The sequence below is a fragment of the Streptomyces sp. NPDC006458 genome (assembly GCF_040612135.1).
GTDB lineage: Bacteria > Actinomycetota > Actinomycetes > Streptomycetales > Streptomycetaceae > Streptomyces.
Genome location: NZ_JBEXPR010000012.1, coordinates 1 through 112,367 on the forward strand (window position 1 = coordinate 1; position 112,367 = coordinate 112,367).

The 112,367-nt window shown below is 72.8% G+C and carries 110 protein-coding genes, 1 rRNA gene, 1 pseudogene and 1 riboswitch (1 of these 113 running past the window's edge); of the genes and pseudogenes, 60 read left to right on the top strand and 52 right to left on the bottom strand.

The annotated features are described in order from the left end of the window. The 11 genes from rrf to ABZZ79_RS17795 all read left to right on the top strand — a co-directional run. Positions 1-95: ribosomal RNA gene (gene rrf / locus ABZZ79_RS17745) — 5S ribosomal RNA — on the top strand; the annotation flags it as partial. A 109-nt stretch (positions 96-204) separates the two neighbouring features. Further along, positions 205-813, top strand: a complete 609-nt coding sequence (locus ABZZ79_RS17750) for a CDP-alcohol phosphatidyltransferase family protein (protein WP_356689855.1) — start codon at positions 205-207, stop codon at positions 811-813. A gap of 116 nt (positions 814-929) precedes the next feature. Continuing rightward, positions 930-3,425: a mannose-1-phosphate guanyltransferase gene (locus ABZZ79_RS17755; RefSeq protein WP_356689856.1), complete on the top strand. Its 2,496-nt coding sequence runs from the start codon at positions 930-932 to the stop codon at positions 3,423-3,425. Positions 3,426-3,565: 140 nt separating this feature from the next. Further along, positions 3,566-4,489, top strand: coding sequence for a DUF881 domain-containing protein (locus ABZZ79_RS17760; protein WP_356689857.1), 924 nt, complete (start codon positions 3,566-3,568; stop codon positions 4,487-4,489). Continuing rightward, positions 4,486-4,818, top strand: a complete 333-nt coding sequence (locus ABZZ79_RS17765) for a small basic family protein (protein ID WP_003988855.1) — start codon at positions 4,486-4,488, stop codon at positions 4,816-4,818. Before ABZZ79_RS17760 ends, ABZZ79_RS17765 begins: the two co-directional genes overlap by 4 nt. Positions 4,819-4,823: 5 nt before the next feature. Beyond that, positions 4,824-5,654 (top strand): DUF881 domain-containing protein, encoded by an 831-nt coding sequence (locus ABZZ79_RS17770; RefSeq protein ID WP_356689858.1) that lies wholly within the window; start codon positions 4,824-4,826, stop codon positions 5,652-5,654. Positions 5,655-5,715: 61 nt separating this feature from the next. After that, a complete protein-coding gene (locus ABZZ79_RS17775) occupies positions 5,716-6,678 on the top strand; it encodes an FHA domain-containing protein (RefSeq protein ID WP_356689859.1) in 963 nt (320 codons plus the stop codon). Between the two features lie 42 nt (positions 6,679-6,720). Continuing rightward, positions 6,721-7,458, top strand: a complete 738-nt coding sequence (locus tag ABZZ79_RS17780; protein ID WP_356689860.1) for a MerR family transcriptional regulator — start codon at positions 6,721-6,723, stop codon at positions 7,456-7,458. Positions 7,459-7,712: 254 nt separating this feature from the next. Then, positions 7,713-8,186 carry a bifunctional nuclease family protein gene (locus tag ABZZ79_RS17785; RefSeq protein ID WP_004002801.1) on the top strand — a complete coding sequence of 158 codons (474 nt, stop codon included), beginning with the start codon at positions 7,713-7,715 and terminating at the stop codon, positions 8,184-8,186. Between the two features lie 257 nt (positions 8,187-8,443). After that, positions 8,444-9,124 (top strand): MerR family transcriptional regulator, encoded by a 681-nt coding sequence (locus tag ABZZ79_RS17790; RefSeq protein ID WP_356689861.1) that lies wholly within the window; start codon positions 8,444-8,446, stop codon positions 9,122-9,124. A 103-nt stretch (positions 9,125-9,227) separates the two neighbouring features. Further along, positions 9,228-10,589: a DNA polymerase IV gene (locus ABZZ79_RS17795; RefSeq protein WP_356689862.1), complete on the top strand. Its 1,362-nt coding sequence runs from the start codon at positions 9,228-9,230 to the stop codon at positions 10,587-10,589. A 442-nt stretch (positions 10,590-11,031) separates the two neighbouring features. On the opposite strand, the gene ABZZ79_RS17800 is transcribed toward ABZZ79_RS17795, so the two are convergent. Continuing rightward, positions 11,032-11,406: a PRC-barrel domain-containing protein gene (locus ABZZ79_RS17800; RefSeq protein ID WP_356689863.1), complete on the bottom strand. Its 375-nt coding sequence runs from the start codon at positions 11,404-11,406 to the stop codon at positions 11,032-11,034. 114 nt (positions 11,407-11,520) lie between these two features. After that, a riboswitch (glycine riboswitch) is annotated at positions 11,521-11,616 on the top strand. 176 nt (positions 11,617-11,792) lie between these two features. On the opposite strand from ABZZ79_RS17800, the gene gcvP reads away from it, so the two are divergent. Further along, a complete protein-coding gene (gene gcvP, locus ABZZ79_RS17805; protein ID WP_356689864.1) occupies positions 11,793-14,678 on the top strand; it encodes an aminomethyl-transferring glycine dehydrogenase in 2,886 nt (961 codons plus the stop codon). A 152-nt stretch (positions 14,679-14,830) separates the two neighbouring features. On the opposite strand, the gene ABZZ79_RS17810 is transcribed toward gcvP, so the two are convergent. Beyond that, positions 14,831-15,232 carry a helix-turn-helix transcriptional regulator gene (locus ABZZ79_RS17810; RefSeq protein WP_356689865.1) on the bottom strand — a complete coding sequence of 134 codons (402 nt, stop codon included), beginning with the start codon at positions 15,230-15,232 and terminating at the stop codon, positions 14,831-14,833. A gap of 64 nt (positions 15,233-15,296) precedes the next feature. Further along, positions 15,297-17,252 (bottom strand): amino acid transporter, encoded by a 1,956-nt coding sequence (locus ABZZ79_RS17815; protein ID WP_356689866.1) that lies wholly within the window; start codon positions 17,250-17,252, stop codon positions 15,297-15,299. Between the two features lie 329 nt (positions 17,253-17,581). Here ABZZ79_RS17815 and ABZZ79_RS17820 point away from each other — a divergent pair, with 329 nt between their 5' ends. From ABZZ79_RS17820 to ABZZ79_RS17840, 5 genes are read left to right on the top strand one after another with little or no spacing between them, the layout of a single operon-like run. Then, positions 17,582-17,764, top strand: coding sequence for a hypothetical protein (locus tag ABZZ79_RS17820; protein ID WP_356689867.1), 183 nt, complete (start codon positions 17,582-17,584; stop codon positions 17,762-17,764). Further along, positions 17,761-17,850, top strand: a complete 90-nt coding sequence (kdpF, locus tag ABZZ79_RS17825) for a K(+)-transporting ATPase subunit F (protein WP_016434100.1) — start codon at positions 17,761-17,763, stop codon at positions 17,848-17,850. Before ABZZ79_RS17820 ends, kdpF begins: the two co-directional genes overlap by 4 nt. A gap of 7 nt (positions 17,851-17,857) precedes the next feature. Beyond that, positions 17,858-19,519 carry a potassium-transporting ATPase subunit KdpA gene (gene kdpA / locus ABZZ79_RS17830; protein WP_356689868.1) on the top strand — a complete coding sequence of 554 codons (1,662 nt, stop codon included), beginning with the start codon at positions 17,858-17,860 and terminating at the stop codon, positions 19,517-19,519. Next, positions 19,519-21,636, top strand: coding sequence for a potassium-transporting ATPase subunit KdpB (gene kdpB / locus ABZZ79_RS17835; RefSeq protein WP_356689869.1), 2,118 nt, complete (start codon positions 19,519-19,521; stop codon positions 21,634-21,636). The genes kdpA and kdpB overlap by 1 nt, the downstream gene beginning before the upstream one ends. A 5-nt stretch (positions 21,637-21,641) precedes the next feature. Then, positions 21,642-22,310: a potassium-transporting ATPase subunit C gene (locus ABZZ79_RS17840; RefSeq protein WP_356689870.1), complete on the top strand. Its 669-nt coding sequence runs from the start codon at positions 21,642-21,644 to the stop codon at positions 22,308-22,310. A gap of 437 nt (positions 22,311-22,747) precedes the next feature. On the opposite strand, the gene ABZZ79_RS17845 is transcribed toward ABZZ79_RS17840, so the two are convergent. Together ABZZ79_RS17845 and ABZZ79_RS17850 are read right to left on the bottom strand one after the other, a co-directional pair. Continuing rightward, entirely contained in the window at positions 22,748-22,954 is a 207-nt protein-coding gene (locus tag ABZZ79_RS17845) for a DUF5999 family protein (protein WP_356689871.1), read from the bottom strand. A 559-nt stretch (positions 22,955-23,513) separates the two neighbouring features. Beyond that, on the bottom strand, positions 23,514-24,104 hold the full coding sequence (locus tag ABZZ79_RS17850; protein WP_356689872.1) for a hypothetical protein: 591 nt from the start codon (positions 24,102-24,104) through the stop codon (positions 23,514-23,516). Positions 24,105-24,665: 561 nt separating this feature from the next. Between ABZZ79_RS17850 and ABZZ79_RS17855 the strand changes: the two genes are divergently transcribed. Together ABZZ79_RS17855 and ABZZ79_RS17860 are read left to right on the top strand one after the other, a co-directional pair. After that, positions 24,666-26,183, top strand: a complete 1,518-nt coding sequence (locus ABZZ79_RS17855; protein WP_356689873.1) for a glutamate--cysteine ligase — start codon at positions 24,666-24,668, stop codon at positions 26,181-26,183. 123 nt (positions 26,184-26,306) lie between these two features. Further along, entirely contained in the window at positions 26,307-27,107 is an 801-nt protein-coding gene (locus ABZZ79_RS17860; protein WP_356690064.1) for a type II CAAX endopeptidase family protein, read from the top strand. A 75-nt stretch (positions 27,108-27,182) separates the two neighbouring features. Here ABZZ79_RS17860 and ABZZ79_RS17865 read toward each other — a convergent pair whose 3' ends face one another. Beyond that, positions 27,183-27,992 (bottom strand): PhzF family phenazine biosynthesis protein, encoded by an 810-nt coding sequence (locus ABZZ79_RS17865; RefSeq protein WP_356689874.1) that lies wholly within the window; start codon positions 27,990-27,992, stop codon positions 27,183-27,185. 142 nt (positions 27,993-28,134) lie between these two features. On the opposite strand from ABZZ79_RS17865, the gene ABZZ79_RS17870 reads away from it, so the two are divergent. Further along, the gene (locus ABZZ79_RS17870) at positions 28,135-28,755 is read left to right on the top strand and encodes a PadR family transcriptional regulator (protein ID WP_356689875.1); all 621 of its coding nucleotides are present in this window, start codon (positions 28,135-28,137) and stop codon (positions 28,753-28,755) included. A 163-nt stretch (positions 28,756-28,918) separates the two neighbouring features. Here ABZZ79_RS17870 and ABZZ79_RS17875 read toward each other — a convergent pair. Then, positions 28,919-29,338: pseudogene (locus ABZZ79_RS17875) on the bottom strand (SRPBCC family protein); the annotation flags it as partial. A gap of 111 nt (positions 29,339-29,449) precedes the next feature. Beyond that, a complete protein-coding gene (locus ABZZ79_RS17880) occupies positions 29,450-29,677 on the bottom strand; it encodes a hypothetical protein (RefSeq protein ID WP_356690065.1) in 228 nt (75 codons plus the stop codon). A 220-nt stretch (positions 29,678-29,897) separates the two neighbouring features. On the opposite strand from ABZZ79_RS17880, the gene ABZZ79_RS17885 reads away from it, so the two are divergent. Continuing rightward, a complete protein-coding gene (locus ABZZ79_RS17885) occupies positions 29,898-30,446 on the top strand; it encodes a Clp protease N-terminal domain-containing protein (protein ID WP_356689876.1) in 549 nt (182 codons plus the stop codon). Between the two features lie 60 nt (positions 30,447-30,506). After that, the gene (locus tag ABZZ79_RS17890; protein ID WP_356689877.1) at positions 30,507-31,526 is read left to right on the top strand and encodes an EamA family transporter; all 1,020 of its coding nucleotides are present in this window, start codon (positions 30,507-30,509) and stop codon (positions 31,524-31,526) included. 289 nt (positions 31,527-31,815) lie between these two features. Here the strand turns inward: ABZZ79_RS17890 and ABZZ79_RS17895 are convergent, their stop codons facing one another. The 4 genes from ABZZ79_RS17895 to ABZZ79_RS17910 form a co-directional block, all read right to left on the bottom strand. Then, positions 31,816-32,427 carry an FMN-binding negative transcriptional regulator gene (locus ABZZ79_RS17895; protein ID WP_356690067.1) on the bottom strand — a complete coding sequence of 204 codons (612 nt, stop codon included), beginning with the start codon at positions 32,425-32,427 and terminating at the stop codon, positions 31,816-31,818. 11 nt (positions 32,428-32,438) lie between these two features. After that, on the bottom strand, positions 32,439-33,128 hold the full coding sequence (locus ABZZ79_RS17900; protein WP_356689878.1) for a hypothetical protein: 690 nt from the start codon (positions 33,126-33,128) through the stop codon (positions 32,439-32,441). A gap of 52 nt (positions 33,129-33,180) precedes the next feature. Next, a complete protein-coding gene (locus tag ABZZ79_RS17905) occupies positions 33,181-33,528 on the bottom strand; it encodes a tyrosine-type recombinase/integrase (protein ID WP_356689879.1) in 348 nt (115 codons plus the stop codon). Between the two features lie 618 nt (positions 33,529-34,146). After that, positions 34,147-34,830: a pyridoxamine 5'-phosphate oxidase family protein gene (locus tag ABZZ79_RS17910; protein ID WP_356690069.1), complete on the bottom strand. Its 684-nt coding sequence runs from the start codon at positions 34,828-34,830 to the stop codon at positions 34,147-34,149. A 35-nt stretch (positions 34,831-34,865) separates the two neighbouring features. Between ABZZ79_RS17910 and ABZZ79_RS17915 the strand changes: the two genes are divergently transcribed. After that, positions 34,866-36,203 carry an aminotransferase class I/II-fold pyridoxal phosphate-dependent enzyme gene (locus ABZZ79_RS17915; protein WP_356689880.1) on the top strand — a complete coding sequence of 446 codons (1,338 nt, stop codon included), beginning with the start codon at positions 34,866-34,868 and terminating at the stop codon, positions 36,201-36,203. Positions 36,204-36,333: 130 nt separating this feature from the next. Here ABZZ79_RS17915 and ABZZ79_RS17920 read toward each other — a convergent pair whose 3' ends face one another. Continuing rightward, positions 36,334-37,293, bottom strand: coding sequence for a DMT family transporter (locus ABZZ79_RS17920; RefSeq protein ID WP_356689881.1), 960 nt, complete (start codon positions 37,291-37,293; stop codon positions 36,334-36,336). Between the two features lie 75 nt (positions 37,294-37,368). Here ABZZ79_RS17920 and ABZZ79_RS17925 point away from each other — a divergent pair, with 75 nt between their 5' ends. Next, positions 37,369-38,313: a LysR family transcriptional regulator gene (locus tag ABZZ79_RS17925; RefSeq protein ID WP_356689882.1), complete on the top strand. Its 945-nt coding sequence runs from the start codon at positions 37,369-37,371 to the stop codon at positions 38,311-38,313. On the opposite strand, the gene ABZZ79_RS17930 is transcribed toward ABZZ79_RS17925, so the two are convergent. Further along, a complete protein-coding gene (locus ABZZ79_RS17930; RefSeq protein ID WP_356689883.1) occupies positions 38,276-38,743 on the bottom strand; it encodes a pyridoxamine 5'-phosphate oxidase family protein in 468 nt (155 codons plus the stop codon). The two genes, ABZZ79_RS17925 and ABZZ79_RS17930, sit on opposite strands and share 38 nt — an antisense overlap. 140 nt (positions 38,744-38,883) lie before the next feature. Here ABZZ79_RS17930 and ABZZ79_RS17935 point away from each other — a divergent pair, with 140 nt between their 5' ends. Next, complete coding sequence (locus ABZZ79_RS17935; protein WP_356689884.1) at positions 38,884-39,525, top strand: cysteine hydrolase; 642 nt, start codon at positions 38,884-38,886, stop codon at positions 39,523-39,525. Positions 39,526-39,528: 3 nt separating this feature from the next. Here the strand turns inward: ABZZ79_RS17935 and ABZZ79_RS17940 are convergent, their stop codons facing one another. Continuing rightward, the gene (locus tag ABZZ79_RS17940) at positions 39,529-39,972 is read right to left on the bottom strand and encodes a Rieske (2Fe-2S) protein (RefSeq protein ID WP_356689885.1); all 444 of its coding nucleotides are present in this window, start codon (positions 39,970-39,972) and stop codon (positions 39,529-39,531) included. Positions 39,973-40,127: 155 nt separating this feature from the next. Between ABZZ79_RS17940 and ABZZ79_RS17945 the strand changes: the two genes are divergently transcribed. From ABZZ79_RS17945 to ABZZ79_RS17975, 7 genes are all read left to right on the top strand, one after another. Further along, positions 40,128-40,883 carry a HipA family kinase gene (locus tag ABZZ79_RS17945; RefSeq protein WP_356689886.1) on the top strand — a complete coding sequence of 252 codons (756 nt, stop codon included), beginning with the start codon at positions 40,128-40,130 and terminating at the stop codon, positions 40,881-40,883. Next, entirely contained in the window at positions 40,880-41,329 is a 450-nt protein-coding gene (locus ABZZ79_RS17950) for a DUF3037 domain-containing protein (protein ID WP_356689887.1), read from the top strand. Before ABZZ79_RS17945 ends, ABZZ79_RS17950 begins: the two co-directional genes overlap by 4 nt. A gap of 190 nt (positions 41,330-41,519) precedes the next feature. Continuing rightward, positions 41,520-42,281, top strand: a complete 762-nt coding sequence (fabG, locus tag ABZZ79_RS17955; RefSeq protein ID WP_356689888.1) for a 3-oxoacyl-ACP reductase FabG — start codon at positions 41,520-41,522, stop codon at positions 42,279-42,281. A 17-nt stretch (positions 42,282-42,298) separates the two neighbouring features. Then, on the top strand, positions 42,299-43,060 hold the full coding sequence (locus tag ABZZ79_RS17960; RefSeq protein ID WP_356689889.1) for an SDR family oxidoreductase: 762 nt from the start codon (positions 42,299-42,301) through the stop codon (positions 43,058-43,060). A gap of 261 nt (positions 43,061-43,321) precedes the next feature. Further along, the gene (locus tag ABZZ79_RS17965; protein ID WP_356689890.1) at positions 43,322-44,905 is read left to right on the top strand and encodes an ABC transporter substrate-binding protein; all 1,584 of its coding nucleotides are present in this window, start codon (positions 43,322-43,324) and stop codon (positions 44,903-44,905) included. Positions 44,906-45,048: 143 nt separating this feature from the next. Beyond that, a complete protein-coding gene (gene ung, locus ABZZ79_RS17970) occupies positions 45,049-45,732 on the top strand; it encodes a uracil-DNA glycosylase (protein ID WP_356689891.1) in 684 nt (227 codons plus the stop codon). Positions 45,733-45,921: 189 nt separating this feature from the next. Then, entirely contained in the window at positions 45,922-46,449 is a 528-nt protein-coding gene (locus ABZZ79_RS17975) for a hypothetical protein (RefSeq protein WP_356689892.1), read from the top strand. A 147-nt stretch (positions 46,450-46,596) separates the two neighbouring features. On the opposite strand, the gene ABZZ79_RS17980 is transcribed toward ABZZ79_RS17975, so the two are convergent. Together ABZZ79_RS17980 and ABZZ79_RS17985 are read right to left on the bottom strand one after the other, a co-directional pair. Next, a complete protein-coding gene (locus ABZZ79_RS17980) occupies positions 46,597-47,106 on the bottom strand; it encodes a hypothetical protein (protein WP_356689893.1) in 510 nt (169 codons plus the stop codon). A gap of 117 nt (positions 47,107-47,223) precedes the next feature. After that, a complete protein-coding gene (locus ABZZ79_RS17985) occupies positions 47,224-47,733 on the bottom strand; it encodes a DinB family protein (protein WP_356689894.1) in 510 nt (169 codons plus the stop codon). Between the two features lie 130 nt (positions 47,734-47,863). Here ABZZ79_RS17985 and ABZZ79_RS17990 point away from each other — a divergent pair, with 130 nt between their 5' ends. Next, entirely contained in the window at positions 47,864-48,775 is a 912-nt protein-coding gene (locus ABZZ79_RS17990; RefSeq protein WP_356689895.1) for a Gfo/Idh/MocA family oxidoreductase, read from the top strand. On the opposite strand, the gene lnt is transcribed toward ABZZ79_RS17990, so the two are convergent. Next, entirely contained in the window at positions 48,693-50,267 is a 1,575-nt protein-coding gene (gene lnt / locus ABZZ79_RS17995; RefSeq protein WP_356689896.1) for an apolipoprotein N-acyltransferase, read from the bottom strand. The two genes, ABZZ79_RS17990 and lnt, sit on opposite strands and share 83 nt — an antisense overlap. Before the next feature lie 104 nt (positions 50,268-50,371). Then, complete coding sequence (locus tag ABZZ79_RS18000) at positions 50,372-50,851, bottom strand: nuclear transport factor 2 family protein (protein ID WP_356689897.1); 480 nt, start codon at positions 50,849-50,851, stop codon at positions 50,372-50,374. Between the two features lie 157 nt (positions 50,852-51,008). Between ABZZ79_RS18000 and ABZZ79_RS18005 the strand changes: the two genes are divergently transcribed. Continuing rightward, the gene (locus tag ABZZ79_RS18005; protein ID WP_356689898.1) at positions 51,009-51,638 is read left to right on the top strand and encodes a DUF4291 domain-containing protein; all 630 of its coding nucleotides are present in this window, start codon (positions 51,009-51,011) and stop codon (positions 51,636-51,638) included. 19 nt (positions 51,639-51,657) lie between these two features. On the opposite strand, the gene ABZZ79_RS18010 is transcribed toward ABZZ79_RS18005, so the two are convergent. Further along, positions 51,658-51,837, bottom strand: a complete 180-nt coding sequence (locus ABZZ79_RS18010) for a hypothetical protein (protein ID WP_356689899.1) — start codon at positions 51,835-51,837, stop codon at positions 51,658-51,660. Between the two features lie 231 nt (positions 51,838-52,068). Next, positions 52,069-52,791, bottom strand: a complete 723-nt coding sequence (locus ABZZ79_RS18015; protein ID WP_356689900.1) for a DNA alkylation repair protein — start codon at positions 52,789-52,791, stop codon at positions 52,069-52,071. Positions 52,792-52,840: 49 nt separating this feature from the next. Between ABZZ79_RS18015 and ABZZ79_RS18020 the strand changes: the two genes are divergently transcribed. After that, the gene (locus tag ABZZ79_RS18020; RefSeq protein WP_356689901.1) at positions 52,841-53,614 is read left to right on the top strand and encodes a VTT domain-containing protein; all 774 of its coding nucleotides are present in this window, start codon (positions 52,841-52,843) and stop codon (positions 53,612-53,614) included. 4 nt (positions 53,615-53,618) lie between these two features. Here ABZZ79_RS18020 and ABZZ79_RS18025 read toward each other — a convergent pair whose 3' ends face one another. Beyond that, a complete protein-coding gene (locus tag ABZZ79_RS18025; protein ID WP_356689902.1) occupies positions 53,619-54,788 on the bottom strand; it encodes a thiolase family protein in 1,170 nt (389 codons plus the stop codon). 203 nt (positions 54,789-54,991) lie between these two features. Between ABZZ79_RS18025 and ABZZ79_RS18030 the strand changes: the two genes are divergently transcribed. Beyond that, the gene (locus tag ABZZ79_RS18030; RefSeq protein ID WP_356689903.1) at positions 54,992-55,462 is read left to right on the top strand and encodes a helix-turn-helix domain-containing protein; all 471 of its coding nucleotides are present in this window, start codon (positions 54,992-54,994) and stop codon (positions 55,460-55,462) included. Here ABZZ79_RS18030 and ABZZ79_RS18035 read toward each other — a convergent pair. Next, the gene (locus tag ABZZ79_RS18035) at positions 55,449-56,243 is read right to left on the bottom strand and encodes an alpha/beta hydrolase (protein WP_356689904.1); all 795 of its coding nucleotides are present in this window, start codon (positions 56,241-56,243) and stop codon (positions 55,449-55,451) included. The genes ABZZ79_RS18030 and ABZZ79_RS18035 overlap by 14 nt on opposite strands. Positions 56,244-56,828: 585 nt before the next feature. Between ABZZ79_RS18035 and ABZZ79_RS18040 the strand changes: the two genes are divergently transcribed. From ABZZ79_RS18040 to ABZZ79_RS18050, 3 genes are all read left to right on the top strand, one after another. Continuing rightward, positions 56,829-57,704, top strand: a complete 876-nt coding sequence (locus tag ABZZ79_RS18040) for an undecaprenyl-diphosphate phosphatase (RefSeq protein WP_356689905.1) — start codon at positions 56,829-56,831, stop codon at positions 57,702-57,704. A 402-nt stretch (positions 57,705-58,106) separates the two neighbouring features. Then, complete coding sequence (tuf, locus tag ABZZ79_RS18045) at positions 58,107-59,288, top strand: elongation factor Tu (protein ID WP_356689906.1); 1,182 nt, start codon at positions 58,107-58,109, stop codon at positions 59,286-59,288. Positions 59,289-59,385: 97 nt separating this feature from the next. Further along, the gene (locus ABZZ79_RS18050; RefSeq protein WP_356689907.1) at positions 59,386-60,231 is read left to right on the top strand and encodes a fused MFS/spermidine synthase; all 846 of its coding nucleotides are present in this window, start codon (positions 59,386-59,388) and stop codon (positions 60,229-60,231) included. Here the strand turns inward: ABZZ79_RS18050 and ABZZ79_RS18055 are convergent. Together ABZZ79_RS18055 and ABZZ79_RS18060 are read right to left on the bottom strand one after the other, a co-directional pair. After that, positions 60,193-61,512, bottom strand: coding sequence for an MFS transporter (locus tag ABZZ79_RS18055; protein ID WP_356689908.1), 1,320 nt, complete (start codon positions 61,510-61,512; stop codon positions 60,193-60,195). The two genes, ABZZ79_RS18050 and ABZZ79_RS18055, sit on opposite strands and share 39 nt — an antisense overlap. A 633-nt stretch (positions 61,513-62,145) precedes the next feature. Continuing rightward, the gene (locus ABZZ79_RS18060; protein ID WP_356689909.1) at positions 62,146-63,168 is read right to left on the bottom strand and encodes a hypothetical protein; all 1,023 of its coding nucleotides are present in this window, start codon (positions 63,166-63,168) and stop codon (positions 62,146-62,148) included. A gap of 222 nt (positions 63,169-63,390) precedes the next feature. Here ABZZ79_RS18060 and ABZZ79_RS18065 point away from each other — a divergent pair, with 222 nt between their 5' ends. The 3 genes from ABZZ79_RS18065 to ABZZ79_RS18075 all read left to right on the top strand — a co-directional run bounded on the left by ABZZ79_RS18065 (position 63,391) and on the right by ABZZ79_RS18075 (position 67,410). Continuing rightward, positions 63,391-63,828, top strand: coding sequence for a DUF4442 domain-containing protein (locus tag ABZZ79_RS18065; RefSeq protein WP_356690071.1), 438 nt, complete (start codon positions 63,391-63,393; stop codon positions 63,826-63,828). Positions 63,829-64,155: 327 nt separating this feature from the next. Next, the gene (locus ABZZ79_RS18070; protein ID WP_356689910.1) at positions 64,156-66,687 is read left to right on the top strand and encodes a glycoside hydrolase family 3 C-terminal domain-containing protein; all 2,532 of its coding nucleotides are present in this window, start codon (positions 64,156-64,158) and stop codon (positions 66,685-66,687) included. An 81-nt stretch (positions 66,688-66,768) separates the two neighbouring features. Next, positions 66,769-67,410, top strand: a complete 642-nt coding sequence (locus ABZZ79_RS18075; RefSeq protein WP_356689911.1) for a DedA family protein — start codon at positions 66,769-66,771, stop codon at positions 67,408-67,410. Between the two features lie 251 nt (positions 67,411-67,661). Here ABZZ79_RS18075 and ABZZ79_RS18080 read toward each other — a convergent pair whose 3' ends face one another. Continuing rightward, positions 67,662-68,192, bottom strand: coding sequence for a gamma carbonic anhydrase family protein (locus ABZZ79_RS18080; protein ID WP_356690073.1), 531 nt, complete (start codon positions 68,190-68,192; stop codon positions 67,662-67,664). 106 nt (positions 68,193-68,298) lie between these two features. Between ABZZ79_RS18080 and ABZZ79_RS18085 the strand changes: the two genes are divergently transcribed. Further along, positions 68,299-69,108, top strand: a complete 810-nt coding sequence (locus tag ABZZ79_RS18085) for an acyltransferase (protein ID WP_356689912.1) — start codon at positions 68,299-68,301, stop codon at positions 69,106-69,108. Between the two features lie 196 nt (positions 69,109-69,304). Here ABZZ79_RS18085 and ABZZ79_RS18090 read toward each other — a convergent pair whose 3' ends face one another. Next, the gene (locus ABZZ79_RS18090) at positions 69,305-70,162 is read right to left on the bottom strand and encodes a DMT family transporter (RefSeq protein ID WP_356689913.1); all 858 of its coding nucleotides are present in this window, start codon (positions 70,160-70,162) and stop codon (positions 69,305-69,307) included. A gap of 144 nt (positions 70,163-70,306) precedes the next feature. Here ABZZ79_RS18090 and ABZZ79_RS18095 point away from each other — a divergent pair, with 144 nt between their 5' ends. Next, a complete protein-coding gene (locus ABZZ79_RS18095; RefSeq protein ID WP_356689914.1) occupies positions 70,307-70,879 on the top strand; it encodes an XRE family transcriptional regulator in 573 nt (190 codons plus the stop codon). 43 nt (positions 70,880-70,922) lie between these two features. After that, entirely contained in the window at positions 70,923-71,501 is a 579-nt protein-coding gene (locus ABZZ79_RS18100; protein ID WP_356689915.1) for a YbaK/EbsC family protein, read from the top strand. On the opposite strand, the gene ABZZ79_RS18105 is transcribed toward ABZZ79_RS18100, so the two are convergent. Continuing rightward, positions 71,498-72,685, bottom strand: coding sequence for a cation diffusion facilitator family transporter (locus tag ABZZ79_RS18105; RefSeq protein WP_356689916.1), 1,188 nt, complete (start codon positions 72,683-72,685; stop codon positions 71,498-71,500). The two genes, ABZZ79_RS18100 and ABZZ79_RS18105, sit on opposite strands and share 4 nt — an antisense overlap. A 61-nt stretch (positions 72,686-72,746) precedes the next feature. Here ABZZ79_RS18105 and ABZZ79_RS18110 point away from each other — a divergent pair, with 61 nt between their 5' ends. After that, positions 72,747-73,109, top strand: a complete 363-nt coding sequence (locus ABZZ79_RS18110) for a metalloregulator ArsR/SmtB family transcription factor (protein WP_356689917.1) — start codon at positions 72,747-72,749, stop codon at positions 73,107-73,109. A gap of 6 nt (positions 73,110-73,115) precedes the next feature. Here the strand turns inward: ABZZ79_RS18110 and ABZZ79_RS18115 are convergent, their stop codons facing one another. Beyond that, positions 73,116-73,658, bottom strand: a complete 543-nt coding sequence (locus ABZZ79_RS18115) for a DUF1353 domain-containing protein (protein WP_356689918.1) — start codon at positions 73,656-73,658, stop codon at positions 73,116-73,118. 167 nt (positions 73,659-73,825) lie between these two features. Here ABZZ79_RS18115 and amrS point away from each other — a divergent pair, with 167 nt between their 5' ends. Both amrS and ABZZ79_RS18125 read left to right on the top strand, forming a co-directional pair. Further along, positions 73,826-74,896, top strand: a complete 1,071-nt coding sequence (gene amrS, locus ABZZ79_RS18120) for an AmmeMemoRadiSam system radical SAM enzyme (protein ID WP_356689919.1) — start codon at positions 73,826-73,828, stop codon at positions 74,894-74,896. A 29-nt stretch (positions 74,897-74,925) separates the two neighbouring features. After that, positions 74,926-75,138 (top strand): radical SAM-modified peptide, FtsH ternary system-associated, encoded by a 213-nt coding sequence (locus ABZZ79_RS18125; protein WP_356689920.1) that lies wholly within the window; start codon positions 74,926-74,928, stop codon positions 75,136-75,138. Positions 75,139-75,143: 5 nt separating this feature from the next. Here ABZZ79_RS18125 and ABZZ79_RS18130 read toward each other — a convergent pair whose 3' ends face one another. From ABZZ79_RS18130 to ABZZ79_RS18190, 13 genes are all read right to left on the bottom strand, one after another. After that, positions 75,144-78,266: a hypothetical protein gene (locus ABZZ79_RS18130; RefSeq protein ID WP_356689921.1), complete on the bottom strand. Its 3,123-nt coding sequence runs from the start codon at positions 78,264-78,266 to the stop codon at positions 75,144-75,146. Positions 78,267-78,531: 265 nt separating this feature from the next. Next, positions 78,532-80,400 (bottom strand): hypothetical protein, encoded by a 1,869-nt coding sequence (locus ABZZ79_RS18135; protein ID WP_356689922.1) that lies wholly within the window; start codon positions 80,398-80,400, stop codon positions 78,532-78,534. A gap of 4 nt (positions 80,401-80,404) precedes the next feature. After that, positions 80,405-81,181 carry a hypothetical protein gene (locus ABZZ79_RS18140; protein WP_356689923.1) on the bottom strand — a complete coding sequence of 259 codons (777 nt, stop codon included), beginning with the start codon at positions 81,179-81,181 and terminating at the stop codon, positions 80,405-80,407. Next, the gene (locus tag ABZZ79_RS18145) at positions 81,178-81,453 is read right to left on the bottom strand and encodes a hypothetical protein (protein ID WP_356690075.1); all 276 of its coding nucleotides are present in this window, start codon (positions 81,451-81,453) and stop codon (positions 81,178-81,180) included. Before ABZZ79_RS18145 ends, ABZZ79_RS18140 begins: the two co-directional genes overlap by 4 nt. 2 nt (positions 81,454-81,455) lie before the next feature. Beyond that, the gene (locus ABZZ79_RS18150) at positions 81,456-82,250 is read right to left on the bottom strand and encodes a hypothetical protein (protein ID WP_356689924.1); all 795 of its coding nucleotides are present in this window, start codon (positions 82,248-82,250) and stop codon (positions 81,456-81,458) included. 27 nt (positions 82,251-82,277) lie between these two features. After that, the gene (locus tag ABZZ79_RS18155; protein WP_356689925.1) at positions 82,278-83,435 is read right to left on the bottom strand and encodes an AAA family ATPase; all 1,158 of its coding nucleotides are present in this window, start codon (positions 83,433-83,435) and stop codon (positions 82,278-82,280) included. A gap of 84 nt (positions 83,436-83,519) precedes the next feature. Beyond that, positions 83,520-85,430 carry an ATP-binding protein gene (locus ABZZ79_RS18160; RefSeq protein ID WP_356689926.1) on the bottom strand — a complete coding sequence of 637 codons (1,911 nt, stop codon included), beginning with the start codon at positions 85,428-85,430 and terminating at the stop codon, positions 83,520-83,522. Next, a complete protein-coding gene (locus ABZZ79_RS18165; RefSeq protein ID WP_356689927.1) occupies positions 85,427-86,305 on the bottom strand; it encodes a hypothetical protein in 879 nt (292 codons plus the stop codon). The genes ABZZ79_RS18160 and ABZZ79_RS18165 overlap by 4 nt, the downstream gene beginning before the upstream one ends. Continuing rightward, entirely contained in the window at positions 86,253-87,299 is a 1,047-nt protein-coding gene (locus tag ABZZ79_RS18170; protein WP_356689928.1) for a JAB N-terminal domain-containing protein, read from the bottom strand. Before ABZZ79_RS18170 ends, ABZZ79_RS18165 begins: the two co-directional genes overlap by 53 nt. Continuing rightward, entirely contained in the window at positions 87,289-88,767 is a 1,479-nt protein-coding gene (locus ABZZ79_RS18175) for an effector-associated domain EAD1-containing protein (protein ID WP_356689929.1), read from the bottom strand. Before ABZZ79_RS18175 ends, ABZZ79_RS18170 begins: the two co-directional genes overlap by 11 nt. After that, complete coding sequence (locus ABZZ79_RS18180; protein ID WP_356689930.1) at positions 88,764-89,879, bottom strand: ThiF family adenylyltransferase; 1,116 nt, start codon at positions 89,877-89,879, stop codon at positions 88,764-88,766. Before ABZZ79_RS18180 ends, ABZZ79_RS18175 begins: the two co-directional genes overlap by 4 nt. After that, positions 89,876-90,646, bottom strand: a complete 771-nt coding sequence (locus ABZZ79_RS18185) for a hypothetical protein (RefSeq protein WP_356689931.1) — start codon at positions 90,644-90,646, stop codon at positions 89,876-89,878. Before ABZZ79_RS18185 ends, ABZZ79_RS18180 begins: the two co-directional genes overlap by 4 nt. Further along, positions 90,643-91,497: an effector-associated domain EAD1-containing protein gene (locus ABZZ79_RS18190; protein WP_356689932.1), complete on the bottom strand. Its 855-nt coding sequence runs from the start codon at positions 91,495-91,497 to the stop codon at positions 90,643-90,645. Before ABZZ79_RS18190 ends, ABZZ79_RS18185 begins: the two co-directional genes overlap by 4 nt. 276 nt (positions 91,498-91,773) lie before the next feature. On the opposite strand from ABZZ79_RS18190, the gene ABZZ79_RS18195 reads away from it, so the two are divergent. The 6 genes from ABZZ79_RS18195 to ABZZ79_RS18220 are packed head-to-tail and all read left to right on the top strand — an operon-like array spanning position 91,774 to position 98,586. Beyond that, complete coding sequence (locus ABZZ79_RS18195; protein ID WP_356689933.1) at positions 91,774-93,870, top strand: hypothetical protein; 2,097 nt, start codon at positions 91,774-91,776, stop codon at positions 93,868-93,870. Next, positions 93,867-95,699 carry a hypothetical protein gene (locus ABZZ79_RS18200; protein WP_356689934.1) on the top strand — a complete coding sequence of 611 codons (1,833 nt, stop codon included), beginning with the start codon at positions 93,867-93,869 and terminating at the stop codon, positions 95,697-95,699. The genes ABZZ79_RS18195 and ABZZ79_RS18200 overlap by 4 nt, the downstream gene beginning before the upstream one ends. Before the next feature lie 10 nt (positions 95,700-95,709). Further along, entirely contained in the window at positions 95,710-97,098 is a 1,389-nt protein-coding gene (locus ABZZ79_RS18205) for a hypothetical protein (protein WP_356689935.1), read from the top strand. Further along, positions 97,095-97,682: a hypothetical protein gene (locus ABZZ79_RS18210; protein WP_356689936.1), complete on the top strand. Its 588-nt coding sequence runs from the start codon at positions 97,095-97,097 to the stop codon at positions 97,680-97,682. Before ABZZ79_RS18205 ends, ABZZ79_RS18210 begins: the two co-directional genes overlap by 4 nt. Beyond that, positions 97,679-97,915, top strand: a complete 237-nt coding sequence (locus tag ABZZ79_RS18215; RefSeq protein ID WP_356689937.1) for a hypothetical protein — start codon at positions 97,679-97,681, stop codon at positions 97,913-97,915. Before ABZZ79_RS18210 ends, ABZZ79_RS18215 begins: the two co-directional genes overlap by 4 nt. Beyond that, the gene (locus tag ABZZ79_RS18220) at positions 97,912-98,586 is read left to right on the top strand and encodes a hypothetical protein (RefSeq protein WP_356689938.1); all 675 of its coding nucleotides are present in this window, start codon (positions 97,912-97,914) and stop codon (positions 98,584-98,586) included. Before ABZZ79_RS18215 ends, ABZZ79_RS18220 begins: the two co-directional genes overlap by 4 nt. Before the next feature lie 46 nt (positions 98,587-98,632). Here the strand turns inward: ABZZ79_RS18220 and ABZZ79_RS18225 are convergent, their stop codons facing one another. Continuing rightward, positions 98,633-99,040, bottom strand: coding sequence for a CoA-binding protein (locus tag ABZZ79_RS18225; RefSeq protein WP_356689939.1), 408 nt, complete (start codon positions 99,038-99,040; stop codon positions 98,633-98,635). Positions 99,041-99,204: 164 nt separating this feature from the next. Here ABZZ79_RS18225 and ABZZ79_RS18230 point away from each other — a divergent pair, with 164 nt between their 5' ends. Genes ABZZ79_RS18230 through ABZZ79_RS18240 form a run of 3 tightly spaced genes read left to right on the top strand, consistent with a single transcriptional unit; the run spans position 99,205 to position 101,133 of the window. Next, complete coding sequence (locus ABZZ79_RS18230; RefSeq protein WP_356689940.1) at positions 99,205-99,930, top strand: hypothetical protein; 726 nt, start codon at positions 99,205-99,207, stop codon at positions 99,928-99,930. Then, positions 99,927-100,469 carry a histidine phosphatase family protein gene (locus ABZZ79_RS18235; protein WP_356689941.1) on the top strand — a complete coding sequence of 181 codons (543 nt, stop codon included), beginning with the start codon at positions 99,927-99,929 and terminating at the stop codon, positions 100,467-100,469. Before ABZZ79_RS18230 ends, ABZZ79_RS18235 begins: the two co-directional genes overlap by 4 nt. Positions 100,470-100,506: 37 nt before the next feature. Continuing rightward, positions 100,507-101,133: a YigZ family protein gene (locus ABZZ79_RS18240; RefSeq protein WP_356689942.1), complete on the top strand. Its 627-nt coding sequence runs from the start codon at positions 100,507-100,509 to the stop codon at positions 101,131-101,133. Between the two features lies 1 nt (position 101,134). Here ABZZ79_RS18240 and ABZZ79_RS18245 read toward each other — a convergent pair whose 3' ends face one another. Beyond that, the gene (locus ABZZ79_RS18245; protein ID WP_356689943.1) at positions 101,135-101,713 is read right to left on the bottom strand and encodes a hypothetical protein; all 579 of its coding nucleotides are present in this window, start codon (positions 101,711-101,713) and stop codon (positions 101,135-101,137) included. 34 nt (positions 101,714-101,747) lie between these two features. On the opposite strand from ABZZ79_RS18245, the gene ABZZ79_RS18250 reads away from it, so the two are divergent. Further along, positions 101,748-102,302: a hypothetical protein gene (locus tag ABZZ79_RS18250; protein WP_356689944.1), complete on the top strand. Its 555-nt coding sequence runs from the start codon at positions 101,748-101,750 to the stop codon at positions 102,300-102,302. Positions 102,303-102,375: 73 nt separating this feature from the next. Here the strand turns inward: ABZZ79_RS18250 and ABZZ79_RS18255 are convergent, their stop codons facing one another. The 8 genes from ABZZ79_RS18255 to ABZZ79_RS18290 all read right to left on the bottom strand — a co-directional run bounded on the left by ABZZ79_RS18255 (position 102,376) and on the right by ABZZ79_RS18290 (position 110,687). Then, entirely contained in the window at positions 102,376-102,816 is a 441-nt protein-coding gene (locus tag ABZZ79_RS18255; RefSeq protein WP_356689945.1) for a hypothetical protein, read from the bottom strand. Then, positions 102,813-103,520, bottom strand: coding sequence for a vWA domain-containing protein (locus tag ABZZ79_RS18260; RefSeq protein ID WP_356689946.1), 708 nt, complete (start codon positions 103,518-103,520; stop codon positions 102,813-102,815). Before ABZZ79_RS18260 ends, ABZZ79_RS18255 begins: the two co-directional genes overlap by 4 nt. Before the next feature lie 49 nt (positions 103,521-103,569). Beyond that, positions 103,570-104,805 carry a protein kinase gene (locus ABZZ79_RS18265; protein WP_356689947.1) on the bottom strand — a complete coding sequence of 412 codons (1,236 nt, stop codon included), beginning with the start codon at positions 104,803-104,805 and terminating at the stop codon, positions 103,570-103,572. Further along, a complete protein-coding gene (locus ABZZ79_RS18270) occupies positions 104,802-104,996 on the bottom strand; it encodes a hypothetical protein (RefSeq protein ID WP_356689948.1) in 195 nt (64 codons plus the stop codon). The genes ABZZ79_RS18265 and ABZZ79_RS18270 overlap by 4 nt, the downstream gene beginning before the upstream one ends. Before the next feature lie 48 nt (positions 104,997-105,044). Next, positions 105,045-105,497: a hypothetical protein gene (locus ABZZ79_RS18275; RefSeq protein WP_356689949.1), complete on the bottom strand. Its 453-nt coding sequence runs from the start codon at positions 105,495-105,497 to the stop codon at positions 105,045-105,047. A gap of 537 nt (positions 105,498-106,034) precedes the next feature. Beyond that, complete coding sequence (locus tag ABZZ79_RS18280) at positions 106,035-107,657, bottom strand: hypothetical protein (RefSeq protein ID WP_356689950.1); 1,623 nt, start codon at positions 107,655-107,657, stop codon at positions 106,035-106,037. Positions 107,658-107,720: 63 nt separating this feature from the next. After that, positions 107,721-110,039, bottom strand: coding sequence for a hypothetical protein (locus tag ABZZ79_RS18285; RefSeq protein WP_356689951.1), 2,319 nt, complete (start codon positions 110,037-110,039; stop codon positions 107,721-107,723). 249 nt (positions 110,040-110,288) lie between these two features. After that, the gene (locus tag ABZZ79_RS18290) at positions 110,289-110,687 is read right to left on the bottom strand and encodes a hypothetical protein (RefSeq protein ID WP_356689952.1); all 399 of its coding nucleotides are present in this window, start codon (positions 110,685-110,687) and stop codon (positions 110,289-110,291) included. 221 nt (positions 110,688-110,908) lie between these two features. Here ABZZ79_RS18290 and ABZZ79_RS18295 point away from each other — a divergent pair, with 221 nt between their 5' ends. Together ABZZ79_RS18295 and ABZZ79_RS18300 are read left to right on the top strand one after the other, a co-directional pair. After that, entirely contained in the window at positions 110,909-112,072 is a 1,164-nt protein-coding gene (locus ABZZ79_RS18295) for an exonuclease SbcCD subunit D (protein ID WP_356689953.1), read from the top strand. Next, a protein-coding gene (locus ABZZ79_RS18300; protein ID WP_356689954.1) for an SMC family ATPase crosses the window boundary here: on the top strand, positions 112,069-112,367 show its beginning. 2,683 nt of this gene lie beyond the right edge of the window; only the first 299 of its 2,982 coding nucleotides appear in the window; its start codon is at positions 112,069-112,071; the stop codon falls past the right edge of the window. Before ABZZ79_RS18295 ends, ABZZ79_RS18300 begins: the two co-directional genes overlap by 4 nt.

Below are 112,367 nucleotides of genomic sequence, written 5' to 3' on the forward strand. Positions count from 1 at the left end.
AAACGCCCGGTTACATTCCGAACCCGGAAGCTAAGCCTTACAGCGCCGATGGTACTGCAGGGGGGACCCTGTGGGAGAGTAGGACGCCGCCGAACTCCTTTTATAGCTCCGGTCCCTGGGTGGATAACCCAGGGGCCGGAGCTTTTTTGCGTTGAGGTAGGGTCAGGGGGCATCGTTCGCACGTTTACCGCAGGAGGCCCCCGGTTGGAGGTCCAGGAGACCCGTGTCCAGACGGACAGGGTGTTCACCATCCCGAACATCCTGAGCATGGCACGTCTGCTCGGCGTACCGCTCTTCCTGTGGTTGATCCTCAGACCCGAGTTCGGGGGCCCGAAGAGTGACGGCTGGGCGCTCCTCGTGCTGGCGCTCAGCGGGATCAGTGACTATCTGGACGGCAAGCTGGCGCGACGGTGGAACCAGGTCAGCAGCCTCGGCCGGCTCCTGGACCCCGCGGCCGACCGGCTCTACATTCTCTCCACCCTGGTAGGACTGACCTGGCGGGAGATTCTGCCCCTGTGGTTGACCGCGGTACTACTCGCGCGTGAGCTGGTCCTGTTGGTGATGGTGGGGATCCTCCGTCGGCACGGGTATCCGCCGCCCCAGGTGAACTTCCTCGGGAAGGCGGCTACATTCAACTTGATGTACGCCTTCCCACTGCTCCTGCTCAGTGACGGAAGCGGATGGATCTCGTCACTAGCCGCTGTTTTCGGATGGGCGTTCGCAGGATGGGGTACAACGCTCTACTGGTGGGCAGGAGTTCTCTACGTAGTGCAAGTCCGCCGTCTCGTTCGTGCGGACGCCATGGCCGATTGACCTCGCGGATGGACCCGGCCGCAACGGCGCGATCGCCCGCAACCCAAAGGTGCGGGACAATTCGAAGCGGGTGAAGTCGGCTAGACCGTCGTCTCTTCGAGGAGGACGCTTCCGACATGAAGGCCGTCGTGATGGCCGGAGGCGAAGGCACACGCCTGCGCCCCATGACCTCAAGCATGCCCAAGCCGCTCCTGCCGGTGGTCAATCGGCCGATCATGGAGCACGTTCTGCGGCTGCTCAAGAGGCATGGGCTCAACGAAACCGTGGTCACCGTCCAGTTCCTGGCCTCGCTGGTCAAGAACTACTTCGGTGACGGTGAAGAGCTCGGCATGGAGCTCACCTATGCCAACGAGGAGAAGCCGCTCGGTACCGCCGGTAGCGTCAAGAACGCCGAAGAGGCGTTGAAGGACGACGCTTTCCTGGTCATCTCCGGTGACGCCCTCACCGACTTCGACCTGACCGAGCTCATCAATTTCCACAAGGAGAAGGGCGCACTCGTCACCGTCTGTCTGACGCGTGTGCCCAATCCGCTGGAATTCGGCATCACCATCGTGGACGAAGAGGGGAAGGTGGAGCGCTTCCTCGAGAAGCCGACCTGGGGCCAGGTCTTCTCCGACACGGTGAACACGGGCATCTATGTGATGGAGCCCGACGTATTCAACTATGTCGAGGCCGATGTGCCTGTCGACTGGTCCGGCGATGTCTTCCCGCAGCTGATGAAGGAAGGCAAGCCGGTCTACGGGTTCGTGGCCGAGGGCTACTGGGAGGACGTCGGCACGCACGAGAGCTACGTCAAGGCCCAGGCCGACGTGCTCGAACGCAAGGTCGACGTGGAGATCGACGGTTTCGAGATCTCACCGGGCGTATGGGTGGCCGAGGGTGCCGAGGTGCATCCCGACGCCGTTCTGCGCGGGCCGCTTTACATCGGCGACTACGCCAAGGTCGAGGCCGGCGCGGAGATTCGGGAGCACACCGTCGTCGGGTCGAACGTGGTCGTCAAGAGCGGCGCGTTCCTGCACAAGGCCGTCGTGCACGACAACGTGTATATCGGCCAGCACAGCAATCTGCGCGGCTGTGTCGTCGGCAAGAACACCGACATCATGCGGGCTGCCCGGATCGAGGACGGCGCGGTCATCGGGGACGAGTGCCTGATCGGTGAAGAATCGATCGTTCAGGGGAACGTGCGCGTCTACCCCTTCAAGACGATCGAGGCCGGCGCCTTCGTCAACACCTCGGTCATCTGGGAGTCCAGAGGGCAGGCGCATCTGTTCGGCGCCCGTGGTGTCTCCGGGATTCTGAACGTGGAGATCACGCCCGAGCTGGCCGTGCGGCTGGCCGGTGCCTACGCGACCACGTTGAAGAAGGGCTCGACCGTCACCACGGCTCGTGACCACTCCCGTGGCGCCCGTGCGCTGAAGCGGGCTGTCATCTCCGCGTTGCAGGCCAGCGCCATCGACGTACGGGACCTGGAGAACGTACCCCTGCCCGTGGCGCGGCAGCAGACGGCGCGGGGGAGCGCCGGCGGGATCATGATCCGCACGTCGCCCGGGGTGCCGGACTCGGTGGACATCATGTTCTTCGACGGTCAGGGCGCGGATCTTTCGCAGGGGAGTCAGCGCAAGCTGGACCGGATTTTCGCGCGCCAGGAGTACCGGCGGGCGTTCCCGGGCGAGATCGGGGATCTGTATTTCCCGGCGAGTGTCTTCGACTCGTACACCGGTTCGCTGCTGCGGAACGTCGACACGACCGGGATCGCCGAGTCGGGGCTGAAGGTCGTCGTCGATGCGTCGAACGGCAGTGCCGGCCTGGTCCTGCCCAGCCTGCTGGGCAAGCTCGGGGTGGACTCGCTGACGATCAATCCCGGTCTCGACGAGTCCCGGCCGACCGAGTCGGCCGAGACACGGCGGTCGGGGCTGGTGCGGCTCGGCGAGATCGTGGCGTCCGCGCGGGCTGCGTTCGGCGTGCGGTTCGACCCGGTCGGCGAGCGGCTGTCGCTCGTGGACGAGAAGGGGCGGATCGTCGAGGACGACCGGGCCCTGCTGGTGATGCTCGACCTGGTGGCCGCGGAGCGGCGCAGCGGGCGGGTGGCGCTGCCGGTGACGACGACGCGGATCGCCGAGCAGGTGGCGGCGTACCACGGCACGCAGGTGGAGTGGACGACGACTTCGCCCGACGATCTCACGCGGGTCGGCCGGGACGAGGCGACCATCTTCGGAGGTGACGGCAAGGGCGGCTTCATCGTCCCCGAGTTCAGCAGCGTCTTCGACGGTACGGCGGCCTTCGTGCGGCTGATCGGGCTGGTCGCGCGGACGCAGCTCACGCTGAGCCAGATCGACGCGCGGATTCCGCGTGCGCACGTCCTCAAGCGCGATCTGGCGACCCCGTGGGCGGTCAAGGGTCTGGTGATGCGGCGGGTCGTCGAGGCGGCCGGAGATCGCTTCGTGGACACCACGGACGGTGTGCGGGTCGTCGAGACGGACGGGCGCTGGGTCATGGTGCTGCCCGACCCGGCCGAGGCGGTCACCCATCTGTGGGCGGAAGGGCCGGACGACGCGTCGGCGCAGGCCCTGCTCGACGAGTGGTCGGCCGTCGTGGACAGCGCCGGGCGGTAGCGGCGCGGTCCACGAGACGTCCGGCGAGTGTCGCCGGACGGTGAAAACGCAGCACGCGCGCGTGCCGGACAGCTGCCCTCAGGGGGCCTGTCCGGCACGTCAGCGGGGCCATTCGGAGGTACGTGCCGCGACGTGCGACGATGTGCGGCATGTCGGAGCCCCCCGTTCGGAGCAGTCCGGCGCGTGCCCCGCGTCCGGACGCCTCCATGTCGCTGCTCACCAACGTCATGGATCACAGCCTGGACGACGGCTACGCGGAGGCCTCGGCCCGCAAGGCCGCCGCGGGCGAGGGCGGACTGCCCAAGACGCTCCGGGCGAAGCTCGGCCTGGCCGCCGGTCTGGTGCTCGCGGCACTCGTGGTGACCGTCGGCGCCGCGCAGGCGCGGGTCGCGGCCCCTGTGGTGGCCAAGGAGCGCGAGGAGCTGATCGACCGCATCGGACGGGAGACCGACGCCGCGGACGATCTGGAGAAGTCCGTGGACGAGCTGCGGGACGATGTGGGCGCGCGGCAGCGGGAGGCGCTCAAGCACAGCGGCGGCGGTGGCCAGGCGGATCTGGTGGGTGTCCTGTCGGGTGCCATGGAGGTGCACGGGCCCGGAGTGAAGCTCGTCGTCGACGACGCCAAGGGGACCTCCGGCGGCGGGGACGGCAACCCGCGCGGGACGTCCGGTTTCTCCGACACCGGCCGGGTGCGTGACCGTGATCTCCAGCGCGTGGTGAACGGGCTGTGGGAGTCGGGCGCCGAAGCCGTCTCCGTCAACGGGCAGCGGCTGACGGCGCTGTCCGCGATCAGGGCCGCCGGTGACGCGATACTGGTCGACAACAGGCCGCTGGTGCCGCCGTACACGGTGCTCGCGGTGGGGGACGGAAAGAGGCTGAGCACCCGCTTCCAGGACAGTGCGGACGGTCTGTATCTGCATGTCCTGCAGGAGAACTACGGGATCCGCACCGCCATCTCCGCGGAGGACGAGCTCCGGCTGCCCGCGGCGCCGAGCGTGATCGTACGTACAGCACAGCCGATAACCGAGACAGCACAGTCGCAAGCTGAGAAGGGCACATCGTGATCGCCGTACTGGGCCTCGTCGTGGGAGTCGTGGCCGGCCTCTTGGTCCGGCCTGAGGTTCCGGCGGTGGTCGAGCCTTATCTGCCGATCGCCGTCGTGGCGGCGCTGGACGCCGTGTTCGGCGGCCTGCGGGCCATGCTCGACGGGATCTTCGACGACAAGGTCTTCGTGGTGTCGTTCCTGTCGAACGTCGTGGTCGCCGCGCTGATCGTGTTCCTGGGGGACAAGCTGGGCGTGGGGGCGCAGCTGTCCACGGGCGTGGTGGTCGTCCTCGGCATCCGGATCTTCTCCAACGCGGCCGCGATCCGCCGTCACGTGTTCCGGGCGTGAGGCCGATGAGCAACCAGGACGAGACCGCCGAGAACCGGCTGCGCAAGGAACTGCCCGAAGAGGTGCCCGCGGCGCCTCCCGTCGCGCCTGCCGAGGAGCCGTCGGAGCCCGTGCTCACGGGTCGCCGGCGGTTGGTCCAGGGCCTGTGGCCGCCGCGGGTCAGCCGGGCCCAACTCATCGTCGCCCTGCTCTTGTTCGGCCTGGGCTTCGGCCTCGCCGTGCAGGTCGCGTCCAACAGCGACGACGGCACGGCTCTGCGTGGGGCACGCCAGGAAGATCTTGTGCGCATCCTCGATGAACTGGATGACCGTACTCAGCGTCTTGAGGACGAGAAGCAGGGTCTCGAAAAGCAGCGGGACGAGCTGGAGAACAGCTCCGACCAGGCGGAGGAGGCCCGCAGGCAGACGATCGAGAAGGAGAGGCAACTCGGCATCCTGGCGGGCACGGTCGCCGCTCAGGGGCCCGGTATCACGATGACGATCGACGACACCAAGGGCACCGTCGAGGCCGACATGCTGCTCGACGCCATCCAGGAGCTGCGCGCGGCCGGTGCCGAGGCGATCCAGGTCAACGGCGTCCGGGTGGTGGCCGGGACGTACTTCACGGACTCCGACAACTCCGTGAGCGTCGACGGGAACAAGATCAACGCGCCCTATCGTTTCCAGGTCATCGGCAAGCCTCAGGATCTCGAACCGGCACTCAACATCCCAGGAGGCGTGGTGCAGACGCTGGAGAAGGAGCAGGCCACCGTTACGGTTGAGCGGTCGGACAAGATCATCGTGGACGCCTTGCGGCCTGCGAAGCAGCCTGACTACGCTCGGTCGTCCTCCCAGTGAACCGGGGGTGCATGGGGGACGTCCGTCGAGGGCAAGAGGTTGCGGGGGGTCGCCGCACCGAATGGGTGGTGCGTGGTGGAAACTGTCTGGTGGCTACGGACGTTGTCATGATGTCCGGCTCGGTCAGAGTGTGCAGTCAGGGTTCGTCCTGCCCCACGGGCGGGTCTGTTTCGGTCAAGGGGAATCGCCCGTGAAGTTGTTTGCGAAGTTGTTCGGCAAGAGCGCGCGAGAGGGCCGCGACAACAGCGCCACCGCTCGTCATCGCGCACAGCCCGACGCCGAAGGTCAGCGCCCGCTGTTCCGTGACCAGGTCTCTGGTCCGGGCGGTGACATTTCCGGCGTCCCGGGCGCGCCGTCGGTTGACCCTGCCCAGGCGGGCGGCATAGGTTTCGGCCAACCGTCGACCTCAGGTGCGGGTGGCGGATTCCCCGCCGACCCGTACGCGTCCAACGCCCCGGCGGGGCAGCCGCGGCAGGAGGATCCGTCCATGTCGGCCCTGGTGTGTCAGAGGTGCGGTAACCGCAACGCGGAGAACAGCCGCTTCTGCTCCAACTGCGGTGCTCCGCTGCGGGCCGGTGCGGCCCCGGAGCGTCCCTCCGAGACGACGTCCACGATCTCCATCAGCGGGCTGGAGGCCTACGACGCCGAGGTGACCGGCCAGACGCAGATCCCGGCGCTGTCGCCCGAGGCGCAGGCCGCTGTCGACGCGCTGCCGCTGGGCTCGGCGCTGCTGGTCGTACGCCGTGGTCCGAACTCGGGCAGCCGCTTCCTGCTGGACGGCGAGCTCACCACGGCCGGCCGTCACCCGCAGAGCGACATCTTCCTGGACGACGTGACGGTCTCGCGCCGCCACGTGGAGTTCCGGCGCAGTCCCGATGGCTCGTTCACCGTGGCCGACGTGGGCAGCCTGAACGGCACGTACGTCAACCGTGAGCGGATCGACCAGGTCGGCCTGCACAACGGTGACGAGGTGCAGATCGGCAAGTACCGGCTCGTCTTCTACGCGAGCCGCCAGGGCATCTGACCCGCCCCGGACAAAGGTCCGGGGGACCCCCAGGGAAGGTCCATGCTTCAAACACCGAGCGGCGGTGCCGGGAGTGGCACCGCCGCGGCGGACAGTGGACTGATGAGCATCGGCACGGTGCTGAACGTGCTGCGCGAGGAGTTCCCCGAAGTCACGATCTCCAAGATCCGTTTCCTGGAATCGGAAGGGCTCATCGAACCGCAGCGCACCCCTTCGGGGTACCGCAAGTTCAGTGCGAGTGACATCGAGCGTCTCGGCCATGTGCTGCGGATGCAGCGGGACCACTATCTGCCGCTCAAGGTGATCCGCGAGTATCTCGACGCCGTGGCGCGTGGCGAGGATGTGCGGCTTCCGGCCGTCGGCCGCCAGCGGGACGGCGAGGCCCTGCCGGAGGCGGCAGAGGGGCCCACGGCGGCCCGGATCGGGCGGGCGGAACTGCTCGCCGCGGCCGGGATCGAGGAGTCCGAGCTGGTGGAGTGGGAGTCCTACGGACTGATCGCACCACTGCCGGAAGGGGTGTACGACGCCGAGACGGTCACCGTGGCGACCCTGGTGGGCGAGCTGGGGCGGTTCGGTATCGAGCCGCGGCACCTTCGGGTGATGAAGGCGGCCGCCGACCGTGAGGCCGGGCTGGTGGACCAGGTGGTGGCCCCGCTCAGACGACATCGCAATCCGCAGACCAGGGCGCATGCGGAGGCCCGAACGAAGGAGCTCGCCGGGCTCACGGTGAAGTTGCACTCGGCGCTGGTGCAGACGGCGCTCGGGGTGCGGCTGCCCTGAGGTCGGGGCCGGTGGTGACCGGATCGGGTGCGGGTCCCTGGTGCGGTCGGTGACGGGATCGGGCGGCGGTCCGCGGTTCTGGTCGGTGACCGGAGACCGGAAGCGGGTTTCCCGTCCCGGTCGGAGAGTGGGGCGGTTCCCGGGCTGGTCGGTGGCCGGATCGGTCGCGCTCGCGGGTCCGACTCCCCACAGGATCAGTCTCCTCTGTCGGGCCCGACTACCCAAACGTCCCGGGCACGGCCTAGGGTTGCTGTGTGAACGAGCTCGATGTCGTAGGTGTCCGGGTCGAAATGCCCTCCAACCAACCGATCGTGCTCCTGCGCGAAGTGGGAGGCGACCGCTACCTCCCCATCTGGATCGGGCCGGGGGAGGCGACGGCCATCGCTTTCGCGCAGCAGGGCATGGCCCCCGCACGGCCGCTCACTCACGACCTGTTCAAGGACGTGCTGGAGGCCGTCGGCCAGGAGCTCACCGAAGTGCGCATCACGGACCTGCGTGAAGGCGTCTTCTACGCCGAGCTGGTCTTCGCCAGCGGGGTCGAGGTGAGCGCCAGGCCGTCCGATGCCATAGCGCTGGCGCTGCGCACCGGCACGCCGATCTACGGCAGTGACGGGGTGCTGGACGACGCGGGTATCGCGATCCCGGACGAGCAGGAGGACGAGGTGGAGAAGTTCCGCGAGTTCCTCGACCAGATCTCGCCCGAGGACTTCGGCACCAGCAGCCAGTGAGCCGCGGCCGGGCCGGACGGAGGGGATCAGCGGCCTCGCCGGACGGTGTGTGGGCGACGTCGCCGCGGCTTGTGCCAGCGGCGATTGAGAGCGTCCTGCGGTCCCCCGCGAGTGCATTCGGCTAGCCTTTCCCCGCGGTGGAGCAGGGGAAACCACTCCTGGGGTGATTATCACTCGGCGTGCCGAGTGTGGCGATCGTTGACGCACCCTTGGTGACTGCCTACCGTCGAGAGGGCAGGTCAAGGACGGAGGTCGGCGTGAGAAGCAGCGGCGACGGTACGGCTGGGGGTGCCCCCGGACGCGGTCTGGGGGAGAGCGGCCCGTACCCTCCCCAGGGCTCTCGGCTGCACTCCAGCCGCGGATATCCCGATCATGGCAGCGCGCCCGATCATTCCGCCCAGCGGCCCACGGCCGTGCCCGGCGGTGGGGTGGCGCAGGGGGCGGCGGAGGAGGTCGGCTACCGGGGGCCGACGGCCTGTGCGGCCGCCGGCATCACCTACCGCCAACTGGACTACTGGGCGCGCACCGGGCTGGTCGAGCCCAGCGTGCGACCCGCGTACGGGTCGGGGACGCAGCGGCTGTACAGCTTCAGGGACGTCGTCGTCCTGAAGATCGTCAAGCGTTTCCTGGACACCGGGGTGTCGCTGCAGAACATCCGCAGTGCCGTCCAGCACCTGCGTGAGCGCGGGTTCCGCGATCTGGAGCGCATGACGCTGATGAGCGACGGCGCCACCGTCTACGAGTGCACCTCGCCCGACGAGGTGCACGCCCTGCTGCAGGGCGGTCAGGGCGTTTTCGGGATCGCCGTGGGTGTGGTCTGGCGGGACGTCGAGAGCGCGTTGTCGCAGCTGCACGGGGAGCGCATCGACACCGGGGAGACGCTCGTCGGCCACAACCCGACGGACGAGCTGGCCCGGCGGCGCAACAAGGCGGTCTGAGGCGGTCGAGGGGCTACCGGAACGCCGAGTTCCGGCAGCCCGCGAGTGAGATTCTCCGCCGTGCGTCCGGGCATTGTCAGTGGCGTGGTGCAGCATCGGAGATGTGAGAACCGCGCCCACGATCCTGCATCTCGACATGGATGCCTTCTTCGCCTCGGTGGAGCAGGCGTCCAAGCCGAGCCTGCGCGGGAAGGCCGTGGTCGTGGGCGGGCTCGGGCCGCGCGGGGTGGTGGCGACCTGCTCGTACGAGGCCCGGGTGTTCGGGGTGCACTCCGCGATGCCGATGGCTCAGGCGCGGCGGCTGGCGCCCAACGCCGCGTATCTGGTGCCGAGGTTCGGGCTGTACCGGGCGGTCAGCGAGCAGGTGATGGCGCTGCTGCGGGCGCTGTCGCCGCTGGTGGAGCCGCTGAGCCTGGACGAGGCGTTCGTGGACCTGGAGGCCGGGGAGGCGGCCTGGGACGCCGGGTCGGCGCGGCTGGCGGGGGTCAGGCTGCGCGCGGACATACGGACCGTCACGGGGCTCACGGGCTCGGTCGGGCTGGCCGCCTCCAAGATGCTGGCGAAGATCGCCTCCGAGCAGGCCAAGCCGGACGGGCTGGTGCTGATCGAGCCGGGGACCGAGCGGGCGCTGCTCGGACCGATGACGGTACGGACCCTGCCGGGAGTGGGGCCGGCGACGGGCGACCATCTGAGACGGGCGGGCATCCACACGGTCGAGGAGCTCGCCGAGGCGGGCGAGGACGAGCTGGTGCGGCTGGTCGGGAAGGCGCACGGGCAGGCCCTCTACGCGATGGCGCTCGCGCGCGACGAGCGGTCCGTGGTGGCCGAGCGGGAGACCAAGTCGGTGTCCGTCGAGGACACCTACGACGTGGACATCCACGATCGGGTGCGGGTCGGGCTGGAGGTGCAGCGGCTGGCCGACCGCTGTGTACGGCGGCTGCGGGGGGCCGGGCTGTCCGGGCGGACGATCCAGCTGAAGGTACGGCGGTACGACTTCTCGACCCTGACCCGGTCCGAGACGCTGCGGGGGCCCACCGACGACCCGGCGGTGGTGCGGGAGGCCGCGCTGCGGCTGCTGGAGGCCGTGGACACCACGGGCGGGGTGCGACTGCTCGGGGTCGGGGTGAGCGGCCTGGCCGACTTCACCCAGGAGGACCTGTTCGCGCAGGCCGCGGGAGAGGCGGAGCAGGCGGCCGAGGAGGAGTCGGGCGAGGAGAGGGCGAAGGAGTCCGAGGAGCCCCAGGGGCGGCGGTGGGCTCCGGGACACGATGTCCGGCACGCCGAGTACGGGCACGGGTGGGTGCAGGGCAGCGGTCTGGGGCGGGTCACGGTGCGGTTCGAGACACCGACGTCGGAGCCGGGGCGGGTGCGGACGTTCAGGGTCGAAGATCCCGAACTCGAAGGGGCGGATCCGTTGCCGTTGGTGCGGGGAGGACCGGTGGTCCCGGGGGCTGCGGCGGTCTAAGGCTGGGCGGGGACGCTTGGCGGCCCGGGCGGAGGGCGGGGTCCTGCCGAGCTGGGCGGAAGGCGTTCGGCGTCCCGTGCGCCTCGGGCGTCGGCCGTGTCGCCTCCCTCCGCGCGACATGGGACCTCGACTGCGGGCCGTACGGGGCTGGTCGCGCAGTTCCCGCGCCCCTGGAGGTCGGCTGCGCACCCGGCAGGAGCGAGGGGAACGCGGCGGCGGCCACCGAACGCTGGCGTATGGCGCGACAGCCTCGTCCGAGGCCGGCCCGTGCGAGTCCGCGTCGCAAGGATCATGGGTCGTCGCCGCACTCAGCCCTGCCGAAAGGCCGCCCCCGCCCTGTCCGTGCGGCGCGAGGGGCAGCCGGGCCGGGCCCACCCATCCCATAGTCGCGCGGGGCGCGGTCCGGGGCGTGCCCGCCGGAGGGCGGCAGGAGGGGGTCGCTTCAGTGGGGCTCCTCCTTGCCCGCCACGTTTCCGAAGTCCCGGTCGGGAAGTGGTGGAGGCGGGGCCACATCCAGGCCGTAGTGGTGGTAGAGCTGGAGTTCCTGTTCGGGGGAGAGATGGCGGCCCACGCCGAAGTCGGGTGCATCCTTGATCAAGGCTCGCTCGAAGGGGACGTGGAGTGTGCCCTCGATCAGTTCGCTGGGCTCCAGGGGGACGAAGGCGTCCCTGGAGAACAGGCCGGTGCGTATGGCCGCCCATTCCGGCACGCCGGTCGCGTCGTCGAGGTACACCTCGTCGATCGTGCCGATCTTCGTGCCGTCGCGGTCGAAAGCCTTGCGGCCGATCAGATTGCGCGGATCGATGTCGGTCTGCACGAGCCCTCCACTTGGTCGGAACTCATCCGTAAGCACTACGAAAGAGCACATTGGTGAGCCCGGCCACTCGAAGGCCCGGAGGCGAACCTCGCTGGTAGGCTTGCAGATGGCTGCTGACCCCGTGCGGGAGAGTCCTCCGGTGATCACCGGAGGCGCCGAAGGAGCAAATCCTCCCCGGAATCTCTCAGGCCCACGTACCGCACGGATGAGGCCACTCTGGAAAGCAGGGCGGGTGTTCACGGCTTCCGCTCTCACCGACGGTGAAAGCCGGGTGCCCTCGGGCCACCCGGTGAAGCTCTCAGGTTGAGATGACAGAGGGGGAGGCCGTCGGGGTACCAGCGCCGTGGTACCCCTCGAAGGTCGCGTCAGACCAGGAGGCCTCCGCAATGACCGCCCAGCGCACGCCGCTCTCCGAGCTCGAACAGGGCATCCCCTTCGAGCAGCGCCACATCGGGCCCGACCAGGAGGCGCGGGCCAAGATGCTCGCGCAGGTCGGCTATGGCTCGCTCGACGAGCTCACCGCCGCCGCGGTACCGGATGTGATCAAGAACGCCGACGCCCTGGACCTGCCGGGCGCGCGTACCGAGGCCGAGGTGCTCGCCGAGCTGCGCTCGCTGGCCGACCGCAACCAGGTCCTCGGCTCGATGATCGGTCTCGGCTACTACGGCACCTTCACGCCGCCGGTGATCCTGCGCAACGTCATGGAGAACCCGGCCTGGTACACCGCGTACACGCCGTACCAGCCGGAGATCTCGCAGGGCCGCCTGGAGGCGCTGCTGAACTTCCAGACCATGGTCGCCGAGCTGACTGGGCTGCCGACCTCCGGCGCCTCCCTGCTCGACGAGGGCACCGCGGCCGCCGAGGCCATGGCGCTGTCCCGGCGCATGGGCAAGAACAAGAAGGGCCTCTTCCTCGTCGACGCGGACGCGCTGCCGCAGACGATCGCCGTGATCGAGACCCGCGCCGAGCCGACCGGTGTCGAGGTCGTCGTCGCCGACCTGGGCGAGGGCATCCCGGCCGAGGTCGCCGGGCGCGAGATCAACGGTGTACTGGTCCAGTACCCGGGTGCCTCCGGTGCCGTCCGGGACATCAAGCCGCTCATCGACCAGGCTCATGAGCTCGGCGCGCTGGTGACCGTCGCCGCCGACCTGCTCGCGCTGACGCTGCTGAAGTCGCCGGGCGAGCTGGGCGCGGACATCGCGGTCGGCACGACGCAGCGCTTCGGTGTGCCGATGGGCTTCGGCGGACCGCACGCCGGCTACATGGCCGTGCACGAGAAGTTCGCGCGCAGCCTGCCCGGCCGGCTCGTGGGCGTGTCCGTGGACGCGGACGGGAACAAGGCGTACCGGCTGGCCCTGCAGACGCGTGAGCAGCACATCCGCCGCGAGAAGGCCACCAGCAACATCTGCACCGCGCAGGTGCTGCTCGCGGTGATGGCCGGCATGTACGCCGTGTACCACGGCCCGGAGGGGCTGAAGGGCATCGCGCGGCGGACCCAGCGCTACGCGACGCTCCTCGCCGCGGGCCTGGCCGACGGTGGTGTCGACGTCGTGCACGGCGCGTTCTTCGACACGGTCACCGCGCGTGTGCCCGGCCGCGCGGCCGAGGTCGTCGCCGCCGCGCGTGTGAACGGCGTCAACCTGCACCTCGTCGACGCCGACCAGGTGTCGCTCTCCTGCGACGAGACGACCACGCGCGACCAGCTCGCGGCGGTCTGGGCGGCCTTCGGGGTCGAGGGCGACGTGGCGGCGCTGGACGCGGCCACCGAGGACGCGCTGCCGGCGGCGCTGCTGCGCACCGACGACTACCTCACCCACCCCGTCTTCCACCAGCACCGCTCCGAGACCGCGATGCTGCGCTACCTGCGCAAGCTCGCCGACCGCGACTACGCGCTGGACCGCGGCATGATCCCGCTGGGCTCCTGCACCATGAAGCTCAACGCGACCACCGAGATGGAGCCGGTCACCTGGCCCGAGTTCGGCCAGCTGCACCCCTTCGCCCCGGAGGAGCAGGCCGAGGGCTACCTCACGCTCATCCACGAGCTGGAGGACCGTCTCGCCGAGGTCACCGGCTACGACAAGGTCAGCCTCCAGCCCAACGCGGGCTCGCAGGGTGAGCTGGCCGGTCTGCTCGCCGTACGCGGGTACCACCGCGCCAACGGCGACGAGCAGCGGACCGTGTGCCTGATCCCGTCGTCCGCGCACGGCACCAACGCCGCCAGCGCGGTCATGGCGGGCATGAAGGTCGTCGTCGTGAGGACCGCCGAGGACGGCGAGATCGACGTCGAGGACCTGCGGGCGAAGATCGAGCAGTACCGCGACGAGCTGTCGGTGCTGATGATCACCTACCCGTCGACGCACGGTGTGTTCGAGGAGCACGTCGCCGACATCTGCGCCCAGGTGCACGAGGCCGGCGGCCAGGTGTACGTGGACGGCGCCAACCTCAACGCCCTGGTGGGCCTGGCCAAGCCCGGTCACTTCGGCGGTGACGTCTCGCACCTGAACCTGCACAAGACGTTCTGCATCCCGCACGGCGGCGGTGGCCCGGGTGTCGGTCCGGTGGGCGTCCGGTCCCACCTCGCGCCGTACCTGCCGAACCACCCGCTCCAGCCGTCCGCCGGCCCGGAGACGGGCGTCGGGCCGATCTCGGCCGCGCCGTGGGGTTCCGCGGGCATACTGCCGATCTCGTGGGCGTACGTCCGTCTCATGGGCGGCGAGGGACTGAAGCGGGCCACGCAGGTGGCGGTGCTCTCCGCGAACTACATCGCCAAGCGCCTGGAGCCGCACTACCCGGTGCTCTACACCGGCCCCGGCGGGCTGGTCGCGCACGAGTGCATCATCGACCTGCGGCCGCTGACCAAGGCGACCGGCGTGACCGTGGACGACGTCGCCAAGCGGCTCATCGACTACGGCTTCCACGCGCCGACCATGTCCTTCCCGGTGGCCGGCACGCTGATGATCGAGCCGACCGAGTCCGAGGACATCATCGAGCTGGACCGGTTCTGCGACGCGATGATCGCCATCCGCGCGGAGATCGAGAAGGTCGGCGCGGGCGAGTGGCCGGCCGAGGACAACCCGCTGCACAACGCGCCGCACACCGCGGGCGCGCTCGGCGGGGAGTGGGCGCACGCGTACTCCCGCGAGGAGGCCGTGTTCCCGGCCGGGGTGACCGTGGCCGACAAGTACTGGCCGCCGGTGCGTCGGATCGACCAGGCGTTCGGTGACCGGAACCTGGTGTGCTCCTGCCCGCCGCTGGACGCGTACGAGGACTGAGAGCCGTTGGTCCGAGGCGTCACACCTGACGGTTGATGCCTCGGGTCCGGCTTCGGCGAGAGGCCCTGCCCCCTTGTGGGGGTGGGGCCTCTCGGCGTGCGGAGGGGACGTGCCGGGGGGTGCCCGCCCGCGGCGGCCGCCGGGAACTGCTGTCAGGTGCGGTCGATGTGTACGTTTGTCGACTTCACCCGGGCCGTGGCCTCCATGCCGACCTCCAGGCCGAGTTCCTCCACGGCCTCGCGGGTCAGCAGGGAGACCAGGCGGTGCGGGCCCGCCTGGATCTCGACCTGGGCGGCGACATCGCCGAGCTTGATCGCGGTGACGATGCCGGGGAAGGCGTTGCGGGCCGAGGTGTACGGGCGTTCGTCGCCCTCGGCGGTGGGCGACGCCTTGGCCAGTTCCACGGAGAACGCGGCGAGGTCGCGGCCCTCGATGAGGCGGCGGCCGCTGTCGTCGCGATGGGTGGCCACGCGGCCGGCGTCGGCCCAGCGGCGGGCGGTGTCGGGGCTCACGCCGAGCAGCCGGGCGGCCTGTCCGATGGTGTAGGACTGCATGCCGTCACGATAGGAGGTGCCCGGAGCGTGATCGACTCCGGCTCCGCCGGGGCCGTCGGATTCGTCAGCCCGTGTGGACGCGCGGCCGCCTCGTGACGTCCGGCTCCGCCTCGCGCAGCACCTCGCGGGTGACGGGGGCGACCTCGCCCTGGCCGAACAGGAAGAAGCGCAGGAAGTTGGCGAAGGGGTCGCCCTCGGTCCACTCGAAGTAGATGTGCGGCGTCCGGCCGGTCATGTCGCGGGCGTGCAGCAGCAGCGCGGCCAGGGCGTTGGGGATCGAGGACGACTCCATGGTCAGCACGCGGTAGCGGCCGTGCAGGACCTCCCCGCGGACGGTCAGGCTCGTCTCGAACTCGGACGGGTCGGTGACCGTGACCTCGACGAAGACGAAGTCCTCCTGCTCGGACAGGTCGTTGTCGGTCCGGATCTGCTCGACCTTCTCGCGGTACTCGGTCTCGTCCCGCTCGTCCGGCTCGTTGGCGATGAACCGGATCTTGCGGGTGGCGATGTCCCGGACGAACCGCTGGGCCATGTCGTCGAGCGTCACGTCCGTCACGCGCAGCTCGAAGGCGCGGAACAGTCGCGACAGCAGGGAGATGAGGATGATCTGCAGGATGAAGGCGGCACTGATCTTCACGCCGTCGGGGCGCTCGATGATGTTGACGATCGTCGTGTAGAGGAAGACGACGGAGATGACGCCGAAGCCGATGGTCCAGTTGCGCTGACCGGCCTTGCGGGCGGCGATGGTCACCGCGATGGCCGCGGAGCAGATGAGCACGAGGACACCGGTGGCGTAGGCACCGCCCTGGGCGTCGACGTCGGCGTCGAAGATCCAGGTGACCACGAAGGCCTCGAAGATGAAGACCATGACCATCGGGCGCACCGCGCGAGCCCAGTGCGGGGCCATGCCGTACCGGGGGAGGTAACGCGGCATCAGGTTGAGCAGGCCCGCCATCGCCGAGGCGCCGGCGAACCAGAGGATGGCGATGGTGGCGATGTCGTAGACCGTGCCGAAGGCGTTGCCGAGGTATTCGTGGGCGAGATAGGAGAGCGCCCGGCCGTTGGCCGCGCCACCCTCCTCGAACTCCTTCTCGGGGATCAGCAGGGTGGTGATGAAGCTGCTCGTGATCAGGAAGCAGCTCATGATCAGGGCGGAGACGGTGAGCAGCTTCTTGGCGCCGCGGATACGGCCCTTGGGATTCTCCTCGGTGTCGGACGGGTCGCCCTTGATGTGGGGCATGACGGCGACGCCGGTCTCGAAGCCGGACAGGCCGAGGGCGAGCTTGGGGAAGACGATCAGAGCCATGCCGATCATCACGAAGACGTTGCCGTGCTCGGCCGTCAGGGCGTTGGACCAGTCGGTGACGGCATGGCCCTCGGTGGCGACGTGATAGAGACCGACCGTCACCACGACCGCGTTGAGCGCGAGATACACCCCGACCAGGGCGACAGCGACGCCGATCGCCTCCAGGAAGCCCTTGAGGAACACCGCGCCCAGCAGGGCCACCAGGATCAGGGTGATCAGTAGCTGCTGGTCGTGCAGGGCGTCGTTCAGGTGGGGGTTCTCCACCAGGTGGGTCGAGGCGTCGGCGGCCGACAGGGTGATGGTGATCAGGAAGTCGGTCGCCGCGAAGCCCAGCAGGGTCAGCACGAACAGCTTGCCCTTCCAGAACGTCAGCAGCCGTTCCAGCATGGCGATCGAGCCCTGGCCGTGCGGGCTCTCCTCGGCGACCCTGCGGTACACCGGCAGGGCGCCGGCCAGGGTGACGAGCACCAGCACGATGGTGGCCACCGGCGACAGCAGGCCGGCCGCCAGTGCGGCGATGCCCGGCTGGTAGCCGAGGGTCGAGAAGTAGTCGACGCCCGTCAGACACATCACCCGGTACCAGGGCTGGCCCGGATGCTCCAGCTTGGACTCGGCGGGTGGCTCGGCCTGGCCGCGCCCCTTGCCCATGTCCGAGAGTCCCTCCAGCATCCAGGCCCGCAGGCGGCTCGGGGGGCGGTGCTCGGTCGTGGCCATCGGAGTGCTCCTGGTGTGCGCGTCCGTGGACGGCTCGGCGTACGGTTCCCGCGCTCACGCGACGGCGCCACCAGCGTAAGCGGAGAGTGATCTACGGGCCTTCGGTTGAGGTGGGCGGGGGCGTCAAGCTTCCGTTAAGACTGACTGCTCATGTGACGACAGGGGCTCGGGCGACCGGCAACTGCGCGGACAGGACACGGGCTCGGCGGTACGGAGGAGAGCGGCGGCGGGACACCGAGCGTGACCGCGGTGCTTGATCCCCTGGCGTGGCCGCCGACGGTGAGGCGCAGTGCGCGCGAGGGCCGTAAGAGCCGCGTCAAAGCCGCGCGGTGCGCCGTAAGAGAGGCGTCAACGACGGTCGATTCCGGCCACCCAGGCGGTTTCCTCTAGTCGTCCCTGTCCGACGAACCTCATCCCAGGAGTTCACGATGGCCGATCTGGCCTTCGTCGTCGCCACGATCGCGGCCTTCGCGCTGGTGGCCTTCCTCGCCCAGGGGGTGACCAAGCTGTGACCGCCGAGAACATCGTCGGCCTCGTCGTGGCCGTCGCCCTGCTGGGCTATCTCGTCCTCGCCCTGATCTTCCCGGAGAGGTTCTGAGAGACACATGGGTCCCGTAACCGCCGGCGTGCTCCAACTGGTCGCCCTGACCGGTGCGCTCGCCCTCGTCCATGTCCCCCTCGGTGACCACATGGCGAAGGTCTACTCCTCCGACAGGCACTGGCGGGTCGAGAAGTGGATCTACAAGGGGATGGGCGCCGACCCCGACATCGGGATGCGCTGGACCGCGTATCTGCGCGGCGTGCTCGCCTTCTCCGTGACCGGTGTCGTCTTCCTCTACGCCCTCCAGCGGCTCCAGGGAGTGCTGCCCGGCTCGCTCGGCTTGGGCTCGATCGACCCGGACCAGGCCTTCAACACGGCTGTCTCCTTCGTGACGAACACCAACTGGCAGTCGTACTACGGCGAACAGGCCATGGGCCACGTCGTGCAGACCGCCGGTCTGGCCGTGCAGAACTTCGTCTCCGCGGCCGTCGGCATGGCCGTCGCGGTCGCGCTGGTGCGCGGGTTCGCCCGGTCCCGCACCGGTGAGGTGGGCAACTTCTGGTCGGACCTGGTGCGGGGCGTGACGCGCATCCTGCTGCCGCTGGCGTTCGCCGCCGCGATCGTGCTGGTCGCCTGCGGCGCGATCCAGAACTTCTCCGGCATCCACGAGGTCGGCCAGTTCATGGGCGGCACACAGCAGTGGAACGGAGGGGCGGTCGCCTCCCAGGAGGCCATCAAGGAGCTGGGCACCAACGGGGGCGGCTACTTCAACGCCAACAGCGCCCACCCCTTCGAGAACCCCACCCCGTTCTCGAACCTGTTCGAGATCTTCCTGATCCTCGTCATCCCGTTCTCCCTCACCCGCACCTTCGGTGTCCTGGTCGGCTCGGTGAAGCAGGGCTACGCGATCCTCGCCACGACGGGCACCATCTGGCTCGGCTTCACCGCCCTGATGATGTGGACCGAGTTCTCCCACCACGGCCCGGCCTTCGAGCTGGCGAACGGCGCGATGGAGGGCAAGGAGGTCCGCTTCGGCGTCGGCGGCTCGTCGATCTTCGCCGTGGCGACCACGCTCACCTCCACCGGCGCGGTGGACTCCTTCCACTCCTCCTTCACCGGCCTCGGCGGCGGGATCACCCTGCTCGGGATGATGCTCGGCGAGATCGCGCCCGGCGGTGTGGGCTCCGGCCTCTACGGCATGCTGATCATGGCGGTCATCGCGGTGTTCATCGCCGGTCTGATGGTCGGCCGCACACCCGAGTACCTGGGCAAGAAGATCGGCACCCGCGAGATCAAGCTGGCGGCCCTGTACCTCCTGGTCACCCCGGCTCTGGTGCTCGTCCTCACCGCCTTCGCGCTGGCCCTGCCGACCCCGGCGAACTCGATGACCAACAGCGGGGCGCACGGCTTCTCCGAGATCCTCTACGCCTACACGTCCGCCTCGAACAACAACGGCTCGGCCTTCGCCGGTCTGAACGCGGACACCCAGTGGTTCAACAGCACCCTGGGCCTGGCGATGCTCCTCGGCCGCTTCGTGCCGATGGTGTTCGTCCTGGCGCTGGCCGGCTCGCTCGCCGAGCAGCGGCCCGTCCCGGCCACCGCGGGCACCCTGCGCACCGAGAAGCCGCTGTTCACCGGCCTGCTGGTGGGCGCGATCCTGATCATCACCGGTCTCACCTACTTCCCCGCCCTCGCCCTGGGCCCGCTCGCCGAGGGGCTGGCGTGATGACCACTCGTACCGAACCCGACGAGGACTCCATGTCCACTTCCACCCTGGTGCCGCACCAGGACGTGCCCACCGGGCGCAAGACACCCGAGGGGCGTGTCGGCGCCGGACTCTTCGACCCCAAGCAGTTGGTCGGGTCGCTGCCGGACGCCCTCCGCAAGCTCGATCCGCGGGTGATGGTCAAGTCACCCGTGATGTTCGTGGTGTGGATCGGCTCCCTGCTGACCACCGCCTTCTCCGTCAAGGACCCGGGCGACCGGTTCGGCTGGACCATCAGCGCGTGGCTCTGGCTCACCGTGGTCTTCGCGAACCTCGCGGAGGCGGTCGCCGAGGGCCGCGGCAAGGCGCAGGCCGCCGCTCTGCGCAGGGCCAGGACCGACTCCGTGGCCCGCAAGCTCGACGGGACGGTGATCCCGGGCACCGAGCTGAGGATCGGTGACCTGGTCGTCTGCGAGGCCGGTGACGTCATCCCGGGCGACGGCGACGTCGTCGAGGGCGTGGCGTCCGTGGACGAGTCGGCGATCACCGGCGAGTCGGCACCGGTCATCCGCGAGTCCGGCGGCGACCGCAGCGCCGTCACCGGCGGTACGAAGGTGCTCTCCGACCGGATCGTCGTCAAGATCACGACGAAGCCAGGCGAGACCTTCATCGACCGCATGATCGGCCTGGTCGAGGGTGCCGCCCGGCAGAAGACGCCCAACGAGATCGCGCTGAACATCCTGCTCGCCTCGCTCACCGTCGTCTTCCTGCTCGCCTGCGCCACGCTGCCGCCCTTCGCGGACTACGCCGGCACACACCTGACCCTGGTCGTACTGGTCGCCCTGCTGGTCTGTCTGATCCCGACCACGATCGGCGCCCTGCTCTCCGCGATCGGCATCGCCGGTATGGACCGCCTGGTCCAGCGCAATGTGCTCGCCATGTCCGGCCGCGCGGTCGAGGCCGCCGGTGACGTCTCCACGCTGCTGCTCGACAAGACCGGCACCATCACCCTCGGCAACCGCCGGGCCGCCGAGTTCCTGCCGGTGCGCGGCACCACCGAGGCCGAGGTCGCCGACGCCGCCCAGCTCTCCTCGCTGGCCGACGAGACGCCGGAAGGCCGCTCCGTCGTGATCCTCGCCAAGGAGAAGTACGGCCTGCGCGAACGGCACCAGGGCGAACTGACCCACGCCGAGTGGATCGCCTTCACCGCCCAGACCCGGATGTCGGGTGTGGACGTCGACGGCAGGAGGATCCGCAAGGGCGCTGCCGGTTCGGTCATCGCCTGGGTCCGGGAGCGGGGCGGTGCGGTCGTGGAGGACGCGGCCCCGATCGCCGCCCGCATCTCCGAGGCGGGCGGCACCCCGCTGCTCGTCGCTGTCGAGGACGCCGACGGCGCCCGCGTGCTGGGCGTCGTCCACCTCAAGGACGTCGTCAAGGACGGCATGCGCGAGCGGTTCGAGGAACTGCGCCGCATGGGCATCAGGACCGTCATGATCACGGGTGACAACCCGCTGACCGCCAAGGCGATCGCCGAGGAGGCGGGCGTCGACGACTTCCTCGCCGAGGCCACCCCCGAGGACAAGATGGCCCTCATCAAGCGCGAGCAGGCGGGCGGCAAGCTCGTCGCCATGACCGGTGACGGCACCAACGACGCCCCGGCCCTCGCGCAGGCGGACGTCGGGGTGGCGATGAACACCGGTACGTCGGCCGCGAAGGAGGCCGGCAACATGGTCGACCTCGACTCCGACCCGACCAAACTGATCGAGATCGTCGAGATCGGCAAGCAACTCCTCATCACCCGCGGGGCGTTGACCACGTTCTCCATCGCCAACGACGTCGCGAAGTACTTCGCGATCATCCCGGCGCTGTTCGCGGCCGTCTATCCCGGCCTGGACAAGCTCAACATCATGCGGCTGTCCTCGCCGGACTCCGCGATCCTGTCGGCGGTCGTCTTCAACGCGCTGATCATCATCGCGCTGGTGCCGCTGGCCCTGAGGGGTGTGCGGTACCGGCCGATGAGCGCGGACAGGTTGCTCCGCCGCAACCTCGGGATCTACGGACTCGGCGGGCTGGTCGCACCGTTCGTCGGCATCAAGATCATCGACATGATCATCTCCCTCGTCCCCGGAATCGGCTGATCGCGATGAACAACTCTGTGACCAACACCGTGCGGCTGCTCGGGGCGGGCCTGCGTGCCCTTCTCGTGCTGACCCTGCTGACCGGCGTGATCTACCCGCTCGCCGTCACCGGCATCGCCCAGGGGCTGTTCAGCGACCAGGCGAACGGTTCGGAGATCGCGTCCGACGGAAGAGTCGTCGGCTCCTCCCTGATCGGCCAGGCTTACAGCCTGCCGCTCAAGAAGGGCGAGGAGACCCCGGCGGCCGACCTGAAGTGGTTCCAGGGCCGCCCGCAGAACGGCCTCGGCACCAACGGCGTCAACGCCCGGTACTCGCTCATCCTGTCCGGCGCGACCAACCGGTCCGGCGACAACGCGGAGCTCCTGCGGTGGGTGAGAGACGCCAAGGCCGCCGTCGTCAAGGACAACTCGACCGCCGACTACCGGATCAGGCCCTCGGACGTACCCGCCGACGCGATCACCTCCTCCGGCTCCGGCCTGGACCCGGACATCTCCCCGCGGTACGCCGGCCTCCAGGCGCGCCGGGTGGCCGAGCGCAACGGCCTGCCCGTCGAGCAGGTGGAGAAGCTGGTCGAGGACCACACCGAGAGCCGCACCCTCGGCTTCATGGGCGAGCCCCGGGTGAACGTCCTGGCGCTGAACGTCGCGCTCAAGGACCTCGTGACCAAGGGCTGACGGCGTCACCCGACCGAAGCGGGAGCCGACGGCCGGACATCGGGTCCGGGGCCGCCGGCTCCCGCCGTCGCGCTGGACGCCGGTGCGGACGACTACGCCACCGAGCCGTTCGGCGTGGACCAGTGAGCGCACCGCGACCGTGCCGCGGCGCGGGCCCGAGGCCCCGGGCCTACGCGTCCCACGGCGACGCGCGCGGCCCAGCCCCGGCCGCCTGGGCCGTCCGCCGCTGGTCGTCGTGTGCGAGGGCATCGCGCGGTTGCCGGTGGGCCGAGAGTCCCTGGACGACGTACGCGTCCGGGACGTGGGTCTGGGACCGCGGTCCGTGTCCGGGCGGAGTGCAGGGTGTGACCGGGTGCGGACATGCGTCGGGGCCGGTGCGCGGCGGTGTGCCGCGGCCGGCCCCTGTGGTGCGTCGCGCGGGCGGGCGCCCGGCGGTGTCAGGCGGCCGTCACGACCCGGCTGGTAGCCAGCGGGCGGTGCGGGGCGATGATCTGGCCGTCCGGCAGGAGCTCACCGGTGTCCTCGAAGACGACGACGCCGTTGCACAGCAGGCTCCAGCCCTGCTCCGGGTGAGCCGTCATGAGACGGGCGGACTCCCGGTCTGCGGAGTCGGCTGAAGGGCACGGTGGCTGGTGCTGGCACATGGATGGGATCTTTCGCTCTGGCGTGGTGGGTGTGATCTCTGTGCTGTCTGTCCCGCGGCGTGAAACGTCGTTCATGGCCGCCCCCCGTTGTGATAAGTCGGTCCGGAACCAAGTGTTGCCCCACGGGCGTCGATCCGCAGGGATTTCGCAGCACCGCTTCTCACTGGTTCATGACGCGTCACCCGCGCGGGCGGTTCACCTCAACCCCACTGTCCTTTCGGGTGGTTCTCGGGGGCCTCAAATGCCTAGTCAGGATGGGTGGCGCGGGATCTGGCCAGCTCCGACGAGCGTGCATGTGCTCGTACGAGTGGGCGGTCGCGGTCCGTCGCCGGCCGTGCGCGGCACGTCGCTGAAGGGCGGACGGGAAGGCGGGCGGATGGGAAGACGGGCGGACGGGTGGCACGGGAAGGCTGGCAGACGGGCAGCACGGGAAGGCTGGCAGCACTGGAACGCGCGGGAACGCGCGGTACGTGGCTCGCCGCCTCCGCGCGGCACCTCGGCCCCGGGCATGGCTGAGCCCCGCCGCACGGACGGGTGCGGCGGGGCGGGCGAGGGCTCGTCAGGCGGGCGAGCCCAGCAGGGGCGGCGGGGCCGGGGTCACCCGACGGGTCAGGAGCGGGAGCAGCTCGGTGACCTGGTGCGGGCGGTGGGCCGCGATGCCGGGTGGGGCGGGGGCCAGCGGGACGAGCAGGTCCGCCGCTCCGGGCCGGCCGGCCGAGCCGTCGGCCTCGCAGTCGCCGTGCAGCCACAGCGTCAGCATGTACAGGCCGGGGATGGACAGCAGGCGTGGCTGGTACGCCTGCGGCAGTGTCTCGGCCTGGCGCAGTGCACGTTCGGTGGACGCGATGTAGGGCCCTTCGAAGAAGTGCGCGAAGGCCCAGCCGTCGGGCGTCAGTCTGGTCTCGGCGGCGGCCAGCGCGCGGTCGCCGCTGAAGATCAGGAAGCGCCACCCGGCTAGCCGCGTGACGGGCGCGCCCTCGCCGGTGATCCGGTCCAGGACGTGCACGGGCAGCGGCAGTTCGGGTGTCAGGGGGCCCTGCGCGGCGCGCAGGGCCGGGGTCGTGGCCTCGCGGACGGCGACGGGAGAGCCGAGGGCCGTGAGGATGGAGCGAAGTGCGGGCGAGGGAGCCTCGGGGACATGCAAGGGCATGGTGGGTCGCCTCTCTGATTCGACAGGCAGGGTGACGCGAGGGCGGGCGGACGGCGCTGTCTGCTCACGAGGTCAGAGAGGCGGAGGCCGGGGTACGTGACGAAGGGGCGGGCGGTTTCGCCGGATGACGGCTCGACGGCAAGTCCGTGTGACCGCGGGCGCCGACCTTCTCTGCCTTGTGCGCGGAGTTTATACGACGAGTGTTCGGTGGATGTTTCGTCTAGCCGTTACCGGGAACCCCGGCAAGGGGAAATCCGGTCCCGGATATGCGGGAGTCCTCCCGATTCCGGTTCGCGCACGAGGGGGTGACCTCGGACTCTGCGGGTACCGCGGTCGGCCTATTCTTGTCGGCGTTTTTCACGAGTCGCAAGACCCTGGAAAGCATCCGGTGCGTGCCTGTGGAATGTGCCGTGGATCACTTCGCTGCCGTGTCGACCAGACTAGCGGTGCGGGAGCGGCCACGGGGGCGTTACGGATCGCTCCCGCTGGGCATCATCCCCTTCCGACCCGGGAGCCCGGCTGCCGGGCACCCGGTCCACCCGCTGGAGGAGGGACGCCTCGATGGGGGAGAAGGTCGTGGCAGGAGCGTTCGACCTGTCCGATCGGCAGCGCTACCGCGACAAGCTCAGGCGGTGCCTGAGGGGACTGGAGCGACTCCTGGAGGAGAAGCGGTTCGATCGGCCCAAGAACCTCATGGGTCTGGAGATCGAATTGAATCTGGCCGGGGCCGACGGCATGCCGAGAATGCTGAATGCGCAAGTCCTGGAGCGGATCGCGAGCCGTGATTTCCAGACCGAACTGGCCGCATTCAACCTGGAGGTCAACATTGCCCCGCACCGGCTGGGCGGTCGCGTTTTCGACCGGCTGGCCGAGGAACTCCGCATCGGTCTGGCATATGCCCATCGAAAAGCCGTCGAACTCGACGCCGGCATCGTGATGATCGGCATTCTGCCCACCCTGCAACGCGACGACCTGGTGTCCTCGAACCTCTCCGCGGCCGACCGCTACATGCTGCTCAACGACCAGATCGTCGCCGCGCGGGGCGAGGGCTTCACCCTCGACATCGACGGGGTCGAGCGGCTGACGTGCACCGCGACGTCCATCACGCCCGAGGCGGCCTGCACCTCGGTGCAACTGCATCTGCAGTGCACGCCCGCCCGGTTCGCCGATGTCTGGAACGCCGCCCAGGTGGCCGTCGCCGCCCAGATAGCCGTCGGCGCGAACTCGCCCTTCCTGTTCGGCCGGGAGCTGTGGCGCGAGTCGCGGCCGCCGCTGTTCCTGCAGTCCACCGACACCCGCCCGCCCGAGCTCCAGGCCCAGGGCGTACGGCCGCGCACCTGGTTCGGCGAGCGCTGGGTGAGCTCGGCGTACGAGCTGTTCGAGGAGAACCTGCGGTTCTTCCCGGCCCTGCTGCCGATCTGTGACGACGAGGACCCGCTGGACGTGCTCGACGCGGGCGGCGTGCCCAGCCTCGCCGAACTCGTCCTGCACAACGGCACCGTCTACCGGTGGAACCGCCCGGTCTACGGGATCGCGGACGGGGTTCCGCATCTGCGCGTGGAGAACCGGGTGCTGCCCGCCGGGCCCACCGTCACGGACGTCGTCGCCAACGCCGCCTTCTACTACGGGCTGGTCCGCGCGCTGGCCGAGGAGTCCAGGCCGGTGTGGACCCGGATGCCGTTCGAGACGGCGGCGGCCAACTTCGACGAGGCCTGCCGCCTGGGGATCGACGCCCGCTTCCGCTGGCCCCGGCGAGGTCGCTACGGCGGCCTGGCCGAGGTCGACGCCGTCACCCTCGTCCGCGACGAACTGCTGCCGCTCGCCGAGGCCGGGCTGGACGCGTGGGGTGTGGAGCCCGCCGACCGCGACCTGTACCTCGGCGTGATCGACGAACGCTGCCGACGGCGCGTCAACGGGGCGTCCTGGCAGGCCGCCACCTTCCACAAGGCGCGGGAGGCCGGGCTGTCACGCCCCGACGCCCTGGCCGCGACGACCCGCCGCTACAGCGAACTGATGCACCTGGGAGAGCCCGTGCACACCTGGCCGGTGGGCCTGCCGGAACCGGCGCCGCTCGGGTGAGCCGCCCGCCCCGGCACCACGGGGATCAGCGGCTCGCCGCCGTACGCTTCCGCCCCTGACGTCCGTCGTACGTCCCGACAGGTGATGATGGGGCGAGACACGGATGAGCGGCTGGAGGCTGGTGTGCGGGCGGAGGCGGGCGCGGTGGGTGAGTCCCTGCCGGGGGAGGGACGGTCGAGGCGGATTCTGCGGGACGAGACACTGCTCGTGCTGGCGCTCTCGCTGGGCGCGAGCGGTGTGGCCGCGCTGATCAGCTTCATCGGGTCGGCGACCAAACCCGGCGGGCTCAGGGAGCAGGCCGCGACGCTCAACGCCTCGGCGGCGCCGGGGCGTCCCTGGCTGGACCTCACGTGGCAGCTGTTCGGCATCGCCACCGCGCTGGTGCCGGTCGCCCTGGTCGCGCACTTCCTGCTGCGCGAGGGCGCCGGCCTGCGCTCCCTCGGCTTCGACCGCACCCGCCCCTGGCCGGACCTGGGCCGGGGTGCCGCGGTCGCCGCGGTGATCGGCAGCACGGGCATCGCCTTCTACCTCACCGCCCGCGGCCTCGGCTTCAACCTCACGGTGGTGCCCGAGGCCCTGCCGGACGTGTGGTGGAAGTACCCCGTGCTGCTCCTGTCGGCCATCCAGAACGCCGTCGTGGAAGAGGTCATCGTCGTCGGCTATCTGCTGCGCCGGCTCGGTCAGCTGGGCTGGTCGCCGGGCAGCTCGCTGATGGCCAGCTCGGTGCTGCGCGGCTCGTACCACCTCTACCAGGGCATCGGCGGCTTCATCGGCAACATGGTGATGGGCGTGGTGTTCGTCTGTCTGTACCGCCGCTGGGGCCGGGTGGGCCCGCTGGTCGTGGCGCACTCGCTGCTCGACATCGGGGCGTTCGTCGGATACGGCCTGCTGGCGGGCCGAGTGGACTGGCTGCCCACCGTCTGACCCTTTGACCGCGGGGGCGTACGACACCGTCGTACGCCCCCGCGGTCTTGTTTCATACGCCCCCGCGGTCTTGTTTCAGGCGAGCAGCTCGCCGTCGATGGTGGTGACCGCGCGGCCGGTCAGCAGGGTGCGCTCGCCGTTCAGGCGGGTGCGCACCAGGCCGGAGCGGGGCGAGGCCTGCAGCCCGGTCAGCTCGGTGCGGCCGAGGCGCTCGGACCAGAACGGGGCGAGCGCGGTGTGGGCGCTGCCGGTGACCGGGTCCTCGTCGATGCCGACGTTGGGGAAGAAGCAGCGCGAGACGAAGTCGTGGCCGTCCGCGGGGTCCTCGGCGCGGGCGGTGGCGATGATGCCGCGCGCGGAGTGCGCGCCCAGGGCGCGCAGGTCGGGGCGCAGGGCGCGGACGGTCCGCTCGTCCGGCAGCTCGACGAGCAGGTCGCCGACGTTCGGCCCGGTGTCGAAGCAGCTCAGCGGCTCGGCGCCGAGGGCGTCGGCGAGGCCGTCCGGGATCTCGGCGCGGGTGAGCGGCGCGGTCGGGAAGTCCAGCGTGATCCAGCCGTCCTCCCCGGGTGTGGCGACCAGCACCCCGCTGCGGGTGGCGAACCGCACCGGGCCCTTGTGCGAGCCCGTGCCGGCCAGCGCGTGGGCCGTGGCGAGGGTGGCGTGCCCGCACATCGCGACCTCGGTGACCGGCGTGAACCACCGCAGCGCCCAGTCCGCCTCGCCGCCCTCCGGCAGAGGATGCGCGAACGCCGTCTCGGCGTGGTTCACCTCCATCGCGATCTTCCGCAGCCGCTCGTCGTCGGGGAAGGCGTTCAGCAGCAGGACCCCGGCCGGGTTGCCCGCGAAGGGGCGGTCGGTGAAGGCGTCGATGATTCGAATCCGCATGAGCACGAACCGTAGTCGCGCAACGAAGCCGCAGGCCAAGGCCAATTCACGCGCTGTGGACCGGTGAGGGGTTGTCGAGCGAACTGTTCCGATATATCGTTGAGGCATCGCGACAGGTCAACGATGGAATGGAGTGGTTGCGATGCGTACCCATGGATTCGAGCGTGGATGCCGGCCGGACGGTCCCTTCGGGCGTGGTCGGCAGGGTTTCGAGGGGCAGCGGGCGGCCTTCGGTCCGTTCGGGCCGGGAGGGCCGGGCTTCGGTCCCGGAGGTCCCGGATTCGGCCCCTGGGGAGGCCGGGGGCGAGGAGGTCCCAGGGGGAGGGCACGGCGCGGTGACGTACGGGCCTCGATCCTGGCCCTGCTCAGGGACCGGCCCATGCACGGCTACGAGATGATCCAGGAGATCGGCGAGCGCAGCGGCGGGGCCTGGCGGCCCAGCCCCGGCTCGGTCTACCCGACCCTGCAACTGCTGGAGGACGAGGGCCTGATCATCAGCGAGAGCGAGGGCGGCAAGAAGCTGTTCTCCCTCACCGACGCCGGCCGCGTCGCCGCCGAGGAGGGCCCCGAGGCCCCCTGGGAGGAGGCCGGGCGCAGTGTCGACTGGGAGGCCCTCGGTGAGATCCGCCAGGCCGGGTTCGGTCTGATGGAGGCCTTCGGGCAGGTCTGGAAGACCGGCAGCAAGGAACAGCGGGAGAAGGCGCTGGGGATCATCAACGAGGCCCGCAAGAAGCTGTACCTCATCCTCGCCGACGAGGACTGACGTCGAGCCCTGCGGACGTCGGCAGGAGTCGACGTCCGCACGGGCCGACGGCTCCGAGGCACCGGACTTCGGCCGTGTTCCCGCGGCACTCAGGGCGCCCCGCGGTGTACGCCGCGAGGCGCCCTCCGCTGTGTGCCGGCCCTCCGGTGTGTTGCCGGCGTCCTCACGTCACCAGGCCGCCCAGCTTGCGCGGCGACTCCTCCAGCGCGGCCGTCGCCGAGTCCTTGAGGCGGCCCGCCATCAGGGAGACGGCGGCGCCGGTGAACTCCCCGTCGATCCGTACCGCCGTGGCCGCGCCGTCCGGGCTGAGGGTGTAGCGCGTGACGAGGCTGACCGCCATCGGGCCCTTGCCCCGGATGGCGAGCACACGGGCGGGCTCCAGTTCCGCCACGGTCCACTCGACCTCGGCCGGGAACCCCATCAGCCTCATGTTCTCCATGAACGTCACGCCCACCGCCAGGGCTTCGGGCCCGCCCGCCGGGAAGCCGGTGTGGGTCGCGTTCCACTCGGCGTAGGCCGACCAGTCGGTGAGCTGCGCCCACACCTTCTCCGCGGGTGCCTCGATCCGTGCCTGAGCGCTGACTCGGCCATGCGACCACCTCTTCGTGCCGGGCTGCGGTGTCGCGGAACGTAGCCCCGGAGGCGTGAACCTTCAATACTGATGGACCGTCAGAAGGTCGGCGCGGACCCGGCCTCAGCCCACCTTCCGTATCACCGCGGCGTCGAACACGTCCCACGCGCGCGGGTGGGGCCACGGGCTGTCCACTGCGGGCGGGGCGACCACCGACACGTCCCACGCGCGCGGGTGGGGCCCCTCGTCGTGGCAGTGCCAGGCCTCCCGGAACAGGTCGGCGAGCAGTGCGTCCTCCGGGGCGTACACCCGGTACACGTACTGTCTGCCGTCGACGGCCGGCACCTCCACCAGCCAGCACCAACTCTCCACGAGAGGAATGACGTGCGGCGCGTGTCCCGTGGTTGCCGGCGGGGGCGTGCGGCAAATCGGCGCGCGCCCCTGTCTGAGGTCTGGCCTGATCTCATCCCCAAGGAGGAGAAAGCGGGCGCCCGTGTCCACTCCCTGTGGGACTCGAGAATGCTCCCAGCCGGGGATGACCCGGGCGGCCGGGGCTGATGGGGTTGAGGACGTGCAACCCCGTATTCCCCGTCAGCCGGCCGGCGACCAGGCCGCCCACCGCTCCGAAGGCGACGCCGCCGGGCTCAGTGCCGAGCTCGTGGCGGTGCTGACGGGTGCCCGCAGAAGGTCCCTGCGCGACGGGGACCGGCAGATCGACACCGCCCATGTGCTGCACTCGCTGCTGGAGTCCGACCCCGAGGTGAGCGCCGCCTTCGCCGGCGAGGCCCAGGTCGCCCGCCTGCTCGGCTATCTCGTCCAGCGCAGCATCGGCTACGGGCTGCGCTGGCAGGGCACCGTGGAGGACTCCGGCGCCGTCCCCGTGGTGAGCGGCGCCGAGGGTTACTCGCCACTGGCCGCGGCCGCGCTGGAGCACGCACGCGCGCGTGCCGCCCGGTCCGGCGACGCCCCCGCGCGCGGCCTCGACCTGCTCGTCGCCGTCGTGGCGGACCCGCAGTCGCGCGCCGTCGAGGTGCTCACCCGCGCCGGGATCGACGCCCGCGAGCTGTTCCTGCGGATCGAGGCGGCCGCTCACGGACTCGAGGGCGATCTGACGCCGTGAGGGCCATCGGCTGAGACAGGTGTCATCGGGGGTGACGGTCATGTCGTCGCCTGTCATCATGTGCCGGTGCGGACGAACAGCAGCAGTGCGGGTGGCAGCGGGAAGGGCGTGGGCCTCGCGCTCGCCCTCGGATCGGCGGTCGCCTTCGGTGGGTCCGGGGTCGCGGCCAAGCCCCTCATCGAGGCGGGCCTGGACCCGCTGCACGTGGTGTGGCTGCGGGTGGCCGGCGCGGCCCTGGTGATGCTGCCGCTCGCGGTGCGCCATCGCGCGTTGGTGCGCCGCCGCCCCGCGCTGCTCGCCGGGTTCGGACTGCTCGCCGTGGCCGGTGTGCAGGCCTTCTACTTCGCCGCGATCTCCCGGGTCCCGGTGGGTGTCGCGCTGCTCGTGGAGTACCTCGCGCCCGCGCTGGTGCTCGGCTGGGTGCGGTTCGTGCAACGGCGGCCGGTGACACGTGCCGCCGCGCTCGGTGTGGTGCTCGCGGCCGGCGGCCTCGCCTGTGTGGTCGAGGTCTGGTCCGGCCTGGGCTTCGACGCGTTCGGACTCCTGCTGGCCCTCGGCGCCGCCTGCTGCCAGGTCGGCTACTTCGTGCTGGCCGACCAGGGCGGCGACTCGGGCGAGGACGCCCCGGATCCGCTCGGCGTCATCGCCTACGGCCTGCTGATCGGCGCCGCCGTGCTGACCGTGCTCGTCCGGCCGTGGGGCATGGACTGGTCCGTGCTGGGCGGCACCGCCGACATGGACGGCACCGAGGTCCCGGTCGTGGCCCTGCTCGCCTGGATCGTGCTGATCGCCACCGTCGTCGCCTACGTCACCGGCGTGCTCTCGGTCCGCCGGCTCTCGCCGCAGGTCGCCGGGGTCGTGGCCTGCCTGGAGGCGGTCATCGCCACCGTCCTGGCCTGGGTGCTGCTGGGCGAGCACCTCTCCGCCCCGCAGGTCGTGGGCGGTCTGGTCGTCCTCGTCGGCGCCTTCATCGCCCAGTCCTCCACCCCGGCGAAGGGCTCCGCCGAGGTCGTGGCGAGCGGTGGCGGGACGCGGGAGTGTGCGGACCGCGAGTTGTCCTCGCGGAGGACGGGTTCCTAGCGGGTTCCCGGCGGGGCTTGCAGTGTGGTTCCCGGCGGGGCTTCCAGCGGGGTTCCGGCTGGCCCAGCGGGGGAGCGTGCCGCACGCCACCTGACGGGCCCGGTGCGGGCCGCACGACCACCTGACGGGCCTGACGCGGGCCGCACGACCACCTGACGGGCCTGACGCGGGCCGCACGCATGCTGCAGTCGCACATGCAGCCCCCACTCGGCGGGCCTCCCACACGGGCTCCCACACGGGCCTCCCGCGCAGGCCGGCCACTCGTCGCCCCCACATACGGCTTCCGCCCCTATGCCGACCGCCTGCGCAGCACATGCTCACGTGCCGCCCCGTCCCGCGGGCCCGCCCGTTCGGCGAGGCGCTCGGCGATGCGGTCCTGGACGCCGGCCTCCTTGCTGCCCGCGTACTTGAACTTCGCCCGCACGCCGGTCACCTCCAGCCGCAGCCCCCGGATCCCGGGCAGCATCCGGCCGTACGGCACCTCACCCGCCACGACGGGGGCCGAGCCGCCCTCGGGCTGGAAGTGGCCGACCTGCCGGTGCGGCAGCGCGGCCTTCTCGTCCGGGTCGTCGACGATCCACGCCCGGCAGCGCAGCTGGACCGCCGCGTAGAAGCTGGTCGGCGTGCCGTGCTCGGGCGGGGCGTCCGGGGCGGCCTGCCAGGGGCCGGGGACGTACACGTAGTCGTCGACGACGCTGACGACGACGTCGGGGGCCGCTTCCAGCGCGGGCCACAGCGGGTTGGGGCGGGCCAGGTGGGTCACGGCGTCGCCGCGCCGGGCGTCGTAGGCGAAGTGCAGGGGCTGGACATGCGGTGGCTCGCCGGGCAGGCCGTTGACGACGAGCTGGCCGAAGTCGTGCACGGCCAGCCTTCTCTGCACTACCCCGTGGGCGGTCCGCATGAGTCCCAGGCTCACGATGTGACGTTTCCACCGTCCTCAGTCATCTCGACTCCTCCATGCAGTCCCCACTCGTCGAGGCCGGAGTAGATCAATGCGGTGCGAGCCCTGGGGAAGGAGAAACACTCGGCCTCCCCCGAATAGATCGCCACCAGTGAGTCAGCTCCCCGCCACCAGGTGTCCGCCAGCCCCATCACCTCTCGCACTGGCTCGTAGGCGTCCAGCGCGATGCGATCGACGTCATCGCCGGTGACCTTGGTGATCTGCTTCGCCCACATGGATGCGTGGTGGCTCAGCGCGAGCGACTCCACCCATCCCTCAACGGTGGAATGAAGGGGCGTCCACCGATCTGCGTGGATACCGAATTCTCCAGCTGGCCCGATCATGAAGGAGAAAGGGACTGCCGTCCGTTGCATCCCCGCTTCGAACCACCACCCCTCAGACGTTGTCCCTTCCGGCGAATCAGGGTCGAAGTACTTTGGGCCACCGTCGTACTGCGACGCGGGCGGCAGGAGCAGACCGCCCCATCGCTCCTGATAGGCCGCCATTCGGTCGATCACCGCAACAGGGACTTTCCGGTCAAGCCACCATTGCCTGTGCTGTTCGACTTGCTTGGTATCGACCTTGATGGCGTGTGCGCTGACAAACGAGCGGGCTCTTCCAGTCAGCCCGTCGGGCACGTCATTGATGAGGTGAAGATTCACGACGGGGACGCTACCGGTGGAGCTCTGTGCACTGCCTCACAGTTTCTGCAGCTCAGTCGCTGTCCTGCCCGTCCCGGGGTCGTTGCGCGGGGAGCACCGGCAACCCGAGCGAGACGGGGCCGCTGCGCTGAAAGCGGCGGGCCTGCTCGCGCTTGCCGCGCAAGAAGGTGAGGGAGCAGGCCAGGTGAGCGAGGGACTCCGGGGAGAGCGGAACGGGCTGCCGGGCGCGTGTGCCCTTGGAGATCACCCAGAGCTGGCCCTTCTGCCACTCGACATCCCCGAGCCGGATGCCGAGCAGTTCCGAGGCCCGTGCCCCCGACGAGATGTAGCAGGACAGCAGGGGCCGATCCCGGGCGCAGTTCATCTGTGCGAACAGCTTGTCCCACTGCTGATCGGGCATCGCCCGCGGCTGCCGGAGCGGAACCTTCGGCCGCAGAGGGCCACGACGGTGCTGGGCGCGGGCCTCAATCGGCGACCGGTGAGCCAACGCCGCCCGGCGAGCCCGGTTCTCCGGCACAGGATTGACCGCCGGACCACGGCCGAAGGGCTGGTGAAAGGAGTAGAAGCCGGCCGCTTTCGCTGGGGGTTTCGGGCGCAGGGGAGCCACCCCACGAGCGCGGCGACCTCCGCCTCCGTGGCCTGTTCCCAGCCGACGTCCAGGGCCCACAGCACCCGATACCAGCGCAGCAGGTCGTAGCCGTAGCTGCGGCAGGTGAGCGGGCTGACGTCGCCGAGCGTCAGGTCCCGCAGGTAGCTGCTGACCGGCTGGATCTCTCGGTCAGCGGCATCCACGACGTACCACGGCAACGACGGTGTCGTACCTGCCACCACCGCACCCACGCGGGGCAGTTGAGCCCGACCGTCAATCAGATCTCGATGAATCGAAGGAGCTTCATGTACACCGGAACTCTCCCGAGACCCAGCACTCCAGTCGAACCGAGCAAGGAGTTGGTGCAGTCAACGGACCAGCGCTGCCACTCGGCGTTCTCACGGGGCGCGTCCCAGGGGTGGACGAGCATCAGAGCATCGCCGTCAGGTAGTCCGGCAGCCCGGTGCCGGGGGCGAGCCGGGCGTCGGGCAGCGGGGCGTCGTAGCCCTTGCGGAGCGGGACGACACCGGCCCAGTGGGACAGGGCGTAGTCCTCGGGCTCCTCGTTCACGCCGCCGGTGCGGACCTTGGCCGAGACCTCGTCCAGGTCTAGGCGGATGACGGCGGTGGCGGCCAGTTCCTTCTTGTTGGCCGGGCGGGAGTCGGCGGCGCGGCCCGGTACGACGTGGTCGACGAGCGCGTCGAGGGCGGTCCGCTTCTCCTCGGGGTCGGTCACGTCGTGGGCGACGCCGTGCACCACCACCGAGCGGTAGTTGATCGAGTGGTGGAAGGCCGAGCGCGCCAGCACCAGTCCGTCGACATGGGTCACCGTCAGGCACACCGGCAGTCCCGGGTCCGCCTGGCCGGTCATCCGCAGCGGGCGCGAACCCGTCGAGCCGTGCACGTACAGCCGCTCGCCCACCCGGCCGTACAGCGTGGGCAGCACCACCGGGGAGCCCTCGCGGACGAAACCGAGGTGGCACACGTAACCCTCGTCCAATATCGCGTGCACCAGCTCCTTGTCGTAGGCGGCGCGCTCCGCGGAACGTGTGGGGACCGTGCGGTCGGTCGGCGTGTAGGCGGCGGGTGCCGTCGGCTGCGAGGTCCCCTGCATGGTGTTCTCCATTGTACTAGTGCATAATTGGCTTTGTGCTAGGAGAATATCGGATCGAAGGTCGGGGCGCAGCGGAGATTTCCGCGAGCGTCGAGCACGCGGTGGCCGCCGGTGCCCTGGAACCGGGCCAACTGCTGCCACCCATGCGCGAGTTGGCCGAACGCCTCGGGGTGAATCCCAACACCGTCGCGGCCGCCTACCGCGTCCTGCGTGAACGCGGTGTCATCGAGACCCACGGCCGTCGCGGCAGCCGGGTGCGGCCGAGGCCCGCCACCAGTGGGCGCGAGTCCATCCGCGTCGACGTGCCCGAGGGTGTGCGCGACGTGGCGAACGGGAACCCGGACCCGGCGCTGCTGCCCCGGCTGGCCCCGGCCTTCGCGGCGGCCGCAGAGCGGGGCGACCGGGAGCCGGTGCTGTACGGGGACGCGGAGATCGAACCGGAGCTGGCCCGTCTGGCGCGCGCCGACCTGGACGCCGACGGTGTGCCGGCCGGGCCGGTGGTCGTCACCTCCGGGTCCCTCGACGCGATCGAGCGGGTCCTGGCCGCCCACCTCAAGCCCGGGGACGCCGTCGCCGTGGAGGACCCCGGCTGGGGCAGCGTCCTCGACCTCGTCCCGGCGCTCGGGCTGCGCCTCCACCCGGTCCGTGTCGACGACGACGGCCCCCTCCCCGACGACGTCCGCGCGGCCCTGGCCGCCGGGGCGCGCGCCCTGATCGTCACCTGCCGGGCGCAGAACCCGACCGGCGCCGCGATCGCCGCCCCGCGCGCGCGGGCCCTGCGCGAGGTGCTCGGGGAGCACCCCGGGACCCTGCTGATCGAGGACGACCACGGCCACCGGATCGTCGACCTGCCCCTGCACCCGCTGGCCGGCACCACCCGGCACTGGGCGCTCGTACGGTCCGCCGCCAAGGCGTACGGGCCCGATCTGCGGCTCGCCGTGCTCACGGGCGACGAGGTCACCATGGGCCGGGTCCGCGGGCGGCAGCGGCTCGGGCCGGGCTGGATCAGCCGGATCACGCAGCGCGCCGTCGTGCTGCTGTGGGCCGAGGGCGCGGTGGACGCGCAAGCTGTCGCGGCGGCCTACGGGCGGCGCCGGGACGCCCTGATCGGGGCGCTCGCCGAGCGCGGTATCACCGGCCGCGGGCGCAGCGGTATGAACGTCTGGATCCCGGTGCCGGACGAGACCGGCGCGGTCGCCCGGCTGCTGCACGCGGGCTGGGCGGTGGCCCCGGGTGCGCGCTTCCGGCTGAAGTCGCCGCCCGGCATCCGGATCACCGTGTCGTCCCTGACCGCCGCGGAGACGGGGCCGCTCGCGGACGCCATCGCCTCGGCGGTGGGGGCGGGGGCGGGGGAGGGGCGACGGTACGTCTGAGCCGGGGCGGGCGGCGTTTCCGCGCGCTCGGTTCGGCGCGGGCGTACGGTCAGGCCCGGTTCCGGTCGGGTGGGCGGTCTTCCCGCACGCCCGGTTCGGCGCGGGCGAGTTGCTCCCGCACCCGCCCGGGTCAGCCCCCCGCCCTGGGGCGCGCCTGGGTCAGCGCCGCCCCCGCCAGCACGACCAGCGCGCCGACCGGTGTCGACCAGGCCAGGGACTCGCCGAGCAGGGCGACCCCGGCGGCGGTGGCGATGACGGGGATGAAGTACGTGACCATCTGGGCCGTCGTCGGGCCGACCTCGGCGACCAGGCCGTACTGGATCAGGACGGCCAGCCCGGTGCCGAGGGCGCCGAGGGCGGCGATCGCCAGCAACGGGCCGGGCGCGAAGCGTGTCGGCAGTGAGGTGAACAGCGGTGTCACGACCGCCAGTTGCAGCGTGGCGAGGAGCAACTGGGCGCCCGTCAGGGACAGATGCGAGTGCCCGGAACCGGCCAGTGTGCGGCGGACGTAGATCCAGCCGACCGGGTAGCTCAGCGAGGCGAGCAGCGCCAGTGCCGTGCCGGTCGCGTCCAGCCCGGCGAAGCCCTGCCAGGCGCCGAGGACCGTCAGCACCCCGAGGAAGCCGATGCCCAGCCCGGCGACCCGCACGCGCGTCGGCCGGTCCTCACAGAGGGCGACCAGCGACAGGGCCATGCCCCACAGCGGGGAGGTCGCGTTGCAGATGCCGGCCAGGGTGGAGGGGATGGTCAGCTCGGAGTAGGCGAACAGCGAGAACGGCAGGGCGTTGAGCAGGAACGCGGCGACCGCCAGATGTCCCCAGGTCCGCGCGCCGCGCGGCAGCCGCTCCCGCTTCACCGCCATCGCCGCCGCCAGTACCGCTGTCCCGAAGACCAGTCGGCCGAGCGTGACCTGGAAGGGGGCGTACCCGTCGGTGCCCACCTTGATGAGCAGGAAGCTGAAGCCCCAGATCAGCGAGAGGCCGGCGAAGCGCAGACGCCAGTCGAGGGTGCGGCGGGGGCGGGTGGTGGTGGCTGCCGGTCCGGCCGTGGCGGAGGGCCGGGTGGTGGCGGGCGTGCCGGCGGTCGTCATGGGGACCACGATGCCGTCAGACGATCTCGTAGCACAATCGAGAATGTGCCCCTGTTATCTCGTAGCATCGCTTATATGTTGAATCTGGAGCGCCTGCGCACCCTCGACGCCCTCGCCCGGCACGGTTCGGTCAGCGGTGCCGCGGAGGGCCTGCACATCACCACCTCGGCCGTCTCGCAGCAGATGGCCAAGCTGGAGCGGGAGGTCGGGCAGCAGATCCTCGCCCGGCGCGGGCGGGGCGTGCGGCTCACGGACGCGGGCCGGCTGCTGGCCGAGCACGCGGCGCGCATCCTGTCGCAGGTGCAGCTCGCCCAGTCCGATCTTGAGGCGCAGCGCGGACAGGTGGCCGGCGAGCTGAGGCTGTCGGCGTTCCCGACGGCCGCGCGCGGGCTGTTCCCCACCGCTCTGGCCGCCCTGCGCGCCGAGCACGCCTGTCTGCGCGTCCGCTCCTGCGAGCTGGAGCCGGAGGACGGTATCCGGGCCGTGGTGCGCGGCGATCTCGATCTCGCGGTCGTGCTCGACTGGTACAACAAGCCGATGCCGCTGCCCGACGGCCTGGTCAAGGCCCCGATCCTGGACGACCCCGCCGATGTGGCGATGCCCGCCGGGCACCGGCTCGCCGACCGCGACGAGGTGGACCTCGGGGAGTTCGCCGAGGACGAGTGGATCACCTGGGGCGAGGGGGAGTTCTGCCACGAGTGGCTGATGTTCACCCTGCGCTCCCGGGGCGTCGAGCCGATCGTCGGGCATCGCGCGGGTGAGACGCACACCCAGCTCGGGCTGGTCGCCGCGGGCCTCGGGGTGTGCATCGCGCCGCTGCTCGGCCGGCACCCGATGCCCGAGGGCGTGGTGACCGTGCCGCTGCGGCAGCGGGTGCGGCGGCACGTCTACGTCGTGTGGCGCGCGGACGCCGACCGCCGGCCCTCGATCCGGGCCGCGGTGCGGGCGCTGCGGGCGGCGGGGGAGTGCGTGGCGCAGACGACTACAGCGACGCCGGCTTCCGGAAGTCCCACGACCTGACTGTCTCGGGGGCAAGCCGCAGCCACGCGTGCCGCCCGTCGTGCGGGAGTTCGTCGAGCCCGAAGTACATGCGTGCGAACAGCCGCTCCACGGCGGCGAGTTCGGGGTGCTCCCGGCCGGTGCGCGGCACCTCGTCCACGACGTCCACCCGGCCGGTCAGTTCGACACCGCGCAGCTCGTCGTAGTCGTGCCCGGCGTCGACGGTGACGGCCATGCGTGGGTCGCGGCGCAGGTCGGCCCAGCGCTTGCTGCGGGTGATCGAGTACAGCCACAGCGCGCTGCCGTCCCAGGCGAACCACAGCGGGCTGACGTGCGGGGCTCCGTCGGCGGACACGGTCGCGACCCGGCAGGTGCGTTCGGCGGCGAGGAAGGCGTCCGTCTCCTCGGCCGTCATCATGATCCGCCGGCCCCGGCGCTGGGTCACGGGCATGGGATTCCCTCCGGCCATGCGATTCCCTCCGCCCCACGCGGAGCTGACGATCAGTCAGAAGAGAGCATGGCTCGTCTTCCGCCCGCACGCAACGGCCGCTACTCTCGCCCGACCGGCCGCCCGTGACAAGGGGGAGTGGCATGCCGTCGTACGACGCACTGCGCGAGATCCTGGACCCCGCGGCGACCGCGCTGCTCACCGTCGAGTGCCAGCGGGGGGTGGTGGGGCCGGATGCGGCGCTCCCCGAACTCGCCCGCGAGGCACAGGCGTCGGGCGCCCTCGCCCGTGTCGCCCGGCTGGTGACCGCCGCCCGCGCCAGTGGCGTCCAGGTGATCCACGCCCTGGCCGAACGCCGTCCCGACGGACGGGGCGCGAACCGCAACGCGCGGCTGTTCCGGGTCGCCGAGCGCCTTCCCGTGCGCCAGCTCTCCGGCTCGACCGCGGTGCGCGTGGCCCCGCCGATCGAGGTGGCCGAGGAGGACTTCGTCGTACGGCGGCTGCACGGGCTGTCGCCGCTGCACGGCACCGAGGTCGACGCCCTGCTGCGCAACCTCGGCTGCCGCACGCTGATCGTCACCGGTGTCTCGGCCAACGTGGCCGTCCCCAACGCCGTCTTCGACGCGGTGAACCTCGGCTACACCGCCGTCGTCCCGACCGACGCGATCGCCGGGGTGCCCGCCGCGTACACGGCCGCGATGATCCGCAACACCCTCGCGCTGGTGGCCACCCTCGCCACCACCGACGACGTGCTGAGCGCCCTCAAGAGGCCCCGCCGGGGCTGATGTTCACGCCAGGGTGATGGTGTCGCCCTCGACCGTGATCTTCTCCGCGGGCAGCGGCCGGGTCGCCGGACCCTTCTTCACACTGCCGTCCGTCGCCGAGAACTCGCTCAGGTGACAGGGGCAGTGGATGATTCCGTCCGCGATCTCCTTCACCTGGCAGCCCTGATGGGTGCAGGTCGAGGAGAACGCCTTGAACTCGCCCGCCGTCGGCTGGGTCACCACCACCTTGACGTCCCCGAACACCTTGCCGCCGCCCTCGGGGATCTCCGACGTCCTGCCGAGCACGGTCCCCGCGCCCGTCTCGGTGCCTCCGCCGTCGCCGCTGCCGCCTCCGCCGTCGCCGGACCCGCAGGCGGTCAGTGCGACGGTGATCCCCGCCGCCCCGGCCGCCGCCATGACGGTGCGCCGGGCCGGACCCGTCGTGGGCTGAACCGATTCGCTGGCCATTGCCGTTCCCTTCACCTGTCGTCCCCTTGCTCCGTAAAGGGTTACGGCCCGCGCGGCGCCGTCGTTCAGCCGCCACGCGCGTCGTCACCCGAACGTACCGCCATGCCCGCCGGGGCGCGTCCCGGCGGGCATGAACGCCCCAGTAACCTGGGGCGATGCTCAAGGAAGTCATCGCGACCCGGTTCATCACGCCGCTGCGCGAGGGCGGCTCGCTGCCGGGGCTGGTCGAGGCCGACGACAGCGGGACCTACGTCCTGAAGTTCAGCGGCGCCGGACAGGGCCGCAAGACCCTCGTCGCCGAGGTCGTGGTGGGCGAACTGGCCCGCCGGCTCGGCTTCCGGATGCCCCGCCTGGTCACCGTCGAAGTGGACCCGCTCCTCGGCCTCGGCGAACCGGAGCAGCAGGTCCAGGACCTGCTGCGGTCCAGTTGCGGCACCAACCTCGGCATGGACTTCCTCTCCGGCGCCCTCGGCTTCGACCCGCTGGCCTTCACGGTCGACCCGCGCGAGGCGGGCCGGATCGTCTGGTTCGACGCGCTGGTGAACAACGTCGACCGGTCCTGGCGCAACCCCAACATGCTCATGTGGCAGGGCGAGCCGTGGCTGATCGACCACGGCGCGACCATGATCTGGCACCACAACTGGCCCGGCGCCCTGGCCTCCGCCGCCCGGCCCTACGACGCCTCCGACCACGCGCTCGCCTCCTTCGCCCCGGACGTGGCCGCGGCCGCCGCCGAACTGGCACCGGGGGTCACCGAGGAGCTGCTAGCCGAGGTGACGGCAGAGATCCCCGAGGTGTGGCTGGCCGACGAGCCCGGGTTCGACTCCGCCGACGCGCTGCGGCGGGCCTACACGGAGCCGCTCCTCGCCCGGGCGGCCGTGATTCACGAACGGATCGAGGGGATCAAGTGAGCGACACCCGCATCAACGTCGCAGGTCACATCACCGAGCGCCATTTCACCCGGGCCGGGCAGGGCGGCGACCGCGAGGTGTTCGAGTACGCCGTGCTGCGGGTCGTGCCGCGCATCGAACGCGGCGAGTGCGTCAACGCCGGCGTCCTGGTGTACTGCCGCGCCCGCGGCTACGTCGGCGCCCGCACCCATCTCGACGAGTCCCGTCTTCTCGCGCTCGACCCGAGGGCGGACGTGGCCGGTGTCCGTGCCGCGCTGCGCGCCGTGGAGGCCGTGTGCGGCGGGGGCGCGGGCGCCGGCCAGGCCGAGGCCGACGACGCGGGCCGGCGCTTCCGCTGGCTGGTCGCGCCGCGCTCCACCGTCGTCCAGCCCGGCCCCGTCCACACGGGCCTGACCATCGACCCCGCGGCCGAGGCCGAACGCCTGCTCGACCTCCTGGTGCGCTGACGGGCCCGCCCGAGGGCAGGGGCCCCGCGGCGCGGCGGGCGGGCGGGGGCGCGTGCACGGCGGGTAATGGATCACATGGGCCCGCGTGGCGTTGACACCGGATGCCAGGGCTTCTAGCGTCTCGACTGCTGAAGGTACTAAGCGGTCGCTCACCGCACGTCACGTCTCTCAAGGGCGAGGAGATCCAGCAATGTCCACCACTGAGCAGCGGGTCGCAGTAGTCACCGGTGCCGCGCGCGGCATCGGTGCGGCCACCGCCGTACGGCTCGCGGCCGAGGGTCGCGCGGTCGCCGTGATCGACCTCGACGAGGCCGCCTGCAAGGACACCGTCGAGAAGATCACCGCCGCGGGCGGCCGGGCCGTCGCGGTCGGCGCCGACGTCTCCGACGAGGCCCAGGTCGAGGCCGCGATCGCGCGCGTCGTCGAGGAACTCGGCGCGCCCACGATCCTCGTCAACAACGCGGGCGTCCTGCGCGACAACCTGCTGTTCAAGATGAGCGTCTCCGACTGGGACATCGTCATGAACGTGCACCTCAAGGGCTCGTTCCTGATGACCCGCGCGATCCAGAAGCACATGGTCGACGCCGGCTTCGGCCGCGTGGTCAACCTCTCCTCGTCCTCCGCGCTCGGCAACCGCGGCCAGGCCAACTACTCCGCCGCCAAGGCCGGTCTCCAGGGCTTCACCAAGACCCTCGCCAAGGAACTCGGCAAGTTCGGCATCACCGCCAACGCCGTCGCCCCGGGCTTCATCGCCACCGACATGACCGCTGCCACCGCCGAGCGTGTCGGCATGGGCTTCGAGGACTTCAAGGCCGCGGCCGCCACGATGATCCCCGTGGCGCGCGTCGGTGAGCCCGACGACATCGCCAACGCCGTCGCCTTCTTCACCGGCGAGGCGGCCGGATTCGTCTCCGGCCAGGTGCTGTACGTGGCCGGCGGCCCGCTCGACTAGCGATCAGGAACACGGACATGACTGAACTCCCCGCACTCTCCGGCAAGGTCGCCCTGATCACCGGCGGCAGCCGAGGCATCGGCTACGGCGTGGCCGAGGCCCTCATCGCCCGCGGCGACCGCGTCTGCATCACCGGCCGCAACGAGGACGCGCTGAAGGAGGCCGTCGACCGGCTCGGCGCCGACCGCGCCATCGGTGTCGCGGGCAAGGCGCACGACCTGGACCACCAGGCCCAGGCCGTCGAGCGCACCATGGAGGCCTTCGGCCGCGTCGACCATCTGGTCAACAACGCCGGTACGAACCCGGTGTTCGGCCCGATCGCCGACCTCGACCTCAACGTGGCCCGCAAGGTGTTCGAGACCAACGTGGTCTCGGCGCTGGGCTTCGCCCAGAAGACCTGGCACGCCTGGCAGAAGGACAACGGAGGCGCGATCGTCAACATCGCCTCGGTGGCCGGCCTCGCCCCCTCGCCCTTCATCGGCGCCTACGGCATCAGCAAGGCCGCGATGATCAACCTGACCGTGCAGCTCGCCCACGAGTTCGCGCCGAAGGTGCGGGTCAACGCCATCGCCCCGGCCGTGGTGAAGACCAAGTTCGCCGAGGCCCTGTACGAGGGCCGGGAGGTGGAGGCCGCCGCGGCCTACCCGCTGGGCCGCCTCGGTGTGCCGTCCGACATCGGCGGCGCGACCGCGTTCCTCACCTCTGAGCAGTCGGCGTGGGTCACCGGTCAGACGCTCGTCGTGGACGGCGGCATCTTCCTCAACGCGGGCGTCGCCTGAGGCGCCGACCGCACCGCTGTGTGACAGAGCCGGGCGCCGTTTCCCTCCGGACCGTCGAATGTGACGGATTCCGGTGGACGGAAACGGCGCCCGTGTCTCTACGGAAACGGCGCGAAACGAGTAGTAACGGCGCCGCCCAGAGTGATGACAACGTAGTCATCCTTGAATTGGTCAACTACGTTATGTTTGAGCGCTCCTACGGGCGCGAGCGCTGCGGTAGTGTCTGCCGACCCTTGGTATGGCAGATCGAGGAGCGTGCGCGTGTTCAACCGGAACCGATTCCTGCGGAGTATCGCGGCGATCGCGTCCATATCCCTGGCAACCGGATGCAGCCTGTTCTCCGACGGCGGCGGCGACGACCAGGGCCCGATCGTGGTGGGGACCACCAGCGCCCCCAGCACGTTGGATCCGGCCGCTTCCTGGGACGGCTCGTGGGAGCTGTTCCGCAACGTCTACCAGACGCTGCTCAGCTACTCCGAGGGCTCCACGGCGCCCGAGCCCGACGCGGCCGAGGAGTGCTCCTTCACGGACACCTCGAACACGACGTACAGCTGCGAACTGCGCGAGGGGCTGAAGTTCTCCGACGGCGGCAAGCTGGACGCCGAGGCCGTCAAGTACTCCGTCGACCGCATCCTCAAGATCAAGGCGGACACCGGGCCGTGGGGACTCCTCGGCAGCCTGGAGCGGGTCGAGACGCGGGGCGACCGCCAGGTGCTGTTCCACCTCAAGACCCCGGACGCCACCTTCCCGTTCGTGCTCGCCACCCCGGCACTGTCGATCGTCGACCCGGACGAGTACCCGGCGGACAAGCTGCGCGAGGACGACGGACACATCGACGGCTCGGGCCCCTACACGCTCGACTCGTACTCCGAGAACGACAAGGCCGTCCTGGTCCGCAACGAGCAGTACAAGGGCAGCGCCGAGCGCCGCAACAGCGCCGTGACGATCCGCTACTTCCAGGACTCGGCCTCCATGGTCAAGGCCCTGCGGGACAAGCGCATCGACGTCACCTACCGAGGCCTGGCCGCCGACGACGTCGTCTCCCTGCAGATCAAGAACGAGAGCGCCGGCCTCCAGCTCGTCGAGGGCAGCGGCATGGACATCAGCTACGTGGTGTTCAACCCCAAGGACGCGTGGGCGGGCAAGACGGCCGTACGCAAGGCCGTCGCGCAGATCGTCGACCGGGGAGCCATCGCGCACAAGATCTACAAGGACACCGTGGACCCGCTGTACTCCATGGTCCCCACCGGCCTGACCGGCCACACCACCGCCTACTTCGACACCTTCGGCGACCCCGACGCCGAGCAGGCCCGCAAGATCCTCGAAGAGGCCGGTATCACCGAGACCGTGCCGCTGACGTTCTGGTACACCACCGACCGCTACGGCTCCGAGACCGCCGTGGTCTTCAAGGAACTCAAGCGGCAGCTGGAGGCCTCCGGACTGTTCACGATCACCCTGAAGAGCCGGCCCTGGAAGACCTACGTCGCGGGCTACCAGAAGGGTGAGTACCAGGTCTTCGGCCGCGGCTGGTCCCCCGACTTCCCCGACCCGGACAACTTCATCGCCCCGTTCGTCGGCAACGAGAACGCCCTCGGCACGCCCTACCCGGCGACCGAGATCACCGGCACCCTGCTGCCGCGCTCGCGCCGCGAGAGCGACCGCGGACAGGTCGTTCGGGACTTCGAGGAGGCCCAGCGGCTCCTCGTCGAGGACGCGCGGCTGCTGCCGCTGTGGCAGGGCAAGCAGTACGTCGCCGCCAGCGAGGACATCTCCGGCGGGGCGCAGGCCCTCGACCCGTCGTCGATCATGATGATGTGGCAGCTGCACCGCAAGACGAGCTGGTAGACCGCCCGGCACCGGCCTTCGGGCCGGGCCGGGGCACCGGCGGGTGGGCGGTCCGGGCCCCGCTGTCAGTGGGCGCCTGTAGGTTCTGAGTTCTGCAAGTCCGGCAAACTCTGGAACCGACCGCACACCGTAAGGAAGTTGACGTGACCGACACCGCCATGCTGCCCGAGTCCTGGCGCGGGGTCCTGGGCGACGAGCTCCAGCAGCCCTACTTCAAGGAGCTGACGGAGTTCGTCGAGGAGGAGCGGGCGAACGGTCCCGTGTACCCGCCGCGCGAGGAGGTGTTCGCCGCGCTGGCGGCCACCCCCTTCGACGAGGTCAAGGTCCTGGTCCTCGGCCAGGACCCCTACCACGGCGAGGGCCAGGGCCACGGCCTGTGCTTCTCGGTGCGGCCGGGCGTGAAGACCCCGCCCTCCCTGCGGAACATCTACAAGGAGATGCAGGCGGAGCTCGGCCTGCCGATCCCGGACAACGGCTACCTCATGCCGTGGGCCGAGCAGGGCGTCCTGCTGCTCAACGCGGTGCTCACCGTCCGCGCCGGCGAGGCCAACTCGCACAAGGGCAAGGGCTGGGAGAAGTTCACCGACGCGGTGATCCGCGCGGTGGCCGGGCGGCCCGACCCGGCGGTGTTCGTGCTCTGGGGCAACTACGCCCAGAAGAAGCTCCCCCTGATCGACGAGTCCCGGCACGTCGTGGTGAAGGGCGCCCATCCCTCCCCGCTGTCCGCGAAGAAGTTCTTCGGCTCACAGCCCTTCACCCAGATCGACGAGGCCGTCGCCGCGCAGGGCCACGCCGCGATCGACTGGCGCATCCCGAACCTCGGCTGACCAGCCCCCGCCCCGGGCCGGTTCCGCGTCGGACCGCCCGGGGCGCCCCCAGCGTGCCGTACGGGCGCCGTACGGGCCCGCCTGGCCGGGATCGGGGTGCGCTGCCGTTAGCGTTCGAAGCGTCGAGCGTGTCCGGCGCGATCCGTGCGGAGCGGCGTCGGGACCTGGGAACCTGCGAAGGGCGGCCTGGTGGCGGAGCGACAGGAACAGGCGGCGCCGGACGCCGTGATGACCCGGATCGGCCAAGGGGTGATGCTGCATCACGCGGGCGACCGCGAGGAGGCCCGCGGGCGCTTCCTCACCCTGTGGGCCGAGATCGGCGAGGACGGCGACCCCCTGCACCGCTGCACCCTCGCCCACTACATGGCCGACACCCAGGACGACCCCGACGCGGAACTGGCCTGGGACCTGAGGGCGCTCACGGCGGCCGAGGAGCTGACGGACGACCGTCTGGCCGCCCACGAGGGCGCGCCCGCGGTCCGTGCCCTCTACCCCTCCCTGCATCTCAACCTGGCCGCCGACTACGTCCGACTCGACCGGCCCGACGCCGCCCGCACCCACCTGCGCCGCGCGCGCACCGCCGCGGAGTGTCTGGCCGACGACGGGTACGGGGACGGCGTCCGTGCGGCGATCGGCCGGCTGGAGCGACGGCTGGCCGAGGAGGGCGGGGAGGACCCGCCGGGGGAGCCGTGGGGGGCGCCGCGACAGCGGCCGTAGAGCGGCGGAGCGGAGCGCTCGGCCTGAGAAGGGGCGGCGGAGCGGAGCGCTCGGCCTGCGGCGGGCTTGAGTGCTCGGCCGACGGCGGCCGCAGGTGTGGCGATCTGGCGGTCGAGGGGCATTCAGCGTCCGGAGGCCTGCTCAGATTCAGCGTCCGTAGGCCTGCTCGCACACCCTCGCCTCCGGGCTGTCCGCGCGCCAGCCGCCGAACCTCCTGCCGAGCGCGCACACGTCGGCGTTCTCGCGGACGGACTTCGAGATGTCCGAGAGCTCCACGGGCGGCACGGCCGGGCGGGAGCGGCGGGGCTCGTGCGGGTGGGGCTGCGAGTGCGGCCGGCCCGGACCGTGGGCGCGCGGGGCCGCCGGGGGCCCGCCGGGTGCGTTCCGGGCCGTCGCGGGCGGCACTGCGGAAGGGCCGCGCGGTGCGGACGACGGGGGCGGCGTCGACGGCCGGCGCCGGCCGGCCAGCTCCAGCGCCTCACGGGCCGGGGCCTGGACGATCTGCGGCTCGGCCCGGCCGTCCGGGCGCGGCGGCGCCGGCTGGACCGGTGCCGCCGGGGGTCGGGGCGCCATGGGGCGCTGGACCGTCACACAGCCGGTGAGGGCCGAGACAGCCACGGTGACCAGGAGCGTTGCGGTGGTCGTCGTTCGATGCACTCGCGCCACTCTGGTGGGTCCGCCGCCCAGCGGGACGGCGGACAGGCACAGGATGCCCCGCACGGGTGATCTCCGCCCCCGTAAGGAGGGCGCGGGCACCTGCCGGGTGACGCGGGGTCAGAAGCCGGTGGACCCGTCGATCGTCTCGCGCAGCAGGTCGGCGTGGCCGTTGTGCCGGGCGTACTCCTCGATCATGTGGGTGTAGATCCAGCGCAGGCTGGGGACGTCGCCGTGCCGGGTGCGTCCCTCGGACAGGTCGTCGAGGCCGAACCCGGCCGCGTTGCTCCGCGCGACGGCGAGCTCGCCCTGCCAGGTGGCGTACGCCTCCTGCCAGGTGTCCGCCTCGGTGAGATGGAACTCGCCGTCCGGGTCCTCGTCGCTGAAGTAGATCGGCCCGGGGGAGTCGTTCGTCAGCACATGGCGGAACCAGATCCGCTCCACGTCCGCCATGTGCCGCACCAGCCCCATCAGGGTCAGGTCGGACGGCGGCACCGACGCCGTGCGCAACTGCTCGTCGGTGAGACCTTCGCACTTGCGTGCGAGGGTGCCGCGGTGGAAGTCCAGCCAGCCCTCCAGCATCGCGCGTTCGTCGGCAGCCGGGGCAGGCAGGTGTCGCATGCTCGTCATGCCTCCATGGTCACCCGGCCGGCCGCCCCTCCACCAGCCGTTTTCCCGGCCCCGGCGTGTCGTCGAGCCGGGCGCACCGCCGTATGCTGCCCGGGCAGGGCACGGCAGGCAAGCATCCAAGGAGTACTCCGTGAAGGTTGGCTGCATCGGGCTCGGTGACATCGCGCAGAAGGCGTATCTGCCGGTGCTCGGGGTGCAGCCCGGGATCGAGCTGCACCTCCAGACGCGCACCCCGGCCACCCTCGACCAGGTCGGCGACGGTCTGCACCTGCCCGCCGGGCAGCGGCACCGGGACCTCGACGCGCTGATCGCCGAGGGCCTCGACGCCGCGTTCGTGCACGCGCCCACGGCCGCGCACCCCGAGATCGTCACGCGGCTGCTGCGGGCGGGCGTACCGACGTACGTCGACAAGCCGCTCGCCTACGAACTCGCCGACTCCGAGCGGCTGGTCGCCCTCGCCGAGGAACGCGGTGTGTCGCTCGCGGTCGGCTTCAACCGGCGCTGCGCGCCCGCCTACGAGCAGTGCGCGGACCACCCGCGCGAGCTGATCCTGATGCAGAAGAACCGCGTCGGGCTGCCCGAGGAACCGCGCTCGATGATCCTCGACGACTTCATCCACGTCGTGGACACCCTGCGCTTCCTGGTGCCCGGCGAGGTCGACGACGTCACGGTACGCGCGCGCGTGCGGGACGAGCTGCTGCACCACGTCGTGCTCCAACTCGCCGGGGACGGCTTCACCGCGCTCGGCGTGATGAACCGGCTGAGCGGATCCAACGAGGAGATCCTCGAGGTCTCCGGGCAGGACACCAAGCGACAGGTGCTCAACCTCGCCGAGGTGATCGACCACAAGGGCCAGCCGACCGTGCGGCGGCGCGGCGACTGGGTGCCGGTGGCCCGTCAGCGCGGCATCGAGCAGGCGGTGCTGGGCTTCCTGGACGCCGTGCGCGAGGGCAGGGTGCTCAGCGCACGGGACGCGCTGGCCACTCACGAGCTGTGCGAGCGGGTCGTACACGCGGTTCAGGAGCGTTCCGGCGCGGCCTGAGCAGCGCCCTGACGATCTCCGCGCCGCACAGCGCCGTCAGCACCAGCAGGGCCGCGTACACCGGCCAGTCGCCGAAGCGGACGTACGGCGTGGTGCCGGAGGCCAGCGGCACGTCGTACACCCGGCCGGCGCTCGTGTCGGTGCCGAGCCACGAGCCGACCCGGCCGCCGTCCGGCCCGTACACGGCGGACACGCCGGTCAGCGTCGCGTGCACCATCGGGCGGCCGCTCTCGGCGGCGCGCAGCGCGGCCAGCGAGGCGTGCTGTCCGGGTGCCCAGCTCTGCTGGAACGTCGACGTGGCGGACTGGGCGATCAGCACCTGGGCGCCGTCCTCGGCGAGCTTGCGGCTCATGTCGGGGAAGGCGGACTCGAAGCAGACCATCGGGCCGACCCGCAGGCCGCCCACGTCCATGACGACCTGCTCCGTGCCGCGCCGCCGGTCCTCACCGGCCGCCTCGCCGACCGAGGTGGCCCAGCCGAGCACCGAACGGAAGGGCACGTACTCGCCGAAGGGCACCAGACGCATCTTGTCGTAGCGGCCGCCGGTGAGGCCGTCGGGGCCGAGAAGGACCGAGCTCTTGTAGATGCCGGGCCGGTCGGAGCGGCGCGCGTCCACGTTGACGAGTATGTCGGCGCCGGTCGCCCGGGACAGCGCCGCGATCCGGCGGGCCAGGTCGGGGCGGTCGCCCAGGTCGAAGCCGACGCTGCTCTCGCCCCATACGATCAGGTCGGGGTGCTGTCCGACGAGGGCCCGGGTGAGCTGCTCCTCGCGGTCGAAGCGGCGGGCGCCGCTGCCGTCGCCCTTGATCACACCGGGCTGGACCACGGCGATCCTGACCCGGCTCTCCACGTCCGGCCGGGGCGCCCACATCCAGGCGGCCGAGGTGGCGGCCGCCGTGGCGAGCAGTGCGGCGAGGGCGGGCAGCCGGGCCGCGCGGCTCACGACGAGGACGGCGACGGCCGTGTTCACCGCCACCAGCAGCAGGCTCAGCAGCCATACCCCGCCCACCGACGCCAGCCGCAGCGCGGGGGCCACCTGCCACTGGCTGGCGCCGAGCATGCCCCACGGCCCGCCCAGCCCCTGCCAGGAGCGCACCAGCTCCACCGCCAGCCAGGCCGAGGGCAGCACGAGCAGCGCTCCGGCGATCCGGCGCGGCCCCGGCGTGCCCGCCAGGAAACGGCGCACCAGCAGGCCCCAGGGGGCCCAGAGCGCGCCGAGCAGGGCCGCGATCACGAAGGTGAACACATGCAGGTTCGGCACCAGCCAGTGGTGCACCGCCAGCATGAAGCCGAAGCCGCCCGACCAGCCGTCGTACGCCGCTCTGCGGCCGGTCGGCGCGGTGCGGGCCAGCAGGATCCACGGCACCAGCGCCACGGGGGCGAACCACCACAGCGCGGGGGCCGGGAAGGCGAGCATGGGCAGCGCGCCGGCGAGCGCCGCCAGCAGCGACCGCCGCCACGGGGAGGTGAGCCAGTGCCCGAACGTCCTCATACGACGCCTCCCTACCCCGTGGGGCCTCCAGTGTCACGCGGCCGACGATCTCGGTACAGAGGGCGCTGCCGGAGCACCCCGCGCCGAGACCCGCACGGATCGGCTCAGTTGATCACAGGAGTCCCGGCGAGGTCCGGCAGGCGCCGCCATTTCTCCTGCACGACCACCTCGCGCAGCCGCCATCCGTCGTACGTGCGGACCAGCGCGAACGCGTACCGGCCGCCGCACACGAAGTCGGGGGCGGCCGCGCCGTCGCCGAGCGTGCTCATGGGGTTGATGTAGTCGGCCTGGACGCGGGCGGTGTCGCCGGTGTCGCGTTCCAGGACACCGAAGCGCACCCGCCGGTTGACGATCAGGTGCTGGCGCATCGGGAACATCCGCAGGGTCCGCGCCAGCCACCCGGCGATGTCCGCCGCGTGCCCCTCGATCCCGCCGGCCGACCGGTAGTCGGCCCGCCCGCCCGGGGCGAACAGCGCCCGGTACGCCTCCCAGTCGCCGTCGTCCACGGCCACCGCGTAGTCGGTGACCACCTCGTCCACGGCCATCCGGTCCATCACGGTCGCGAGCTCCACACGCTGCGTCATCGGCTCAGTGTCGGGGGTGACGGGCGCGGAGCCAAGGGGAGTGCGGCGGGATGTTCGGTGACGGCGGTGCGGCGCGAGGCCGGACAGCGGTGGTCCCACGGGCGCGCGGCGCGATATTCGGTGGCCCCGCGGGGCGCGCTGCGACGAGGCTGGGGCGGTGAACGAACGACAACCCGCCGGCGCGGGGGACACCGCGACGGAACCGGGATTCCAGGTCCGCGCCCGCCACACCGACACCACGATCACCGTCTACCAGGCCTACCGCCCCGGAATCGGCCGCCCGGCCGCCCGCGACGGCCGCTTCCCGTCCTCCTGGAAGCGGGACCGGATGACCTGGATCAAGCCGTCCTTCCTGTGGATGATGTACCGCTGCGGCTGGGGCGTGAAGGAGGGGCAGGAGACGGTCCTCGCCGTCGAGATCACCCGGGACGGCTTCGAGTGGGCGCTGCGCAACGCGTGCCTGTCGCACTACGTGCCCGGGCTGTACGCCGATCAGGCGGCGTGGAAGCGGCAGTTGCAGCGGTCGCCCGCGCGGGTGCAGTGGGATCCGGAGCGGGATCTGCGGCTGCGGCCGCTGCCCTACCGGTCGTTGCAGCTGGGCCTCGCGGGGGAGGCGACCGAGCGGTACGCGGACGAGTGGATCGTGGGGATCCGGGACGTCACGCCGCTGGCCACCGAGATCCATGACCTGGTGCGGGCCGGCGAACTGCGGGCCGCGGCCGCGCTGTTGCCGCGGGAGCGGCCGTACGAGCTGAGCGACGAGCTCGTCGGCCACCTGCGCGCGTGACGCCGGGGTCCGCGGCCGGTCAGGCCGCCTCCACCACCTCGCCGCGCACCGCTGCGGCCCACTCGACCACCAACAGCTCGTACTCCGAGCGCTGTTGAGCCGTCAGCTTACCGCCGGCACGTCTCCACAGCGCGCGGATCCGCTCGTTGACCTCGTGTGCGGAGGGCACGGAACCAAGGGCCTCGGAATCGGGGGACATGCGGCCAAGCCTAGGGGCAAGTACTGACACAGCGCTACCGGCCGGCTACGCGAACGGAGGGGATCAGCCACGGCCGTTGTCCGCTACTGACCTCCTGCTCAGTCCAGCGGTGGCGGTGACCCGGTCCTGGCCGGGTGTTTCGCGAAGCGGGCGGGGATCCGAGGGGCTTCGATTTAGCCGTTTTCGGGTGCGTGGCAGTCGTCCCCGACTGTGTCAGGTGCGGGGGGCTGGTCAGGCACCGATTTTCTTCAGCGCCTCGCGGACCGTGAGGGGCGCGAAGCGGGCGCGCTCGTGGGCGAGGAAGGCGCGGACGGCGCCGGGGTCGGTCTTGGCGTATTCGCGCAGGGCCCAGCCGATGGCCTTGCGGATGAAGAAGTCGGGATGGCCGGACTGGCGCAGACAGTAGGCGAAGAGGCGGTCGCGGTCGGTGCGTTCCTTGTAGCGGAGCTGGTGGAGCAGGGCGGTCCGGGCGATCCACAGATCGTCGTCGGTGATCCAGGCGTCCATGTCCGCGGTCAGCGCCGGGTCGGCCGCGACCAGCGTCCCGACCATGTGCGCGGCCAGCAGGTCGACGGTGTCCCACCAGGGGACGGTGACGATGAGATGCCGGACGACGGGGAGGAAGCCCGAGGAGCAGCGGCTCGCGTACCGGCGCAGGTAGTCGACGGCGAAGTAGTGGTACTCCCGTTCCGGCAGCTGCCAGCAGCGCAGGGCCACGGCCGTCAGGTCGGGCTCGGCGGGCCGGGCGGTGCCCTCCGTGACCGTGCGCGACAGACCGCGGCGCAGGGGGGTGGGCAGACCCAGGAAGGGGGCCGCGTCCTTCATGTACGCGCGCATGGCCGCCGCCCGCGCGGGGTCGGCGGCGCCGGGGTAGACGTCGGTGAGGCGTGCCAGCAGAGTGTCGGCCAGTGCGCTGTCCGGGACCGCGACGGGGCCGGTGCCTGTGGCGCTCATGAGACGAACCATACGGCGATCACACACGTTTGTCGGTTAGTGTCACCGGATGCCGCTCGATGCCACCACCCGTTCTGGGGGCACCGCCGTCGCAGCTCCCCTCGCCGTCCCGGAACCGGTCGCCGTCCCCGCGCCGGTGCCCGCCGCCGGCCTCGCGGGGCGCTGCACACGCCTGCTGCTCTCGCCCTGGTCCCGTTTCTCGCTGCTCGTGGCGTTGCTCGCGGGTGCTGTCGCGACCGTGCTGGTGTTCGAGCCGCAGCGGCTGCTGGCCGACGGATGGCCACCGCATCTCGGGGGTGCCGCGGCGGCGCTCGTCTTCGCGCTGGCGTACGGGCTGTGCACCGTCGCGTTCGTGCCCCGGCCTCTGCTGAACCTCGCCGCGGGCGCGCTGTTCGGCTCCCAGCTGGGGCTGGGCGCGGCCGTGGCGGGCACCGTGCTGGGGGCCGGGCTCTCCTTCGGTCTGGGGCGGGTCCTCGGCCAGGACGCGTTGCGCCCGCTGCTGCGGGGCCGGCTGCTGACGGCCGCGGACGGGCAGCTCAGCCGGCACGGGTTCCGCTCGATGCTGGCGGTACGGCTGTTCCCCGGGGTGCCGTTCCAGGCGGCGAACTACTGCGCCGCGATCTCCCGGATGGGCTGGCTGCCGTTCCTGCTGGCGACGGCGCTCGGGTCGGTCCCGAACACCGCCGCCTATGTCGTCGCGGGCGCCCGCGCCTCCACGCCGACCTCGCCCGCCTTCCTGATCGCGATGGCCTGCATCGCCGTACCGGCGCTGGTGGGCGCGGTGGTGGCCTGGCGCAAGCGGCACCACCTGCGCGGGTACTGAAGGGTCAGACGGCTTCCAGGACCATCGCGTTGGCCAGGCCGCCCGCCTCGCACATCGTCTGCAGCCCGTGACGGGCACCGCGCTCACGCAGGGCGTGCACGAGGGTGGTGGTCAGCCGGGTGCCGCTGGCACCGAGGGGATGGCCGAGGGTGATGGCGCCGCCGTGCACATTGACCTTGGCCAGGTCGGCGCCGGTCTCCTGCTGCCAGGCCAGGACGACGCTGGAGAAGGCCTCGTTGACCTCGAACAGGTCGATGTCGTCCAGGGACAGCCCGGCCCGGCGCAGCACCCTTTCCGTCGCCGGGATGACGCCGGTGAGCATCAGCAGTGGGTCGGAGCCGGTGACGGCGAAGCTGTGCAGCCGGGCCAGCGGGCGCAGGCCGAGGCGGGCCGCGGTCTCGCCGGAGGTGATCAGGACGGCCGAGGCGCCGTCGTTGACCGGGCTGGCGTTGCCCGCGGTGACGTTCCACTCGATCTGCGGGAACCGCTCGGCGAAGCCGGGGTCCAGGTAGGCGGGCCGCAGTCCGGCGAGGATCTCCGGGGTGGTCCCGGGACGTACGCACTCGTCGCGCGAGACGCCGTCCAGGGGTGCCACCTCGGCGTCGAAGAGGCCCTGCTCCCAGGCGGCCGCCGCACGCCCGTGCGAGGAGACGGCGAAGGCGTCCATCCGCTCCCGGGTCAGGGACCACTTGGCGGCGATCAGCTCGGCGCTGATGCCCTGTGGGACCAGGCCCTCGGGGTAGCGCCCGGCGACGCCCGGACCGAAGGGGTCGGTGCCGGGCGGCACGTTGGACCACATCGGCACCCGGCTCATCGACTCCACCCCGCAGGCGACGACCAGGTCGTACGCGCCGGAGATCACGCCCTGCGCGGCGAAGTGCACGGCCTGCTGCGAGGAGCCGCACTGGCGGTCGACAGTGGTCGCCGGGACCGTCTCGGGGAAGCCGGCCGACAGTACCGCGTACCGCGTGGTGTTCATGGCCTGCTCACCGACCTGGTCGACGGTGCCGCCGATCACGTCGTCGATCAGCGTGGGGTCGACACCGGAGCGCTCGACGAGGGTGCGCAGGGTGTGGGCGAGGAGTTCGACGGGGTGGACCTGGGCGAGGGAGCCGTCGGGCCTGCCCTTGCCGATGGGGGTGCGTACGGCTTCGACGATCACTGCGTCACGCATGTGCGGGGCCTCCTGTTCCTGTGAGGGCAGGGGCGGCCGGTCCGTGCTGCCGCGGTGCGGACCGACGACCGGCGCGATTACCGGTGCGTAGGAAGTCCGAGTAGGAAATCCGAGTAGGAAATCCGAACTCACCATAACGCTGTCAGTTGGAAAATCAAACCCACCTTGGTTTGAAAATCAAACCCTCCCCTAGACTGGGGCGCATGGCCGCCACCAAGGACCCGCGCCCCTGCTCGATCGCCGACGCTCTCGCGCTCGTCGGCGAGAAGTACTCCCTGCTCGTGCTCCGTGAGGTCTGCCTGGGCAACGGGCGCTTCGACCAGCTGGCACGCAACATCGGCGCCCCGCGCGACGTGCTGGCCACCCGCCTGCGCCGCCTGGTGGACGCCGGCGTCCTCACCAAGCGCGTCTACAGCGAGCGCCCGCAGCGCTTCGAGTACCGGGCGACACCGGCCGGGCTGGAGCTGGAGCCGGTCCTGATGACCCTCAAGGAGTGGGGCGACCGCCATCTGCGCGCGGACGGCGACCGCCCGATGGTGATCGAGCACGACTGCGGCAACGAACTTGTCCCCGTCGTCACCTGCCGCGCCTGCGGCGGCGAGGTCCGGCACGAGGACCTCACGGCCCACCCGCAGAGCCCCGGCTGGACCGTGTCCGGCCCTACAGCGGCCTGAACCCGTGCAGAAAGCCGCGCACCGCCCGCGCGAAGCCCTCCGGCGCCTCCAGATTGCTCATATGGCCCACGCCGGGCAGCACCACGAGCCGCGCCCCGTCGATCGCGTCCCGGAACGCCCGCGCCACGCCCAGCGGTGACCGCGTGTCCCGCTCGCCCCAGACCAGCAGCGTGGGCACGGCGATCTCCGGGAACAGGTCGCGCTGGTCGGCCTCGGCCATCATGAACAACTGCGCGCCCATGGTCGCGGGGCGCACGTCCCGCGCCATGGCGTCGAGCAGCGGCACGAACGCGGCGGGCGGGTCGCCCGCGAACAGCCCCGGCAGCGTCGGATCGAACTCCTCCCCCTCCGCCGCGAGCATCCGCCGCACGCCCTCGACCCGGGCCGCGACCTCCTCCGGCGGAAGCGATCCCTTCCAGCCCGCGTACGTGTCCACCAGGATCAGCGTCCGCACGAGCTCCGGGTGGTGCCGGTACAGCTCCAGGACGACCGTGCCGCCCCACGACAACCCGGCGACATGGGCCGGGCCGAGCCCGACGTCCTCGATCACCGCGGCGAGGCAGTGGGCGAAGTCGGCGAGGGTGAAGTCCGGCGGCAGATCCGAGGACCGGCCGGCGCCGGGCTCGTCCCAGGCCACGACCGTGAACTCGGCGGCCAGACCCTCGGACTGGGGCCGCCACATCCGTCCGTCTACGCCCGCTCCGTGCACCAGAACCAGGGGCGGACCGTGCCCCGAACAGGTGTACGCGACATCGACGCCGTGCGCCCGCACCGTGGCCATATCACCAGGTTAGGCACGTGGGGCACCACCGTCCCGGCGACGGCCTCCCGTCACCCGCCTTCGTACACCTCCAGCCGTCCCTACATCCCGAACCGCCCCCGCTCCGAAGGGGACCGGGCGCCGTACGGCCGCCTCGGACAGGTGCGACGTCGCCGCGCTCCGGCCCGTCGAGCTGCTCACCCGTGGCCACTGCCGCCGCCCGCCCCCTGCCGCCACGGCCCCCGCCACTCGGCGATCCGGGGCCGAAGAGCGGGGCGGGCGGCGGCTCCCGGCCCCCTGGGGCGCGCAGCGCCCGTAGCCGTCCGAGCGAGGTACGGGCGCGCGCGAGCCGGGCCCGCTCGCCCTCGGGCGCGTCGGCCGCGATCGCGGTCACGCGCGCGTACTCCGCCGGGCCGGCGAGACACAGCGGCGGCAGGGTCGTGAGCGTCAACACCCCGGCCCGTTCGTCCGACGATCATCTCGACGGCCCTGCGTCATGGCCCTTCACCCAAGGGCGCTACGCTGCCCCTCAACACACCAGACCCGCGCGCGGGCTCGGCGTGTCCGACGCCCGCAGCACGATCGGCACTTGGACTCCGTAACTTCATGTCTTGGTTCGAATCACTCATCCTCGGACTCGTCCAGGGGCTGACCGAGTTCCTTCCCGTCTCCTCCAGCGCGCATCTGCGGCTGACCGCGGCCTTCTCCGGCTGGGAGGACCCGGGCGCGGCCTTCACGGCGATCACCCAGATCGGCACGGAGGCGGCGGTGCTGATCTACTTCCGCAAGGACATCGGCCGCATCCTGGCGGCGTGGTCCAAGTCGCTGTTCGACAAGGCGTGGCGCAAGGACCATGACGCCCAGATGGGCTGGCTGGTGATCGTCGGCTCGATCCCGATCGGTGTGCTGGGCGTCACGCTGAAGGACCAGATCGAGGGCCCCTTCCGTGATCTGCGGGTCACCGCCACGATGCTGATCGTCGTCGGCATCGTCATCGGCGTCGCCGACCGGCTGGCCGCGCGCGATGAGGCCGGCGGCAAGCACCGGGCCGCGCGGCCCCGCAAGACCCTGACGGACCTCGGTGTCCGCGACGGCCTGATCTTCGGCCTCTGCCAGGCCTGCGCCCTCATCCCCGGTGTCTCCCGCTCCGGCGCCACCATCAGCGGCGGCCTCTTCATGGGCTACCAGCGCGAGGCCGCGGCCCGCTACTCCTTCCTGCTCGCCATCCCCGCGGTGCTCGCGTCGGGCATGTTCGAGCTGAAGGACGCGATGGGGAGCGACCATGTCAGCTGGGGTCCGACGATCTTCGCCACGATCATCGCCTTCGCCACCGGGTACGCGGTGATCGCCTGGTTTATGAAGTACATCTCCACCAAGAGCTTCATGCCCTTCGTCTGGTACCGCATCGTCCTCGGCATCATCCTGGTCGCCCTGGTCACCATGGGCGTCCTGAGCCCGCACGCCGCGGAGTCGGCGGGCTAGTGCCCCAACGGGCGACGTTCGCCCCGTCGCGCAGACCTCGCCTGCCGGGGCACTGGTGCCCGGCACCGCTCCTGTCTCCCGAAGCCTCCCGCGGCACCTGCCGCGGGAGGCTTCGGCGTTGTGTGCCTCCGCGTGGTGTCCTGGCTCGCCCGCGCGGGTGGGGCCGGAAAACCGTTCGACGCCGGACGCCGGTTCGGCGATGATCGACGACATGTTCCGGCACGCCTTCCTTCTCGCAGCATCCGCAGTCGCGGATGCGCCGAAGGCTGCCGTCGAGATCTTCCTGGCCGCTGTCGACGGCGCCCGAAGCTGACCCTCTCCGGACAGTCCGGCGGACCCCGCAGGGGGAGGGTCGGCCCGTCCCGGGGTCCCGCTTCCTTCGCACAGCTTCGAGGTAGAGCCATGCCCAAGACGGCGTACGTCCGTACCAAACCGCATCTGAACATCGGCACCATGGGCCATGTCGACCACGGCAAGACCACCCTGACCGCCGCCATCACCAAGGTCCTCGCCGACCGCGGGCCCGGCACCTTCGTGCCGTTCGACCGGATCGACCGGGCCCCCGAGGAGGCGGCGCGGGGCATCACGATCAACATCGCGCACGTCGAGTACGAGACCGGCACCCGGCACTACGCGCACGTCGACATGCCCGGTCACGCCGACTATGTCAAGAACATGGTCACCGGCGCCGCGCAGCTCGACGGGGCGATCCTCGTCGTCTCCGCGCTCGACGGGATCATGCCGCAGACCGCCGAACACGTGCTGCTCGCCCGGCAGGTGGGCGTGAACCACATCGTGGTCGCGCTCAACAAGGCCGACGTCGTGGGCGACGGCGAGGACGCGGTGCTGGCCGACCTGGTCGAGCTGGAGGTCCGCGAACTGCTGACCACGCACGGCTACGGCGGTGACGCCGTGCCCGTCGTACGGGTCTCGGGGCTGAAGGCCCTGGAGGGCGACCCGCGCTGGACGGCGTCGATCGAGGCGCTGCTCGACGCCGTGGACACCTATGTGCCCATGCCCGAGCGGTATCTGGACGCGCCGATCCTGCTGCCCGTCGAGAACGTCCTCACCATCACCGGCCGGGGCACCGTGGTGACCGGCGCCGTCGAGCGCGGCGTGGTCCGGGTCGGCGACCGGGTGGAGGTGCTCGGTGCCGGTGTCGAGTCCGTCGTCACCGGGCTGGAGACCTTCGGCAAGCCCATGGACGAGGCGCAGGCGGGCGACAACGTGGCGCTGCTGCTGCGGGGTGTGCCCCGGGACGCGGTACGCCGCGGGCATGTCGTCGCCGCGCCGGGCAGCGTGCTGCCGAGCGGCCGCTTCCAGGCCCAGGTGTACGTCCTGTCGGCGCGGGAGGGCGGCCGTACGACGCCGGTCGCGAGCGGGTACCGGCCGCAGTTCTACATCCGCACCGCGGACGTGGTCGGGAACGTCGACCTCGGCGAACTCGCGGTCGCGCGGCCCGGGGACACCGTCTCCATGACGGTCGAGCTCGGCCGTGACGTGCCGCTGGAGCCGGGCCTCGGCTTCGCGATCCGCGAGGGCGGCCGGACCGTGGGGGCCGGGACGGTGACGGCCGTTCTGTGAGGGTGCCCGGTGTGCGTGGGGGACCGCGGGCCGTGTGGGGCTGGTCCCGCGGTTCCCCGCGCTGCTGAGGGGCGCGCACCGCAGGCAGAATGGGGCGGTGAGCGAAGCCCTCCCCGTCTCCCGCGCCGTCGACCACGGCACCGCCAAGCTGATGCCCGACGTCGACCGTGAGCGTGCCTGGCTGCTCACGGTCGACGGGGCGCCCCAGTCCTACGTGGACCTGGACGAGCCGACGTATCTGGAGTTCGAGTACGCGCGGCGGCTGGGGCATGTGCTGGACACCCTCGCGCCGGCCGGGCGGGCGCTGGACGTCCTGCATCTCGGGGGAGGGGCGTTCACGCTGCCCCGGTACCTCGCGGCGACCCGGCCGGGCTCGCGGCAGGACGTGGTCGAGGCCGACCGGGCGCTGCTGGACCTGGTGGCGGAGCATCTGCCGCTGCCACGGGACGCCGGTGTCACCGCGCATCCGGCGGACGCGCGGGCCTGGCTGGCCGATGCCCCGGCGGACTCCGCCGACGTGATCGTCGCCGACGTGTTCGGCGGCTCACGCGTCCCCGCCCATCTGACCTGTCTCGGATACGCCCGCGAGGCCGAGCGGGTGCTGCGCAAGGGCGGCGTCTATCTGGCCAACCTGGCCGACGGGGCGCCGTTCGGGTTCCTGCGCTCCCAGCTGGCCACGTTCGGCGCCGTGTTCGAGGAGCTGGTGATGATCGCCGAGCCCGGCGTGCTGCGCGGGCGGCGGTTCGGCAACGCGGTGCTCGTCGCCGCGCACGAGCCCCTCGACACAGCCGCCCTGGCCCGGCTCACCGCGGCCGACGCCTTCCCGGCACGGGTCGAACAGGGGGCCGCGCTACGGCAGTTCGTCGGGGACGCGCGACCGGTCAGGGACGAGGACGCGGTGCCCTCACCCGAGCCCCCCGACGGGGCGTTCGGCATCGGCTGAGCCGTTCGCGGCCTCGACCGGCGGTCCTGCCATGACCTCCTTCGTACGACGGCGCAGCCGGCGCACGTCCGGTACGAGCAGGACCAGCGCCGTGACCGTGAAGATCGACACGGCGCAGCCCCACAGCGCCTCGGTGCGCCCGAAGGCCTCCTCCGCCGGACCGGCCAGCGCCGTCGCCAGCGGCATCAGCGCGACCGAGCCGAACCAGTCGTAGGCCGAGACGCGGGATAGCTTGTTCTCGGGTATCTCCTGGTGCAGCGCGGTCATCCAGGAGACGCCGAAGACCTCCAGGGTCACGCCCGTCAGGAACATCACCGCGCACAGCACCCCGATCGGCACGGGCACGGCCAGCGCGGCGGAGGGCAGGGCGAGCGGGAAGACGCACAGGGTGCCCGCGAGGAGCAGTCTGCGCGGCTTCCAGCGGGTCATCAGCAGCGCGCCGGCCACCGTGCCCGCCCCGAAGAAGCCCAGCGCCAGGCCCCAGGGGCCGGCCCCGCCGAGATGGTCGCGGGCGACGAGGGGGCCGTAGACCGCGTCGGCGGCGCCGACGACCGCGTTGGCGATCGAGAACTGCACGACGATGCCCCACAGCCAGGGCCGTCCGATGAACTCCTGCCAGCCCTCCCGCAGATCGGCCAGCAGTCCGCCGCCTGCCTCGCGCGGCGGGATGTGGCTGACGTCGAGGAAGGAGCGCATCGCCCCGGCCACCGCGAACGCTGCGGCGTCCGCCGCCAGCACCCAGCCGGGGCCGAGCGCGGCGACCATCGCACCGCCCAGCGCGGCGCCGCCGACCGCCGCCCCCTGCATCGCCATCCGGAACACGGCGAACGCCCGGCTCACCTGCTCCCCGGACACCGAGGACATCAGCATGCCCTCGGCCGCGGGGCTGAAGAACGCCTGCCCGGTGCCGCCGAGGGCGGTGAGCAGCATCATCTGCCACAACTGCGGCTCACCGGCCAGCACCAGCAGTGCGAACAGGCCCTGGGAGACACAGTTGAGGGCGTTGGCCGCGACCATCACCCGGTGCCGGGGGACCCGGTCCGCGACCGCGCCGCCGATCAGCAGGAACAGCACCAGCGGCAGGGTGCGGGCGCCTGCCACCAGGCCGACGTCGCCACCGTCGCCGCCGTTCTCCAGGACGGCGAACGCGGCGGCGATCAGCGCGCCGTGGCTGCCGAGGTTGGTGACGAAGGCGGCCGCGGTCAGCAGGCTGTAGTTGCGTCCGGCCCAGTCGGGTCTGTGCAGGCGGCGGCCGGGGCGGGGGGAGGCGGCGGAGTTCACCGGCCGACTATCCCCGCCCCGGCCCGCGTTTGCCAAACCGATTGTCGAATGATCCACGGCCTGGGCGGTCCGGTCCGGGCCGGTCCGGGCCGGTCGGGGCGGACCAACCGTCACATCGGCCGCGGCGGATTCCCGTCAGCAGTGGCGGGCGGACTCCTGTCACCGCCCACGGGCGGACTGCCTCTCACCGTCCACGGGCGGACTCTCGGCACCCACCCACGGGGGGAACCCGTCACCCGCCACGGGCGGGAACCCGTCACCGTCCACGGGCGGGAACCCGTCACCGTCCACGGGCGGGAACCCGTCCCGTCCACGGCGGTCACTGGAGGCGGGCCGGACTCCCGTCTCCGTCCACGGCGGGAACCCGTCACCGGCGGCGGGCCGGACTCCCGCCAGGCGGCGGCGGATTTCCCGTCACCGGAGGCGGGCGGACGCTCGTCACCTGCGAGGCGCCGAGCCGGACTCTGGTCACCGGCCAGGGCGGAAACCCTCACTCGCGCCAGGGCGGAAACCCTCACTGGCGCCACGGCGGAAACCCTCACCGGCGCCACGGCGGAAACTGTCACCGGCCACGGCGGACTCCCGGCAGTCGCCCGCCCGTCGATCCCACCGACCGCCACCGGCCCGGCCGGGTCAGCTCCCCGTCGCGTCGCCGTGCAGGCGGACCGTGCTGAGGATCTTCATGATGGTCTCCTTCGGCACCTCGCCCTTCACACCCTTGGCGCCGTAGAAGTTCCAGGCCACGAAGGCGCCGTCGGCGTTCTTGAAGCCGAAGGTGACGGCCTTGCCGTCGCTGGCGCACTTGCCCTTCTGCGGGGTGTTCGTGGACTGCGCCCACGCCAGGCTGCCCTTGATGCCGGAGGCGGTGGTGTAGGCCTCGGCCTTCTTGTCGACGGTGAGGCTCTTCTTGTCGGGCTGGGTGTAACCGCCGTAGACCCACCACGGGACCTGGTTGACCGCGACCTCGTCGGTGTTCTTGGCGCCGTCGGCGCCCTTGCTGCCGACCGCGGCCAGGGCCGTGTCCTCGGTGCGGCCGTCCTTGTTGTCGTCGGTCGTGCACCACTTGGACTTGTAGAAGGCGGGCGCCGACATCACGATCAGCGGCTTGGCCGAGTCGGACTTGTCGTCCTCGAAGCCGATGGTCAGGGTCGGGGACTCGACCTCCCAGTCGGCCGGCACGTCGAAGGCGATGCCCCACTTGGGGTTCACCACGACCTTCCAGCCCGCGACGGTCGGCTCCAGGGTCTCGTTGCCGCGCGGGTTGTCGTCCGACCCGCTCTCGGTGGCGGTGGGCTCGGCGGACCCGGTCGGCGACGGGCTGGTCGTCTTCTTGTCCTTGTCGCCGCCGTCCGCGGTGTCGTCCTTGTCGCCGCCGAGGACCAGGAAGCCGGTCACCGCGGCCGTCGCCACCACGGCCGCCGCCGCGATGATCGCCACCAGCTTGGTCCGGTTCCCGCCACCGCCGCCCCCGCCGGGCTGCGGCTGGGGCATGCCGACCGTCTGGGGCGTGCCCCACTGCGGCTGCTGCGCGTACGGGTTGGGCTGCTGGTAGCCGGGCTGCTGATACGGATTCGGCTGCTGGTACCCCGGCTGCTGGTACGGGTTGTTCGTCTGCGGGTTCTGCTCGCCCCCGGGCGGCTGCTCTCCTGGCCACATGTGCCGTAACCCTAGTGCCGCCCCGGACACGATTCGGTCACTGCCCCTTGTCAGGGACGTACCAACAGGGAGAACGGCGGCGCGGCGCCGCGCGGGGACGCCGGACGGGGGCGGCGGGGCCTGTGCCGGGTATCTGGCCGAAAGAGAGGCGTAGGCGACACCCGAGGCGTCTGGCCACCTCGGCTACTCGTGGGTAACATCCTCGTCATGAGCGCAGATCAGATGTCCATCGGCGAGCTGCTCGCCGCCACAGTGCCGATGGTTCGCACCCTGAACCTCGAATACCTGGAGACCACTCCGGAGAAGGCTGTGCTGGCCCTGCCGGACCAGAGCGAGTACCGCAACCACGTCGGTGGTCCGCACGCGGGCGCGATGTTCACCCTCGGCGAGTCGGCGAGCGGCGCGATCGTGCTCGCGGCCTTCGGTGACCAGCTCTCCCGCGCGGTGCCGCTCCCGGTGACCGCCGAGATCGCCTTCAAGAAGATCGCGCTCGGCCCGGTCAGGGCCACCGCCACGCTCGGCCGCCCCATAGCCGACGTCGTCGCGGAGCTCGACGAGGGCAAGCGGCCCGAGTTCCCGGTGACCGTCGCCATCCAGCGCGAGGACGGTGCCGTGACGAGTGAGATGACCGTCGTGTGGACGCTGCGGCCCAACGGCTGAGCGACAAGCGGCTCAGCGGCGCCCGTCGAGCCACACGGGCTGACGGTCGCCGGCTGAGCGACGGCGGCTGAGCGGCACCCGTACAAGGCCCCGGCCCTTGGGCGAATTCCAGGGCCCTTCGCCGTTCCCGGGGGCGTCAGGGCGTCAGGGCGCCGTCCGTATGGACACGACTCGACGCCGTCCCTGGATTTCCCGCCGACGGCGGTGTCTGACGGGTCGTCATGCGGGCTGTGCAGCACAGTGGGTCCACGGGGTGAACGCGGCCCGGCCGCCGGGCGCACCCCGCGGTTCACATGTCGTGCCAGCTCACCGAAGGAGTGACGGCCCATGTCCGACACCGTTCCCCGGCGATCCGCCCTGCGTCTGGTGAGTGTGGCCATCGCCGTGGCCGCCGCGGCCACCGTCGGCGGATTCACCCCGGCGCGCGCGGCCGGGCGCGACAAGGGCGCCGGTCCCCGCGTCGAGGCCCTTCTCGCCGCTCTCACCCTCGACGAGAAGATCTCCCTCCTGCACGGCGCCCCCGATCCCGCCTCCCTCGGCCAGGCGGGATACGTCCCCGGCGTGCCCCGACTCGGCATCCCTCCGCTGCGGCTGGCCGACGGCCCGGCCGGCGTCCGCGTCACCCTCCCCCACGCTCGGACGGACTCGCGCGGAGGGACCCCCGTCGCCACCGCGCTGCCCGCCCCCGTCCTGCTCGCCTCCGCCTTCGACCCCGAACTGGCCCGCCGCTACGGCCAGGTCATCGGCCGCGAGGGCCGCGCGCTCGGCCAGGACGTACTGCTCTCCCCGATGGTCAACCTCATCCGCACCCCCTACGCGGGCCGCAACTTCGAGACCTTCTCCGAGGACCCGCTGCTCTCCTGCGACCTGGTCGCCGCCGAGATCGAGGGCATCCAGGGCGAGGGTCTCGTCGCCACCGTCAAGCACTACGCGCTCAACAACCAGGAGAAGGACCGCGACTCCGTAGACGTACGCGTCGACGAGCGCACCCTGCACGAGGTCGAGCTGCGTGGCTTCGAGGCCGCCGTCGCCGCCGGAACCGGCGCGGTCATGGGCGCGTACAACAAGGTCGGCGGCACGTTCGCCTGCGAGAACGAGGAACTGCTCAGCGACATCCTGCGCGACCGCTGGGGGTTCGACGGCTGGGTGATGACCGACTGGTTCGCCGCGCACAGCACGGTCAGGGCCCTCACCGCCGGGCTGGACATGGAGATGCCTGACGGACGGCACTTCGGTGCCGCGCTGAAGTCGGCGGTGCGGGGCGGCAGCGTGCCCGAGCGGTACGTCGACCGGGCGGTGCGCCGACTGCTGTCGGTGCTGGACCGCTTCGGCCTGCTCGACAGCGAGCGGCCCCCGCGCCCCGACCGCGACCCGGAGGCGGGCGCGGCCCTCGCCCGGGAGGTGGCCGAGGCGGGCGCCACGCTGCTGCGCAACGAGCACGGCACCCTGCCGCTGACCGACGGCGACATCGCGGTGATCGGCCCGACCGGCGCGACCCCCTTCGTCAGCGGCGGCGGCAGCGCCCATGTGGTCCCGGATCACGCGGCGAGCCCCCTCGACGCCCTGCGCGCCCGAGCCGGACAAGGCACCCGTGTCACCTACGCCCTCGGCGAGGACCTCTTCGGCAAGCCCGTCCCCGCCGGTGCCCTCGCTCCCGCTCTCGCCACCGAGGGTCAGGGCGTCGACGCCGGGACGACCTGGAGCTACGACGGCACGCTCACGCTCGACGAACCGGACGAGTGGACCTTCGTCCTGCACTGCTCGGGCCCGCCCAACGGCCGCCCCAAGGTCCTCGTCGACGGCGAGGAGCTCTTCCCGCTCGCGTCCGGCTGGGGCGAGTACCTGCTGGGCGGCCTGGTCACGACCGCCCCCGACGGCCTCGCCGTACGCCGCCGCACCCTCGCCCTGGACGCCGGAGCGCACCGCCTGCGGATCACCGCCGAGGGCGGCGCCGACGGACTGCTGTTCCGGCTGCGCCGCATCACGGGCGCGACCCGCGCCGCCGACCTGGCCGAGGCGGTCACGGCCGCGCGCGCGGCCCGCCATGTCGTGCTGTTCGCCTACGAGGACGCCTCCGAGGGACTGGATCGCACCACCATCGCCCTCCCCGGCGGGCAGGCACGCCTGGTCGAGGCCGTCACCGCGGCCAACCCGCGCACCACGGTCGTCCTCAACACCTCCTCCGCGACGGCGATGCCGTGGCTGGAGCGCACCGGAGCCGTGCTCCAGATGTACTACCCGGGCCAGGAGGGCGCGGCCGCCACCGCGGCCGTCCTGTTCGGCGACCGCGACCCCGGCGGCCGGCTCACCCAGACCTTCCCGGCCGACGACGACAGCCACCCCGTCGCCGGGGACCCCCGCCGCTACCCGGGCGTGGACGGAGTCGAGGAGTACGCGGAGGGCGTCCGCATCGGCCACCGCTGGTACGACGCCCAGGACGTCCGCCCACTCTTCCCCTTCGGGCACGGGCTCTCCTACACGTCCTTCTCCTGCGCGGACCTGTCGGTGCGCCGGGCCCGGGGCGGGCTGGCCGTGTCCTTCACCGTGCACAACACCGGCGAACGCGACGGCGTGGCCGTGCCGCAGGTGTACCTCGGACCGTCGCCCGACCTGGCGCTCGACCAGCCGGTGCGGGTGCTGGCCGGGTACCGCAGGCTCGCGCTGCGGGCGGGGGAGCGGCGGCGGGTCACCGTGCGGGTCGCCGCCCGCACCCTGTGCTCCTGGGACACCGGCCGCCACGACTGGATCCTCGGCACCGGTCGCCGCACCGTCTGGCTCGGCGCCTCCTCGCGCGACCTGCCCCTGAGCACGAGCGTGGAGGTGCGCACAACCATCGGGGCCTCCGGGACGTCACACTGACTGGGTAGGCTTCGCGGCGTGTGCCGCCGCCGGGCGCACGAAGAGACGCAGTGGTCTGCGCAGATCTGGGAGGTAGGGGCGTTGCACGTCCAGGAATGGCTCGACACGGTGCCCCCGCTCGCCATCTATCTGCTGGTGGGCGTCGTCATCGGCCTGGAAAGCCTGGGCATCCCGCTGCCGGGCGAGATCATCCTGGTCTCCTCGGCGCTGCTCGCCTCGCAGCACGGTGAGATCGACCCGTTCATCCTGGGCGCGTGCGCGACTGTCGGCGCGATCGTCGGCGACTCCATCGGCTACGCGATCGGCCGCAAGGGCGGGCGGCCGCTGCTGGCCTGGCTCGGCGGGAAGTTCCCCAAGCACTTCAGCGAGGGCCATATCGCGACCGCCGAGCGCTCCTTCCAGAAGTGGGGCATGTGGGCCGTCTTCTTCGGCCGCTTCATCGCCCTGCTGCGCATCTTCGCGGGCCCCCTCGCGGGCGTGCTGCACATGCCGTACTGGAAGTTCCTCGTCGCCAACGTCCTCGGCGGCATCCTCTGGGCCGGTGGCACCACGGCCGTGATCTACTACGTCGGCGTGGTCGCCGAGTCCTGGCTCAAGCGCTTCTCCTGGCTCGGCCTGGTCGTCGCCGTCCTCATCGGCCTCACCTCCATGCTGATTCTCAAGCGCAAGGCCAAGAAGGCAACGGCAGAACAGACCCCCGACCCGGTCCCCGCCGTCGACTGAGCCCACCCAGAGGCCGGCCCCTTGTCACCGCCGTCGACTGAGCCCACCCCAGGGGCGCGGGGAACCGCGCGACCAGCCCACGACGCCGGAAAGCCGAGAACGTACCCAAGGGGGGCGCGGGGAACGGCGCGACGAGCCCACGCGGGCGGACGGACAGACGCGGACGGACAGACAGTCACGGCAGGCCGCGAGCCACGCGCCGGGAAGCCACCCACGCACGCGGCCAGGGACGCGGGAGACCCGCGTCCCACTCACCCCCCGTGAACCTCCCCGTGCGCCTTCCCCAACTCCGCGTACATCACCCCGTTCAGCGTGACCCCCTGCCGCTCCTCCTCCGACAACTCACGCCGCACCTTCGCCGGCACCCCGGCGACAAGCGACCCCGGCGGCACGACCATCCCCTGCGGCACCAACGCCTGCGCGGCCACCAGAGACCCCGTCCCGATCACCGCCCCGTTGAGCACGGTCGCCCCCATCCCGATCAGACAGTCGTCCTCGACCGTCGCCCCGTGCACCACCGCGTTGTGCCCGATGGACACCCGCTCACCGACGCTCACCGGGAACCCGGGGTCGGCATGCAGCGTGCAGTTGTCCTGCACATTGCTGCTCGCGCCGACGGAGATCCGCTCGACGTCACCCCGTAGTACGGCCCCGTACCAGACACTGGCCCCCGCCCCGAGCGTCACGTCCCCGATCACCGAGGCCGTGGGCGCGACGAAGGCGTCCTCGTCGATCTTCGGCTCCTTGCCGCCGACGCCGGTGATCAGCGCGCGGTGCTCCATGTCGGCCTCCCAGTCGTAGACATCCGGCACGGTACGCCACCCGTTAGGGCGAAGATCACAGGCCCTCGACGTCATGGTGGAGCGGCGCGCTGAGTACCGTGAGGCCGTGCCGAAGAGCAAGAACACGTTCTCATCCTGGCGGCGTACCCTCGCGCAGCGCGTCGTGCACGCGGGCTGGGCCTGGGTGCAGCGCACGGGCTCCGTGACGGCCGAGCGCCCCGGGCGCCTGCGCTTCGGCTCGCTGGGCGAGGCCAGCCGTCTGGCCTTCCCGCTCGGCACGGTCTTCGGCGAACCCTGGATCCACCTGGGCTCCCACTGCATCGTCGGCGAACAGGTCACCCTCACCGCCGGTCTGATGCCCGACCTCGACCTCGGCCCGGACCCGATCCTGCGCATCGGCGACGGCGTGGTCCTGGGCCGCGGCAGCCATGTCATCGCCGACACGACGGTGACGATCGGCAGCGACTGCTACTTCGGTCCGTACGTCTACGTCACGTCCACGAACCACTCCTACGACGACCCGCACGAGCCCATCGGCAGGCAGTGGCCCCGGATGGAGCCGGTCGAGATCGGCCCCGGCTGCTGGATCGGCACCGGGGCGGTGATTCTTCCCGGCGCGCGGATCGGCCGGAACGTGGTGGTGGCCGCGGGCGCGGTGGTGCGCGGCACCGTGCCCGACCACTCGGTGGTGGCGGGCGCCCCCGCCCGGGTCGTACGACGCTGGACGCCGGACGACGGCTGGCAGCCGCCTCTGCGGACCCCGGCGCCCGTGCCTATACCGGAGGGCGTCACCCCGGACCAGTTGCGCGCCCTGTCGGACCTGGACGAGGAGACGGTGGCGCGGCTGGCGGAGCTGGACGAGGAGACGACGGCCGGGCTTGCGGAACTGAACCCGGCACCCGATCCCCAGGGCTGAACCCCTCCGGCCCGGCGCGTTCCGGCCCCCGATCAAGGCACCCACGGCCCGGGGCAAGGCACCCACGGCCCCCGATCAGGGCACCCACGGCCCGGGACAACACACCCACCGCCCCCGATCAAGGCACCCACGCCCCCCGACAACACACCCACCGCCCAGGGCAAGGCACCGCTGCCTCGGACGAGGCGCCGCGGTCTCACCCCGCCGCCAGCAACAGCGTCCCCATCAGGGCCAGCCCCGCCCCCGCCGCCTGCACCCCCCGCAGCCGTTCTCTCAGGAACCCCCACGCGGCCAGGGCCGTCACCACCGGGTACAGCGAGGCGAGCACCGCGGCCACGGTCACCGGGCCGTGCTGGGCGGCGACGGAGTACGTGCCGTTCGCGGCGACGTCGGCCAGTCCGACGAAGGCCAGCACCGGCAGCGCGCGCCAGGGGAAACCGCCCTTCGGCAGCACCGGCGAACCCCGCCGGGCGGAGACGAACAGCGCGGTGCCGCCCGCGAGCACGTTGGTCAGCCGTTGGACGAACAGGGCGAGGAACAGCCCGGTGAGCGTCGTGGACGCCTCGGCGATCAGTGCGACGCACGTCCCGAACCCGAGCGCGCCCACCAGCGTGAACAGGATCGTCCGCCGCTCCACCGAGGCGCCGCGGAGCTGCGGTCCGCCCGCGAGGGCCACGCCGGTCACGGCGACCGCGATGCCCGCGACCTGGACCGGGTGGGGGCGTTCGCCCAGGACCAGCCCGGCGCAGACGGGGACGAACACGCTGATCGTGGTGAGCGGGGAGACGACGCCCATCGGACCGCGGGCGAGGGCCTCGTAGAAGCAGAGGATGGCGACCGGTCCGACGAGGCCCGCGGCCACGGCGAACCACAGGCGTGGGCCCGCCTCGCTCCAGCCGCCCGTGGCCGCCACGACGGCGCCGAGCACGCCCACCGCGATCGACTGCGACACGACCACCACGGTCAGTGACGGCACACGCCGGGCCAGCAGTCCGCCGCCGAAGTCGGCAAGACCCCAGAGCAGGCTGGTGGCCAGGGCGAAGAGTGCTGTCACGTGGGCCCTCGCAGTACAGTTCGGTGAACGATCGGGTGCACGCCACGGTAGTGCAGTCGATTGAACCCTGTCATCCAAAATAATGGACCAGGCCCCGGGTCCACCGGCCCGAGCCGTGGCCGACCGGACTCCCTGGACGGAAATGTGGCGGACCTCGACCTGCTGACCCATTCCCTGGCGCGCAACGTCAAGCGCTGGCGGACCGAACGCGGCTTCACCCTGGACACGCTCGCCGCGCGGGCGGGAGTCAGCCGCGGCATGCTCATCCAGATCGAGCAGGCCCGCACCAACCCCAGCCTCGGTACGGTCGTGAAGATCGGCGACGCGCTCGGCGTCAGCATCACCACCCTGCTCGACTACGAGCAGGGCCCCAGGGTCCGTATCGTCCCCGCCGAGCAGGCCGTCCGGCTGTGGCACACCGACACGGGCAGCTACAACCGGCTGCTGGCCGGCACGGAGGCCCCTGGCCCGCTGGAGCTGTGGGACTGGCGGCTGATGCCCGGCGAGTCCAGTTCCTCCGACCCGCACCCGGTCGGCACGGTCGAACTTCTCCATGTCACCACGGGCGAGCTGACCCTGACCGTGGACGGCGTCGAGTACCGGGTCTCGGCCGGCGCCAGCGCCTCCTTCGAGGCCGGGGCCCCGCACACGTACGGCAACACCGGTGCCGAACCCATGGAGATGGTGCTCGCCGTGTCCGTGCCACCCGTGCGCTGAGGCGTCGAAGCGACGGGCCGGGAACGGCTGTTAGCGTGCGGTCATGCGCGCCCCCATCGGAGACTTCGACCACGCCGTACCCGCCCCCGGCTGCCTGGACGAGCTGATCCGTCCGGTCGCCGACGCCGTACGCGACTGGCGCGGCAGTGTGCCCGCCGAGCAGATCGTCTACGTCGAGACCGACCCGCAGTGGGCGGACACGGCCGTCTTCGTGGAGCACTACGGCCGCGACCTGCTGGAGCGGTCCGCGAACTGTGTGGTCGTGGCGGGCAGGCGCGGCGGCGGGACGACCCTCGCCGCGTGCCTCGTGCTGTCCACCACGCGCCTCGACGTCAACGGCGTCGTCCGCCGCCATCTCGGCGCCCGCAAGGCCTCCTTCGCGTCGATGGACACCGCGACCGGCGAGACCGGCATGGAGTACGGCGGCATCACCCCCGTCGGGCTGCCCGGGAGCTGGCCGCTGCTGGTCGACGCCGCCGTCGTCGACCTGCCGTACGTCCTGGTCGGCAGCGGCCGGCGACGCGGCAAGCTCCTCGTCCCGGGCAAGGCCTTCGCCGAACTGCCGGGCGCGGTGGTGCTGGAGGGCCTGGGCCTGGACCTGGACCGACCCCCGTCGTCCTAGGCCGTGACGGCGCGGGAGGTGCCCGGGGCCGACGCGTGATGCGCCAGCGCCAGATGCGGATCCGCCTCGCCCGGCACGGGGGCCGGGTCGGCGTGCACCAGGGCCGCGGTCAGCCGGGGCACGGCGTGCAGCAGGGCGTGTTCGGCGGCCACGGCGACGGCGTGGGCCTCCCGCACGGTCGTCTCCCCGTTCACGACCACCGCCACCTCCGCCCGCAGCCGGTGCCCGATCCAGCGCAGCCGCAGCTCACCCACCCCGTGCACGCCGGGCACCTCCCGCAACGCCTGCTCGGCCCGGTCCACCAGCGCCGGGTCCACGGCGTCGAGCACCCGCCGGAACACCTCGCGGGCCGCGTCCCGCAGCACCAGCACGATCGCCGCGGTGATCGCCAGCCCCACCACCGGGTCGGCGAGCCGCCAGCCGAGCGCCGAACCGGCCGCGCCCAGCAGCACGGCGAGCGACGTGTACGCGTCGGTGCGGGCGTGCAGTCCGTCGGCGACCAGCGCGGCCGAGCCGATCTCCCGGCCCACGCGGATGCGGTAGCGGGCCACCCACTCGTTGCCCGCGAACCCGGCCAGGGCCGCCACCGCGACCGCCGGGACGTGCGCCACCGGCCGCGGGTCCAGCAGCCGCTCGACCGCCGTCCACCCCGCGAACGCCGCCGACGCGGCGATGGTCAGCACGATCGCGATGCCCGCCAGATCCTCGGCCCGCCCGTAGCCGTAGGTGAAGCGCCGGGTGGCCGCGCGGCCGCCCAGCACGAAGGCGATCCCGAGCGGCACGGCGGTCAGCGCGTCCGCCGCGTTGTGCACGGTGTCACCGAGCAGCGCGACGGAGCCCGAGAACGCCACCACCACCGCCTGCGCGAGCGCCGTCACGCCCAGCACCGCGAGCGACACCCACAGCGCGCGCATCCCGCGCGCCGAGGACTCCAGGGCGGAGTCCAGCTTGTCGGCCGTCTCGTGCGAGTGCGGAGCGAGGAGATGGGTGAGACGGTGCCGGAGGCCGCCGCGCGCGGGGCCGGGCGAGTGCCCGTGCCCGTGCTCCCGCCCGGGGTGACGTTGCCCGTGCGCCTCACCGTGGTGTTCCTGGCCGTGGTGGTGATGCCCGTGCCCGCGTCCGTGACCGTGTCCATGACCCTCCGCGTGGTCATGCCCGTGCTCGTGCTCGTGCCGCTCGCTCACGTCGTTCCCCTTCCGGTGCGGCATGGTGGACGTACCCGGTGCCCGGCGACATTATGTGCGTATGAACGCACGCATGCACCTGTCACCTGCGCACGATGCGCATCCGCGCACCCCGGGCGAGGAACAGTTCGCGCTCGCGGCCGAGCTGCTGGCCCTGCTCGGGGACCGCACACGACTCGCCCTGCTGCACGCGCTGACGGACGGCGAGGCGGACGTCACCACGCTCACCGACGCGTGCGGGGCCGCACGGCCCGCCGTCAGCCAGCATCTGGCGCGGCTGCGGCTCGCCGGACTGGTGAGCACCCGCAAGGAGGGCCGCCGGGTCGTCTACGCGCTGCGCGACGGCCATCTGCGGCGGCTGGTCGGCGAGGCGCTCAGCGTCGCCGACCACCGCATCGCCGGCCGGCCCGCGCACGAGGACTGACCGGCGTCAGGCCCCGGTCGTCGGAACGCCGCTGAAACTCGGCTCGTTGGCCCGGCCGGCGGTGCGCCGGCCGGTGAAGGCGTACGCGATCCACTCCAGCACCCAGAACAGGGCCAGCCACACGGCCACCACCAGCGCGGGCACGGCCAGGAACGCCACCGCCGGGACGGTCACCAGCAGCCACAGCAGCCAGGAACCGGCTCCGGCGCCCGACAGCCCGCTGCCCGCCCGCACCGCCGCCCACATGATCCAGCGGCGCAGCGCCGAGACACCCAGCTCGCGCAGGGTGCGCCGGAAGACGCCGTCAGCGTCGGCCCGGCTCACCGGGGCCTCACGGCACAGGTAGTCGTGCAGGATCGCCGCCTTGGTGTAGACGCCGTAGCGCGGGATGAGCCACACGAACACGGTGGGCACCGAGGCGAAGTCCGTGCGGAAGGCGACCGGGACGGTGAACGTCTGCTCGCGTCCCAGGTAGGTGAGTTCCTCCCGCAACTCCCAGCTCTCGGCGTCGATCTGCTTGACGGTGATGTCCCCGTCGGCGAAAGGCATGACGACCACCCCGCGTCGTGGCGCGGGCGCACTCCGACGGGCGCCCTGTCAATGGTGTAGCGCGGTACGGGAGTTCTGTCTCCCCTTGCCGCAGTCGCCCGGCAACAGGCCGGGGAGACCGGTACGGTGGAGAACCCGGGGCGGGGGGGCCGGACAGGGGGTGAGCGGTGGACGGCGCGCACGACGGCGAGTGGCAGCCCGCCGACTTCTACCGGCCCGTCGAGGGCGGCGGCCTCCAGTGCACCCTGTGCCCCTTCCGCTGCCGGCTGCGCGACGGCGACACCGGCGCGTGCAAGGTGCGCCGCAGACAGGGCGACCGGGTGCTGACCGTGACCCGGGCCACCACGGTCGAGCATCTCGCCCCCGTCGAGCGCAAGCCGCTCTACCACTTCCGGCCCGGCCTGCAACTGCTCACCCTGGCCCCGCCCGGCTGTTCGTTCCGCTGCGACTACTGCGTCAACTTCCGCCTCTCCCAGTACGGCCGTGATCCGGGCGCCCCGGCCGCGCCCGCGCGCGAGACCGACCCGGCCCTGCTCGCCAGGACGGCCGCCGAGCGCGGCGCCGGACTGGCCCTGTCCTACTCGGAGCCCTCCCTCGCCGCCGAGCTCACTCTCGAACTGGCGGCCCAGGCGAAGCCGTTGGGCGTGCCCGTGGTGTGGAAGAGCAACGGCTTCCTCACCCCCGAGGCCGTCGACCGGCTCGCCCCCGCGCTGGCCGCCGTCAACGTCGACGTCAAGGCGGCCGACGAACACGAGCACCGCGCGCTGACCGGCGCGCCCCTCGCCCCCGTGCTGGACACGCTGCGGCTGCTGAAGGACCGCGGGGTGTGGGTCGAGGTGAGCACCCCACTCGTGCCCGGCACCAGCGACACCGACGAACAGCTCGCCCGGATCGCCGAGTTCGTCGCCGGACTCGGCCGCGACACCCCCTGGCACCTGCTGCGCTTCACCCCGACCTACCGCATGGACCGGCACCGGCCCACCCCGCCGGAGCGGCTGCGCCGCGCCGTCGCCCTCGGCCGCACGGCGGGCCTGCGGTACGTGTACGTCGAACGCGCCCTCGGCGCCGAGGGCCGGACCACCCACTGCCCCGGCTGCGGCGCCGAGGCCGTGACCCGCGAGCTGTGGGGTCGGGTCGACAACCGCCTGCGCGACGGGGCGTGCCCGCGCTGCGGGGAGCGCCTGGCCGGGGCGTGGGGGGCGCGAATCGTCGAACCACCCGCGGCACAACGGACCTGACCGCCCACGGACCGAAGGGAAACCCCGGCATGAGCGCCGACTACCGCTTCGTACCCGACCTGCCCGACCTCATCGACGCCTCCGAGTACGACGCCCACCCCGGCGGCCACCTCGTCCGGGTGCGGATCACCTGGGACGAGCAGGGCGTCGAGGTGCTGGGCGACGCCTTCCGCCCGGACGCGCTGGAGGACCTCCTGGAGCGGATGGGCCCCGACGTGGTGGAGCAGATGCTCTGCGGCTGAGAGCCCTACAGGCGGGTCAGGATCCGGGTGAGCACCCGGCGCAGCTCCTCGCCGTCCGGTTCCGGCGCCAGCACCCAGGTGTCCGGTCCGTCGGGCGCCACGGGATGCCCCGGGTAGTGCACGCGCAGGGTGAGGGAGCCCGGCAGCGGCAGGGGCGGCTCGTGCGGGTGGGTCAGCAGCAGCGTCCGGGGCTCGGCGGCGTCAGCGGCCGTGAGGCCCCGGGCAGCGCGCCGGGCCAGCGCGGTCGCCCGGACCGGGTCGCCCGGCTCCGGCCGTACCGGTGTCCACAGGCGGCGCAGATCCGCGGGGGCGGCCAGCCGGACGGGTCCCTCACGGGCGTCGAGGCGCACCAGCGCCACCGCGTGCCCGGCCGTCATCAGGGCCGTGGCCAGCAGATGCGCGGACAGCCGCAGACAGCTGCCGACCTGACCGTGCGCGGCGGCCGAGGTGTCCAGTACCAGCACCACGTCCCGCTCGGTGTGCGGCAGACGGCCCCGCCGGGTGCGGTACAGCAGCGCGTCCTGCGCCCACAGCGCGTTCAACAGCGACGCGGGCAGCGCCATCTGGGCGGGCACCAGCCGGTCCGGCGGGCCGTGCCGGGCCCACTGGGCGGGGTCGCCCGCGGTGGCCGGGCCGGGCACGTCGTCGCCGTGCGAGACCGGCAGCCGGGGCGGCGCGCCCGTACGCCGGGTGGCCTCCGCGGCGGCGCGGGCCCAGGGGCCGTCCGCGAGGCGCAGCGGCAGCGCCGGGTCCTGGGCCACCGCGTCCGGGCCCAGCAGGGCCAGCAGCGGCAGCAGTTCGCGGTGGGTGCGCTCCAGGGCCCCGGTCAGGTCCGCCGCGGTCACCGAGGTCCGCTCCGGTGGCTCGCCGCCGCCGCGCAGGCCCCACTCCAGCGTGGTCCGCAGCTCCTGGAGCGGGACACCGGGCGGCGGGGCGTAGCGCGGGTCGGGGCGCAGCCGGGACGCCACGACGGCACTGAGCGCCGGGTGCGCGTGCCGCGGCCAGCGCAGCTCGCGCAGGGCGCGGGCGGCCGGGCCCTGGTGCAGCAGCCGGCGTCCGGCCGGTGCCTCCGGGCCCAGCAGCGCCGACACCTCGGCCAGCGCGGACAGCGGCACCGCCGCGTCCACCGCCGCCGCCAGCGCGCCCGACTCGGCGAGGAACTCGGGGGATTCGGGCAGCCGGGAGCCGGCCTCGGGACGTCCCCCGGCGGCACCCAGGACGGGCCACAGCAGCGTACGGCCGCCGGTGTGCGTGGTGGCGATGTACCGGCCGTCCGGGGACCAGCGCACCGACCACAGCGGGCCGGGCGACGGGCCGTCGGCCTCCAGGGTCATCGCCAGGGTGCCCCGGGCCACGTCCCACACCTGCGCCACCGCCGTGCCCCCGCCGGGTCCCGGTGCCGCCAGCAGTGAGCTGTCCGGCGACCAGGCCAGCGCCGGGGCCCAGCCGCGCCCGCCCGGCGTGCCCAGCTCCCGCTGCACGCGCCAGGTCAGCGTCGACCACACCACCAGCGGACCCTGCCCGGCGGCCGGTGTCGCGGCGAGCCGGCTGCCGTCGGGGGAGAACGCGACCCGCGTCGCGAACCCCCCGGACGGCAGCTCCAGCCGGCGCGCCCGGGAGGCCTCCGGCATCTGCCAGAGCACGACGGCGCCCCGCGTACCCGAGGCGAGCAGGGTGCCGTCCGGCGCCCAGCCCGGCCGGCCCGTGCCCTGGCTGAGGTAGAGGCTGTGCCGGGTGCCGAGGGGGGCGCCGTAGGCGTCCAGGGTGTGCACGTACAGGTGCGTCGGATCGGGGCCGGGCTCCGGCACGGCCAGCAACGCGCCCGCGCCGTGCGCAACCGGGCACCACGCGGGTGCCTGGCCCCCGTCCAGCACGGTGCGCAGCTCGCCGGAGCGGGCGTCCACCAGCGTCAGGCCCGCCCGTCCGGCGCGGCTCGCGCAGGCCAGCAGCGGGTACGGCTGCGGGGCGGGTTCGAGGTCGTGGGCGCCGCCCGGACCCGTCGCGACCGGGGCCGACCAGACGGCTCCCGGACGTCGGGGGAGCAGCGCGGCGAGGGTGCCCGGCGCCGTCTCCAGGACGCAGGCCCCGCCCCCGTCCACCCAGGCGAACGCCGGGGCGCGCAGGGAGGTGGCGCCCTCGTGCAGCGGGGACGGTGTGCCGACGCGGGGCGCGTGGTCGCGCAGCGACGGCAGGGAGCGGCCCACCGACCGGCACATCGCCGCGGCCCAGCCGCGCAGCAGCACGCCGACCCGCCGCTCGGCCGGATAGGGCGCCGCGTCCGGCAGTTCCCACAGCTCGCTGCCGCCGGGCACGGCGAACAGCACCCGGCCCGTCGGCGACACGCTGAAGTCCCGCGCCGAGGCCAGCCGCGCGGGCAGCCGGGCCACCTCCTCCAGCGCCCGGTCGAGGACCAGCACGGCGTCCCGGTCCGTGCCCGCCACCAGATACCGTCCGGTCCGGCTGAAGCCCAGCCCCCACACCGTGCCCGGCAACGAGAGCCGGGCGGGCAGCCGTCCGGTGGCCCGGTCGACGAGATGCACACCCGTGGCGTCCGCGAAGGCCAGCGCATCCCGGTCCGGCGACCAGGCGAGCGCGGTCACCCCGGTACGGCCGGTGCACGGCGCGAAGTCCATCCGGACCGGCGCCACGCTCCACAGCTGCAGCGCGGTGGCCGTGGCCAGGCACAACTGACGGCCCTGCGGGTCCCAGGCGGGTGTCACCACCGGGTCCACGGCCGGCAGCACCGCCGAGGCGTGCGTGGCCCGGTGGTGGACCAGGACACCGCCGCCCACGCACACCACCCGCAGCCCGTCCGGCGACACCGCCAGCGTGTGCGCGTCCGGCGACGCCGCGAAGCCCTCGCCTGCCGCCGCGCCCGTGTCGCCGTCGCGGACGACGACCCGGCCCGAGCGCAGCGTGAACAGTTCCCCGCCGTCCGGCCCCCAGGCCACCGCCGTGGGCACACCGTCGGCCGCCGCCGACCACAGCACCCGACCGGTGTCGTCCCGGCAGTTCAGACTCTCCTCGCCGAGCTGGAGGAACGCGGTGCCGTCGTACGACAGCCCGGCGCACGGTCCGTCGCCCGCGAGCGCGAGCAGCCGCCGCAGTCCCGGCAGCGCTGTGGTCACAGGTCCTCCGGCGGATCGGTCGCGATGCGGTGGGGCCCGCGGGCCGGCGCCTGGATCAGGTCGGCCATGAGAAGCAGCACTTGGCGACCGAGTCGGGCGGGCTCCGGTGCGTGCGGCCGCGAGGCGGCGGAAGGGGGCGACGCGATGGGGGTCGCCCCGCGCCGGCGAAGCCGAGCGTGGGGGAGCCGGGGACCGACGACAACGCGGCAGACGTGCGTGCCGGACCCCGTGACACGGGCATGATCCGGACGACAGCCCCTGGCCGTCACGGGTCCTCCGGCAGGTCCAGCGCGGCCTCCTCGAACAGCCGGGCCGCCTCCAGCAGGTCGCCCGCCGCGCGGAACGCCTCCGCCGCGCCCTCCTTGTCGCCGAGAGCCCGCAGCCGCGCCGCCCGCTCCAGCGCCTCGCCGGGCTCCTCGCGCAAGGCGGCGTCGGCCGCCCCCGCGGTCCGCGCAGGGCCGACCAACTCCTCCAGCGCGCCGAGGAGTTCACGCCCGGCCGCGGACAGCCCGGCGGACACCTCGACGGGCCCCGTCGGCGCCCACAGCGTCCACACCGGCACCATCGGGGCCAGCGCGAAGCGATCCCGGCCGCCGTGCCAGCACACCACCGCCGAGGAGTCGTCCACCGCGAACAGCCGGGCCCGTGCCGACGGCGGCAGCGGCGGCGCGAGCCCATAGCCGCACTCCAGGAAGCAGCCGCCCGGCCCGATCCGGCGCAGCGGCACCCCGAACGGCAGATCCCGGGCCAGCCCCACCGGCTCCAGCAGCAGATGGCGGCCGGGGCCGGGCAGCAGGAACGCCACCTCTCCGAGCGGCCGTCCGGGCAGATAGCGGCGCAGCAGCGGGAGTTCGTCGTCGAGCAGCAGCACGGCGTCGACCTCGCCCGGGGTGCCGGGGTCCGGCACGATCCGCACGGGCGTGGCCGGTGCCAGAGCCGCGTCCGGCAGCCGGTACGGGCCGCCCGAGGGCGGTTCCTGCGCGACCCCGACCAGCTCGGCCGGGGCGGGCGACGCCTCGCCGACCAGCTCCAGCCGCAGCGGCGGCCACTCCATCCGGTCCCCGACCAGCCACAACTCCCCTTCCGGCACAGGGGAGTACAGCACCTCCTCGTCGACCGGCGGGTGCAGCCGTACGTCCAGCAGCAGCCGTTCGCAGCCCGCCACCGGACGGCACACCGAGGTGCGCGGCAGCGCGGCCAGCGCCACCACCAGGGCGTGCGGGACGGTCTCGGGGCAGGACAGCTCCAGCAGCAGCGTCTCGGTCGGCTCCGCCGCACCGTCCCCGGCCAGCGGCCGCGCGCGCACCGCCCGCACGGTCGCCTCCACCCCGAACGCGGCCGCCTGCCGCAGCACCGAGGCCAGCAACTGCCTTACGGTCAGCACCTGTACGGCCGGACGTTCGGCCCGCTCCGGCACCCCGAGCGGCAGCCGCGCCACCAGGGCGACGGCCTCCAGCCGGGGCCAGGCCGTGACGTCGGCGATCCGGCCGGGCCCACCGCCGGCGGGCGTGCCGTGCGGCGCGACGAGCGCCCCGTGCGGCAGCAGTCCCCACGGCTCGCCCCCGTGCAGGGTCGTCAACTCGGCGGCCAGGGCCGGGTTCAGGGTGCCCAGCAGCCAGACGGCCGTGCCGCCGGGCTCGGCATGACAGGCCCAGTCCCCGGCGCCCGCCCGGTGCAGCGCGCCGACCGCCCCGAGCGCCCGCTGCGCGACCGGGAACCGGCCCGCGAAACGCCACTCCACGTCGGGCCGGGCGGGGTACGACGGACTCGGCGGGGGCACCGGCGGGTCCTCCTGGACAGGATGGGCGGGACGGACACTGAACCGCACGCCCAGGTCCGGCGGGGCGGCTCGGTGCTCGGGAGACGCGGGCGTCACGGGCGTCACGGGCGGCGGGGCAGTCGGCGGGGTGCGCCGGCCACGCGGCGGCGAGCCCGGCTGTGCGGGCCGGGCGACGAACGGTGTCGCGGGGGCGGTGGGCTGCCGCCGCGGGGCGGCGTTCCCCCCGGCGTTCTGCTCAGCGTCCCCGTCGGTGTTCCCCTCGGCGCTCTGCTCGCGGGTGTGCCCGGAGTTCTGCTCGTTCTCGGACGCGATGCGGTTCAGCAGCCGCCGCAGCGGCCCCTCGTTCGACGCCATCGGCTCACGGTCCTCCCCGCTCGCCGCGTAACGGGCGCACGCCCGTCGCGTCGCGCGGACCCGGTGCGCGGGCCCCGGCCGTTCCGCGTGGCTCGGGGACCTGCGCCACGTCCCCGGCCTCGCCCGGCAGCCAGGCCGTCGAGCCCAGCCGGTCCGCCGCCCAGCCCCGCCACAGCGGCAGCACCTCGCTCGCGTCCTGCCCGAGGTAGGCGGCGCGGAACAGCCGCGCTCCCCAGTCGAAGCGCTCGATGCGATCGGCCGCCTCGACACCCCAGTCCAGCAGCAGGCGGCGCTCGGTGCGGGCGGCCAGGGCGGGCAGCCGGTGCTCGACGCGGGGGAGCAGGGCGAGCAGCGGTTCGGCGGAGCCGCCGCCGAGCCGGTCGGCCAGGGCCCGGGCCAGCTCCAGCCGGAGCGACTGGGGTCCGTTGCCCACGGCCGTGCCCGGGTCGCGGGTCGCGGCGGCCAGCAGCCGCCGGGCGGGCACACTCTCGCCGGTCAGCAGCAGCTCCCAGGCCGCCTCCAGCCGACGGCCCCGCTCCTGCCAGCAGCGGGCCGCGAGATCGGGCCTGCCCAGCAGCCGGTAGCAGCGGGCGGCCTGCTCCGGATGCCCGGCCAGCCGGTAGGTGCGCGCCGCGTGCTCCAGGTCACCGGCCCGCTGATAGGCGTCGGCGGCCGACCACCGCCAGCCCAGCAGGTCGTAGCAGCGGGCCGCCTCGGCGTGTGCCCGGACCTCGGAGTAGCAGCGCGCGGCTCTCAGCAGCAGCCGGGTGCGCCGGCTCACTCTCTCTCCCGCTCGCCCTGCTCGGCGTCCTCCGTGTCCCCGTCCGCCTGCCGTGCGGCGGGGATCGGATCGTGCCGCCACAGTGGCCGCTCCTCGGTGCCCGTCACCTCCTCGACGTCGGGCCTGCGGGCCAGCAGCCCGCCCAGCTCCGCGCTGATCCGGTCGTGCTCGGCGTCGTGCGCGGGGCCGAAGCCACCGCCGACATCGTCCACCTGGAACAGCTCGACCTCTCCGGACTCGGTGTTGAACCGGAAACGCACCCGCACCCGCATGGTCACAGCTCCAGCTCGAACTCGATGTCGATGCCGCCCTCGGACTCGTCCTCGCGGATGCCGGTGGCCCCGCGCTGCCGCGCGAAGTCGAGCAGCGCCCGCCGATAGGCCGTGGCGAGCACACCGTTGACCGCCCGCAGCCCGTCCTGCCCGAGTCGCCCGATCCGCTCGCGGTTGCGGGCGTCGAGCTCGGCCCGTACCCGCTCGCTCTCCTCGGCGAGCCGGGCCCGCGCGTCCGCGTCCGCCTCCTGCTGGACACGGCTCTCCGCCTGCCGGGCGGCCGCCGCCGACTCCTGGTCCGCCCGCGCCCGCAGCCGTCCCGTCAGCTCACGGGCCCGGCGCAGCGCGTCGGCCTCCGCGGCGGACTGCGCCTCCCGCTCGGCCACCTCGCGGGTGCGCCCGCCGAAGCCGTCGGTGTAGTAGCGGCCCTCGCCCTGCCCGGTCGTCCGGTCGCTGACCGAACCGCGCAGCTGCGCCGACGCCTGTCCCTCGGCCGTGGCGACGTCCTCCAGGCGTGCGGTGACCACGAGTTCGCCGGTGGCCGGCACATAGCGGACCTGACCGTCCGTCAAGTCGCGCAGATGGCTGTCGTTCTCCGTCCGCCAGCCCTCGGCGGTGGACAGCGCGCGCTCGAACACCTCGCGGGTGCGCGGCCCGAGCGTGCCGCCGAACGGATGGGTGATTTCCAGTTCACTGACCACCGAGTCGCTCGCGCTGGCGCGGCGCTCCAGTTCCAGTTCCCACGCCTCGACGACCTCGCGGGTCGCCTCGACACGGACCCTGCGCGGATTGCACATGTAGCCGCCCGTCCCCCCACGTGTGCGTCAGGCCCGCTCCAGCAGGGCCAGAGTGCTGTCGATGATACTCGCGACCTCCTGCTCGGCCTCCCGTTCACCAGAAGCCGTGGACCTCAACTCCCAGCGCAGCGCGCTGAGTTGACGCAGCACCTGATCCACCGCGGCAGGCGGTGAGCCGGCGGTCACCTGCCGGGCGAGCAGCCGCGCCTCCATGAGCAGGCGATGTACCGAACGGGTGGGCCGGTCGGGGTCCTCGCCGGTGGTACCGGCCCGGCGGCGCACCGCGTCCTGTACCACCGGCGCGTGCGCCGGGTCGGACCAGAAGTGCGCCAGCGGCCACAGATCGCCCGGCTCGGCCCGCACCCGCTCCGCGCGCAGCGCGGCCGCCGCCACCAGCCGCAGTCCCCGGATGATCCGCCGGTCCGACAACGTCACGCCCTGACCGAGGAGTTCGCGCACCAGCTCGGTGTACTCCGGTGTCACCGCGGACAGGTCGGCGTACGCGAGCTGGCGCCCCAGCCGGTCCAGCTCGTCCGGGCCGATCACCTGGTGCTGATCGCCCGCCGGTGCCGCGCTCCGAGCGGCGGCCGTGCCCTTGGCCAGCAGTTCCTCCAGCCGTCCCTCGGCCGCCGGAGCGATCGTCAGCCGCAGCAGGAACCGGTCGGCGAACGCCAGCAGGGACGGGTCCTGCGGCAGCGTGTTCGCCGCCCCCACCAGGCTGATCAGCGGCACCTTGGCCACCTCGTGGCCGTTGTGGAAGACCCGCTCGTTCATCACCGTCAGCAGCGTGTTCAGGATCGGGCTGCCGCTCTGGAAGATCTCGTCCAGGAACGCGATGTGCGCGTGCGGCAGCATGCCCTCGGTGCGCACCCGGTAGACACCCGCGCCCTGGAACGCGGGCACGTCGACCGGCCCGAACAGCTCGGCGGGCTCGGTGAACCGGGTCAGCAGCCGGACGAACGGGCGGTTGCCCAGCCCGCCCGCGAAACGGCTGACCAGGTCCGTCTTGCCGGTGCCGGGCGGGCCGAGCAGCAGCATGTGCTCGTGCGCGATCACCGCGACCTCCAGCAGGTCCAGGGCGAGCCGCCGCCCCACGAAGTGCTGCTCCACACTGCGGCCCAGCGCCTTCAGCCGGCGCACCGCGCCGATGTCCGTCTCGCTCCACGCGTTCGGCGCGCTCGTCATCGGCCCTCCGCGCTCTGTGTCGTCGGCGCGCTCGTCAGGCTCCAGGACATCTGTCCTCCGGGGTCACTGCGGTCGGTTCGCCGGTCATCGGCCCTCCGAGATCATTTCCAGGCGTCCCTGCTGGAGCCGTCCGACCAGCCAGCCCAGCCGGCGGGCGTCGGGTTCGATGCCGTGCAGATGCAGTCCGGTGAAGGCGTCCCGCATCAGGGCCCGCAGCTCGTCACCGTTGCGGCCCGCGGTCGCCTCGGCGATCAACTCCAGGACCTCCTCCTCCAGCCGGATGTGATACCGGCGGGCGTGATGGCGCAGGATCGCCCGGCGCGCGGACACGTCCGGCAGCGAGATCGCGATGCTGCGGAACCGGCTGGGCCGCAGCAGCGCCTTGTCGATGATGTCGATGCGGTTGGTGGTGCCGATCACCAGCATCGGCACCTCGGGCCGGAATCCGTCCATCTCCGTCAGGATCTGCGCCACCACGCTGTTCCCGGCCCGGCTGCCGCCGTCCGGCCGGTTGGTGCGCTCCATCGTGATCGCGTCGATCTCGTCGAACACGATCACCGCGGGCGCGCTGCGCCGGGCCGAGGCGAAGATCTCCCGGACCTTGCGCTCGCTCTCACCGACGTACATGTCGGTGACCTCCGGACCCGAGACCACCTGGATGGTGGCGTTCATGCCGTTGGCGATGGCCTTGGCGAACAGCGTCTTACCCGTGCCGGGCGGGCCGTAGAAGATGATCCCGCGCGGGACGAGTTCGGAGCGCACCTCCTCCATGTCGTCCGGCAGGCTCTGCGCCCCGCTGATGATCGCGAGTGTCTGCCGGATCTCGTCCTTGACCTCGTCGTAGCCGCCGATGTCGTCGAGCGTGACGTCCGGCACCTCGAAGTGGGAGGACTGCTGAGCCTTGAACGTCAGCAGGGTCTCCCGCAGGTCCTGGAGCGTGGCCCGTTTGGTCTGTTCGCGGTGCCTCTCGTGGGCGTAGCGCATGGCCTGCCGCAGTCGTACGGGGTTCATGCCGGCCACGTGCTTGTAGAACTCGCGCGGCGCGAACCCCTCGAAGGTGTCCGCCTCCTCCTGGGTGACCAGGGCCCGCCCGAGCGGCATCTGCTCGGTGTCGGGCGTGCGCACCTCGGGCGGCAGGCCGCTGATGGTGACCCGGGCGCTGAACCGCTCGGCCAGCACGTCCGGCAGCGGCAGCGTGGGGTCGGCGAAGGCCAGGACCAGCTGGTCGGGGAAGGCGTACAGCAGTTCCACCAGTTCGCGGGCCTCGGCGTGCCGGCCCAGGTCGGCGCTGCCCGCGAGCAGGTCGAGATGGGTGAGGACGATGACGTCGCCCTCCTTCAGCTCCTCCAACTGGGCGCGCAGCCGGGCCAGTCGGCGCTGGCGGAGGTTCATCGACATCTCCGACATGCCCGCGACCGGGTCCTGCGGACCGGGGCCGCCGGAGCCGCCGGGGTCCTCCGCCGAGTCGTCGTCGAGGCGGATGCCGCGGCATTCGGCGAGCGTGACCATCTCCTCCCACAGATGCGTGACCACCAGCTTCTCGCTGACCACCAGCACCGGCAGCCGGCTGCGCAGCAGCGAGGCGACCCGCTCGATGTGCGGGTAGTACGCGCGGCGCACGGCCTCGGCGTCGGTGATCCGCTCCGGGTGCGTGCCGCCGTCGGGGACGGCCTCGACCGCGGGCGCGTCCGACGGGGGCGGCGGCACCTGCGGGGACTTGGCGAAGGAGGGCGCGCCGGAAGAGGTGGCCGCCCCGGGCTGCGACGGAGCGCCCGGGGGAGCGAACAGCGGCACATACGACGGGAGTTCGCCGCGCAGCCGGACGTCGGGCGCGAAGTCGGACCACGGCAGGTCCAGCAGCTCCGGCTCCAGCGGGTCGAGCAGCCACACCTCGCAGGAGGACAGCACCTCCCGCAACGGGCGGTCGCCGGACGCCGAGTACAGCGTGCGAAGGTCCTCGTGGTCCGAGGCGGCCAGGCGCAGAGGTCGGGTCATCGGCCGAGCACCTCGCGCAGGTCCTCCCACTCGCGGATACGGCCGTACGTCCGCTGGAGCGCCACACCGGTGCCGTAGCCCTGGAGCATCCGGCGGCGGCGCAGCTCCTGCGGATGGCGCCGGGCGATCACGGCCAGCGGCTCCCACCAGTCCATCGTGGCCAGGGCCCACCGCCCGCCCGCGTCGTCGGCCAGCAGCCGGGCCGGGCTGTCGCGCAGCAGGTCCCGTACCCGGTCGGTGTGCCGCCGATAGGTTCCGGCGTGCCGCAGCAGCGCCGTCTCGTAGACGTCGTACACGAACTCTCTCTCCCCCGGGGTGAAACGGAACCGGCGCAGCAGCGACGCGCGGTAGCGGGCGGTCTCCGGTGACCCGGGCGGTGCCGCGAGGGCGGCGACCGCGGCGCGCCGGCCCTCGGGATGGTCCAGAAGCCGGTCCAGGAGCTGGGCACAGCGTTCCTCGCCGCCCGGCGCGGGGTGGTCGAGGAGCGCGGTGAGCGGTGAGGCGCGCAGCAGGTCGGGGCGCAGGGGATCCTCGGGCGGCGCCGTCGCCAGGGCGTGCGCCACCAGGCCGTGCCGGGCCAGCACGTCCCGTACGGAGGCCGGCTCCCGCGCGCCCTCCAGCGCGGTGCGGGCGGCCGTCGGGTCCTGCCGTACCGCCACCGCGGCCGCGATCAGCAGCGGATCCAGTCCGGCCGGGCCCGGGTCGCCGAGCGGCGGGTCGGACAGCTGCAGCCGGGCAGCGGTGACCCGGGCCAGCCGCTCCAGCAGCAGCACCGGGTCCGCGGACCCGGGCTCGCGGGGCGGGGGGCCCTGGGCCCCCGGGTCAGTGATGGCCCAGTGAAGGATGCGCACTACGGCGGTTGTCAGTGTCGTCATCGAGGCTCCGGATCGGACACGGCTCCATCCAGTCGTCGCCGGAGGCGGCGTAGCAGCTGAGGATCCGCCTGGTCCCGGTCAGATTGATCAGGGCGGCCACCTGCCACGGCCGGCGGAAGGTGTCGCGGTGCAGGTCGATGTCGGTGCGGGACAGACCGATCGTGCGCTCCGACTGGAACAGATGGGTGTGGTACCAGCCGACGAGCTGCCGCTCGGGATGGTGTTCGCCGAGCGTGCGGCTCATCGCGCGGAAGGAGTCCCCCGTGAAGGTGAAGTGCATCAGGGACGCGCCCGAGTGCTCGGCGGGCAGTACCTCGTCCACGATCACCGCGTACCGGTCGGGGTCGTCCGCCCGGCGGAAGGGCCGGCCCACCAGGAAGCCGCCCTCCTCCACCTCGGTGGACAGGTCCATGTCCATCATGCTCCGCTGCACACCCGGGCCCAGCAGCACCGTCACCGGCTTGTCCGCCTCCGTGAGCACGACTCCGTACTCGGTCAGGTCCAGCAGCGGCACCTGCGGCTCGGCCGCCGGGCGGATGCCGAAGGACAGCCGGGTGGACCGGGAGACGTCGATGTCGTCCGCGCCGTCCACCACCGGGGGCAGCCGCTGCGCGGTGTCGTCGTCCTGCGCCGCGGGCAGCCCGGCGATCCGGAACGCCCACTGCCGCTCCTCCGGCGCGATCTCCCGCGCCCTGCGGGCGAGGACGGGGCCGACCAGACTGTTGACCGAGTACGGCTTCTGGTGGACCACGCGTCCCTCCACATGGATCGCGACATGGATGTACCCGAAGTCGGGCCGCAGATTGGTGAGTCGGAGGTCTCCGTCGTAGACGTCGGGTTCGGGGTCGTTGCGCAGCTTCAGCACGAAGCGGGGCCGGCGCCCCTGGTAGGGGGCCAGCTCCTCGGCGAAGACCGGGCGCAGCAGTTCGATCAGCGGCTGGGTGCGCACCAGTTGGCGCGACTCGCCTTGGTAGAGCTCGATGTCAAGTGCCATCGGCGACCCCGTCCGTAGGCCGTATGCGCAGGGCGCCGACGCGCAGCGCGCCCTGCACGGGGGGCGGGTCCGCCATCGGCGGCTTGCCCCCGATGGCCTCGATCATGGCCTTCCCCTCCTCCGACATGGCCCAGACTGCGGCGTACGGGTTGAAACTGTCCGTGATCTCGTAGTTACGATACCCAGCCATGTCCACCAGCATCTGGCACAGTTGGCCGAAGTCCAGCGTCGGACGGTAGGAGTCCGCGAGCACGCCCAGGCAGACCGCGCCCTCCGCCTCGGGCAGCGCCGGGTCCGGGCCCTTGATGTTGGGGTGGAAGATCGGGCTCAGCCAGAACACCACGGGCGCCCGCAGCGGGAAGTCGGGGCCCAGCAGGATCAGCGCGTTGTGCCGGTCCTGGCGCTCGGGGTGCGGGAAGGAGCCCGGGGTGTGGTGCTCGGGCAGCCGCAGACCCGGCGCGGTGAACCGGATCTCGTAGTCGGTGGGGAACTCCGGGTCGTCCGTGTCGACGATCTCGAAGCCCTCGTGCCGGTCCGCGTAGCGGTGCATCTCCTCGCGGACCCGGATGATGGCCTGCATCCGCAGCACGGCGTGGCCCGCGGTGGCCTCCGGATACACGTTCAGCGTGTCGCCCTCGCGCACCCCGGCCGCGTGCAGCGACTGCGCCGGATCGAGACGCGTGAAGCTGCCGTCCGGCTGCTGGTGGTCGACGACCGTACGCGGCCGGCGCGGCATCCGGCCCTCGTAGTGGGCGAGCACGGCGGCGGCGATGTCCCGCACCGGCGTGATGGACGGCACGCCCGCCAGGTCGTAGGGCTGCTGGTCGGGGCCGTTGACCCGCAACTCCTCCAGCAGGTACGGGCGGTGGTCGTAGACCTCCTGGAGGATCTCCAGGTCCTGCGGGGCGCCGGTCGCGACCAGCCTGCGCCGGACCTCCTCGATCTGCTCCTGCGTCAGTTCGTAGGTGAGCGACAGCGCGATCTGGCCGACCTGGGCGCCCTCGCCCTGGCTGACGAAGTACAGCTCGGCGCGCGGGTCGAGGCGGCGGATCTCCTCGATGAACGCCGCGTGGTGCGTGCTGCACACGAACACCAGGGTGGGGTAGGAGGCGGCCTCCGGAGCCGGCGGCCCCGGCTGCGGCGGCCCCGGTTGCTGCGGCCCTGGGTGCTGCCGTGTCGGTGCGGGCGGCACAGGCTCGGGTTCGGGCTCCGGGTCCAGAGCCCGCACGGCGTCCAGGAACACCCGGTTGCCGGGATACTCGTTGTGCACCGCCCGGGACAGCAGGGCCTCGCCGTCCACGAGCACGCCCGCGTCGATCAGCCGCCGCACCTCCGACCAGTAGAACCGGGCGGACAGCTCCGCGGCTGGCAGGCGTCCCTCGGGGAATCCCATGGCGCGCAGGATGATCTCGCCCTCGTGCGGGCTGATGACGCCCCGCTGGAGCTCCTGGTACAGCTCGTCCCTCACCGGACACCCTCCGTTGTCGCCCGCCGCCCGTCGGCGTCCTCGCCCGGCCGCTGTCGTAACTCGTCCCGAGCGGTGGCCGGTCCGCCCGCCACCGGGGCCAACTCCACGTACCGCAGACCCGATCCGTCCCGTCGGGCAACGGGCAGGATCTCGCGCGGGGCCACCCCCAGCCCGTCCAGGCGGGCCTCGGCCGGGGCCGACCTCAGCCGGGTGGTGACCAGGGGCACCGCCGACCGGCGCGGCACCGCACGCGCGAACCCCGCCCACGTCAGCGGTTCCTCCCCGGTGTCGAGCAGGGCGAGCAGCTCACCGGCCGTGGCCCGGTGGTCCAGCGGCAGTGTCGGCACCTCGGCGGGCAGCCGCTCGTGCAGCGGACAGTCGGGGGCGGGCTCGGGCGTCCAGCCACCGGTCAGCGGCACCGCCGAACCGGCGGCGTCCACCCGCAGCGGACCCCGCGCGACCGGCAGCCGCAGCAGCAGGCGTACGGCGAAATTGGCCAGCCAGGCGCCGACCAGCGCGGACACCGGGGCCGAGGCACCGGCCGGGGCGAGCGGGCTGGGCGCGGCACAGGACCAGGGGTCGTCCCGCACGGCCCGCTCCGCCGGGGACAGCCCGCACGCCCAGCAGCGCCCGCCGGGCGGACACCACCAGGTCTCCCCGCCCCACGGATGCGTGCCGCCGTCCAGCAGGCCGGTCCCGGCGAGCGTGCACCGGCCGGCCAGCGAGATCCGCGCCGCCCGGCTGTCCAGCGCGCCCACCACCAGGCCGGCCTCCCGCAGCTCGGCCAGGCCCACGCCCGACACGTGCGGCGCCTCGCGCGCCTCGACCACGGTGTCCGGGGCGAGCGCCGCGAGCGCCTCGGCGAGCACCCGCGCCTTGGGACGGCCGACATCGCACGGGCGGAACAGCGGGCAGCGGCTGAGGTTGCCGACCGCCACCGTGTCCGGGTCGGCCACGACCAGCCGGCCCACCCCGGCCAGCGCCAGCGACTGCGCCACCGCGTTGCCCAGCGCCCCGGCGCCCGCCAGGACCACCGTCGCGTCCGCCAGCCTGCCCTGGTCCCAGCCGGGGACCAGGGCGTGCCGGGCGTAGCGGCCGCCGGGCGCGGTCACCGGGCGTCCCGGTGCGAGTTGAGCATCAGACAGGGCACCTGCGGATGCTGGGCCTTCCAGTCGTCGTAGCAGACCAGACCGTGGTCCGGGTCGCGGTGCACCGCGCAGGCGCAGGTCGGGGTGTCCGGGTTGCAGGTGCAGTGGATGACCATCTCGCCGGGGCGGAAGGTGTGCCCGCACACCCAGCAGCGGTGCCGGGTGGGCTCCCCGCCGCCCGGCCCGGGGACCAGCCGCAGCAGCGGATGCTCGCGGTGCAGCCGTACGGTGCACAGCTCCGGCGGCGGCGGGTTGGCCGAGTCCAGGCCCTGGTGGAACAGCTCGGCGGCGGCCGAGGCGTCCTCGGCGGCGCTGGGGTTGAGACAGTCCAGCCGTCGGCTGTGGTGCTTGAGGACCACGCCCGGACCGGAGTCCGTGCGGTGCAGGGAGATCTGCTCGCCGAGCCGGAAGGAGTGGTGGCACACCGGGCAGGTGGTTCCGGCCCGGCCCAGCTTGCGCAGCAGCTGGGAGGTGACCACCGTGACCTCCGCGCCGGGCTCGGTCTCGCCGTCGCCCTCGCCCTCACCGCCCTGCGGCAGGTCGGCCGCGTCCCGGCGGCCGCCCGCCTGGCCGACCAGGAACTCGTACGCCGTCCGGCTCGGGCCCTGCCCGGACGCCTCGCGGGCCTCCGCGTCGGCCCGCTCCCGCTCCCGGCTGCGCCGCCGCCGCTCGGCGACGTCCACACCCGGCGGCAGCCGGACGCCCACCTCATGGGGGCCGGGCTCGGTCATCGGGCGCTCACCACCCGCCGCAGGTCGGGCGTGCCGCCCGGGCCGAGCCCCACACTGGCCACCCCGGAGTCGAAGGCACGTTCCCACGACTCGCCCAGGGCCAGCGCGGCGTAGTAGCCCTGGCAGAACGCCAGCGCGTCCCGGTCCGGCAGCGCCTCGGCGGAGCCGATCACCTCGCGGGCGTACGGACTGATGACGTCCAGGTAGCGGCCCAGATGGCAGGCGTTGAGCACCACCACCGACACCCCGCCGGCCGACTTCAGCACCCCGGCGAGCGCCTCGGCGCCGACCGGTGCCGTGCGGCCGTCCTCCTCCTCCAGCAGCAGATAGCCGTTGGGGGCGCCGTGCCCCGCGAAGTGCACGACGTCCGGCCGGTGTTCGCTGAGCGCGGGCAGCACGTCCTGGCGCCGGGTCGCCGCCGACAGCGCCACGCGCAGCGTCCGCCGCCGCCCGCGCCGGGCGGCCTCCTCGATCGTGCGGAACTCCCGGCGCAGCTGCAGATGCGACGTCTCCTTCGGCCCGGCGAGGAGACAGAGCACCGTCAGCTCGTCCGGCGGCGCCCCGTCCGCCCCGCCCGCCAGCGCGCCGAGCACGGCGTTGCCCGGGAAGTCGCGGTGGGCCGCCGCCACGAGGTCCTCCAGCGTGAAGGCGAACGCCCCGTGCTCGATCGTCAGACAGGCCTGGAACCAACTGGTCACCGGCACCTGGGAGCCCGCGAAGTGCGGCAGCCGCGACAGGTCCGCGCCGAGGCCCTGCAACAGCGCCTGCGCCCCGACGGGATCCGGGTACAGCGACGCGAGCACCCTCAGCACGCCGTCACGGTGCAACCCCGCCGCGGTCAGTGCCGCCATCGGTGTCTCCTCCCGGTCACGGGCCGGCCCACATCGACTGTAGCGGGCCCCGAACCACCCCGACCCGCCTTTACACAACAGGAATTGATCAGACGTCAGGTGCCGATTCCGTTCCGAACACCCGATGCGGTGCAGTGTCCGAACAAGCCGTCACGCGGACCACGTTCTGTGATAGTTGGTGTGCGGAGGGGATCCGCCGGACGGCGTACGGTCCCCGACGGGGGAGGTGGCACGGGGGTGGAGGAGTTCCGCGGGCGAAGGCCCGGATCCGGTGGCATGGAGCCGGTGTCCTTCGGGCTGGTGACGGAGACCGGCGAACAGGCCCGCTTCGACGAACCCCCCTACCGGGTGCGCCGACTGCGCCGCTCACCGGGCAGACATCCGGTCATGGTGCAGGAGGCGGGCGGCCCCGGCGCCGAGCAGCACATGCGCCACCACTTCGAACTCTTCGGCGGCCTGGCCGACTTCCACGGCCCCCGGCTGCCCCGCCAGCTCACCCAGGTCCTCGCCTACGACGACACCGCGCACCCCCACCGACTGCTCATCGACCGCCGCGGCCGGCGCCTGACCGACCCCGGCTTCCCGGACCGGCTGCACGGCCCCCGGCTGCGGCACGTCGTCCAGGACCTCTTCGAGGCCCTCGCCGCCCTGCACGAACCCCGCCTGGTGCACGGCCGCATCAGCCCCGAGCACCTGTGGTGGGACGAGGGCGACGGGCTCCAGCTCGCCGGACTCGACGGCGCCGTGCGCGCGGGCCAGCCACTGCCCGACCGGCCGGCCACCCCGTGGGACTCGCCCGGCTTCCGGCCCGGACTGCCCGCCGACGCCGAACAGGACGTGCACAGCGCCGCCCTCGTGGCGTTCTGGATCGCCACCGGCGAGACCGTCCCGCACGGCGCCACCCGCGAACACATCCACGCCCTGCTCGACCAGGGCCACGACGACTGGCTGCGCGAGCTGATGCGGGCCGCGTTCCCCCTGGGCTCCGGCAGGTACGCGCCCGCCCGCACACTGCTGCGCGCCCTCGCCGCCGACGCCGACCGAGGGGCCCTGTTCGAGCGGCCGTTCGCCGAGCGGGCGCGTCGACGCGAGGAGGCCGCCCGCGCCGAGTTCCACGCCCTGCGGACCCGCCAGCTCCAGGCCGGCGGCGGCCAGGCCGGCCCCTCCGTCCGGGCCACGACCACCGTCGGGGAACCGCCCGGCTGGTGGCGCCGGATGCGCGCCCGAGTGCGACCCGACCGCGACGACCCCACCACCGTCCGCGGCCTCGTCGTCGAGTGCCCGATGTGCCTCACCGACCTGGACTGGTACGCCGCCGACCGCGTGGTCCTCGACGAGACCCGCGGCATGGTCGCCGAGGCCGAACGCACCCCCGGCGGGCGCGAGGCCCGCAACGCCCAGCTCGCCCGCACCTACGTCGTCTGTCCCGGCAACGACGACGTGCCCCGGCACGAGATCCCCTACCGCTACCCGGCGTTCGGCACCGAACCGGTGCGCATCGGCCTGGTCGGCGCCTCCAGCACCGGCAAGTCCCACCTGCTCGCCGCCATGATCGACCAGGCCCGCAAGCCCACCGTCATGGCCCGCCACGGCCTACGCGTCGAGGCCCTCGACCCGCTGCACTACCACCGCTACCTCAACGAGGTCGTCACCCCCTTCATCGACAGCCGCCAGGAACTGCTGCCCACCGCCAACCGGCCCGACCCGCGCTACTCCACCGGCATGGTCGTCACCGACGAGCACACCGGCCGCTCGCACAGCGTCATCTTCTTCGACGTGGCCGGCGGCCGCCTGGAGCGCACCGGCCGCGACATGGACTTCCTCAACCGCCTCAACGCCCTGCTCTGCGTCGTCGACCCGACCCGCGTCCCCGGACTGACCGGGCAGCGCGCCGCGGCCGGCCGCGACCCGGCCTTCGAGCACGTCCGGCAGCGGCTGCGCCAGCAACTCGCCGACCCCGCCGTGCCGTTCCTGCCGGTGCCGTGCGCCCTGGTGGTCACCAAGTGCGACCTGCTGCGCTTCCGCGGCTACCGCGAGATCGACGGCTGGCTGCACGAGAAGCCGGACGCCGAGAACGACCTGAGCACCATCGAGCGCGAGAGCGAGGACGTACACGCCTTCCTCGGCGCCCGCGGCGGCCACGACTGGCTCCAACTGCCCGGCGAATGCGGGTACTCCACCCTCCACCTCGCCTCCGCCACCGGCACCCCGCCCCGCGACCAGCCCGGCGGCCAGGGCCCCCGCCTGTTCGACGAGACCATGTTCCGCCAGCAGCGCGTCCTGCGGCCGCTGCTCGCCCTGTTCGCCATGCGCGGCGTCATGACCGGCCCCGCCGCCGACGCCTTCCTGCGCGCCGGGGAGCGGGCGCGGTGATCCGGTCCGCGCGCGCCGACCTGACCGTCTACCGCTGGTCCGAGCGCTCCCTGCTCGGCCGCGGCGACGTCGGCCCGGTCACCACCTCACTCGAACGCGAGGCGCTGCTGCGCTGGAACAACCGGATCGAGCACCTCGTGTGGGCCGCCCAGGACGACGCCGCGGACACCGCCCCCGGCTTCGTCTACCTGCGCTACGGCCACGAGGCAGCCCTGCTGCGCAAGGTCCCCGCGCGCGACCGGCACGGCCGCTCCGGCTCCACCCTCACCCATGTGCTCACCGGCCCCGCCGACAGCATGGACCTGAACCTCGCGCTGGCCGCCTGCCGCAGCGACTGGGACGACTGGCTGCCGCCCCAGGCCCGCCAGGCCGCGCTCCTCGACGACCGGGCCCCGCGCGGCCCCGACTCCGAACTGCTGCCCCGTGTGCCCCTGGACCGGGTGCGCGGACTGCTGCTGCACCAGAACCACCTCCTCGACGACCTCGACAGCGCCGTCCTCGACGTGCCCGAGGGCCTGCTGACCCGGCTCGCCGAGACGCTCATGGAGCACCCCGGAGCCCCGCTCACCGTGGTCGGCTCACCCGTGCCGGGCGAGGTCGTGGTGCACGCGCTCGCCGAACTCCTCGGCCAGGTCGTCCTGGGCGACTGGACGTTCGCCACCCGCGAGGAGAGCGACGCGGTGCACGAACTCCCGCAGTTCGTCTTCGTCCGCTCGGACGCCACGGCCGGGCTGCAGGGATCCCGGCGCCGCGTCGACGCCCACGCCCCGGACGGCCCCGGCGGACCGCTGCACGCCTACGCCGCGCTGCTCGTCAGACTGCGCAGCAGACGCGGCCGGCAGGCCCTCGGACGGATGCGGCCCCCGCACCCCCTGGCCTCCGCCGAGCAGGTCCTCACCTGGCTCGACCAGCACAGCATGGCGCCCGGCCTGCTGAGCGACCTCACCAGCCTGCTGGAGGCCGCACCGCACGGCGACCTGACCGCCACCGAGGCCGCCTATCTGCACAGCCGCGCCGCGCTGCCCCGGGTCCGCCTGGAGCTCGGCCGGCTCAAGGACGGCCACCTCGCCCACCTGCTGGACGCCTGGTCGGCGCGGACGCCCGAACTGGACCACTACCGGCTCGTGCGCGAGGAGATCCGGCTCACGGCCCTCCAGCGCGCCTTCGACACCGCCTCGCAGGGCGCCCGGTCCGAGCTGGAGGACGTGCTGCGCACCGCCCCGCCCGGCCCGGACCTGGTCCGCGCGGTGCTGGAGGAACGGATGGACCGGGCGGCCCAGCGGGGCGTGGCCTTCGACGTGGTGCCGCTGCTGGCCTGCGCCGCCCGGACGGGACTTGCGAGGACCGACCTCGACGACTTGACGGAGGTACTGGTGGGCCGGTTCGAGATCACCGACCTCATCCGCGAGATAGACCGCATCAGCCGCACCGAACCCGACCGGGCCCGCGCCCTGCTGGAGCGCTGCGCCGAACACGGTTCCGGCCGCCGCGGCCGCCGGGACGCGCACGAGATGCTGCGCCGCACCGAGTTCCTGGCCGACGCCGTGGACCGCATGGCACCCCAGAACCCCGCACTGGCCATCCGCCTGTACCGCCTGCTGCTGCGCTGGACCACCGGCTCCCGGCTCGGCCGGCGCGCGGTGCACACCGTCCTCGCCGCGGCCGGGCCGCGACCGTCGCCGGCCCTGCTGTGGGCGCTGCTGGAAGCCTGCCGACGCGGCCCGGCCCGCAGGGCCGTCGTCGACACCGTCGTCGGCCAGTACTTCCGTGTCCAGCTGCCCGACCCCGCCGACCCGCGCGGGCCGAACACCCACGAAGCCTGGGACTGAGGGAGAACCAGTGGCCACCAACCCCGACTCCGGGCACGCACCGCCGCCCCCGGCCCCCGACCCCTCGCCGATGCTGGGCGCCGCCGCCGACGCCCTCGCCGCCAGCGCCCGGCTGCTCCCCGCGGACAGCTCCGGCCGCGGCGTGCTCACCTGGATCGCCCAGGACGCCAGGGCCGGCGGGCGCGCCCTGGCCGGGGTCGACCTGCTGCGCGCCTACCCGCCCGAGGTGCTGGTGCCCGACGCGGAGCCCCGCGGCAGCCGGCAGACGGCCGTCCTGTCCGCCGTGCGGGACGTGGCCGTGTTCCTGCCGATCGCGGTGACCTGGTTCTCGCTGTGGACCGCGTTCGACGACTTCGAGAACGCCCCCGAGGGCACCACGTTCCTCGAACTGTGGTCGTCCGGCTTCGGCGGAACCGCCGTACTGATCGTCGTGCTGCTCATCGCCGCCGTCATCGGCACCACCCTGTGGCTGCAACGCCTCGAATGGGCCGCGGGACGGGAAGCCTCCCGCGCGGGCCTGCGGCAGCGCGTCTCGGGTCAGCTCGCGGTCCTCACCATGGAGCTGTCCAAGCACGCGGTGCTGGAGGCGGCATCCGTGCCCGCCCGCCAACTCGTCGGCATCGCACGGGACATCACCACCAGCACCGCCCAGCTCTCCCGGACCATGCACGCCAGCACCGACCGGCTGGAGAAGATCTTCGAGCCCGGCCCCGAGGGCAGGTTCGTCTCCGCGCTCGACAAGTGGTCGCACTCGGCGCACGAGTTGAGCGAGATGGGCCGCTCCCTCACCGTCCCGCACCAACTGGTGCGCGACTTCGCCAGGATGCGCGAGGAACTCCGCGAGGACGAGGAGGCCACGCGCCGGACGCTGACCCGTCTGCTCGGCGAACTGCGCTCGGCCGCGGGCAGCTCGCAGGAGGCCAACCGGGTGCACGCCACCGTCGCCGACGAGGTCTCCGAGACCACCCGCCGCATCGGCGAGGCCATGCTGCTGTTCGTCGACACCAGCCAGCGGCTGTACTCGTACATGGACGCCCTGCAACACGTCCTCGCCGTGCTGGAGACCGGACGCGGCCCCAACGGCGGGGCGATGTCGAACTCCGACGGGGACACGGGGTACGGGGGCTACGACGGTTACGGCGGACCCGGCGCGACCGGCGGGCCGGGGACACCCGGCGGCTCCGGCGGCTACGGCGGTCCCGCCCAGCCGGGCCACCGCGCGGCCGGCGGCGGCACGGGCAACACCAACGGCACCGGTAACGGCCAGGGCACCCCGCGGACGTTCAGCGAGCCCAGGGACCCGAACGCACCCGGCGACCCGGGCGCGCCCGGCCGGCCCCCGGCCCCGCCCTCGCCGCGGCGCCCCGGTGACGACTGGTACGGCGAGGAGCGGACGTGAGCCCGCGGCGCCCGGCCGGGCCCGGCATCGCCCCGCGCCACCTCGCGGGCTGGCTCTTCGCCGACCTGTTCCTGGTGCTGTTCCTCGTGGTCATCGGCATGGCGGCGTCCGACGGCACGGACGAGCCGATCGGCAGCGGGTCACCGACGGCGTCCGCCTCGGCCTCGGGGCCCCCGACCCCGTCGCCCTCGCGGACCCGCAAGGGCCCGGTCGGCCTGGACCCCGAGCGGCACACCTTCGCCGTGACCCTGAGCCGGGGAGCCACCGGCCGCTCCGCCGGCGGGGGCGCCCTGGCCGCCGGCGACCGGCGCAGACTGGTCGCCGCGCTGGACCGGGAGACGCGGCGCAGCGGCGAGGGCCGCCGGATCGGCATGGTCATCACCTTCGGGCTCGCCCCGCAGGAGATGCTCGGCGCGGCGACCGACCTCGCCGAGGACGTCAACCGCACCCTCAAGTCCGGCCGTCCCCAGGCATTCTGCGGCGGCCAGGTCGGCACCCGGGCCTTCTGGTTCGGGGGTTCGGCGGACCGTGTGGAGGTAGAGCTGTACTACATCAACTCCTGTGCGAAAGGGGGAGAAGGATGACCGGCACCGGTGGGGACGGCCCGGACGGGACCGAGATCGGCAGCGTGCGGTTCAACGACCGGGGTGAGCTGGAGTTCTACGACGGGACGGCCTGGGCGCCGTACGCCGACTTCGCGGTGGCCGACGCGGAGGAAGCGGTCCTGTTCCGCGGGTCGGACCCGGTGGTGCGGCCGGGGCAGGAGGACGGCCCCGCGGCCCTCGACGGCGACCCCGAGGGCCCGGAGCACCGGTGACCACACCCGCGGGCCCCCAGCCACCGGCCGACGCCCCGCTGGTCTCCGCCGCGCAGGCGGCGGTCACCGACATGCGCACCACCGCCCGCTGGACCATCGCCGCGTTCGCCGCCGTCGGCGGAGTCATGCTGGGCGGGCTGCCCCTGGCCGGGATCGGCGAGGTGCACGACGGCGGCGACCTGGCCCTGGCCTCGGCCGGGCTGGCCCTCGCCGTCCTCGGGGTGGCCTGGGCGATCTGGCACACCGCCGAGGCCCTCACGCCCCGCCTGACCACGCTGCGGGTGCTCATCGACCCGACGCCCCGCGAACGACGGGAGCTGGCCGACCTGCACGCCGAACTCGAAGCCTCCCCGAGGGCGTTCTACGGCCCCTTCGGCACCGCGCCCGCCGAACTGGACGCGGCCTGCCATCTGCACGGCAAGGTCGCCGCGAACCTGGAGGCCCTGCTCGTCCACGAGACCGACGCCCGCCGCCGCGCGGAGGCCTCGCACCGGCTGACCCTGGCCCGCGCCAACGCCGAGCAGGCCATGCGCCGCCGCCGCGACCTCCTCGAACTCGCCCACGCCTGGCAGGTCCGCGGCGCCCTGCGCCGGGCCCGGCTGCACACCATGGCGGGCGCGTTCTCGGTGGTGGCGGGGGCGGTGGTGTTCCTGCTCGCGACGGCCGGCTGAGCCGCGGTCGAGCGTCGCGGGGCAGCCGGGAAGGTGACGACAGGCCCTAGCCCAGCCGCGGGATCTCGATCGCCGGGCAGCGGTCCATGACCATGTCCAGGCCGGCGGCGCGGGTGCGGTCGTAGGCCGCCTCGTCGATGACGTCGAGCTGGAACCAGACGGCCTTCGCGCCCTTGGCGACGGCCTCGTCGGCGATCTCCCCGGCGAGGTCGCTGTTCACGAACACGTCGACGACGTCCACCTCGAAGGGGATGTCCGCGAGCGAGGCGTAGCCCGGCTCGCCGTGCACGGTCTCCGCCTTGGGATGCACGGGCACGACCTTCTTGCCGTAGCGCTGCAGCACCTGGGCGACGCGGTACGCCGCGCGCTCGCGGTTCTGCGACAGGCCGACCACGGCCCAGGTGTCACCGGACCGGGTGAGAATCTTGCGGACCGTCGCTGCGTCGCCGTACACCAGGGTCTCCCTCGGCCTCGTCGTCCCACGGGCGGCCGATGCCGCCCTCAGACGCCAACAGAACGGGGCGCACGCTGATTCCCCGCGCCGGGGCAGCGCGACGCCGTGACCTGAATGCGTACGACATACCTGCGCACTCCGGCACACGCGCCTACGCTCGCTTCGTGCTGCGCATCATCGACGCCCGTACCGGCGAGCCCGTCGAGGCCGCCCCCGTCCGCCGGGGCCTGACCCGGGTCGAGGCCCATGCCGACGGGCCCGGCCTCACCGCCCTGCGTGTCCTGCTCGTCGCCGACCTGCTGGTGCGCGCGCTGGAGCTGGGCGGCACCCCCGTGTGGGCCGTCCTCACCGGAGCCCCTCGGGAGGCGGAGCTGCGCGCGGCCGCGGCGGCCCTCGGCGTACGGCCCTTCGAGGACAGCCGGGACGTCGGCGCGGGCCTGGGCGAGGCGCAGGTCATCCACGTGGCGGTCCGGGGCGCGGGCGGCCCGGCGGCCGAGGGCGTCCGGATCGAGGTCGCCCCCGTCCTCGCGGCCTCGGACCCCGACCCCGACCCCGCGGTCCTGCGCCTCGCCCTGCTCACCCGGCCGCGCGGCACCGCCGTGAGCCTGGACACCGCCACCCGCACCGAGGCGCACGACAGCCTGCTGCGCTGGCGCAGGGCGGTCGCCGGATGGGCGCGCAGCCCCTCCCGGCCGGTCCCGGCCGACCTACGGCGGCGCCTGCGCGAGGCATGGGAGGACGACCTGGACCTGCCCGGCGTCCTGCGGGTGCTGCGTCAGGTCGAGGAGGCCGGGCCGGAGCTGCCCGACGGCGCCCGCTTCGAGACGTACGCCTACGCCGACCGGCTGCTCGGCCTCGACCTCACCCACGACCTGGGAGCCCCGCGGTGAACGCCCGCGCGGGAGCGGGCCCGCTGCGCCGCCTGGTCGTCCTGCGGCACGCGAAGTCCGCCTGGCCCGAGGGCGTGCCCGACCACGAACGCCCGCTGGCGGGCCGGGGCCGCCGGGACGCCCCCGAGGCGGGCCGCGCGCTCGCCGAGGCCGACTGCGTACCGGACCTCGCGGTGTGCTCCACGGCCGTACGCGCGCGCCGGACATGGGAGCTGGCCTCCGCCGAATGGGCCACCCCGCCGCGGGTGCGCTACGACGACCGGGTGTACGCCGCCGACGTGCCGGACCTGCTGACCGTGGCGCGCGAGACACCGCCCGAGGTGCAGACCCTCCTGCTGGTCGGCCACAACCCCGGTCTGGAGGAACTGGTCCTCACCCTGGCCGGCAGCGCCCTGGACGACTCCCTGGAGGCGGTCCACGAGAAGTTCCCCACCTCGGCGATCGCGGTCCTCGCCTGGTACGGGCCCTCCTGGGACGCCCTCGCACCGGGCCGCGCGCTGCTCATGGGCCTGATGGTGCCGCGGGGCACTAGAAACTAGGTCCTTCCGGCCCGCGCGCACCGCATAGGCTGGCGGGATGCAGGACGAGTACCGCACAGTCGCCCGCGCGGGCGTGCACGAGACCGAGGTGAATCGCTCCCGCTTCCTGTGCGCGCTCGCCCCCGCCGCCACCGAGCAGGAGGCCCAGGACTTCGTCGCCGCGGTCCGCAAGGAGCACGCGGACGCCACGCACAACTGCTGGGCCTACGTCATCGGCGCCGACGCCTCCGTCCAGAGGGCCAGCGACGACGGCGAACCCGGCGGCACCGCGGGCGTCCCCATGCTCCAGATGCTGCTGCGCCGCGACATGCGCTATGTCGTCGCCGTCGTCACCCGCTACTACGGCGGGACCAAGCTCGGCGCGGGCGGCCTGATCCGCGCCTACGGCGGTGCCGTCGGCGAGGCCGTCGACACGCTCGGCACCCTCACCCGCCGCCGCTTCCGCCTCGCCACGGTCACCGTCGACCACCAGCGCGCCGGCAAGGTCGAGAACGACCTGCGGGCCACCGGCCGGGAGGTCCGCGAGGTCCGCTACGCCGAGCGGGTCACGATCGAGATCGGCCTCCCCGACGCCGACGTCGACGCCTTCCGCGCCTGGCTCGCCGACATCACCGCCGGGACGGCGGGGTTCGAGGTGGGCGGGGAGGCGTACGGGGACGCCTGAGTCAGGACGGTGACGGCTCCTCGGTGAGGTCCTCCTCGCCGATCTGCCGGCCCGACTGGTAGACGGTCACGACCCCGTCGTGGATCTCGTAGCGGTACGGGCCGTTGTGTGCCACGTAGCCGGAGCCGGTCCGTTCGGCCTTCATGGCGATGCCCTTCTCCCGTCCGTCGCTGAACTCGCCGTAGTAGTACAGCGATCCGGATCCGGTCCGGCACAGGGTGATCTGCTTGTTTCCCGTGCGGAACGCCTCGACCAGCTCGGCGCCCGACCCGTCGGGCAGCTCGGCCGCGATCCGCTCCGGGCAGGCGGTCGCGCCCCGGGTGTCCGCGGTGGCGTCGGAGTCCGGGCCGCCGCCGCTCGTGTCCCAGTCGGCGGAGCAGCCGCGCCCGATCAGCGTGAGCAGGGCGAACACCATGAGCAGACCGAAACAGCCGCTCACACAGCCGTTCTTCTTCTTCGCCGGCCGGGGCGGGGCGGGGCGCACCCACGGGGGCGGCGTGGGCGTGGGCGCCGGGCTGGGGTGCGGGGGTGCCGGTGTGCCCGGCCGGTAGCCGGTGGTGGAGGACGGCGGGAAGAACACCGGGTCCACGGTGTACGGCGGGGTGGTGGCCCGGGTGCCCGAACCGCCCGTGCGGGTCGGCCTGGGCGTGGAGGACGAGGTCGGGGTGCGCGAGGTGGACGAGGGCCGCGAGGTCGGCGTGCGGGGCGTGGACGTGCCTGACGTGGACGTCCGTGATGCGGACGTCCGTGACGAGGAGGAGCCGGACGACGTGGGCGTCCTGCCGGATGCCGCCTTCTTGGTCGTCGGCCTGGGCGGTGTCGACTTCTTGGCGGCACCGCCCCCGGAGGACGACGGCTTCGGCGGGGTCTTCTTGGCCGCCGCCTTCCAGTTGGTGCCGCAGGCGATGCACGCCAGGTCGGTGCGGGCGTTGTTGGTGTCGCACTCCGGACAGCGCCAGTCGGCCGTGGGACGGCCGCCGCCGCTCGCGGGGCGCTTGGCGGCGGGCCGGGGCGCGCCGCCCGCCGGCGCGGCGCCCTTCCTGCCGCCCGTCGGAGCCGACTTCCTCGCGCGGGGCTTGTCCGCGGCGCCGGACGGTCCGGGGGAGGCGGCGCCCAGGCGCCGGGTGCCGCCGCACACCTCGCAGGACGTCTCGCCCGGGCCGTTGTAGCTGTCACAGTCCGCGCAACGCCAGTTGGCCGCCACGTCCTCCCGCCCTCCCTCTCATGTCGTCGCCGTACGGGTCAGCCGCCGGACTCGGCGATGTTCGCCATCACCGCGCCGAACAGCTCCTCGGACGCGGGCCCCGCAGGTGCCGCGATCCAGTCCGGCGAGTCCAGCGGCACCCGCTCCAGCGGGGCGGCCTCCTCGGCCGGCTCCGTCTCCTCCTCCTGGTGGGCCGGCAGGCGCAACCGCTTGCGCAGCAGTTCGGTCACCTCCTGCGCCTCCAGCAGCCGTTCGGGCGGTACGTCGGCCCTGACCACGACGAGTCCCGGCGTGAGGGGCACGTCCATCCGCAGCCGGAAGATCCACTGGTGGGTGCCGTCGGACTCCTGCGGAACCAGCCGCACCTCGACGCAACTCCGCGCGTCGCACTCGATGACGCAGTAGCCGTCCCAGGTGAAGCGAAGGTAGCCCTGCTTGAGCCAGTCCAGTCGGAAATCCGGCCACTGGACGTACGTCACAGGCTGTTCGCGATCGTCTCGATGATCTCGTCCATCTCGAACTCCTCCAGTCCCTCGCCCGCCTTGGAGGCGAAGTGCAGGGTGAGGTCCCACTCCTCGGCGATCGGGTCGGACCACGGGGCCTCGTCCGGCGCGAACAGCACCAGCCGCTTGGCCGACTGCTCCATCACCGCGGTCTGGCTGCGGGCGTATCCCCACTGCTCGAACAGCTCGTCCAGGTTGCGGGGGATGCCGTTCGGGTACGCCGGTGAGGCGGCGCCGACGGTGCCCAGGGCGTGGGCCGGCGCGTCGGTGAACATCACGATCACATGCCGTCGGCGGTCCAGGCCCCTCTCCCAGGGGGAGTTGATGGCCAGAGCGAGCGCCTCCAGCCCGGACTCGGGGATGTCGCCGCCGCCGATGGCGTCGATGCCCCGGACGAACTCCTGGAACTCCTGCGCCTGCGCGGGCAGATGGAGGAAGCCGGTCTGCTCCAGGGGCGCCGCCGCGGTGTCGCCGAAGTCGCGGAAGGCGATGACCTTCAGCCGGAGCTGGCTGATCGCCTTGCCCTTCTTGGCCATCACGTCGTTGAGCCGGTCGTGGAACTGCAGGGCGCTCGCCTTGACGTTGTCGAGGACGGGGAACATGCTGCCCGTCGCGTCGACGCAGAGCACGATGTCGACGGCGTACTGCAGATTGCCCTGGTACTGCTCGATGTTGCTCATGCCTGGCCTCCTGGGATGGAACGGGTGTGCGGCGTGGGTGCGTCGCGGGTCAGTCGCCGGTCGGCCGGCGTGTGTCGCGGTTGCCGAGGTTGATCCGCACGCGGGACGAGCGGGGTGTGCCGGTGCCGGAGGACGGTGTGGGCTCCGCGGGTGCCGGGGGCGGCGGGGCCGCCTTCGCGGGCGTCTCCGGCGGCGGCGCGGGACGCTCCTCGGCGGGGGCGGGCGGCGCGGGACGCGGCCGTCCGGAGGTGCCGAGGTTGGCCTTGATCCGGCTGGGGCGGCGTCCGGCTCCGGTGGGCGCGGCTTCGCCGGTCCCCGCCTCGGAGGGCCCGGTCGGGCGCGGAGTCCCGTCGGGCGTCCGGGGCCTGGGAGTGGTGGTGCCGGGCCTGCGGTGCTGAAGGGCGCACACCTTCGGATCGGAGAGTTCCTTCAGGAACGACGCCATGGGCGGGCGGCTGCCCGGCGCGCGGGACGTCATGGCGCGCAGCAGCTCCAGCATGGTGTCCGACAGCCGGGTGTCCAGGTCGAGTTGCTCGCCCGCGTTGATAGCGTCGGCGGGTGAGCCGTACCTCGGGTCGTGGTGCGGGCGATCGCCCGTGAGGTACTGGTGGGTCATCAGGCCGAGCGCGAACACGTCCACCGCGCAGGTGAGATGCTCCGGCCCGGTGGCGGTGTCGCCCTGCATGTAGCGGCGCCACTCGGGAGCCCCGTACAGGGAGTCGCCGACCACGGCCTCGGGCGCCGGCGGGTCGCCGGAGACGTAGGAGTCGTCGAAGTCGATCAGCTTGGCGGTGTGGAAGGCGGCGCCCTCGCGCTTTTGCACGAGGACGTTCAGGGGCTTGAGGTCGCCGTGCACGATGTCGATGTCGTGCAGCTGCTTCAGGCTCATGCCCAGCGTCTTGAGCAGCACCATCTTCTGCCGCGGCTCAAGGCTCTGCGGCTTCTCCAGGCTGGAGGTGTCGATCCGCTCGGTCACCTTGTAGAAGGTGCTGCCCTCGTGGAAGAAGTCCGTGGCCAGCACCAGGTTGCCGCCGCCTCTGGCGTCCGGGCGCAGCCGCTTCATGATCGTGCGGTGGCGGTCCTCGAACTCCCGGGCCACCTCGCGGCGGATGCGCACGCTCTGGCTGTCCGCGGCGTCGTCGCGGGGCCGCTTGGGCTCCAGGAACCGCTTCACGAAGTACTGATGACCGGCCTTCTCGGCGAAGGCCCAGATGCATTTCCCGCCGTTGGCGTTCGTGGGCTCGCTGATGATGCGGTAGCCCCCGATGACATCGCCCAGTCTCATGCGCGCTCCTCGGGTGCGGCGGGCAGACGGATCTCGTAGCCGCGGCGGTAGTCGCGCCAGGTGTCGTCCTGCCAGGCGCGGATCCTCTTGTTCAGCTCCACGGCGTCCTCGGGCGGCGCCGCGGCCTCCCCGGCACCGGGGGAGTGCCGGTCCAGGCCGCGCGGCCGTGTGCGGACGTAGCGCTCGTGCACGACGCCGAGGCGAGGGGCGAAGCGGGCCCGCAGATGCTCGAAGTTCTCCTAGCCGAGCGCGACGAGCGCCAGCGACGCGTCGTCCGCGGTGTAGCTCTCCACGTCACGGCGGATCAGGTCGGCCCACTCGCCCACGGTGCCCGCCTCGTGCAGGCCGCGCAGCAGGACGGCCTCGAAGTCGGCGGGCGTGTGCACATAGCCGAAGAACCCGTCCGTGGCGACGACCAGGACACACGGCAGCCGGTGGGTGAGCGGATGGCTGTCGATCTCGAAGTCCCGGTCGGCGCACACCACGTTCGTCATCGGCGGGTCGCTGCGCAGGAGTTCCAGCGTGTCGCTCTCATGGGTGTGGTCACGGGTGAGCACCTGGAGCCCGGCGTCGGGCGTGAGCAGATACGCGCGGGAGTCGCCCGCCCACAGGGGCCGCAGCCGCACCTCGCTCCCGCCCTCGGGCACGTGGTAGTGCACCGCCGCCAGCGTGGTGGGCAACTGGCGGCGCATGGTTCCGCCGATCTTGCTGTGCCGTTGCGGGGCCGTCGCGAGGAAGTACCGCAGGTACTGGTGGAGCTTCTCCGGCCTCCGGCTCCACGACCTCCGGGGCCGTGTCGCGGAACCAGCAGTCCGTCGCCAGCCGCGCCACCCGCGCACCCACCCAGGCGCCGGTGCGGGCCGTGCCGTCCGGCGCCGTCCACACGGGTGCCGCGCCCGCGCCGCCGGACCCGTCGAACACGGCCAGCAGACCCTGCCGGCTCGGCAGATGGTGGGCGACGAACGGCTCCGCGTCCTCCCCGCGTCCCGGCACCCGTTCCGTCCACACGGACAGCGCCGGCATCCGCTGGTCCTCGCACCAGATCCGGCGGGAGACGGGCGTGGCCACGGGTTCGAGCTCGGGCTCGGGCTCCGTCCGCGGTTCCCCTGAGGCCCGGGGACCCTCGGCGGCCCGTGGACCCTCGGCGGCCCGGGGATCCCGGGCGGGCGGCTTCTCCGCGTACCAGGGCGGGGCCCCGGCCGGGGCCCGGAGCGAGTGTTCCTGCTCGGTCAACGCCGCTCCCCACCTTGTGCGCCGGCTCCGGAACCGTCACCGCGCGGCCGTTTGGCGGTACCGCGCACCCGGCTCACGCGCACAGCGGTGCCCTCGCCGGGTCCGTCGTGGCGGCCGCCGGTCGTGCCGTCGGGCTCGCGCTCGCCGGGGCGGTTGCCCTCGGCGCTCCGGGACCCGCGGTCCCCGCGCTCCCGGCCGCCGAGTTCGCCGGCCGCCGTGGTGCTGCCGGTCGTGCCGTCGCCGGGCCCGCCCTCCGTCGTACCGCCGGACCGCCGCTCGCCGCGAGGGCTCCGCGGCGAGCCACCAGGCCCCCGGTCGCCGAGGCCGCTCCCCAGGAGGCGGCCGGGCTCGCGGTCGGAGCGACCCTCGCGCCCGCTGCCGCCGAGGCCGTCGGCGTCCCAGCGGGTCCGGCCGCCGCCGGGGCGGCCGTCCGTCCCGGCGGCATCCGAGCGGCGTCCCGCGACGGGCTCCCGGTCGGCGGGGCGCCGGGAGCCGGGCCTGTGCGCGTCACCGGTGCGTCCCTCGAAGCCTTCGGGCAGCGGCTCGTCGTCGGGGGGACCGGCGGAGGCGGCCGCGCGGGCGACGGTCCGTCGCGGGCGGGCCGGGGGCGCGGTGTCGCGGGCGTACCCGCCTCCCGGGCCGCGTTCCGCGTCCCGTTCGTGCGCGTCGCCGTGCCGCTCCCGCACCACCTCGCCTCGGAGCGGCTCGCGTTCTGGGCCGCTCTCGCGTTCGTCGGTGCCGCTCTCCAGCGCACGGGTCGCGGTACCCCGCAGCCGCCCGCGGCGGGTCGCGGTCTCGAACAGCTCGTCGCCGTCGCGCAGCACCTCTTCCAGGACCGCGCGCTCCAACTCGGCCTGTTCGAAGGGCTCGCGGTCGGCGTCACCGCGCTCCAGGACCATCCGCATGACCTCGCGGCGGACCTCCCGCTTCTCCGCCTCGCCCTTCTCGAACCAGGCGAGCGCGGCCCGCGGGCCCTCTCGCTCCATGATCTCGGCCAGCAGCCCGTCGACGCCCTCCTCGCGGATCATCTCCACATGGCGTCCGCGGCGCATACGGTCCAGCCGGGTCTCCCGTACGACGTCCCGGAACTCGCGCCCGCTGGCCGTGACCTCGTCCTCGTCGACGAGGAGTTCGATCTGGATGTCGCGCAGCCGTACCGCGTCGTCGCCCCTGAACCCCGCCAAGGCGGAGTTCAGCGCGATCTCGGCCTCGTGGAACTCGGAGATGTCGTAGTCCCGGGCGACCGAGCGCAGGGTCCTGCGCAGATGGCCGTACAGGGCGCCGCTCATGTCGCGGATGCCTCGCGAGACGACCTCGGCGGGGTCGGCGACCGAGCACACCAGGTCGACCCGGCTGCGGAACGAGAACGTGGCGTCGCGGCTGAGCACCGGGATGTCCAGGAGCAGCCGGTGCTCGGTCATGTCGACCGTGACCATGGTGTGGTACGCCCCGAAACGCGAGGAGGGGATCTCCTCGCCGCTGCGGACCGTCAGCGAGGGGCCGCTGTCACGGACCAGGACCAGGGCCCGGCCGGGAGCCGGCGGCCGCAGCGGGTTGACCAGCCGCCATCTGGGCACGTCTTCGCTGTTCAGCACGGGGTCGTAGGTCTGTTCCTCCATGTCTCCCCCTCTCCTTCGTGGTGTCGGTTGCGGACGGCGCGCCGAGGCGGGCGCGCGGGTGGATCAGCGGCCGCGGTCGAGCGTGCGCAGCAGCCGGGCGGCATTGGGCGACGGGTCCTCCCGGGCGTCAGCCCACCTCTCCAGCCACCACAGCAGCCGCTCGCGGTGCCGGCCGGGCCGCCGGGCGACGGACACCAGCAGCGCGCCGACGGCGTCGAGGCCACCGGGGGCGGCGTCGGCGTACTCGTCGATCCAGCCGCGCAGCGCTTCGAGCGCCGGGTCCTGCACCGGCCTGCGGGCCAGGGCTCTCGCCCACAGTTCCGCGAGCCGCTCGTGGTGGAGGGGCAGTTCGGACAGCAGGACGGGGACGCCGGGCACGCGTTCCGGCTCGCTGCCCGGCCCGGCCGCGGCCAGGACGGGCGGTTCGTAGGGCCGGGACACGGCGAACACGAACGCGGACAGCGTCTTGACGACCATCGGGGACAGGTCCTGCGGTTGTGACCAGTCCAGGTACGCGTCCAGGAGTTCCCCCGTCCGCCCCTGGTGGATCAGATGGAGGCCGCCCCAGGCCACCGAGGGGAGCGTGCCCCAGTCGTCTCCGCGGTCCAGCGCCCGGTGCAGCACCGCGACGGCCCGCTCCGGCGCGGTCCGGCCGAGGAGTCCGCCCACCGTGTCGGCCGCGGTACCGGCCAGCCGCCGCTGATGGGCCGAGGTGCCACCGCCCGCCCACTGGTCCAGCAGCTTCCACACGGCCTCGGCTGTCTCGGGGCGGCTGCCCGCCACGCTCAGCGCGGTGGCGGCGGCCTGCCGCAGGGGCCAGGAGGTGCCGCCCGCCCAGGTGGTGAGGAAGCGGTGCACGGCGTAGTGCGGATCGGCCAGGGCCAGCACCCCCGCCGCGACGGCGGCCCGCGCGCGTACCTCGAGGTCGCGATGGCCGAGCAGCGTCCGCAGCCAGTCCAGCAGGGCGTCGCGCTGTCCGTCGAGCGCGGTCCAGGCGTAGGCGAGGATGACCTGGCCGAGCAGGGCGTTGCGGAACCGCAGGCGGGGCGGGCCGGCCGTCAGGTCGTCGGCGGCGGGCAGATCGAGGCGGATCCACTGCTGTTCGTGTCCGAGCCGGTCGCCGAACCGCAGGGCGGGCGGGGCCGGGTCGGGTTCGGTGAGCGCCGCCCGCAGCCGGATCGCGGCGTCGGCGACCGTGAGGTAGCCGCACTCCTCCAGCACGGCCGCGGCGAGCGCGAAGGACACGGCCTCCGGGTCGCGGTACCGGTCGAACCAGGCACGGACCTGGGCGCTCGGGTCGCGCAACCGGGCCACGGCGGCGGCCACGTCCCCGTCCGTGCGGATCACGGACGCCAGCCGGGCGGCGTTGCGCGCGGCTGGCTGCTCGCGCAGCGCTGTCGCGGCGCCGCTGCGCTCCAGCAGGGCGCGCAGGTCGGCCTGGGCCCGCGCGCTGCCGCCGTGCCCGAGGACCCGGCGCTCGACGACGGCCAGGGGATCGACGGGTCCGAGCGTGTGCCGGGCCACATGGTCGGCGCCGGGTCCGGCCGTGAGGATCTCCAGGTCATGGCCGCCGGTGAGGACCAGATGACAGTCGGCCGCGCGCAGCGCCGCCACAACCGCCGCCCACCGGTCCGTCGCGCGCGAGCCGCCGGTGCCGGACTCGGCGGCCAGGCGCTCCACCGCGGCCGGGCCGTCGTCGAGGGCGGCGAGATACCCGGAGTGCTTCACCGGCGGCTGCCAGCCCGCCGTCAGGATGACCGAAGGCGTCTGCAGCCGGTGACAGCCGCCCGCGCCGCCGCCGTCCAGGACCATCGCCTCGGCGAGCAGATTGACGGCGGCCGCCTCGCGCCCGCTGCCGGGCGGTCCGGTCAGCACCAGCAGCCGCCGCTCGCGCAGGGCGTCCACGGCCTCGTCGTAGCCGTCGGGCTGGACGAACAGTTCGGTGTGGTCGGCGAGTTCGGTCTCGTCCAGGGCGGCGACCTCCGTGCCGCCCCGCCGTGCGGTGCCGCGGCCGGCGTCGCCGGAGTGGAAGCCGCCGCCGAAGCTGACGCTGTCGTTGAACAGGGCCAGGGTGCCGATACGGGTGCCGGAGGCGTCGGCGTTGAGCCGCCGGGCGATCTCGTCGGCCAGCGCTCCCGCGCGCAGCGCCTCCGACCGTTCGGCGTCGTCGCGCCCGGCTCCCGAGGCGAGGGCGCGCAGCGCGTCCTGCTCGCTGACCGGGCCGTCGTGGTCCTCGCCGCCGGCCTGCGGCCCGGCGGCCGGTGGCGTGCCGTCCCGCGGCGGGTCCTCCGGGGCGTCCCGCGGCGGGTCCTTCGGGGTGTCGTCGACGGTGGCCGCACGGCGCTCGGGCCGCGGGCTCCTGGCGGAGCTTTCCTCGCTCATGCTGTGCTCTTCGGCCTTCGGATCAATGGCTGTGTTCCGGTCACGCGCCGGAGTCCTGTCGTGCGCCGCCCCCGGGGCCCCGGTCGCGCGCCCCCGGGGTGCGGCCGTAGGCCCGCCGTGACTCGGTCGTGAGCCGCCCCGTGAGGGTCGTACGCCCCGTCCGCGGACCGCCACGCGCGCGTGCCCGCACGGCACTGTCCGGCGAGGAGAGGCGCGGCTCGCAGCCCGTACGGGCGTGGGCCGGGGCCTCTACGACGTCGTCCAGTCGCCCCGCACTTCGACCTTGCCGTTGAACACCTGGGCGTTCTTGATCAGAGCCGCGCTGATCTGCGCCCCGCCGCGGCCCTGCGCGGCGACGGCCTCGTCGACCAGCCGGCGCATCTCCGCCTCGAAGGCCGAGTCCAGCAGCATGTGCGCGGCGAGCTGGCGTTCCAGGGTCTGCCGAGCGCTCTCGTCGTCGGGTGCGCCGGCCACCCGCTCCAGGGCGTCCTCGGCGTCGGAATGTCCGCGGAACCGCGTGCGGATCCGCTCGACCAGGCGGGCCCCGCCGGCCCAGCCCGACCGCCCGGCCTCCTGGCCCGCCGACTCCAGTGCCCCCTTGACCACGAGCGCGACACCTGCCGCCGCCACGGCCGTCACCGGATCCATAACTTCGTCCCCCGTACTTCCCGTCCGGACCGGGCAGTCAATGTAGGCCACCGGGAAGGGCCCGCACGTGCTTCTTCTCACATTGGCCGAAACCCGACGAACGGCAACCACAATCTGCCCGTCCGGGCCCCGCGTTGACGAGCCGACGGCCGAACGCCCGGAACAGACATCACTGGAGTTGCCGCCCGTGATGTCAGACCCGGCCGTTAACCTCGGGGATCATGAGGCTCCTGCACACTTCCGACTGGCATCTCGGCCGGGCGTTCCACCGGGTGAACATGCTCGGTGCCCAGTCCGAGTTCATCGGCCACCTCGTCGCGACCGCGCGCGAGCGCGAGGTGGACGCGGTGGTCGTGGCGGGAGACGTGTACGACCGGGCGGTGCCGCCGCTCGCCGCGGTGGAGCTGTTCGACGAGGCCCTGCACCGGCTGGCCGGTCTCGGCGTCCCCACGGTGATGATCTCCGGCAACCACGACTCCGCGCGACGGCTCGGCGTGGGGGCCGGGCTGATCGGGCGCGCGGGCATCCATCTGCGGACGGACCCGGCCGCGTGCGGCACGCCCGTGGTGCTGCCGGACGCCCACGGGGACGTCGCCTTCTACGGACTGCCGTACCTCGAACCCGCCCTGGTCAAGGACGAGTTCGCAATCGAGCGGCCGGGGCACGAGACCGTGCTCGCGGCAGCCATGGACCGGGTCCGCGCCGACCTCGCCACCCGCGCGCGGGGCACGCGCTCCGTCGTCCTGGCGCACGCGTTCGTCACCGGCGGCGAGGCCAGCGACAGCGAGCGGGACATCGCCGTCGGCGGTGTGGCCGCCGTCCCCGCCGGTGTCTTCGACGGCGTCGACTACGTGGCGCTGGGGCATCTGCACGGCTGCCAGACCATCACCGACCGCGTCCGCTACTGCGGCTCCCCGCTGCCGTACTCCTTCTCCGAGGCGGGCCACCGCAAGAGCATGTGGCTCGTCGAGCTCGACGCCCGGGGCGCGGTCGCCGCCGAGCGTCTCGACTGTCCGGTGCCCCGCGCGCTGGCCAGGATCAGGGGAACCCTGCAGGACCTGCTCGCCGACCCGGCCCTCGCCCCGCACGAGGACGCCTGGGTCGAGGCCACCCTCACCGACGCCGTGCGCCCGGCTGACCCCATGGCCCGGCTCGCCGAGCGGTTCCCGCACACCCTCAGCCTGGTGTTCGACCCCGAGCGCACCCCCGACGACCCGGACGTGTCCTACGCCCGGCGCCTGGCGGGCCGCAGCGACGAGGAGATCGCCGAGGACTTCGTGGCCCATGTGCGCGGCGCGGGTCCCGACGAGCGGGAGCGGGCCGTGCTGCGGGACGCCTTCGACGGCGTGCGCGTGGACGCGGCCGTGCGGGAGGTGGCCCGGTGAGGCTCCACCGCCTGGCACTGACCGCCTTCGGCCCCTTCGGAGCCTCCCACACCGTCGACTTCGACGCCCTGTCGGCCGCCGGGCTGTTCCTGCTGCACGGCCCCACCGGAGCGGGCAAGACCTCCGTCCTGGACGCCGTCTGCTACGCCCTCTACGGCTCGGTGCCCGGCGCCCGCCTCGGCACCGCCCTGCGCAGCGACCACGCCGCGCCCGCCGCCCGTACGTCCGTGACGCTCGAACTGACCGTCGCCGGGCGGAGGCTGGAGATCACCCGGCAGCCGCCCTGGGAGCGGCC

Coding starts and splice junctions, on each gene's coding strand:
- ABZZ79_RS17755 (WP_356689856.1), top strand. CDS start 930: ATGAAGGCCGTCGTGATGGCCGGAGGCGAAGGCACACGCCTGCGCCCC.
- ABZZ79_RS17760 (WP_356689857.1), top strand. CDS start 3,566: ATGTGCGGCATGTCGGAGCCCCCCGTTCGGAGCAGTCCGGCGCGTGCC.
- ABZZ79_RS17770 (WP_356689858.1), top strand. CDS start 4,824: ATGAGCAACCAGGACGAGACCGCCGAGAACCGGCTGCGCAAGGAACTG.
- ABZZ79_RS17775 (WP_356689859.1), top strand. CDS start 5,716: ATGGGTGGTGCGTGGTGGAAACTGTCTGGTGGCTACGGACGTTGTCAT.
- ABZZ79_RS17780 (WP_356689860.1), top strand. CDS start 6,721: ATGCTTCAAACACCGAGCGGCGGTGCCGGGAGTGGCACCGCCGCGGCG.
- gcvP (WP_356689864.1), top strand. CDS start 11,793: ATGACCGCCCAGCGCACGCCGCTCTCCGAGCTCGAACAGGGCATCCCC.
- ABZZ79_RS17810 (WP_356689865.1), bottom strand. CDS start 15,232: ATGCAGTCCTACACCATCGGACAGGCCGCCCGGCTGCTCGGCGTGAGC.
- ABZZ79_RS17815 (WP_356689866.1), bottom strand. CDS start 17,252: ATGGCCACGACCGAGCACCGCCCCCCGAGCCGCCTGCGGGCCTGGATG.
- kdpA (WP_356689868.1), top strand. CDS start 17,858: ATGGGTCCCGTAACCGCCGGCGTGCTCCAACTGGTCGCCCTGACCGGT.
- kdpB (WP_356689869.1), top strand. CDS start 19,519: ATGACCACTCGTACCGAACCCGACGAGGACTCCATGTCCACTTCCACC.
- ABZZ79_RS17840 (WP_356689870.1), top strand. CDS start 21,642: ATGAACAACTCTGTGACCAACACCGTGCGGCTGCTCGGGGCGGGCCTG.
- ABZZ79_RS17845 (WP_356689871.1), bottom strand. CDS start 22,954: ATGTGCCAGCACCAGCCACCGTGCCCTTCAGCCGACTCCGCAGACCGG.
- ABZZ79_RS17850 (WP_356689872.1), bottom strand. CDS start 24,104: ATGCCCTTGCATGTCCCCGAGGCTCCCTCGCCCGCACTTCGCTCCATC.
- ABZZ79_RS17855 (WP_356689873.1), top strand. CDS start 24,666: ATGGGGGAGAAGGTCGTGGCAGGAGCGTTCGACCTGTCCGATCGGCAG.
- ABZZ79_RS17865 (WP_356689874.1), bottom strand. CDS start 27,992: ATGCGGATTCGAATCATCGACGCCTTCACCGACCGCCCCTTCGCGGGC.
- ABZZ79_RS17870 (WP_356689875.1), top strand. CDS start 28,135: ATGCGTACCCATGGATTCGAGCGTGGATGCCGGCCGGACGGTCCCTTC.
- ABZZ79_RS17895 (WP_356690067.1), bottom strand. CDS start 32,427: ATGCGGACCGCCCACGGGGTAGTGCAGAGAAGGCTGGCCGTGCACGAC.
- ABZZ79_RS17905 (WP_356689879.1), bottom strand. CDS start 33,528: ATGCCCGATCAGCAGTGGGACAAGCTGTTCGCACAGATGAACTGCGCC.
- ABZZ79_RS17910 (WP_356690069.1), bottom strand. CDS start 34,830: ATGCAGGGGACCTCGCAGCCGACGGCACCCGCCGCCTACACGCCGACC.
- ABZZ79_RS17920 (WP_356689881.1), bottom strand. CDS start 37,293: ATGACGACCGCCGGCACGCCCGCCACCACCCGGCCCTCCGCCACGGCC.
- ABZZ79_RS17925 (WP_356689882.1), top strand. CDS start 37,369: ATGTTGAATCTGGAGCGCCTGCGCACCCTCGACGCCCTCGCCCGGCAC.
- ABZZ79_RS17930 (WP_356689883.1), bottom strand. CDS start 38,743: ATGCCCGTGACCCAGCGCCGGGGCCGGCGGATCATGATGACGGCCGAG.
- ABZZ79_RS17935 (WP_356689884.1), top strand. CDS start 38,884: ATGCCGTCGTACGACGCACTGCGCGAGATCCTGGACCCCGCGGCGACC.
- ABZZ79_RS17940 (WP_356689885.1), bottom strand. CDS start 39,972: ATGGCCAGCGAATCGGTTCAGCCCACGACGGGTCCGGCCCGGCGCACC.
- ABZZ79_RS17945 (WP_356689886.1), top strand. CDS start 40,128: ATGCTCAAGGAAGTCATCGCGACCCGGTTCATCACGCCGCTGCGCGAG.
- fabG (WP_356689888.1), top strand. CDS start 41,520: ATGTCCACCACTGAGCAGCGGGTCGCAGTAGTCACCGGTGCCGCGCGC.
- ABZZ79_RS17960 (WP_356689889.1), top strand. CDS start 42,299: ATGACTGAACTCCCCGCACTCTCCGGCAAGGTCGCCCTGATCACCGGC.
- ABZZ79_RS17985 (WP_356689894.1), bottom strand. CDS start 47,733: ATGACGAGCATGCGACACCTGCCTGCCCCGGCTGCCGACGAACGCGCG.
- lnt (WP_356689896.1), bottom strand. CDS start 50,267: ATGAGGACGTTCGGGCACTGGCTCACCTCCCCGTGGCGGCGGTCGCTG.
- ABZZ79_RS18000 (WP_356689897.1), bottom strand. CDS start 50,851: ATGACGCAGCGTGTGGAGCTCGCGACCGTGATGGACCGGATGGCCGTG.
- ABZZ79_RS18010 (WP_356689899.1), bottom strand. CDS start 51,837: ATGTCCCCCGATTCCGAGGCCCTTGGTTCCGTGCCCTCCGCACACGAG.
- ABZZ79_RS18015 (WP_356689900.1), bottom strand. CDS start 52,791: ATGAGCGCCACAGGCACCGGCCCCGTCGCGGTCCCGGACAGCGCACTG.
- ABZZ79_RS18020 (WP_356689901.1), top strand. CDS start 52,841: ATGCCGCTCGATGCCACCACCCGTTCTGGGGGCACCGCCGTCGCAGCT.
- ABZZ79_RS18025 (WP_356689902.1), bottom strand. CDS start 54,788: ATGCGTGACGCAGTGATCGTCGAAGCCGTACGCACCCCCATCGGCAAG.
- ABZZ79_RS18030 (WP_356689903.1), top strand. CDS start 54,992: ATGGCCGCCACCAAGGACCCGCGCCCCTGCTCGATCGCCGACGCTCTC.
- ABZZ79_RS18035 (WP_356689904.1), bottom strand. CDS start 56,243: ATGGCCACGGTGCGGGCGCACGGCGTCGATGTCGCGTACACCTGTTCG.
- ABZZ79_RS18040 (WP_356689905.1), top strand. CDS start 56,829: ATGTCTTGGTTCGAATCACTCATCCTCGGACTCGTCCAGGGGCTGACC.
- tuf (WP_356689906.1), top strand. CDS start 58,107: ATGCCCAAGACGGCGTACGTCCGTACCAAACCGCATCTGAACATCGGC.
- ABZZ79_RS18060 (WP_356689909.1), bottom strand. CDS start 63,168: ATGTGGCCAGGAGAGCAGCCGCCCGGGGGCGAGCAGAACCCGCAGACG.
- ABZZ79_RS18065 (WP_356690071.1), top strand. CDS start 63,391: ATGTCCATCGGCGAGCTGCTCGCCGCCACAGTGCCGATGGTTCGCACC.
- ABZZ79_RS18070 (WP_356689910.1), top strand. CDS start 64,156: ATGTCCGACACCGTTCCCCGGCGATCCGCCCTGCGTCTGGTGAGTGTG.
- ABZZ79_RS18080 (WP_356690073.1), bottom strand. CDS start 68,192: ATGGAGCACCGCGCGCTGATCACCGGCGTCGGCGGCAAGGAGCCGAAG.
- ABZZ79_RS18100 (WP_356689915.1), top strand. CDS start 70,923: ATGCGCGCCCCCATCGGAGACTTCGACCACGCCGTACCCGCCCCCGGC.
- ABZZ79_RS18110 (WP_356689917.1), top strand. CDS start 72,747: ATGAACGCACGCATGCACCTGTCACCTGCGCACGATGCGCATCCGCGC.
- ABZZ79_RS18115 (WP_356689918.1), bottom strand. CDS start 73,658: ATGCCTTTCGCCGACGGGGACATCACCGTCAAGCAGATCGACGCCGAG.
- ABZZ79_RS18125 (WP_356689920.1), top strand. CDS start 74,926: ATGAGCGCCGACTACCGCTTCGTACCCGACCTGCCCGACCTCATCGAC.
- ABZZ79_RS18135 (WP_356689922.1), bottom strand. CDS start 80,400: ATGGCGTCGAACGAGGGGCCGCTGCGGCGGCTGCTGAACCGCATCGCG.
- ABZZ79_RS18145 (WP_356690075.1), bottom strand. CDS start 81,453: ATGCGGGTGCGGGTGCGTTTCCGGTTCAACACCGAGTCCGGAGAGGTC.
- ABZZ79_RS18150 (WP_356689924.1), bottom strand. CDS start 82,250: ATGTGCAATCCGCGCAGGGTCCGTGTCGAGGCGACCCGCGAGGTCGTC.
- ABZZ79_RS18155 (WP_356689925.1), bottom strand. CDS start 83,435: ATGACGAGCGCGCCGAACGCGTGGAGCGAGACGGACATCGGCGCGGTG.
- ABZZ79_RS18160 (WP_356689926.1), bottom strand. CDS start 85,430: ATGACCCGACCTCTGCGCCTGGCCGCCTCGGACCACGAGGACCTTCGC.
- ABZZ79_RS18165 (WP_356689927.1), bottom strand. CDS start 86,305: ATGACGACACTGACAACCGCCGTAGTGCGCATCCTTCACTGGGCCATC.
- ABZZ79_RS18170 (WP_356689928.1), bottom strand. CDS start 87,299: ATGGCACTTGACATCGAGCTCTACCAAGGCGAGTCGCGCCAACTGGTG.
- ABZZ79_RS18185 (WP_356689931.1), bottom strand. CDS start 90,646: ATGACCGAGCCCGGCCCCCATGAGGTGGGCGTCCGGCTGCCGCCGGGT.
- ABZZ79_RS18190 (WP_356689932.1), bottom strand. CDS start 91,497: ATGGCGGCACTGACCGCGGCGGGGTTGCACCGTGACGGCGTGCTGAGG.
- ABZZ79_RS18195 (WP_356689933.1), top strand. CDS start 91,774: ATGGAGCCGGTGTCCTTCGGGCTGGTGACGGAGACCGGCGAACAGGCC.
- ABZZ79_RS18215 (WP_356689937.1), top strand. CDS start 97,679: ATGACCGGCACCGGTGGGGACGGCCCGGACGGGACCGAGATCGGCAGC.
- ABZZ79_RS18240 (WP_356689942.1), top strand. CDS start 100,507: ATGCAGGACGAGTACCGCACAGTCGCCCGCGCGGGCGTGCACGAGACC.
- ABZZ79_RS18260 (WP_356689946.1), bottom strand. CDS start 103,520: ATGAGCAACATCGAGCAGTACCAGGGCAATCTGCAGTACGCCGTCGAC.
- ABZZ79_RS18265 (WP_356689947.1), bottom strand. CDS start 104,805: ATGAGACTGGGCGATGTCATCGGGGGCTACCGCATCATCAGCGAGCCC.
- ABZZ79_RS18275 (WP_356689949.1), bottom strand. CDS start 105,497: ATGCGCCGCCAGTTGCCCACCACGCTGGCGGCGGTGCACTACCACGTG.
- ABZZ79_RS18280 (WP_356689950.1), bottom strand. CDS start 107,657: ATGGAGGAACAGACCTACGACCCCGTGCTGAACAGCGAAGACGTGCCC.
- ABZZ79_RS18285 (WP_356689951.1), bottom strand. CDS start 110,039: ATGAGCGAGGAAAGCTCCGCCAGGAGCCCGCGGCCCGAGCGCCGTGCG.
- ABZZ79_RS18290 (WP_356689952.1), bottom strand. CDS start 110,687: ATGGATCCGGTGACGGCCGTGGCGGCGGCAGGTGTCGCGCTCGTGGTC.
- ABZZ79_RS18295 (WP_356689953.1), top strand. CDS start 110,909: ATGAGGCTCCTGCACACTTCCGACTGGCATCTCGGCCGGGCGTTCCAC.